The sequence below is a fragment of the Collinsella aerofaciens genome, from assembly GCF_039836695.1.
Lineage (GTDB): Bacteria > Actinomycetota > Coriobacteriia > Coriobacteriales > Coriobacteriaceae > Collinsella > Collinsella aerofaciens_BD.
In genome coordinates this window covers 96,753-210,058 of record NZ_JBDPAC010000001.1, presented here as the reverse complement: position 1 = coordinate 210,058, position 113,306 = coordinate 96,753, and the positions used below count along the sequence as shown (strand labels likewise).

The 113,306-nt window shown below is 62.6% G+C and carries 112 protein-coding genes, 6 tRNA genes, 1 other RNA gene and 1 riboswitch (2 of these 120 cut by a window edge); of the genes, 101 read left to right on the top strand and 18 right to left on the bottom strand.

Annotation, left to right across the window (positions count from 1 at the left end; translation table 11 throughout):
- From ABG996_RS01000 to ABG996_RS00820, 37 genes are all read left to right on the top strand, one after another.
- A protein-coding gene (locus tag ABG996_RS01000) for a hypothetical protein (RefSeq protein ID WP_347478328.1) crosses the window boundary here: on the top strand, window positions 1–13 show its 3' end. It extends 311 nt beyond the left edge of the window; 13 of the gene's 324 nt are visible here — the last part of the coding sequence; its start codon lies beyond the left edge, outside the window; its stop codon occupies window positions 11–13.
- Window positions 10–216: a hypothetical protein gene (locus tag ABG996_RS00995; RefSeq protein WP_347478329.1), complete on the top strand. Its 207-nt coding sequence runs from the start codon at window positions 10–12 to the stop codon at window positions 214–216. The genes ABG996_RS01000 and ABG996_RS00995 overlap by 4 nt, the downstream gene beginning before the upstream one ends.
- Window positions 213–755 carry a WDGH domain-containing protein gene (locus tag ABG996_RS00990; protein WP_347478330.1) on the top strand — a complete coding sequence of 181 codons (543 nt, stop codon included), beginning with the start codon at window positions 213–215 and terminating at the stop codon, window positions 753–755. Before ABG996_RS00995 ends, ABG996_RS00990 begins: the two co-directional genes overlap by 4 nt.
- Window positions 756–805: 50 nt before the next feature.
- Complete coding sequence (locus ABG996_RS00985) at window positions 806–1,189, top strand: hypothetical protein (RefSeq protein ID WP_347478331.1); 384 nt, start codon at window positions 806–808, stop codon at window positions 1,187–1,189.
- A complete protein-coding gene (locus ABG996_RS00980) occupies window positions 1,186–1,449 on the top strand; it encodes a hypothetical protein (RefSeq protein ID WP_347478332.1) in 264 nt (87 codons plus the stop codon). Before ABG996_RS00985 ends, ABG996_RS00980 begins: the two co-directional genes overlap by 4 nt.
- Window positions 1,450–1,680, top strand: a complete 231-nt coding sequence (locus ABG996_RS00975) for a hypothetical protein (protein ID WP_347478333.1) — start codon at window positions 1,450–1,452, stop codon at window positions 1,678–1,680. It abuts the gene before it with no gap.
- 11 nt (window positions 1,681–1,691) lie between these two features.
- The gene (locus ABG996_RS00970; RefSeq protein ID WP_347483890.1) at window positions 1,692–2,165 is read left to right on the top strand and encodes a hypothetical protein; all 474 of its coding nucleotides are present in this window, start codon (window positions 1,692–1,694) and stop codon (window positions 2,163–2,165) included.
- Window positions 2,166–2,202: 37 nt separating this feature from the next.
- Window positions 2,203–2,397 (top strand): hypothetical protein, encoded by a 195-nt coding sequence (locus tag ABG996_RS00965; RefSeq protein WP_347478335.1) that lies wholly within the window; start codon window positions 2,203–2,205, stop codon window positions 2,395–2,397.
- Complete coding sequence (locus ABG996_RS00960; protein WP_347478336.1) at window positions 2,387–2,602, top strand: Lar family restriction alleviation protein; 216 nt, start codon at window positions 2,387–2,389, stop codon at window positions 2,600–2,602. The genes ABG996_RS00965 and ABG996_RS00960 overlap by 11 nt, the downstream gene beginning before the upstream one ends.
- A 306-nt stretch (window positions 2,603–2,908) precedes the next feature.
- Entirely contained in the window at window positions 2,909–3,157 is a 249-nt protein-coding gene (locus ABG996_RS00955; protein ID WP_347478337.1) for a hypothetical protein, read from the top strand.
- Window positions 3,158–3,276: 119 nt separating this feature from the next.
- Window positions 3,277–3,729 carry a sigma factor-like helix-turn-helix DNA-binding protein gene (locus ABG996_RS00950; protein ID WP_347478338.1) on the top strand — a complete coding sequence of 151 codons (453 nt, stop codon included), beginning with the start codon at window positions 3,277–3,279 and terminating at the stop codon, window positions 3,727–3,729.
- A 78-nt stretch (window positions 3,730–3,807) separates the two neighbouring features.
- Window positions 3,808–3,978: a type II toxin-antitoxin system HicA family toxin gene (locus tag ABG996_RS00945; RefSeq protein WP_195520558.1), complete on the top strand. Its 171-nt coding sequence runs from the start codon at window positions 3,808–3,810 to the stop codon at window positions 3,976–3,978.
- 51 nt (window positions 3,979–4,029) lie between these two features.
- Window positions 4,030–4,482, top strand: coding sequence for a helix-turn-helix domain-containing protein (locus ABG996_RS00940; RefSeq protein WP_347478339.1), 453 nt, complete (start codon window positions 4,030–4,032; stop codon window positions 4,480–4,482).
- Between the two features lie 338 nt (window positions 4,483–4,820).
- Window positions 4,821–5,021, top strand: a complete 201-nt coding sequence (locus ABG996_RS00935) for a hypothetical protein (RefSeq protein ID WP_347478340.1) — start codon at window positions 4,821–4,823, stop codon at window positions 5,019–5,021.
- 2 nt (window positions 5,022–5,023) lie between these two features.
- Window positions 5,024–5,338 carry an HNH endonuclease gene (locus ABG996_RS00930; protein ID WP_229065254.1) on the top strand — a complete coding sequence of 105 codons (315 nt, stop codon included), beginning with the start codon at window positions 5,024–5,026 and terminating at the stop codon, window positions 5,336–5,338.
- Between the two features lie 108 nt (window positions 5,339–5,446).
- Window positions 5,447–5,896, top strand: coding sequence for a hypothetical protein (locus ABG996_RS00925; protein WP_118345934.1), 450 nt, complete (start codon window positions 5,447–5,449; stop codon window positions 5,894–5,896).
- A complete protein-coding gene (locus ABG996_RS00920; protein WP_347478341.1) occupies window positions 5,850–7,334 on the top strand; it encodes a hypothetical protein in 1,485 nt (494 codons plus the stop codon). The genes ABG996_RS00925 and ABG996_RS00920 overlap by 47 nt, the downstream gene beginning before the upstream one ends.
- Window positions 7,331–8,749 carry a phage portal protein gene (locus ABG996_RS00915; protein WP_347478342.1) on the top strand — a complete coding sequence of 473 codons (1,419 nt, stop codon included), beginning with the start codon at window positions 7,331–7,333 and terminating at the stop codon, window positions 8,747–8,749. The genes ABG996_RS00920 and ABG996_RS00915 overlap by 4 nt, the downstream gene beginning before the upstream one ends.
- Window positions 8,742–9,914 (top strand): VG15 protein, encoded by a 1,173-nt coding sequence (locus tag ABG996_RS00910; protein ID WP_347478343.1) that lies wholly within the window; start codon window positions 8,742–8,744, stop codon window positions 9,912–9,914. The genes ABG996_RS00915 and ABG996_RS00910 overlap by 8 nt, the downstream gene beginning before the upstream one ends.
- Before the next feature lie 53 nt (window positions 9,915–9,967).
- Window positions 9,968–10,041, top strand: a tRNA-Trp gene (locus tag ABG996_RS00905).
- A 1-nt stretch (window position 10,042) separates the two neighbouring features.
- Window positions 10,043–10,127, top strand: a tRNA-Leu gene (locus ABG996_RS00900).
- A 102-nt stretch (window positions 10,128–10,229) separates the two neighbouring features.
- On the top strand, window positions 10,230–10,751 hold the full coding sequence (locus ABG996_RS00895; RefSeq protein WP_138339945.1) for a hypothetical protein: 522 nt from the start codon (window positions 10,230–10,232) through the stop codon (window positions 10,749–10,751).
- 18 nt (window positions 10,752–10,769) lie between these two features.
- Window positions 10,770–11,615 carry a hypothetical protein gene (locus ABG996_RS00890; protein WP_138339947.1) on the top strand — a complete coding sequence of 282 codons (846 nt, stop codon included), beginning with the start codon at window positions 10,770–10,772 and terminating at the stop codon, window positions 11,613–11,615.
- A gap of 18 nt (window positions 11,616–11,633) precedes the next feature.
- On the top strand, window positions 11,634–11,960 hold the full coding sequence (locus ABG996_RS00885) for a hypothetical protein (RefSeq protein WP_347478344.1): 327 nt from the start codon (window positions 11,634–11,636) through the stop codon (window positions 11,958–11,960).
- Window positions 11,960–12,364 carry a Gp19/Gp15/Gp42 family protein gene (locus ABG996_RS00880; protein WP_347478345.1) on the top strand — a complete coding sequence of 135 codons (405 nt, stop codon included), beginning with the start codon at window positions 11,960–11,962 and terminating at the stop codon, window positions 12,362–12,364. Before ABG996_RS00885 ends, ABG996_RS00880 begins: the two co-directional genes overlap by 1 nt.
- A complete protein-coding gene (locus ABG996_RS00875; protein ID WP_347478346.1) occupies window positions 12,364–12,708 on the top strand; it encodes a hypothetical protein in 345 nt (114 codons plus the stop codon). The genes ABG996_RS00880 and ABG996_RS00875 overlap by 1 nt, the downstream gene beginning before the upstream one ends.
- A complete protein-coding gene (locus ABG996_RS00870) occupies window positions 12,701–12,994 on the top strand; it encodes a hypothetical protein (protein WP_347478347.1) in 294 nt (97 codons plus the stop codon). Before ABG996_RS00875 ends, ABG996_RS00870 begins: the two co-directional genes overlap by 8 nt.
- 2 nt (window positions 12,995–12,996) lie before the next feature.
- Window positions 12,997–13,350 carry a tail completion protein gp17 gene (gene gp17 / locus ABG996_RS00865; protein ID WP_347478348.1) on the top strand — a complete coding sequence of 118 codons (354 nt, stop codon included), beginning with the start codon at window positions 12,997–12,999 and terminating at the stop codon, window positions 13,348–13,350.
- Between the two features lie 17 nt (window positions 13,351–13,367).
- A complete protein-coding gene (locus ABG996_RS00860; RefSeq protein WP_347478349.1) occupies window positions 13,368–13,955 on the top strand; it encodes a phage tail tube protein in 588 nt (195 codons plus the stop codon).
- On the top strand, window positions 13,955–14,233 hold the full coding sequence (locus tag ABG996_RS00855; protein WP_347487168.1) for a hypothetical protein: 279 nt from the start codon (window positions 13,955–13,957) through the stop codon (window positions 14,231–14,233). Before ABG996_RS00860 ends, ABG996_RS00855 begins: the two co-directional genes overlap by 1 nt.
- 26 nt (window positions 14,234–14,259) lie before the next feature.
- Complete coding sequence (locus tag ABG996_RS00850) at window positions 14,260–14,631, top strand: hypothetical protein (protein ID WP_195520576.1); 372 nt, start codon at window positions 14,260–14,262, stop codon at window positions 14,629–14,631.
- Between the two features lie 9 nt (window positions 14,632–14,640).
- A complete protein-coding gene (locus ABG996_RS00845) occupies window positions 14,641–18,273 on the top strand; it encodes a tape measure protein (protein ID WP_347478350.1) in 3,633 nt (1,210 codons plus the stop codon).
- Entirely contained in the window at window positions 18,266–19,105 is an 840-nt protein-coding gene (locus tag ABG996_RS00840; protein WP_347478351.1) for a hypothetical protein, read from the top strand. Before ABG996_RS00845 ends, ABG996_RS00840 begins: the two co-directional genes overlap by 8 nt.
- Complete coding sequence (locus tag ABG996_RS00835; RefSeq protein ID WP_347478352.1) at window positions 19,093–20,079, top strand: hypothetical protein; 987 nt, start codon at window positions 19,093–19,095, stop codon at window positions 20,077–20,079. The genes ABG996_RS00840 and ABG996_RS00835 overlap by 13 nt, the downstream gene beginning before the upstream one ends.
- Window positions 20,080–20,166: 87 nt before the next feature.
- Window positions 20,167–20,562 carry a hypothetical protein gene (locus tag ABG996_RS00830; RefSeq protein ID WP_138339965.1) on the top strand — a complete coding sequence of 132 codons (396 nt, stop codon included), beginning with the start codon at window positions 20,167–20,169 and terminating at the stop codon, window positions 20,560–20,562.
- A complete protein-coding gene (locus tag ABG996_RS00825) occupies window positions 20,555–21,232 on the top strand; it encodes a collagen-like domain-containing protein (protein WP_347478353.1) in 678 nt (225 codons plus the stop codon). The genes ABG996_RS00830 and ABG996_RS00825 overlap by 8 nt, the downstream gene beginning before the upstream one ends.
- Before the next feature lie 494 nt (window positions 21,233–21,726).
- The gene (locus ABG996_RS00820) at window positions 21,727–22,557 is read left to right on the top strand and encodes a hypothetical protein (protein WP_347478354.1); all 831 of its coding nucleotides are present in this window, start codon (window positions 21,727–21,729) and stop codon (window positions 22,555–22,557) included.
- A 12-nt stretch (window positions 22,558–22,569) separates the two neighbouring features.
- On the opposite strand, the gene ABG996_RS00815 is transcribed toward ABG996_RS00820, so the two are convergent.
- Window positions 22,570–23,439 carry a tyrosine-type recombinase/integrase gene (locus ABG996_RS00815; protein ID WP_271735151.1) on the bottom strand — a complete coding sequence of 290 codons (870 nt, stop codon included), beginning with the start codon at window positions 23,437–23,439 and terminating at the stop codon, window positions 22,570–22,572.
- A gap of 99 nt (window positions 23,440–23,538) precedes the next feature.
- Here ABG996_RS00815 and ABG996_RS00810 point away from each other — a divergent pair, with 99 nt between their 5' ends.
- From ABG996_RS00810 to ABG996_RS00795, 4 genes are read left to right on the top strand one after another with little or no spacing between them, the layout of a single operon-like run.
- Entirely contained in the window at window positions 23,539–23,946 is a 408-nt protein-coding gene (locus ABG996_RS00810; protein ID WP_347478355.1) for a carbohydrate-binding protein, read from the top strand.
- 8 nt (window positions 23,947–23,954) lie between these two features.
- Complete coding sequence (locus tag ABG996_RS00805) at window positions 23,955–24,527, top strand: carbohydrate-binding protein (RefSeq protein ID WP_347478356.1); 573 nt, start codon at window positions 23,955–23,957, stop codon at window positions 24,525–24,527.
- 11 nt (window positions 24,528–24,538) lie between these two features.
- Entirely contained in the window at window positions 24,539–24,934 is a 396-nt protein-coding gene (locus ABG996_RS00800; RefSeq protein WP_347478357.1) for a phage holin family protein, read from the top strand.
- The gene (locus ABG996_RS00795) at window positions 24,915–25,874 is read left to right on the top strand and encodes an endolysin-like domain-containing protein (protein WP_347478358.1); all 960 of its coding nucleotides are present in this window, start codon (window positions 24,915–24,917) and stop codon (window positions 25,872–25,874) included. The genes ABG996_RS00800 and ABG996_RS00795 overlap by 20 nt, the downstream gene beginning before the upstream one ends.
- A 225-nt stretch (window positions 25,875–26,099) precedes the next feature.
- On the opposite strand, the gene thiD is transcribed toward ABG996_RS00795, so the two are convergent.
- Both thiD and thiC read right to left on the bottom strand, forming a co-directional pair.
- Window positions 26,100–26,930 (bottom strand): bifunctional hydroxymethylpyrimidine kinase/phosphomethylpyrimidine kinase, encoded by an 831-nt coding sequence (gene thiD / locus ABG996_RS00790; RefSeq protein ID WP_347478359.1) that lies wholly within the window; start codon window positions 26,928–26,930, stop codon window positions 26,100–26,102.
- A gap of 182 nt (window positions 26,931–27,112) precedes the next feature.
- Window positions 27,113–28,447, bottom strand: coding sequence for a phosphomethylpyrimidine synthase ThiC (thiC, locus tag ABG996_RS00785; protein ID WP_347478360.1), 1,335 nt, complete (start codon window positions 28,445–28,447; stop codon window positions 27,113–27,115).
- Window positions 28,439–28,555: riboswitch (TPP riboswitch) on the bottom strand. (Overlaps the previous gene by 9 nt.)
- A 62-nt stretch (window positions 28,556–28,617) precedes the next feature.
- Between thiC and ABG996_RS00780 the strand changes: the two genes are divergently transcribed.
- On the top strand, window positions 28,618–29,139 hold the full coding sequence (locus tag ABG996_RS00780) for a hypothetical protein (RefSeq protein WP_347478361.1): 522 nt from the start codon (window positions 28,618–28,620) through the stop codon (window positions 29,137–29,139).
- Window positions 29,140–29,273: 134 nt separating this feature from the next.
- On the opposite strand, the gene ABG996_RS00775 is transcribed toward ABG996_RS00780, so the two are convergent.
- Both ABG996_RS00775 and ABG996_RS00770 read right to left on the bottom strand, forming a co-directional pair.
- On the bottom strand, window positions 29,274–30,083 hold the full coding sequence (locus tag ABG996_RS00775) for a YaaA family protein (protein ID WP_347483989.1): 810 nt from the start codon (window positions 30,081–30,083) through the stop codon (window positions 29,274–29,276).
- Window positions 30,084–30,188: 105 nt separating this feature from the next.
- Window positions 30,189–31,586 (bottom strand): aminopeptidase, encoded by a 1,398-nt coding sequence (locus ABG996_RS00770; RefSeq protein ID WP_347478363.1) that lies wholly within the window; start codon window positions 31,584–31,586, stop codon window positions 30,189–30,191.
- Window positions 31,587–31,752: 166 nt separating this feature from the next.
- Here ABG996_RS00770 and polA point away from each other — a divergent pair, with 166 nt between their 5' ends.
- Window positions 31,753–34,503 (top strand): DNA polymerase I, encoded by a 2,751-nt coding sequence (polA, locus tag ABG996_RS00765; protein WP_347478364.1) that lies wholly within the window; start codon window positions 31,753–31,755, stop codon window positions 34,501–34,503.
- A gap of 276 nt (window positions 34,504–34,779) precedes the next feature.
- On the opposite strand, the gene ABG996_RS00760 is transcribed toward polA, so the two are convergent.
- Complete coding sequence (locus tag ABG996_RS00760; protein WP_347478365.1) at window positions 34,780–35,607, bottom strand: Cof-type HAD-IIB family hydrolase; 828 nt, start codon at window positions 35,605–35,607, stop codon at window positions 34,780–34,782.
- A 554-nt stretch (window positions 35,608–36,161) separates the two neighbouring features.
- On the opposite strand from ABG996_RS00760, the gene ABG996_RS00755 reads away from it, so the two are divergent.
- The 4 genes from ABG996_RS00755 (at window position 36,162) to ndk (ending at window position 40,131) form a co-directional block, all read left to right on the top strand.
- Complete coding sequence (locus tag ABG996_RS00755; RefSeq protein WP_347478366.1) at window positions 36,162–37,388, top strand: argininosuccinate synthase; 1,227 nt, start codon at window positions 36,162–36,164, stop codon at window positions 37,386–37,388.
- Window positions 37,389–37,621: 233 nt separating this feature from the next.
- A complete protein-coding gene (locus ABG996_RS00750) occupies window positions 37,622–37,792 on the top strand; it encodes a hypothetical protein (RefSeq protein WP_158550218.1) in 171 nt (56 codons plus the stop codon).
- 118 nt (window positions 37,793–37,910) lie between these two features.
- Window positions 37,911–39,341 (top strand): argininosuccinate lyase, encoded by a 1,431-nt coding sequence (argH, locus tag ABG996_RS00745; protein WP_347478367.1) that lies wholly within the window; start codon window positions 37,911–37,913, stop codon window positions 39,339–39,341.
- A gap of 385 nt (window positions 39,342–39,726) precedes the next feature.
- A complete protein-coding gene (gene ndk, locus ABG996_RS00740; RefSeq protein WP_006234152.1) occupies window positions 39,727–40,131 on the top strand; it encodes a nucleoside-diphosphate kinase in 405 nt (134 codons plus the stop codon).
- A gap of 151 nt (window positions 40,132–40,282) precedes the next feature.
- Here ndk and rpiB read toward each other — a convergent pair whose 3' ends face one another.
- Window positions 40,283–40,750, bottom strand: coding sequence for a ribose 5-phosphate isomerase B (gene rpiB, locus ABG996_RS00735; RefSeq protein ID WP_347478368.1), 468 nt, complete (start codon window positions 40,748–40,750; stop codon window positions 40,283–40,285).
- A gap of 271 nt (window positions 40,751–41,021) precedes the next feature.
- On the opposite strand from rpiB, the gene ABG996_RS00730 reads away from it, so the two are divergent.
- A complete protein-coding gene (locus ABG996_RS00730) occupies window positions 41,022–42,341 on the top strand; it encodes an L-cysteine desulfidase family protein (RefSeq protein WP_347478369.1) in 1,320 nt (439 codons plus the stop codon).
- Here the strand turns inward: ABG996_RS00730 and ABG996_RS00725 are convergent.
- The gene (locus ABG996_RS00725) at window positions 42,338–43,096 is read right to left on the bottom strand and encodes an HAD family hydrolase (RefSeq protein WP_347478370.1); all 759 of its coding nucleotides are present in this window, start codon (window positions 43,094–43,096) and stop codon (window positions 42,338–42,340) included. The two genes, ABG996_RS00730 and ABG996_RS00725, sit on opposite strands and share 4 nt — an antisense overlap.
- Window positions 43,097–43,411: 315 nt before the next feature.
- Here ABG996_RS00725 and rpsA point away from each other — a divergent pair, with 315 nt between their 5' ends.
- The 3 genes from rpsA to ABG996_RS00710 all read left to right on the top strand — a co-directional run bounded on the left by rpsA (window position 43,412) and on the right by ABG996_RS00710 (window position 46,129).
- Complete coding sequence (gene rpsA / locus ABG996_RS00720; RefSeq protein WP_347478371.1) at window positions 43,412–44,578, top strand: 30S ribosomal protein S1; 1,167 nt, start codon at window positions 43,412–43,414, stop codon at window positions 44,576–44,578.
- A 325-nt stretch (window positions 44,579–44,903) separates the two neighbouring features.
- Window positions 44,904–45,265: RNase P RNA component class A (gene rnpB / locus ABG996_RS00715), an RNA gene on the top strand.
- Window positions 45,266–45,490: 225 nt separating this feature from the next.
- Entirely contained in the window at window positions 45,491–46,129 is a 639-nt protein-coding gene (locus ABG996_RS00710; RefSeq protein ID WP_430733172.1) for an IMPACT family protein, read from the top strand.
- Window positions 46,130–46,196: 67 nt separating this feature from the next.
- Here the strand turns inward: ABG996_RS00710 and ABG996_RS00705 are convergent, their stop codons facing one another.
- Window positions 46,197–46,643, bottom strand: coding sequence for a C-GCAxxG-C-C family protein (locus ABG996_RS00705; RefSeq protein WP_347483987.1), 447 nt, complete (start codon window positions 46,641–46,643; stop codon window positions 46,197–46,199).
- Between the two features lie 228 nt (window positions 46,644–46,871).
- Between ABG996_RS00705 and ABG996_RS00700 the strand changes: the two genes are divergently transcribed.
- The 4 genes from ABG996_RS00700 (at window position 46,872) to ABG996_RS00685 (ending at window position 50,802) form a co-directional block, all read left to right on the top strand.
- The gene (locus ABG996_RS00700; RefSeq protein WP_148346077.1) at window positions 46,872–48,155 is read left to right on the top strand and encodes an O-acetylhomoserine aminocarboxypropyltransferase/cysteine synthase family protein; all 1,284 of its coding nucleotides are present in this window, start codon (window positions 46,872–46,874) and stop codon (window positions 48,153–48,155) included.
- A 142-nt stretch (window positions 48,156–48,297) separates the two neighbouring features.
- A complete protein-coding gene (locus ABG996_RS00695; protein WP_347478374.1) occupies window positions 48,298–49,602 on the top strand; it encodes an MFS transporter in 1,305 nt (434 codons plus the stop codon).
- Window positions 49,603–49,759: 157 nt separating this feature from the next.
- Window positions 49,760–50,338, top strand: a complete 579-nt coding sequence (locus ABG996_RS00690) for a xanthine phosphoribosyltransferase (RefSeq protein WP_055286127.1) — start codon at window positions 49,760–49,762, stop codon at window positions 50,336–50,338.
- An 83-nt stretch (window positions 50,339–50,421) separates the two neighbouring features.
- Window positions 50,422–50,802, top strand: coding sequence for a peptide chain release factor family protein (locus tag ABG996_RS00685; RefSeq protein WP_430733168.1), 381 nt, complete (start codon window positions 50,422–50,424; stop codon window positions 50,800–50,802).
- A gap of 32 nt (window positions 50,803–50,834) precedes the next feature.
- Here the strand turns inward: ABG996_RS00685 and ABG996_RS00680 are convergent, their stop codons facing one another.
- Complete coding sequence (locus ABG996_RS00680; protein WP_347478375.1) at window positions 50,835–51,797, bottom strand: diacylglycerol/lipid kinase family protein; 963 nt, start codon at window positions 51,795–51,797, stop codon at window positions 50,835–50,837.
- A gap of 87 nt (window positions 51,798–51,884) precedes the next feature.
- A complete protein-coding gene (locus ABG996_RS00675) occupies window positions 51,885–53,306 on the bottom strand; it encodes a chloride channel protein (protein ID WP_347478376.1) in 1,422 nt (473 codons plus the stop codon).
- A gap of 210 nt (window positions 53,307–53,516) precedes the next feature.
- Here ABG996_RS00675 and ABG996_RS00670 point away from each other — a divergent pair, with 210 nt between their 5' ends.
- The 15 genes from ABG996_RS00670 (at window position 53,517) to ABG996_RS00600 (ending at window position 67,770) form a co-directional block, all read left to right on the top strand.
- Window positions 53,517–54,779: a molybdopterin molybdotransferase MoeA gene (locus ABG996_RS00670; RefSeq protein WP_347478377.1), complete on the top strand. Its 1,263-nt coding sequence runs from the start codon at window positions 53,517–53,519 to the stop codon at window positions 54,777–54,779.
- Between the two features lie 10 nt (window positions 54,780–54,789).
- Window positions 54,790–55,269: a MogA/MoaB family molybdenum cofactor biosynthesis protein gene (locus ABG996_RS00665; protein ID WP_118080408.1), complete on the top strand. Its 480-nt coding sequence runs from the start codon at window positions 54,790–54,792 to the stop codon at window positions 55,267–55,269.
- 202 nt (window positions 55,270–55,471) lie between these two features.
- Window positions 55,472–56,347, top strand: a complete 876-nt coding sequence (gene modA, locus ABG996_RS00660) for a molybdate ABC transporter substrate-binding protein (RefSeq protein WP_347478378.1) — start codon at window positions 55,472–55,474, stop codon at window positions 56,345–56,347.
- 68 nt (window positions 56,348–56,415) lie between these two features.
- A complete protein-coding gene (gene modB, locus ABG996_RS00655; protein ID WP_347478379.1) occupies window positions 56,416–57,858 on the top strand; it encodes a molybdate ABC transporter permease subunit in 1,443 nt (480 codons plus the stop codon).
- A 3-nt stretch (window positions 57,859–57,861) separates the two neighbouring features.
- The gene (locus ABG996_RS00650; RefSeq protein ID WP_347478380.1) at window positions 57,862–58,932 is read left to right on the top strand and encodes a sulfate/molybdate ABC transporter ATP-binding protein; all 1,071 of its coding nucleotides are present in this window, start codon (window positions 57,862–57,864) and stop codon (window positions 58,930–58,932) included.
- Window positions 58,933–59,361: 429 nt separating this feature from the next.
- Window positions 59,362–60,645, top strand: coding sequence for a double-cubane-cluster-containing anaerobic reductase (locus tag ABG996_RS00645; RefSeq protein WP_347478381.1), 1,284 nt, complete (start codon window positions 59,362–59,364; stop codon window positions 60,643–60,645).
- A gap of 154 nt (window positions 60,646–60,799) precedes the next feature.
- Window positions 60,800–62,104: a double-cubane-cluster-containing anaerobic reductase gene (locus ABG996_RS00640; protein ID WP_347478382.1), complete on the top strand. Its 1,305-nt coding sequence runs from the start codon at window positions 60,800–60,802 to the stop codon at window positions 62,102–62,104.
- 14 nt (window positions 62,105–62,118) lie between these two features.
- Window positions 62,119–62,883, top strand: a complete 765-nt coding sequence (locus ABG996_RS00635) for an acyl-CoA dehydratase activase (protein ID WP_347478383.1) — start codon at window positions 62,119–62,121, stop codon at window positions 62,881–62,883.
- Window positions 62,884–62,953: 70 nt separating this feature from the next.
- Window positions 62,954–64,003, top strand: a complete 1,050-nt coding sequence (gene selD / locus ABG996_RS00630; protein WP_347478384.1) for a selenide, water dikinase SelD — start codon at window positions 62,954–62,956, stop codon at window positions 64,001–64,003.
- A 59-nt stretch (window positions 64,004–64,062) separates the two neighbouring features.
- Window positions 64,063–64,689 (top strand): sulfurtransferase-like selenium metabolism protein YedF, encoded by a 627-nt coding sequence (gene yedF / locus ABG996_RS00625; protein ID WP_347478385.1) that lies wholly within the window; start codon window positions 64,063–64,065, stop codon window positions 64,687–64,689.
- Between the two features lie 19 nt (window positions 64,690–64,708).
- Window positions 64,709–64,960 (top strand): putative Se/S carrier protein, encoded by a 252-nt coding sequence (locus ABG996_RS00620; RefSeq protein ID WP_117736415.1) that lies wholly within the window; start codon window positions 64,709–64,711, stop codon window positions 64,958–64,960.
- Window positions 64,957–66,096: an aminotransferase class V-fold PLP-dependent enzyme gene (locus tag ABG996_RS00615; protein ID WP_347478386.1), complete on the top strand. Its 1,140-nt coding sequence runs from the start codon at window positions 64,957–64,959 to the stop codon at window positions 66,094–66,096. Before ABG996_RS00620 ends, ABG996_RS00615 begins: the two co-directional genes overlap by 4 nt.
- A gap of 67 nt (window positions 66,097–66,163) precedes the next feature.
- Entirely contained in the window at window positions 66,164–67,522 is a 1,359-nt protein-coding gene (brnQ, locus tag ABG996_RS00610; protein ID WP_347478387.1) for a branched-chain amino acid transport system II carrier protein, read from the top strand.
- 91 nt (window positions 67,523–67,613) lie between these two features.
- A tRNA-Pro gene (locus ABG996_RS00605) sits at window positions 67,614–67,690 on the top strand.
- Between the two features lie 6 nt (window positions 67,691–67,696).
- Window positions 67,697–67,770, top strand: a tRNA-Gly gene (locus ABG996_RS00600).
- A 212-nt stretch (window positions 67,771–67,982) separates the two neighbouring features.
- Here ABG996_RS00600 and ABG996_RS00595 read toward each other — a convergent pair.
- From ABG996_RS00595 to ABG996_RS00585, 3 genes are all read right to left on the bottom strand, one after another.
- Window positions 67,983–68,978 carry a hypothetical protein gene (locus tag ABG996_RS00595; RefSeq protein WP_347478388.1) on the bottom strand — a complete coding sequence of 332 codons (996 nt, stop codon included), beginning with the start codon at window positions 68,976–68,978 and terminating at the stop codon, window positions 67,983–67,985.
- 267 nt (window positions 68,979–69,245) lie between these two features.
- Window positions 69,246–69,722 (bottom strand): type II toxin-antitoxin system VapC family toxin, encoded by a 477-nt coding sequence (locus ABG996_RS00590; RefSeq protein WP_347478389.1) that lies wholly within the window; start codon window positions 69,720–69,722, stop codon window positions 69,246–69,248.
- Window positions 69,715–70,038 carry a type II toxin-antitoxin system RelB/DinJ family antitoxin gene (locus tag ABG996_RS00585; protein ID WP_347478390.1) on the bottom strand — a complete coding sequence of 108 codons (324 nt, stop codon included), beginning with the start codon at window positions 70,036–70,038 and terminating at the stop codon, window positions 69,715–69,717. The genes ABG996_RS00590 and ABG996_RS00585 overlap by 8 nt, the downstream gene beginning before the upstream one ends.
- 429 nt (window positions 70,039–70,467) lie before the next feature.
- Between ABG996_RS00585 and ABG996_RS00580 the strand changes: the two genes are divergently transcribed.
- The 29 genes from ABG996_RS00580 to ABG996_RS00440 all read left to right on the top strand — a co-directional run bounded on the left by ABG996_RS00580 (window position 70,468) and on the right by ABG996_RS00440 (window position 106,854).
- Window positions 70,468–70,986: a 4Fe-4S dicluster domain-containing protein gene (locus ABG996_RS00580; RefSeq protein WP_022095206.1), complete on the top strand. Its 519-nt coding sequence runs from the start codon at window positions 70,468–70,470 to the stop codon at window positions 70,984–70,986.
- Window positions 70,987–71,062: 76 nt separating this feature from the next.
- Entirely contained in the window at window positions 71,063–73,285 is a 2,223-nt protein-coding gene (gene fdhF / locus ABG996_RS00575) for a formate dehydrogenase subunit alpha (protein WP_347478391.1), read from the top strand.
- A gap of 78 nt (window positions 73,286–73,363) precedes the next feature.
- Entirely contained in the window at window positions 73,364–73,981 is a 618-nt protein-coding gene (locus ABG996_RS00570) for a 4Fe-4S dicluster domain-containing protein (protein WP_022095203.1), read from the top strand.
- Window positions 73,974–75,992 (top strand): hydrogenase 4 subunit B, encoded by a 2,019-nt coding sequence (gene hyfB, locus ABG996_RS00565; protein ID WP_347478392.1) that lies wholly within the window; start codon window positions 73,974–73,976, stop codon window positions 75,990–75,992. Before ABG996_RS00570 ends, hyfB begins: the two co-directional genes overlap by 8 nt.
- Before the next feature lie 17 nt (window positions 75,993–76,009).
- A complete protein-coding gene (locus tag ABG996_RS00560; RefSeq protein ID WP_006234113.1) occupies window positions 76,010–76,933 on the top strand; it encodes a respiratory chain complex I subunit 1 family protein in 924 nt (307 codons plus the stop codon).
- 16 nt (window positions 76,934–76,949) lie between these two features.
- Window positions 76,950–78,407: a hydrogenase 4 subunit D gene (locus ABG996_RS00555; protein WP_006234112.1), complete on the top strand. Its 1,458-nt coding sequence runs from the start codon at window positions 76,950–76,952 to the stop codon at window positions 78,405–78,407.
- Window positions 78,408–78,417: 10 nt separating this feature from the next.
- The gene (gene hyfE, locus ABG996_RS00550; protein ID WP_347478393.1) at window positions 78,418–79,071 is read left to right on the top strand and encodes a hydrogenase 4 membrane subunit; all 654 of its coding nucleotides are present in this window, start codon (window positions 78,418–78,420) and stop codon (window positions 79,069–79,071) included.
- 3 nt (window positions 79,072–79,074) lie between these two features.
- Complete coding sequence (locus tag ABG996_RS00545) at window positions 79,075–80,640, top strand: hydrogenase 4 subunit F (protein ID WP_035138046.1); 1,566 nt, start codon at window positions 79,075–79,077, stop codon at window positions 80,638–80,640.
- A 4-nt stretch (window positions 80,641–80,644) separates the two neighbouring features.
- Window positions 80,645–82,417, top strand: a complete 1,773-nt coding sequence (locus ABG996_RS00540; protein ID WP_347478394.1) for a hydrogenase large subunit — start codon at window positions 80,645–80,647, stop codon at window positions 82,415–82,417.
- A 1-nt stretch (window position 82,418) separates the two neighbouring features.
- Complete coding sequence (locus ABG996_RS00535) at window positions 82,419–83,135, top strand: formate hydrogenlyase complex iron-sulfur subunit (RefSeq protein WP_347478395.1); 717 nt, start codon at window positions 82,419–82,421, stop codon at window positions 83,133–83,135.
- 2 nt (window positions 83,136–83,137) lie between these two features.
- Window positions 83,138–83,920 (top strand): NADH-quinone oxidoreductase subunit B family protein, encoded by a 783-nt coding sequence (locus tag ABG996_RS00530; RefSeq protein ID WP_022095195.1) that lies wholly within the window; start codon window positions 83,138–83,140, stop codon window positions 83,918–83,920.
- Window positions 83,921–84,502, top strand: a complete 582-nt coding sequence (locus tag ABG996_RS00525) for a formate hydrogenlyase maturation HycH family protein (protein WP_347478396.1) — start codon at window positions 83,921–83,923, stop codon at window positions 84,500–84,502. It begins immediately after the preceding gene.
- The gene (hycI, locus tag ABG996_RS00520; protein WP_215693726.1) at window positions 84,502–85,005 is read left to right on the top strand and encodes a hydrogenase maturation peptidase HycI; all 504 of its coding nucleotides are present in this window, start codon (window positions 84,502–84,504) and stop codon (window positions 85,003–85,005) included. The genes ABG996_RS00525 and hycI overlap by 1 nt, the downstream gene beginning before the upstream one ends.
- Window positions 85,006–85,044: 39 nt before the next feature.
- Complete coding sequence (locus ABG996_RS00515; RefSeq protein ID WP_347478397.1) at window positions 85,045–85,884, top strand: formate/nitrite transporter family protein; 840 nt, start codon at window positions 85,045–85,047, stop codon at window positions 85,882–85,884.
- 121 nt (window positions 85,885–86,005) lie between these two features.
- Window positions 86,006–88,123, top strand: coding sequence for a molybdopterin-containing oxidoreductase family protein (locus ABG996_RS00510; RefSeq protein WP_347478398.1), 2,118 nt, complete (start codon window positions 86,006–86,008; stop codon window positions 88,121–88,123).
- Window positions 88,124–88,175: 52 nt separating this feature from the next.
- Entirely contained in the window at window positions 88,176–89,633 is a 1,458-nt protein-coding gene (gene selA, locus ABG996_RS00505; protein ID WP_347478399.1) for an L-seryl-tRNA(Sec) selenium transferase, read from the top strand.
- Entirely contained in the window at window positions 89,630–91,597 is a 1,968-nt protein-coding gene (gene selB, locus ABG996_RS00500) for a selenocysteine-specific translation elongation factor (protein ID WP_347478400.1), read from the top strand. The genes selA and selB overlap by 4 nt, the downstream gene beginning before the upstream one ends.
- Before the next feature lie 36 nt (window positions 91,598–91,633).
- Window positions 91,634–91,730: transfer RNA gene (locus ABG996_RS00495), tRNA-Sec, on the top strand.
- Between the two features lie 155 nt (window positions 91,731–91,885).
- Complete coding sequence (gene mobA, locus ABG996_RS00490) at window positions 91,886–92,518, top strand: molybdenum cofactor guanylyltransferase (protein WP_270225970.1); 633 nt, start codon at window positions 91,886–91,888, stop codon at window positions 92,516–92,518.
- A gap of 15 nt (window positions 92,519–92,533) precedes the next feature.
- On the top strand, window positions 92,534–92,929 hold the full coding sequence (locus ABG996_RS00485) for a putative Se/S carrier protein (RefSeq protein ID WP_195193057.1): 396 nt from the start codon (window positions 92,534–92,536) through the stop codon (window positions 92,927–92,929).
- A 256-nt stretch (window positions 92,930–93,185) separates the two neighbouring features.
- On the top strand, window positions 93,186–94,541 hold the full coding sequence (gene gdhA / locus ABG996_RS00480) for an NADP-specific glutamate dehydrogenase (RefSeq protein ID WP_347483919.1): 1,356 nt from the start codon (window positions 93,186–93,188) through the stop codon (window positions 94,539–94,541).
- Window positions 94,542–94,782: 241 nt separating this feature from the next.
- The gene (locus tag ABG996_RS00475; RefSeq protein ID WP_347483917.1) at window positions 94,783–95,685 is read left to right on the top strand and encodes an FAD binding domain-containing protein; all 903 of its coding nucleotides are present in this window, start codon (window positions 94,783–94,785) and stop codon (window positions 95,683–95,685) included.
- Window positions 95,685–98,516: a molybdopterin-dependent oxidoreductase gene (locus ABG996_RS00470; RefSeq protein ID WP_347479822.1), complete on the top strand. Its 2,832-nt coding sequence runs from the start codon at window positions 95,685–95,687 to the stop codon at window positions 98,514–98,516. The genes ABG996_RS00475 and ABG996_RS00470 overlap by 1 nt, the downstream gene beginning before the upstream one ends.
- A 140-nt stretch (window positions 98,517–98,656) precedes the next feature.
- A tRNA-Leu gene (locus ABG996_RS00465) sits at window positions 98,657–98,740 on the top strand.
- 88 nt (window positions 98,741–98,828) lie between these two features.
- The gene (gene tig, locus ABG996_RS00460; RefSeq protein WP_226812433.1) at window positions 98,829–100,130 is read left to right on the top strand and encodes a trigger factor; all 1,302 of its coding nucleotides are present in this window, start codon (window positions 98,829–98,831) and stop codon (window positions 100,128–100,130) included.
- A 163-nt stretch (window positions 100,131–100,293) separates the two neighbouring features.
- The gene (locus ABG996_RS00455; RefSeq protein WP_022095182.1) at window positions 100,294–100,914 is read left to right on the top strand and encodes an ATP-dependent Clp protease proteolytic subunit; all 621 of its coding nucleotides are present in this window, start codon (window positions 100,294–100,296) and stop codon (window positions 100,912–100,914) included.
- A 1-nt stretch (window position 100,915) separates the two neighbouring features.
- Window positions 100,916–102,322 (top strand): ATP-dependent Clp protease ATP-binding subunit ClpX, encoded by a 1,407-nt coding sequence (gene clpX / locus ABG996_RS00450; RefSeq protein ID WP_347479823.1) that lies wholly within the window; start codon window positions 100,916–100,918, stop codon window positions 102,320–102,322.
- Window positions 102,323–102,533: 211 nt separating this feature from the next.
- Entirely contained in the window at window positions 102,534–105,230 is a 2,697-nt protein-coding gene (locus tag ABG996_RS00445) for a valine--tRNA ligase (protein ID WP_347483915.1), read from the top strand.
- A gap of 280 nt (window positions 105,231–105,510) precedes the next feature.
- Window positions 105,511–106,854: a bifunctional folylpolyglutamate synthase/dihydrofolate synthase gene (locus ABG996_RS00440; protein ID WP_347479311.1), complete on the top strand. Its 1,344-nt coding sequence runs from the start codon at window positions 105,511–105,513 to the stop codon at window positions 106,852–106,854.
- 351 nt (window positions 106,855–107,205) lie between these two features.
- Here the strand turns inward: ABG996_RS00440 and ABG996_RS00435 are convergent, their stop codons facing one another.
- The 4 genes from ABG996_RS00435 to ABG996_RS00420 all read right to left on the bottom strand — a co-directional run bounded on the left by ABG996_RS00435 (window position 107,206) and on the right by ABG996_RS00420 (window position 111,747).
- Window positions 107,206–108,294, bottom strand: coding sequence for a M24 family metallopeptidase (locus tag ABG996_RS00435; protein WP_347479313.1), 1,089 nt, complete (start codon window positions 108,292–108,294; stop codon window positions 107,206–107,208).
- Between the two features lie 227 nt (window positions 108,295–108,521).
- On the bottom strand, window positions 108,522–108,932 hold the full coding sequence (locus ABG996_RS00430) for a DUF1667 domain-containing protein (RefSeq protein WP_347479315.1): 411 nt from the start codon (window positions 108,930–108,932) through the stop codon (window positions 108,522–108,524).
- Between the two features lie 3 nt (window positions 108,933–108,935).
- Window positions 108,936–110,282 carry an NAD(P)/FAD-dependent oxidoreductase gene (locus ABG996_RS00425; RefSeq protein WP_347479317.1) on the bottom strand — a complete coding sequence of 449 codons (1,347 nt, stop codon included), beginning with the start codon at window positions 110,280–110,282 and terminating at the stop codon, window positions 108,936–108,938.
- A 1-nt stretch (window position 110,283) separates the two neighbouring features.
- Window positions 110,284–111,747: an NAD(P)/FAD-dependent oxidoreductase gene (locus ABG996_RS00420; protein ID WP_347479319.1), complete on the bottom strand. Its 1,464-nt coding sequence runs from the start codon at window positions 111,745–111,747 to the stop codon at window positions 110,284–110,286.
- A 566-nt stretch (window positions 111,748–112,313) separates the two neighbouring features.
- Here ABG996_RS00420 and ABG996_RS00415 point away from each other — a divergent pair.
- Together ABG996_RS00415 and thrS are read left to right on the top strand one after the other, a co-directional pair.
- On the top strand, window positions 112,314–112,745 hold the full coding sequence (locus ABG996_RS00415) for a double zinc ribbon domain-containing protein (RefSeq protein WP_035138069.1): 432 nt from the start codon (window positions 112,314–112,316) through the stop codon (window positions 112,743–112,745).
- A gap of 238 nt (window positions 112,746–112,983) precedes the next feature.
- A protein-coding gene (thrS, locus tag ABG996_RS00410; protein WP_215693767.1) for a threonine--tRNA ligase crosses the window boundary here: on the top strand, window positions 112,984–113,306 show its beginning. Its footprint extends 1,441 nt past the window's final position; 323 of the gene's 1,764 nt are visible here — the first part of the coding sequence; it begins with the start codon at window positions 112,984–112,986; the stop codon falls past the right edge of the window.

The following is a 113,306-nucleotide window of genomic DNA, read 5'->3' as shown; positions in this document are numbered from 1 at the left end:
TGAGTCGCGGTGAGCTACAGGTGCGGCCCCTCCGATTGGATTGACCTCGCCATCGGCAGGCTCGAGGACGTCAAGAGGTCGCTCAGGGAGTGCGACAGGCTGCGACAGGGGTGCGACATCTGCGAGGAGCTGCGCCAGGCGAGGCGATGCCTCAACAAGGCGCTGATCATGGTCGCGGAGGAGAAGGAGATCGTGAAGGAATGGAGCGAGAAATGAGACAGATAAGCGATGAGGACCGCCGAGAAATTGCCAAGGAGCTACGCGAGCAGTTTTACTGCTGCCGGTATGCAGAGGAGTTCACCGAGGGCCTTTACGACGTCTTCAGCCCCGTCCATTACGAGCTGAATCGAGGCTGCTATCCGGATCTTGCGGAGTGCCTTGCGGACTACGTTGAGCCGGCACCCGTCACGGGTTCCACATCGGACGGGTACCACACGTTCGATGAGCTCTACCACCACCGGGCGGTGCTGTTCTCGGTAATCGTGGCCATGTTCCGCGGACGCTCATGGAAGTCGCTCCACCACCATGACGGGATGATGTACGACGGTATGTTCATCGTGGGCATCGACACGCCCGCCGGCCCCGCCACGTACCACTACGACGTCGAGCCGTATTGGGACATGTTCCCGTGCGAGGTGCTCGACCGCGCGCCCGAGTGGGACGGCCACACGCCCGACGACGCGATCGAGCGCATCGGCACCCTGCGGGACATCCTGCAGGCTGAGGTTAAGGCCGAGAAGGGTGGTGACGAGTGATGGGGGAGCGTCTCACAGTCGACAGCGTGATGACACCGGACGGGGAAGTGATGCCGTTGGGCCCTGTCGACAAGGAGGGACGCAAGGTCTCCCTGTCGACCGCGACGCTCTTTGCGGACAGCGGCATGGAGTGCACGGTCAAGAGATATGAGTATCTGCTCGGCGCTGGCGTTTGGCGTGCCAGCTGCGATGAGGGGGTCGTGAGGGTGGACGAGATGCACCTGATCCGCCCGGATACGTTCGGCGCCCTGATGAACGATATCGAGGCTGCTATGAACTGCCCTGCCAGCGAAGAACCGACGCACGCCTACAACGTTGTCTCTGGGATGTGCGATGCCTGCGCCGACAGGTGCGGCGGCACGTTGTGCCAGGCGAGGGCGCTCCACAGCATCTGCTACCGCATTCACTCCCTGCTCGCGGGTGATGGCGAATGAGCTGCTACTTCTGCGGAGGCTCGCGCATCGCGTCCATCCACTCTGCCCCCGACCGAGGCGTCTGCAACTGGTCCGTTGGTTCCATGACCCTGACGCGCCGATATGACGGAGAACCGATCGTCAGGGTCGAGCTGGATACCAGCGTGACGCTCGACGTTTCGGTCAACGGCTCGTGCGGTGACTGCGTTAGCGCCGACGTGACGACGGACGCCTACATCGAGGACATCAAGTACTGCCCGTTCTGCGGAGAGGAGCTTTAGGTGCACGAGATCTATGTGAAAACGAAGACGTATCTGATTAACGAAATCGCCGAGGAAGCACGAGGCGTGCTGAGCGCGATCGAGGGCAAAGACCCTGTTGCGGTCGATGACATTGAGGTCCTTGAGTACTGCCATGCCCTCGCGACCGAGATGACCACCCTCGAGACCGTCGCCATGGTCGCGGCACTGGTGCCCGATTTTCTGGAAAGCAAGAGATGCGAGGACGAATGAGCCGCAAGGATGTGACCAAAGAGCTGTCCGAGAAGGTGGAGAAGAAGCTCCGCAGGCGGTTCGCGCTCGTCGCGCGGGAGGTATGGGTGGACCCTGACCACAGGGTCGACTTCATGGCATTTTCTCCGGGCGTCGGAGGACGAAACATGAAGCTCGAGCATGGGCGGTTCGTGTTCGTTGAGGTCAAGTCGTGCATGGCTGACTTCAAGAGCGGCTACGGCCTCACGTTCCGAGGCGACGATAACTGGCTCGTGTGCCCTCGCGACCTTGCTGACGAGCTGCACGACAAGATGCTCCTGCCGTTGGGCGTGCAAGTCTACTGCCCCGACAACGGAGGCTCCCTTCGGCTGAGATACGACCTTAGTATGCGCGGCGCGGGAAGCCTGAGAGAGGATTCAACGCTCTGCCTGCTCTGGGCGATGCTGATGGACTCGTACACGAGATGGCGCACGACTGGAGGTCTTTTCATTGAAGCGAGCGATTAGGTGGGTGCCGGGGCGGTCCGAGTATAGGGACTGGCGCGTGCCGGACGGCGCGAGCGTGTGCGCGGACGACTTATCGACCGTTGTCGACTGCGCGGAGTGCGGGTGCGAGCTCGCGTTCGGCGAGAGCTACACCTCGCGGCCGATCCACAACGACCTCGGGTTCGGCTACGCCGTCTGCCCGAGGTGCTATGAGGCCGAGTTCAGAGAGATGGGAGAGAGCTGTGACCTTTAACGATGCCGAGTTCAAGGCGTGCCCCAGGTGCGGGGCCGAGCCTAAGGTAGAGGACGTGCGTGAGCGTTCCCTGGACCGGCCCAATGTGATGAGCGTGACGTGTCCCTCCTGCGGGATGTCCAACAGTATCGCGTGGGGGCACATGATGGCGACTTCGCAAAAAGAGGCCGTCGCCATGCTCGCGGACAGCTGGAACAGCCGGTGATCCGCTCGGCGACCGACTTGTTCCGCGCAACCGCCTGGCGCATGGTGCCCGATCTGGTTTCGGGCCCCGCGCGCCGGGCGCTCGTGCATGGACGGGCCGACGCGCCGCGGGTGACGTCGGCGCAGATCGGTGAGACGGAGCGGAGGGCGCGTGCGCTGGAACGCGACCGGGCCCGCGCGCTCAAGATGTCGAGGAAGGCTAAGCGATGAGGTTGTTTGAGAGACTGTGGCGGATGCTCGCCGAGAACTGCCGCGTGCGCAAGAGCATCGAGGCGCGCCGCGCCCGCAGACTCAGGAGGTCGATGAGATGACCGTTATGTGGGACGTGCAGGAGAGGAGCTGTGCGGTCTGCGGGAGGACCTTCATCCCGCAGGCGCCGAAGGCCAAGTACTGCTCGGAGGGCTGCCGGCGCAGGCACGAGCAGGACCGCGCGAAGGAGGCCCGCCGCAAGGGTACCAAGCCGAAGCGCGACAAGGTCGACCGCTACCTGGCGCCTACGGGCCCGGCGCACGACGAGATCATGGCCATGCGGCGTGAGGTCGCGATGAGATATTGAGTTACAGCAGGTAGATATATAATTAAGGCCGCTGGCGTTGGAGCGCCGGCGGCCTTTGGCAAAGACGCCTCCCGGCATCTTCTACATGGCGTAGAGCATGGTACCACGCGGGAGGTCACATGGATGCACGTGAATATTTGGAGACTGTACGGGCCGCTCAGCGCAGCATCGACCGCCGCCTGGCGGTCATCGAGTCGATGCAGGCGCGCGAGCAGGTGCGCGCCCAGCGCTACGACGCCGTGGGCAAGGGCGCGCACGGCACGGACTTCATGAGGTCCACCGACGACCGGATCGACTACGAGCGCCGCAGTGGCGCCGAGCTGTCCGAGCTTCGACGCGAAGTGGAGCGCGGACGCGAGCTCTGCGCGGGCGTGCGCTCCGCCAACCCCGGCAAGCGCTGGGGCGACGTGCTGGAGCTGCGCTACTGCGAGGACCGCACGCTGCAGGAGATCGCGGGGGCGCTCGGGGTGTCGGTGAGGTCCATACAGGCAGACCTGTCTGCGGCTGTTGACTGGGTGGACCTCACCGGCCTCGCCCGTGCGCGACAAGGGCGAGGAGCTGCCGAGATATAACTTAATAATAGCTAAGATTTATATAGTAATAACTATTAGGATATGCTAATATATAGTTGTCGATAGAAAGAAGGTGACATGCAGAGACGCGAACTGGTCCGCATCCTCGAGGAAGCCGGCTTTATCTCCAAAGGCGGCACCAACCACGAGAAGTTCGTCAAGGGCGACAAACTCGTGCTGGTGAAGCGCCACAGGGAGATCGAGGACCAGATAGCCAAGAGGATTCTGAGACAGGCGGGGCTTCGTTAGCCCCGCCCCTTTGGGGCTACGTCTTGCATCGCCCACGTAAAGGAGACGTGAATGGTTTACGTATGGGAATTCGAATTCTTTGATTCTGGAGGCATGGTCGATGCCGTGCCGTGCGGTTCGCTCGGAGGAGGCGGCACGTTCGGGTCCGACTTGAACGATGCCGTCGCGAGCGCGGCCGACTACCTCGCCTGCATGGTCGACGATCACCTCATGGGCGGGGTCGACCTTCCCGCGCCCGACTTTGGCCATGAGCCACTGAACGGGGGCAAGATCATCGCCATCGCCGTCAGCCGCGAGCTCGGTGACATTCCCGCCGTCACTGCCGCAGATGCCGCCCGCATGCTCGGCGTCAGCTCGGCGAGGGTGTCGCAGCTGATAGGCGCGGGGTTGCTCGACTCGTGGAGGGACGGCACAAAGCGCATGGTGTCCAAGGCCTCCGTCGAGGCCAGACTCGCCGATTCACCCAAGGCTGGGCGCCCGAAAGAGGCTCCCGTCGCCGTATAATACAAGTGCTGGTTCGCGTCAGCATGTCGGCCCCGATCGCCATGTGCGGTCGGGGCCTTTCTCTTGGTTCGCTATTGCATGTCATTACGTGTGATTGCCAACTATTGCATGTGATTGCCGACAATTGCGCGTGATTGCATACGATTGCCGACAATTGCGCGCGATTGCGTGCCGTTGCGCGTTGCGATTGGGATATAACTAGGGTGTCGATTCGCAGCGCCGCCCGCGCGGTGTGCGGGTCGGATGTGCGTGGAAGCACAGATGAGTGGCCGGGGTTCCCTTCAGCAGTTCAGGGACCCCGGCCTTTCTATGGAACGACAACGTAATGAGGTGGGTCCGTGGTCACACGCGAGGCTATCGTCCGTGCCGCCAACAGGTACGACACCGTGATGGCGTGGGCATTCCGCCGCGCCCTGGGCATCGCCCGCCGCGCGGGCGGGCGCAAGTGCAAGGGGGCCGGCAAAGCCGTCGAGCGTCTGCGCTACGCGGGGCTCGAGGAGTGCATGGCCAACCGGGGTCGCTCTCCCGTGGAGCGCTAGGCGTGGCCACCAAGACCCGCTACGCCAATGGCCACGCCCGCCGGCAGGTGCGCGCCTGGCTCAAGGCGCAGGGGCTGCCATGCCACATCTGCGGCATGGCCATCGACTACGACCTGCCCGCGGGCGACCCGATGAGCTTCGAGGTGGACGAGATCGTGCCCGTGTCCAAGGGCGGCTCGCCCATCGACCGCGCGAACGTCGCGCCGGCCCACCGGATCTGCAACGAGCGGCGCGGCAACAAGAGCCTCGCCGCGCTCAACGGCTCGATATCGCCGCGCCCCCGCGACGTCGGCTGCTCGACCTCGCTGCCATGGTGACCCGACCCTGGGGGATGGCCCCCTCCCCGGGGCCGAAGGCTCGCCCCACGGCATTGCGCCTTTTTTGCGCAGGCCCCGAAACCGAGTCCATACCGGGAGGTGCATGGAATGTCCACGAAGTCCACGAAGCCGAGGGGCAAGCCCTGGACCGCAGACGAGCGGGAGTTCGTCAGAAACGCGTACCCGGCGCTCGGACCTGCGGCTATCGCGAAGAAGCTCAAGCGGTCGCGCTCGGGCGTGTGCGCCCTCATCAAGAGAATGAAGGAGAGCGGCGAGATCGCGACCGGCGAGTCCACGGGGGAGTCCGTGGGCGCGGGCGTCTCGGCGCCCCCCGCGGACGGCCCGGACGGCCGCCAGGACACGCTCGGGAGGCTCCGGTGGGTGCGGCAGGTCATCGAGCGACAGCTATACGACGCCGAGCCCAGCCAGGCGGCCCGGCTCGCCAAGGAGTACCGCGAGACGCTCGAGCAGATTGAACGAATAGAGGGGGCTGGGGAGGACGGTGGCGACGATGTCATCATCAACGCCGTCTCGGTCCTGCGCGACGTCCTCGGCTAAGCCGAGGCTTCGCCTCGTCCAGCCCTACGAGAGGTCCATCGGCTCCCTCGCGGTCGAGCTCGCCCCGACGATGGGATACAAGCTCGTGCCGTGGCAGGAGCAGCTCGCCCACGACATCGGCGCCGTGGACGCGAGCGGCAAGTGGGTCCACCCGCGTGTCGGCATCTCCATCCCGCGACAGCAAGGCAAGTCCGTCGACATCATCGTGTGGGTCGCGGTCATGGCGGCGCTGGCCGGCTACAAGGTGCTCTGGACCGAGCACAACTACTCGACGACCATGGAGATGGTCGACCGCTTCCGCAAGATCTTCGGCCGCCGTGTCGGCGACACGTCCGAGGGAATCCCGCGCTGGCGCAAGCTCCTGGTCGAGGTCTGCTCCCAGACCGGCCAGGAATGGATGCGGTTCAGCTCCGGCGGCGTCATCCAGTTCTCGACGAGAACCAAGTCCTCGCGCCTGGGCTTCTCCTTCGACATCGTCATATACGACGAGGCCCAGGAGCTCACGGGCATCCACACCCAGGTCATCAACCCGACGACGACGTCCGGCGCCAAGCACAACCTGATGATCGTGTACGCCGGAACGCCGACCCGCGCCGGCAACCCCGCCGAGGTGTTCAAGAACCTCCGGCGGCAGGCATGGGAGGGCGGCGAGAAGGCGTCCGATCTGCTCTGGCTGGAGTACGGCGTCGAGGAGGTCGGCGACATCTGGGACGAGAGCCGCTGGCCGGAGGTCATGCCCTCGCTCGGCTACCACGCCGACATCCGCGCCATCCGAACCGGCATGAAGGACATGGACGAGCTTGGCGCCGCCCAGGAGTACCTGGGCTACTGGCTGCCCCCACAGAACCAGGTGGAGAAGCCCATCATCGGCTCCGACGCATGGGGCGAGTGCCTCGTGGAGAGCGGCCCCGAGCTGAACGCCGACTGCAGGATCTGCGCCGGCGTGAGATTCAGCGCCGACGGCTCGACCGTCGCCGTGGCGTGCGCCGTGCGGCCGCCCGGCTCGCCGACCGTGCATGTTGAGCTTCCCTTCTGCAAGGACCCGGAGCCCAGCACGGATTGGCTGGCCTACTGGATCGCCGCGAGGGCGGGCAGGTACGCCTGCGTCGCCATCGACGGCAAGGCAGGCGCCGGCGCCCTGTGCGACAAGCTCGAGGGCATGGGCATGCCCAAGGACTACATCCTGCGCCCGAGCACCGACCAGGCCGTGACCGCCGCAAGTCTCATCTCGTCCGGCGCGAAGGCGGGCTCGGTCACGCACATTGCGTGCCCTGCGCTCGACCTTTCCGCCGAGACATCCCCCAAGCGCAAGATCGGCTCCGGCGGCGGCTGGGGCTTCGGCGGCGACAACGCCGCGCCCATCGAGGCCGCGGGGCTGGCGCTGCTCGCGCTTAACACATCGAAGAGAAAACCCGGAATGAAGGCGAGGGTCACTTGATCTCGATACCTTACGCCGTGGCGTCCGCCGACGGCCTGCTCGAGGAGGACCGCGAGACGGTGCGCTGCCTGCTCAACAGCTGGCAGACCCACTACAAGGGCAACCTCCTGCGCTCGGACTACTACGAGGCGCGCAACATGCTCAAGGACCTCGGCATCGCCGTGCCCGACTCGCTGCGCGACCTGGAGGTCGCGTGCGGCTGGGGATACAAGTGCGTGGAGGTCATGCGCGACCACATCGCCTTCGACGGGTTCACGTGCCCCGACGATGAGGACTTCGACGGCCTGCTCACCTCCGTGGCCAAGCGCAACAAGATGGCCACGCGCGTCGGCAAGGCCGTCAACTCCGCACTCAAGTACTGCTTCTCCATGCTCGTGGTGACGGCGGACGAGGACGGGCACGCCCGCATCTCGGCGTACCCGCCGACCCTGTGCACGGGCATCTGGGACGACGTCCACGAGTGCCTGTCCTCCGGCATGTTCGTCGTCTCCTTCGCCAAGGACCGCGGGCGGCCCACGGACCGCCCGGACTGGGTCAACGTGATGCTGCCGGACCGCATGGTGCGCATCCGCGAGGTTCGCCGCAACGAGTGGGCGGCGGAGTACGTGGAGCACGGCCTGGGCGCCGTGCCCATGTTCGTCATGCCGCACAACCCCGACGACGACCGACCGTTCGGCGTGTCCAGGATCAACTCCGAGGTGCGCTGGAACATCGACTGCGCCATGCGCGCCAACGTCAACGAGGAGATCGCCGCCGCGTTCGCCGCGTCCACGCAGAAGTACCTGCTGGGCACCGACGGAGACGCGTTCGCCGACAAGACCAAATGGAGCGCCTTCATCGGCTCCATCTTCGAGGTCACCAAGACCGAGGACGGCACGATTCCGCAGTTCGGCCAGCTCACTCAGCCGAGCATGCAGCCCATGACCGAGCACTTCGGCAACCTGTGCAAGCGCATGAGCGCAGCGACCGGCATCCACGTGGGGCAGTTCGGCATCATGAGCGACAACCCCAGCTCCGCCGAGGCGATCTACGCCGAGAATGAGCCGCTCATCCTCAAGTGCAAGAGCTTCATCCGCGAGGCCAAGGCGGCGCTGGCGAATGCCGCGACCGCAGCGATTGCCACGGAACTTGGGTGCTCCTACGAGGAGGCCGAGGACGCCTGCGGCGTGTCCGTCCACTTCCTGAACCCCGCCATGCCGACGCTGGCCCAGCAGACTGACAGCTCCATCAAGCTCGCTTCGGCGGTCGAGGGTTTCGCCGGCACGCCGACCTTCTGGCGGCTCAACGGTCTCGATGACGACGAGGTGCGTAACGTCTCGTCCGAGATCAGACGCAACGTGACGCGCTCGGCGGCGCTCGACCTGATGGCGGGCGTCACCCAGGCGGCGGAGCCCGCGCCGCCCGCCGATGATTAGCGCAGCTGAGTTCGCGGCCTACAACCGCGCCGTGGCGAAGATAGGCGACAGGGCGGCATCCGACGTGGAGGCCGCCGTGCTCGCCTGGTGCCGCTCCCACGTGGGCGCGACCGTCGCCGAGAAACGCGAGGCCGCGAAGCTCATCATGGAGGGCTTCGTCCAGGGCTACGACGACGTGGCGGCGGAGTTCGCGGCGCAGTGGTACGACGCCCTCGCCGAGCGCGAGGGCGCCAGGCCGCAGCAGGCCGTCACCGTGACGACCTACAGGCCGAAGTCCGTAGACGAGGTCGCGCGCTACCAGGCGAAGAAGCTCGTGAAGGGCGGCGACGGGGCGTTCGCCAAGGCGTGCGGCGAGTACGCCAGGAACGACGCGTTCCGCAGCCTGAATGAGACGATCATCTCCAACGTGGGCCGCGACAAGGACAGGGGCGTGCGCTTCGCGCGCGTGCCGACGGGTTTCGAGACCTGCACCTTCTGCATCATGCTCGCGAGTCGCGGCGCGGTCTACCACACGCGCAAATCCGCCGGCGAGTTCAAACACTTCCACCGGCACTGCGACTGCAAGGTCGTCCCCGGCTTCGAGGACGACCCGGACGCGGAGCTCGTGGAGGGCGTGCGCCCCGAGGAGCTTCGCGAGCAGTGGGCACAGTTCAAGAACATCGATGAGGACGAAAGTCTGACGAGCGCCGACAAGGACGCGGCGAAGCGTGCGGTGCTCGGTTCGCCTGGGCCTCCAATCGTGTACAAGAAGCCGAAAGAGACCTTCGCGCACGAGCGCGGCGGCTCCTACGATCTCGCGGCGCACGAGGCGCTTCGGGCGGCCGGTCACGAGGTCGTCGTCCGCAAGGAGGACGCGCCGGAGGGCTTTTCCAATATCGACCTGCTGCTCGACGGCAAGCTATGCGAGCTGAAGAGCCCGACAAGCGATGCGTCTGGCGTCAACGGGCTTAGGTTCATCGAGCGCAATATAAGAAAGGCAGTGCGGCAGTTCGAAAAGGCGGAAGGTGGGCCGGTAAAGCCCTCTATCGTCGTGCTTAACTGCGAGGAGGTCCCTGTGACAAGAGAGGACGCGCTGAAGCGCGTGCGGCTTGAGATGTCGAGGCATGACATCGACCACGTTATCTTGTTGACCAAGGGCGGGGCCAAGGACGACATAAAGAAATAAGCCCCAGGTTAGCTATCCAGCACGCCCAAGGCTTTTCAAATCAGATTATACACACCTGGCTAGCACAATGGCAGTGCGGCGGTCTCCAAAACCGCTTACCGGGGTTCGATTCCTCGGCCAGGTGCCATCGGGGCGTGGCGGAATGGCAGACGCGCGTGCCTCAGGAGCACGTGGGCATCGCCCGTGCGGGTTCGAGTCCCGCCGCCCCGACCAAAACGTTGAACCAGGCCATCCGCATGGGTGGCCTTTTTCATGCCGAAAAGCGCCCCGCACGGGGCAAGACGATGCCCCGCACGGGGCGGAAATGGAGGGAGCATGGCCAAGGAGACCACGCCCGCCGAGACCGATCCGATTGACCCTGCACAGGGCGGAGAGACCGATCCGGCGCCCGACTACAAGGCGCTCTACGAGAACGCGCTGAAGGAGTCGCGCAAGTGGGAGAGCCGCTCGAAGGCGAACCTTAAGGAGCTCGACGAGCTCAAGGCCGCAACGCCCAAGACGGATCCGACTGTGGAGGAGCGCCTGAGCTCGCTCGAGAGCGAGAACGCCGCCCTCAAGGCGAGCGCCGCCCGCTCCGCGCTCGTCGACTCCGTGGCCAAGGCCACCGGACTCGACCGCTCCATCGTGGCGACGCTCAACGGCGAGGACGAGGACGCCCTCACCGAGCAGGCCAATGCCGTGGCGGCCATCACGAAACCGGCCGGCGGCGCGCCGAAGGCGCCCGAGGCCGGCGGCAAGCCCAAGCCGGGCAAGCCCTCCAAGAAGGACATCCTCGGAATCGAGGACAAGAAGGAACGCATGGCGGCCATCGCCGCCAACATCGACCTCTTCAAGTAAGGGGAGAAAGGGGCCCCAATGCCCGATATCAAGACCCTCGCAGCCGCGCGCAACGTCGACCTCGTGAACACCTTCACCAAGTCGCTGGAGAAGCTCACGGCGATGCTGTCCACCTGCGCGCCCATCCACGCTGCCGTCGGCGAGACCCTGCACCAGAAGAAGATCACCGGCAAGCTCTCCGAGGTCGCGTACACTGCCGGCCAGGACATCCCGCTTTCCAGCTACACCTACGAGGACGTCACGACCTTCGAGGTGACGCTCAAACCCTACCGCAAGCAGACTACGCTCCAGGAGGTCAAGAAGCGCGGCTACGACGGCGCCGTCGACAAGACCGACGCCGCGATGATCTCCGACATGCAGCGCAACATCAAGAAGGACTTCGTCGCCGCGCTCGGCGCCGAGGGCACCACGGCCGCGACCGGCAAGAGCCTCGTGGCCACCGCCGCGAACGCCTGGGCCGCCCTGTCCAACCTCACCGAGGAGTACGGCTTCGGCAGCGGCGAGACCGTCTACTTCGCCAACCCGGTCGACTTCGCCAAGCAGATCGGCGAGTCCGAGGTCTTCAGCGCCTTCGGCATCTCCTACATCGAGAACTGGGCAGGCCTGGGCACGCTCGTGTCCACCGGCTCCGTGACCGCCGGCACGATCTACGCCACCGTCAAGGACAACATCAAGGTCTACGTCGCACCGACCGACGGCGACGACCTGTTCGGCTTCTACTCCGACGAGAGCGGCTACATTGCCGTGTCCCACTCGCCCGAGCTCAAGAGCCTGACCTACGACACCGTGGCCTACGTCGGCCTCGTGTTCTTCGCCGAGTACATCGACTTCGTGGTCAAGGGCACCATCGCCCCGACCGCCTAGGAAACCTAAGGAGCATCCATGATCGCTTTGGTCACCTACCCGTACCGTGACCGCGAGACCCTCGCGGTGCATCTCGTGGGGGAGGAGGTCGAGCTGACCGACGAGCGCTTCGCGGAGCTGTCCGCCGGCGGCTACGTCGACCTCCCGCCCGCCGAGACGGAGGCCGCTGCGGAGCCCGCCGAGGACGAGGACGTCGTGGACGACGAACCCGAGCAACCCGTGCACGAGAAGCCTTCACCCGAGATGACCGTGCAACAGCTGCGCGATGCCATCGAGACCGCCAACGGCTTCGCCCCGCGCAAGGCGACCAAGGCGGAGCTCATCGCCATCCTGGAGACGCTCTAGTGGGCGCCTTCGCCACAGTTGCCGACTACGAGGCGCGCTGCGGTGCCGCCGAGGACGAGGCCAGGGTTGCCGCGCTGCTCGAGGATGCCTCGGCGTACCTGCGCGGGGCATATCGGCGCCGTATGGGTGTCCAGTACCTCGCCGGCTCGAATCCCACGTTCGATGAGAACGTGAAGTCCGTCTGCGTGGCCATGGTCGCCCGGGCGGTCAACGCGCCCGGCGCCATGGCCGGCATCACCCAGCAGACGCAGACGACCGGCCCGTACTCGTCGAGCGTCACGTTCGCCAACCCGACCGGAGACCTCTACCTGGGGCGCTCCGACCTCAAGCGGCTCGGTCTGGCCGGGTGCCGCGTGCGCAGTATCCAGCCCATGACCGCCGCTGACCGCTGGGAGGAGGCGTGATGCCGATGACGGGGATACCGACCGAGACGGTCACGGTCATCTCCCGCAAGACGGTGTACGACGACCTCCACGAGCCCGTCTCCGAGGCGGTCGCCGAGCGCGACGTCGACGCCGTCGTGGCGCCCGGCGCCACCGCGGACCTCGACGCCTCGCGGCCGGAGGGCGCCACCGTGGCATACACGGTGCATCTCCCGAGGGACATGGCCGGCATCCGCCTCAAGGGCTGCTCGGTCCGCGTGCGCGGCGAGGAGCTGCGCGTCGTGGGCGACCCGAGGCCCTACGCCCCCGAGGCGTGCCCGGGACGCTGGTGCTACCCGATCGAGCTGGAGGCGGCCGATGGCTAAGGAGTACAGCTGGGGGAAGTTCAAATGGAGCCGCCTCGGGTACGCCGAGGCGATGGACGGCAACGCCGCGCTCCAGGGGATGCTCAGGGGCAAGGCCGAGGGCATCGCCGCCCGCGCGACGTCGATGCTCGCGCCGGACGGCCACGACGTCCCGGCCTTCAGGGTTAGCCGCTGCCAGGGCACGCTCGCCAAGGGCTTTCGGGTCAGCGCATGCTCGGAGCATGCCAAACACGCCCAGGCGAAACACAAGATACTGACGAGGGCGGCGCTCTCGTCCGGAGGTTGATCATGGATATAGAGGCCGATGTCGCGAGGTGCCTGTGCGAACTTGCCGGCGCCGACGCGACGCTCGAGCCGGTCGCCGGGCACCCGGAGCCGTACGTCACCGTCGAGCAGGTCGGAGGGGGCGGCGGCTTCCTGGAGCCGGTCCAACTCGATATCGACTGCTGGGGGACCGAGGGCAAGGGCGGCAGGAAGCTGGCGAAAGCCCTCGCCGAGAAGGTGAAGGCGGCCGTCCCGTCCCTGGAGGACGAGCTTCCCAACGTCTTCCACCCGGAGGTCACGAACCAATACAAGATGCCCGACCCTGACACGCGCAGGGCGAGGTACGTGGTGCAGGTCCAGCTCTGGATCTGCGAGTAGTAGAAAGGAACGCGCGAATGGCCAAAGTCAGCAATGCGAACGACTCCAACAACGTCAGCGCCGGAAAGGGCGTGAAGGGCGGCTACATCTTCTCGGCCCCCACCGGCACCACCCTGCCGGGCAAGGTCATCAAGAACAAGAGCGAGCTCGATCCCGCATTCAAGTGCCTCGGTTTTATCTCCGAGGACGGCTACGTCGAGTCCGTCTCCGAGGACTCCAACGACACGGTCGACATGAACGGCGACCTCATGGACTCCAGCAATTCCAACCGAGTGGAGTCCGCACAGCTCACGTTCGCCGAGATCAAGGCGGAGACGCTCAAGCGCCAGTACGGCGACGGCAACGTCACCGACGAGGGCGGCCTGATCACCGTCAAGCACAATTCCGACTCCCATCCGACCTTCGCCTACGTGCTGCTCCTCCTCCTGAAGAACGGCCGCAAGTGGACCAAGGTCGTGCCGCGCGGCCAGTCCTCCGAGCTCGACGACCTCACCATCTCCAGCTCCGAGCTCTGCCAGCGCGCCCTGACGATGAAGTACCTCACCGACGAGAACGGCAATACCTGCTACGACTACATCGAGTCGACCGAGACGGTGGCGGCCTAATGGCGGCCAAGCGCCCCGAGGGCGCGCTCGAGTTCGAGTTCGACGGCAAGAAGTATCAGATCAACAAGAAGGCCATCCAGTCCATGAAGGTGCAGCGCGCCATGGCCTACGACGGCATCCCCGAGAAGATGCACGAGGTGTGGGATGCGATGGACGAGATCTTCGACGGCAAGACCGTCGAGTACATGGACGAGCTCGGCGAAGACGGGCAGGACTGCTCGGCGGAGCGCTGGGGCGCGTTCTTCCAGGCCGCCATGGAGGCCGCGGCAAAAAACTAGCCAGCTTCGCCGCCGCCTGGACCTGCATGAGGGGAGAGGTCGTCGCCGACTTCCGTCAGACGTACGGCATCGACCTTCCCCTCGGCGGCGGGTTCGACGGGGCGACGGACGAGGACCTTTGCCGCTGGCAGGTCCTCTACTCCCAGCTGCCGGCGCGCTCGCGGGTCTCCGTTCGCCTTGAGCCCGACAACCTGTGGGACGACAAGACGCGCCTGCTCGACATGATCGAGCACGAGCTCAGGTGCTTCCACTACGGGTTCACCGAGGATGCCAAAAAGCGCGTCAACGCCCCGCAGCGGATCTTATCGCCGGGCGAGCGAGCCAGGAACGAGCGCCGCAGGGACTCGGCGCTGGCGGCGAAGTACGAGATATCTTCGTCGTTCGGAATCGATGTATAAGGAGGCGCCATGTCCACAGACGTCGGATCCGTATCCGTAAAGGTAATGCCGTCCATGGCTGGCTTCGCCTCCCAGGTTGACAAGGACCTGTCCGGGGCGGGATCCTCCTCGGGGTCGCGCTTCGGAAGGGTCTTCTCCGCGGCGGCGGGCAAGTCTGGCGGCAGCGGCCTGGTCGCTAGGGTCTCCTCTGCGCTCTCCGGCGCGACTGGTAAATTCTCCGCGACCGGCAAGGCGACCGGCGCCGCATTCTCCTCCGCCTTCTCCAGCGCGGCGAGCGCGAACGCCGTCGAGGGGCTCCAGAACAAGGTCAAATCCGCCACGCTCGAGCTTCGCTCGGCGATGGCGACCTCGAAGTCGGCCTCATTGTCGGCGGAGGCGGCCCAGGTCAAGTACAACGATGCCGTTGCCAAGTACGGCCCGGCATCCGCAAGGGCCTTAAGCGCCGAGAGCAGCCTCGTCACCGCCAAGCTCAGGGCGCAGACGGCGTCGGAGCGTGCCCAGGCGGCCGAGTCCAAACTCGCCTCGGCGCAGAAGCGGCTGGCGAGCGCGACCTCCGCACCCGTGTCTGCACTCGGAAAGCTCGGCGGAAGCGCCGGGACGCTCACCGACAGGCTGTCCGCGGGGGAGAAGGCTACCGGCCGATTCATGGCGAAGATCGCCACCATCGGCGGCGGCGTCCTCTCCTCGGCGGGGAGCACGCTGTCGTCGCTCTCGAGCGCATTCGGCTCGACCGGAACCACGGCGGGCGGGAACATGGCGAGCAAGGTCGCCTCGGGCTTCTCGGCCAAGGCGGCGGTCATCACCGGCGCCGTTGCCGGCGTGGTGCAGAGGGTCGTCTCGACAGTGTCCTCGAGCGTGGACGCCGCGGTCGCGCGCGTCGACACGCTCAACAACTTCCCCAAGGTCCTCCAGTCGCTCGGCTACGGGGCGGACGAGTCGCAGAGGAGCGTCGACACCCTGTCTGACAGGCTGTCGGAGCTTCCCACGAGGCTCGACGCGGCCGCGACGGGCGTGCAGCAGCTCGCGCCGTCGTCCAAGTCGATCGACCAGGCGACCGACCGCTACCTTGCATTCAATGATGCCGTTCTCGCTGGCGGTGCGTCCGAGGACATCCAGTCCAACGCCATGACGCAGCTCACCAAGGCTGTCTCCACCAACAAGATGGAGATGGACACCTGGATGAGCATCCAGCAGGCGATGCCTGGCCAGCTCGACCAGGTGGCGAAGTCCATGCTCGGGCAGAGCGCATCGGCATCCGACCTCTACCAGGCCATGAAGGACGGCAGGGTCACGGTCTCGGATTTCGCCGACGCAGTGGTCGACCTCGACAAGAACGGCGCGGACGGCATCACGAGCTTCTCCGAGCAGGCAAAGGCCGCGACGGGCGGCATCAAGACGTCGTTTTCCAACATGTGCAACGCCTTCCCAAAGGGCGTCGCCAAGATTATCGGCGCCATCGGCTCGTCCAACATCGTCGGCGTCATCGACGGCGTGAAGGGCGCGGTGAACGGCGCGTTCGGAGCCGTCACCGACGCGATGGCCGACCCGAGCATCCGGGACGCGGCGTCGTCGTTCGCCGCCGTGTTCTCCGGCGTTGTCGCGGGCGGGGTCTCGGTGGCCGGGGACGCGTTCGCCGGCGCAGTGGAGATGACCTCCGCTTTCTGCGAGACGCTGCTCAACAACGAGGCGGCTTCATCTTTCGCGGGAACACTTGACGCGCTCGGTTACACGGCGTCCTCCACGGGCGACGCCATATGGTCGACCGTATCGCAGATCACCGGGTGGTCGAGTCCCGCCGAGGGCGCGGCAGATGCCGCAAACGCCCTTGACGACGCCTTCGAGGCCGCCGAGCCGGTCATCCGCTCGGTGGGCGACGCATTCCAATGGGTTTCCGAGCATTCCGAGGAGGTTGCCCCGGTCGTCAAGGGCGTCGGCGGCGCCTTCCTCGTCATGAAAGTCGCCGGCGGCCCTGTGGGCTCGCTCCTGAAGGTCATCGGCGGCGCCCTGCTGTCCCTCGGGGTATCCGCACCCGCCGCCGGCGCCGGGCTTGCCACAACGGCGGCTGGCGAGACCGCCGCCGGCACAGCCGCGGGCGCGGCGGCCGGTAAGATGACATCGTTCGGTGCGGCCGTCCTCATGGTTGGAGCCGGCGTTCTGCTGGCGTGCGGCGGCATCGGCCTTCTCGCCCTCTCCGCGATAAAGCTCGGCGAGGCGGGGCCTCAGGCCGCAATCGGCATGGCAGCAATGGTGGCGGTCATCGCCGGGCTGGCGCTTGGCGCCGCCGCGCTCGGGCCCGGCCTGACTGCCGGCTCCGTCGGCATGGTCGCCTTCGGCGCCGCCGTCGCGCTCGCCGGCGTGGGCATCCTGCTCGCAGCCACCGGCCTCGCGATTATGTCACTCGCGCTGCCGACCATCGCCGCCTGCGGCCCCGAGGCCGCCGTCGGCATGGCCGCGCTCGGAGCCTCCCTGTTCGTGCTGGCCCCCGGTGCTCTCACGGCGTCGGGAGGGCTGCTGGCGCTCGCCGCCGGGGCAGCGGCATGTGCGGTCGCCTCCGCGGCCCTCGGCATGGCCGCCATCGTCGCGGGCGTCGGCCTTATTGTCATGGGAGCTGGCGGTCTCTTGGCGGGCGCTGGCCTGTCGACCTGCTCCGCGCTCGCCATGCCGCTCGCGGTCGCCGCCACGGCCCTGGGCGCCGCCGCCATGGTTGGCGGCGCCGGCCTCATCGTGCTCGGCGTGGGCTCGCTCGTCGCGGGCGCGGGTCTGGCGGTGCTCGCCGTCGGCGCCACGGCTGCATCACTTGCGACCGCCGCCCTCGCTCTTGGAATGGCTGCGCTCGACGTCGCCATGGCGGGCGCAGCCGCTTCCATTTCGACCTCGGCTGACGGGCTCGGAACCATGGGGAAGGCGATTCCCAAGATATCCTCCGGCGCCCCCGGTGCCGCAGCCGGCCTTGGTGCGCTTGCCGCTGCGGCGGCGGCCGCCGCTCCCGCCCTTGCCGCCGCGCCGCCGTCTCTGGCATCTTTCTCCGCCTCCTGCGGGGCGGCTTCGGCGTCGGCCCTGCTGCTTTCCGTCTCCGTGGCAGCAGTGGCCTCCATGGTCGCGGCGAGCATGGCGTCGGCGTCGGCGTCCGCAGTCTCGTTCGGCGTCCGTTCGGGCGCGTCCTTCAATCGCTTCTCGGCTTCCGCCAGGGATGCGGCAAGTGCCGCCCGCTCTGCGATCATGGGGGCCTGCCGGCAGATGTCGGCCGAGGTCGGATCGATGCGGCTCACGCTTCCGCGCATCAACGTGGGACCGCTGCCGCACTTCTCGATGAGCGGCAAGTTCGACGCACAGACGGGTTCGGTCCCGTCGGTCAACGTTAACTGGTACGCCGGCGGCGCGGTCTTCGGACCGAACAGCCCGCGCGTCATCGGAATCGGCGACAACCGGCGATACGACGAGGCGGCCATCCCGCTGAGCCCTAAGGTGCTGGGCGGGATCGGCAGGGGGGTCGCCCAGACGATGGATGTCGGCGGCGGCTCGGACGGCGCTGCGGTCATCGCGTGGCTCGACCGAAACCTTCCGACAATCATCCGGAAGTACACGCCGGTCACGCTCGAGCGCGACCTCGACAGACACATCAGGGCGGTGGCACATGCATAGAATGCACTACGTGTCGTCATCGGGCGAGAGCGTCGACCTTGATGGCAACGGCGTCTTCGTCGGCACCGCTGCGGGCGTGCGCTCGCGCGAGTGGAGCTACGACCTCTCGTGGCGCGGCGCCTACGGCATCTCGCGAGACGCGAGGGAGGCGACGGTCGATGCCGTGGCGTCCTCGGCGGCTGCCGACAGGCTCAGGCGGCTCGCGGACAGGGATATCTCCGTCGGCGAGCCCGGTCGCCTCGTTGTCGACGGTGTTTGGTACCAGCGCGCCTATATCGCTAAGTCCGAGACCTCGCAGATTTATGGCAGGCGGGGCATCGCCGCTACGCTTACCGTGCTGCTGCTCGACGGATCCTGGCGGCGCGAGGTCGCCCAGGAGTTCTACGCCCGGGAGGACGAGGACCAGACCGGCTTGGACTTCCCCCATGACTTCGAGTTCGACTACGGCGGATCGGTCGCAAGCCGGTCGGTCACCGTCGATGGGCTGGTGCCTGCCGACCTTAAGCTCACGATCTTCGGTCCCGCGTCGTCACCGCGCATCACCGTGACGCAGGGGGACTTCATCAACGTCTACTCCGCGGACGTTGAAGTGCCTGGCGGCTCCAGGCTTATCATCGACGGCTCGAGCTTCCCCAAGACGATCAAGCTCGTCGGCATGTACGGTGAGACCGAGGACCGCTTCGCCGACGGCATGCGCGGAGAGGGCGCGGGAAGCGGCTCCTACTGCTTCGAGCAGCTGCGGCCGGGCACGTCCTCTGTCTCGTGGGACGGCTCGTTCGGCTTCACCATGACCCATTATCTTGAGGAGGGGGAGCCGCCTTGGAGCTCATAGTCTCCGACAGCGCCGGCAGGACGCTTTTCCCGATTTCGAACTTCGAGCTGGATATGGACTCGGGCTGGGGCGACGGCGTCGACAACTCGTTCGATCTCGTGGTGCGCGACTCGTCCGTACCGTTGCCGGAGGCCGCTTGGCGTGTTTTCGCCGACGGCCTGGAGATCGGCGGGCGCGTCGAGGGCTTTGAGCTCAAGACTGGCCGCACTTCGTCCGAGCTGCACTGGACCGGGTCGACCTGGACTGGAGTGCTCGAGAAGCGCCTTCTGTGGCCCGATCCGGGCCAGGACTACCTTGTCCTCTCTGGGGACGCAAACGCCGTGCTGCGCTCCGCGGCTAAACGGCTCGACATCGGCTCCCTCTTCACAGTTCCCGATGCCGACGCCGGGGTGAGCGTAAGCTACCGATGCAACAGGGACGCACCCGACGCTTGGACCAACCTTAGGCTGGCGATGCGCTCCGCAGGCCTTCGCCTCGATGCGAGGTGGGTGGGCGGATCGTGCAGGCTCCAGGCGGTGAAGGTGACAGACTGGCGCGGCAGGGTCGACTCCGATCTCGTTAACTTCGACCTCAAGAGCGACCTGCTCGTCACCAATCACCTCAAGGCGGCCGGCAAGGGCGAACTTGCGGCCAGAGATGTCGTGGACGTCTACGCCGACCGGGAAGGCGGCGTAGGCACCGTGAAGGCGATGGCCGGCGTCTTCGAGCTCGAGGAGTACTACGACGCCAACAACACCGAGGGCGACGATCTCCGCGATCAGGCACTCAGCCGACTCAAGGACAAACAGTCCGAGGGCAGCGTGACCGTGACGGTCAACGAGGGCGTCGAGTTCGGCCTCGGCGATATCGTCGAGGCCAGGCACTATTCGCCAAACGTGACGGTCTCGGTCGAGATCAGCAGCAAGATCGTAAAGGCCGCGGGGTCGGGCTACAGCGCCACGTATGGCGCATCGCCTGGTGCGGTGGGGAGATAGGAGACTGCTATGAAGCAGATAGAACTCATCGGCCCGCCCCTTTACCAATGGGATACGGGTCGGCGCGTTCACATCGCGTTGCAGGGGGTGACGGAGGCACATTTCGCCGTCGCCGGATCGGAACGCGCATTGGTCGTCCCGGTCGTGGGCGGAGAGGCCGTGGTGCCCTCGCTTCTGCTTACTGCGGGCGTTGACATGGCCGTTTGGGCGAGCGATGGGCGCGACACGCACGCGCGCGCCGTGCTCAAGGTGCGCCCGAGGGCCAAGCCGGACGGCTACATCTACACCGATGACGAGGTCAAGACCTGGGCTGATGTCGAAGATTGGGTGCGAGAGCAGCTGAGGGCCGTAGGCGAGCCCGGCACGAAGTGGTATGTCGGGGGCGGCACCCCCGCCATAGGTGGTCGCGTCGGGGACCTCTATCTCGACAGTGAGACGGGCACCTATTATCGCTACGGCGAGATTGGAGATACAAATGGCTAACGCATGGAACCAAGTTGGAACGCTCAAGGGCCCCAAAGGGGACAAGGGCGCGACCGGCAACGCCGGCCCCAAGGGCGGCAGCGTCCGCGTGGCGAGCGTCAATATCCCGTCGGAAGGCGAAGTCGCATTTTCGGCGCTTTCCCCGTCTGACGGCGTGCAGGTCGGCGACCTCGTGCTCGACGCCAAGGGAAGTGTCTATCCCATTTCGGCGGTGGATCCGGGCAGGTCTACCGCCCGAGTCGGTTCCGCCATCAACGGCGTGAGCCTCAAGGGGCCCAAAGGCGAAACGGGCAAAACTGGCCCCAAAGGTGCCGACGGCACGTCCATAACGGTCAAGGGCGCGGTGAGCAGCGCGTCCGCGCTGCCGTCCGATGCCGCCATCGGCGACACCTACGTCACGAGCGACAACGGCCACATGTGGGTGAAAACCGCCGCGACCGGTGATGCGCAGTGGACGGACCTCGGCGAAATGAAGGGGCCCAAGGGCGACAAGGGGGCCACGGGCGAAAAGGGTGACAGGGGCGACACCGGCCCCAAGGGCGCACAGGGGCCGGCTGGCCCAGGCATTACGTTCGGCCAAGGGGCTCCTACGGCAGCGTCGCAGGAGGGAGCCGTCTACATTGATACGGCAGACGGCTTTAAGGTCTACCAGTACGGTACGAGTGCCTAGTGAAGGGGGAGCGATATGGCGTGGACTAACATCGGATCGCTGAAGGGTCCCAAAGGCGAAAAGGGCGATACCGGCGCCAGGGGAGCGCAAGGGGCCCAGGGGCCGCGAGGGGAGACCGGCCCGATCGGGCCGACTGGCCCGATCGGGCCCAAGGGCGCCGACGGCACCTCAGTGACCGCTGGGACTGGCGCACCGACAGGTACTGCCGTGGTCGGTTCGGTCTACATCGACGCGAGCACGGGCAACCTGTACACCTACAAGGCCTAGCGGGTGACGGCGAAATGGCCTGGATCAAGTTGGGCAACATAAAGGGGCCTGCCGGGGAGACGGGGCCACAGGGTCCTGCAGCCTCGACCGCCCAGACGTTCCTCGCTGCACACCCTGTGGGCTCCCTCTATATGGAAAGCAAGGGCAAAAACCCAGGTGCCACCTATGGGGGAACGTGGGTCATGCGGGACAGCCAGAACGGCTTTATATGGGAAAGGACGGCTTAAATGGAGATAGTGACCGGTAAAGCGGGCGTGCCACACGTCAGCTCGGCCGACGACGGCCGCCGCATTGCGGGCGAAGTCGGCACTGGCAGCTATGTGCTGCAGACGGGCGGCAAACTGGCCCCATCTCTCGTCGACGCGAACACCGTCCGTATCGCGACCGGCGACATGATCGTGCAGGGTCGCCATATCGGCGTCACCTCGCCCGAGGACGTCAAGGTGGCGAGCGGCTCGCAAGGCAAGAAGCGCATGGACTACATTTGTGTCCATTACACCCGCGATGTGAGCGGGTCCAGCCCGACCCTTGTCGAGACGGTCGAGTGGAAGGTTCTCCAGGGAACCCCCGGCTCGAGCGCCGCCGCGCCGTCGGTGCCGAAAGGCTCTATCCTGGACGGTGACGCTGACGTGACGGTCCCGATCTGCTCGGTGACATTCGACGGACTGACGACGGGTCAGCCTAAGCTTCTCATCCCCAAACTGACTCCCCTGGCAGACCTCGGGGATTCTGTATCCCGCGAGGTTGGCTATCAGTTCTTATATGGGAAAGACTTCTCGGGTCCCCATGTGGCTTACCGTAAAATAGGCTTCCTGGTAGAGATGTCTTGGAATTTCATTCAGGAATCATCACAGTTATGGAATGCAGGGACGTTGCCCGTTGAATTCCGTCCGACTCAATCATTCCTTGCGCCGGCTGTGCGTACATCTTCAAACGGCATCGTCAACAACAGCACTGCAGAAGTCGAGGTTCAGAAATCTGGCAAAGTTGTCTTTATTAGCGCGGTAGCTGTTAGCCAAGGGCGCAACATTGGACACTGCATCTGGATTGCCAATTAGGATACAGAATTCCTACCCGCCGAGTATCAACCGCTCCACCACCCTTTGTGCGTCCTTGCAGATGCGCGGCCTCGGTACGATGTAGTGCTCGTATGCCGTGCCGATATCGGTGTGTCCCAGCATCATGGCCACGGTCTCAATACCCACGCCTGCCTCCACGGCGAGCGTCGCCCACGTGTGACGGCATTCCGTCATCGAGGTCCAGGCGGCTCCGGCTTGGCGACATGCGGATTTGATGTGCCGCGCAATGGCGTCGGGCGACAGTTCGCACAGCCAGCCCGAGCGGCCTTTTCGCAGCGCGCGCAGGCGGTTGACGGCGAAGCGGGGGAGCCAGCAGGACCGCGCGGAGCGCTCGGTCTTCGGCGCCTCGACGACCTCATTGCCGCGCACGACTTGCCTCGAACGGCGGATGCGGACCTCACCGGTGCGCAGGTCGATGTCCGACCACTTGAGGCCGCACGCCTCGCCGCGCCGCAGCCCGAGGGTTACCGAGCAGATTGCGACCGCCTCGCACTCGTGTCCCCACAGCGCGCGGAGGTAGGCACGGACCTGGCTCGCCTCCATCGTGCGTGGGCAGTGCGCCGGCTTGCGCGGTAGCTCGACACCGGCGGCGGTTGGGTCGTACATCCGCACACCGAGACGGCGGATGGCCCAGCGGATAACCTGCCGCAGGGTCTTGTATGCCTTTTCGGCGGCCCCCGGCAGATCAAACGAATCAATCCAGCCCTGTACGCCCTCGGGCGTTATCGCCTCGAGTTCCAGCTCGCCCCAGCGAGGTAGGACGTGCAGCGCTAGCGCGCTCTCGTATCCGGCCAGGGTGCAGGCGCGCAGCCTGCCGCGCTTATCGTCCATGTACCTCGAGGCGGCCTCTGCAACTTTCATCATGGTCTCCAATCCCGTAAATCCCAGACGCGTGGGCTCTCAAGGAGAGGATACGCGCGTGGGATTTCTGCCACGAGAGGTCGAGAGAAAGGAGTCTAAATGGCATTGATCGGGACCCTTGTCGGGCCCGCAGTGCGCCTAGCGACAGACGGGAGGGGTCTCCCGATTCTCGCGTCTGATGAGCCTGAGGTCCCCGAGGGTTTCAAGGCGGACATGGCGTATGAGCAGCGGGGCGGTTCCATCTACCAAGTATGGAGTGTCGTGCCAGACGGGGTGCGCGATGACGCGGTGCGGCTTGCTGCCATGTCCGCCGAGACTCTCGGTGATGTGGATGCGCTGAAGGTACCCCAGCTCATCCGGCCGTGGTATGTGGGTGAGGCCTCGTATGCCGCTGGCGCGCGCGTGGCATATGGAGGCGACCTGTACAAGTGCCTGCAGACGCATGCACCCCGTATCGGATCTGAGCCCGATACGGCTCCGGAGTTTTGGGAAAGAATCAACCATTAAGGAGAAAAATGTTTTACGGACAATTTGTATCTGGGTCTGTCTACCTGACTACGGACGGCTCCGGCCTGCCGATTCGCGAGGCGTCGGAACCCAACCCCGACGCCGGTTACCACACGGTGCTCGCCTATGAGCAGCATGACGGCGCCATCTGGCAGGTGTGGACTCTCGTTCCCGATGCCGGAACGCCTCAGGACGCTGCCCTCGTGCTCGCCCAGATCCAGGCGGCCACCCTCTCCGACCATGATGCGTTGAAGGTTCCGGCGCTCTATCCGCTCTATGCATGCGGTCACGTCTATGCGCAGGGAGACCGCGTGCTCTGGCAGGGCACGCTCTACAAGGCCATCTCCGGCCACACGGCGACCGCTGCGGACCCCGTATCCGATCCCCAGCACTGGGCGAAGGTCGTAGCGTCCACGGCCGGCGGCGCCGGCGTTCCCGAGTGGATCGGAGGAAAGTCGTACGCCAAGGGTGACCGGGTTACCAAGTACGGCACCGTCTACGAGTCGCTGATTGACGGCAACACGCTCGAGCCCGGCGTCGTCGGGTCTGACGGCGCCTGGAGCATCGTGAGCAACGGCTAGGGGAGGATCGTATGTCGATCTTCTTCGTCCAGCTGACCGAGCCTCAGGTCTGGGCCATTAGCCTTGCATGCGTACTAATGCTCATGGACATCGTCACCGGCTTCATCAGCGCCGTCATCAACGGTACCGTTTCGAGCTCCAAGATGCGCGAGGGGCTCGGCCACAAGGCGCAGCTCCTCTGCGTTATCCTGCTTTCCATCATCATCGAGGCGGGCACGCAGCACGTCGTGGGCCTTGGCCTGGGCGGCGTGACCGTCACGGTCGTTTGCACCTACATCGCCGTCATGGAGGTCGCGAGCTGCATGGAGAACGTCTGCGCAGGCTATCCCGAGCTGCGCGACACCCCGCTCATGCGCATCTTCAAGCACGATGGAGGAGGCGACGCTAGTGGCGATCACTCAGCGTGAGGCCTTCGCGCAGGTAATTGAGCACCTCGTCTCGCATGACGGGGGAACGGGACACGGCTATTCCCAGATAAACCGCATGGGCGACGGCACCACGGAGGTCATCACTCTTTCCGATGGCACGACTGTGACCGTCGCGGGCGGCGACCGTGACTGTAGCTCGGCGGTGATAACCGCCCTGCGCGCCGTTGGCGTGAACACGTTCGGCGCCACCTATACCGGCAACATGCGCACGCAGTTGCTCAAGACCGGGCTTTTCGGATGGCGAAAGATGGGCGTAAAGTCGGCGCGGCGCGGTGACATCTATCTCAACGAGAGGCATCACACCGCCGTGTGCATCTCGCCCTACGGCTCCATACGCGGCGACATGCTGGCACAGTTTTCCATCTCGGAAAAAGGCACCGTCACCGGTGCAGAGGGCGATCAGACGGGGCGCGAGAGCAACATCAAGCCGTATTACGGCTATCCGTGGGACGGCACCTTGTACTGGCTCGGCGACGGCAAGACGCTCAGCGGCACAAACACCGAGGTCAGGGACAACACCGTCTCGAGCCTCGGTGACACGCGCTACCTCGGTCCCAAGATGATTAGTGAGCTTCAGCGCCAGCTTGGGACCTCCGCCGACGGGGTCATCTCGGGTCAGTGGCTCACTAACAAGTCTTATTTCTGGGCCGTCGATGCGGGCTGCGTCGAGTGGGCGAAGGCCGGAAAAGGTTGCGGCTCTGATATGGTCCTGGCGCTTCAGCGCAAAGTGGGTTGCAAGATCTACCCTGAGTTCTGCGGTGTCCAGGCTCGCCAGATGAATAGCGGAACCATCAAACAGCACCAGCGTTGGCTTATCGCACATGGCATCTCGTGCGGCTCGTCAGGCGCCGATGGCTACCACGGCCGTGACACCAACGTCGCGATCGGCAAGGCGCTGGTCCGTGGGTTGTACCGATGACCCTCGATTATTGATTGGCAACAAACAAAAAAGCTCCCTCCCTGGTTGTCCAGGGAGGGAGCTTTTTTTGAATTAAACAAGACGATTCGTCAGTTCGACGGTGACCCTAGCGTATCCCCAAATTATCCCAAGTGCGCGTGCTAACCCGTTTTATGCGCTTCTGCCGTTGTTGTCGTACTTAAACCAGCAGGTAAACGGTGTGTTCGTTTTTTTCGTTCTTACAGGTCAGTATTGCCACATGTGGTTGACGGGGCCGGAGCCTTTGCCCATGTCAAAGCCGGCGGCGAGAGCGCCGGTTAGGTAGGCCTTGCCGGCGTTGATGGCGTCGGCAAGTTCCATGCCCTGGGCCAGCGCACAGGCGATGGCGGACGAGAGCGTGCAGCCGGTGCCGTGTGTGTTGTCGGTCTCGATGCGCTTGTGGCGGAACCACGTGGTGAGTGGATCTCCCAGATGGTTGCCCTCGTCATCGAGTGGCGCGGGTTCGGCCAGTACATCGTTGGCCTCGTTGACAAGATGCCCACCCTTAACGAGGGATGCGCAACCAAAGCGGCGGGTGAGGAGCATGGCAGCATTTTGCTGCGTGCGCTCGGAGTCGACCTCGTAGTCGAGCAGGGCTATGGCCTCGGGAATATTGGGCGTGATGACGGTCGCCAGCGGGAACAGGCGGTGTGTAAGCGCTTCGGCGGCGTCCTCTGCGATCAGACGAGCGCCCGAGGTGGCGACCATGACGGGGTCGACTACCACGTTTGTCGCGTTCCAGGCGCTCAGGCGGTCGGCGATAACATCGATAATCTCGACAGAAGAAACCATGCCGATCTTGACGGCGCTCGGGCGGATATCGTCGAAAACGGCGTCAATTTGCGCGGCTACGATATCTGGTGAGATATCCTGCACGGCGGTGACGCCCAGTGTGTTTTGCGCTATGATGGCGGTGATGGCCGTCTCGGCATACAGGCGGTGCGCCGTGATGGTCTTGATGTCGGCCTGAATGCCGGCGCCACCGCTGGAATCGGATCCTGCGATGGATAGAACGGCAGGTACCTTACTGCGATCCATGTTCGCTCCCTTGTTCGGTCGGAATCAAATGGGTCTTTAAGCCAGCATTATAAAGATGCCCGGGCCGACTCTATGTCGAACCCGGGCGGGCGATGCAATCTTTACGCAAATGTAAGCAAATGTTCACACGTCAACAATCGACAGGCGCCAGCTCGCCGCCAGAAGCGGCCGCGGCGACAGGGCTAGTCCTCCATGCCGAGGTCGATCGTGGTGCCCTCGAAGATCTTGTTGACGGTGCGGACGGCGCACATCTTGCCACACATGGTGCAAGTGCCCTCGGTAGCGGCGGGGGACTCCTCGTAGCGCTTCTTGCCCGTAACCGGGTCGAGCGCGCACTTCCACATGGCGTCCCAGTCGAGCTTGCGGCGTGCCTGGCCCATCTTGTCGTCCATGTCGCGGGCGTGGGGCACCTTTTTGGCGATGTCGGCGGCGTGTGCGGCGATCTTGGTGGCCATGAGGCCGTCGAGCACATCCTGGGCGTTGGGCAGGCATAGGTGCTCTGCCGGTGTCACGTAGCACAGGAAGTCGGCACCGGAGCTGGCGGAGATGGCGCCGCCGATGGCAGCGGTGATGTGGTCGTAACCAACGCCGATATCGGTCACCAGCGGCCCGAGCACATAGAACGGAGCATTGTGGCACAGGCGCTTCTGTAGTTTCATGTTGGCGGCGATCTCGTCGAGCGCCATGTGACCCGGGCCCTCGACCATGACCTGGACGCCGGCTGCCCAAGCGCGCTTGCACAGCTTGCCCAGCTCGATCATCTCAGCGGTCTCGGTGGCGTCGTTGGAGTCGTAGAGGCAGCCCGGGCGGCAGGAGTCGCCGAGCGAAATCGTTACGTCGTACTCGTGGCAAATCTCGAGCAATTCGTCGTAGAACTCATAGAACGGGTTCTCGTTACCGGTGACCTCCATCCAGCCAAACAGCAGTGAGCCGCCGCGGCTCACGATGTTCATCAGGCGGCCGGTCTCCTTAAAGGTCTTGGTGACCGACTTGTTGATGCCGCAGTGAATGGTCATAAAGTCCACGCCGTCCTCGGCATGCGCGCGCACGACTTCGAACAGGTCGTCCTTGGTGAGCTTGACCAACGGCTTTTCCATGTAGCCGATGGCGTCGTACATGGGGACGGTGCCTACCATGAGCGGCGTCTCGTCGATGAGCTGCTGGCGGAACTGGCGCGTCTTGCCCGAGTTGGAGAGGTCCATGATGGCGTCGGCGCCAAAGTCCTCGGCGATCTTGACCTTCTTCCATTCCTCGGCGGCATCGGCCTTGTCGCCCGAGATGCCCAAGTTCACGTTGACCTTGGTGGACAGGCCTTCACCGACGCCAAAGGCGCGCATGCCCTTTTTGATGTGCACGATGTTGGCGGGAATGGCGATGCGGCCGTCGGCCACGCGCTCGCGGATGTACTCGGGGTCGCGATGCTCGCGCTCGGCGACTTCCTTCATCTGCGGCGTGATCTGCCCGGCACGGGCGAAGTCGATTTGCGTGACGAGCTTGGACTCGGTCTGTGTGCTCATTGGCACGGCTCCCTTCGTTGGCATTACCCATATCAGGTTTGCGGGTCAGGGCGGGCGCGCCCAATCTCAGCCTGCCGTCCCGTCCTGCAAGCTCCCCGTTATGTCATGGGCTCAAGTATAGCCTGAATGGGTACGATTGGGCCAACGAGCATGCCTGTGGGGAGGCGAACATGGAAGACAAGCATCTATATCGAGAGACGCAATGGGATGTATCGGCCGAGGAAAGCCGTGCGCACCATGGGCTGGTCGCGATTGGTTTTGCGGTGCTTGCCGTGCTGGTGATTGCCTTTTGTATCTGGACGTTTGGCGGTCGCGGCGGCGCTGCATGGGAGTTCGAGGCTGATGACAGCCTACCGATTATGACGGTGAGGAGTACTGGCGGTAATGCCAATACGCTCGCCGTTCCGGGCGATTATTGGTACCCGCGCGATGAGTTTGTGCAGTTGCAACTGAGTGGTGGGTCCATTCCAGGTGAAGAAATCGAATGCGTGACGTTTGACGCGGCGCTCAAAACGCTCACGGTGAAGCTCAAAGATCAAGGAGATGCGCCCACGACCATGGATATCGCCCTGACGGAATGGCGCCTGGAGCCCCCGTCGGGTGTTGCGGTGTCCGAGGTCGAGCACGTCAAGATTGTCTATCAGGACGGTTCGACAAACGGGATTGCAAAGGCCGACGGTCTAGCAGAATAGGTGTCGAGCCTAGCAGCCAATTCATAAAAGTTGCGGTGGAATAGTTCCTGATTGTGCGAAAAAGGCTCAAATAGGAATTATTCCACCGCAAGTTATATAGAGAAGGCTGAGCGGGTCAGTGTTGGGTGCCGGCTCTAGAGCATCTGTTCGTTGATGAACACGAGGGTGCCTAGGTATGAGAGCTCGGGGATGTGCCGATAGCCGATGTTGAATGCGGTAAGTTCGCTTGCATCCTCGAGCTTGTTTTCTGCCATCCACCGCACCATGGAGCCGCGCGCCTTTTTGCTGGCGGTCGACCGTTGGATGGGCTTCCCGTTGCGGATACCCTCGCCAAAGAGGCATGTGACGGCCGTGGCGTCGTCCGCGAGGTGGGGCAGAACGGCTTTGGCATACTCTACGCTGGCGAGGTTGACGATCGTGGTGTTTGAGCCTGCCGGGGCGGTAGCCCGCGCGAGCTTGTCACCCCAAAACGCGTAGAGGTCTCGGGCATCGTCAACGGCGAGCTTCGCGCCCATCTCCAGCCGATACGGTTCGACGGCATGAAAGGGACGAACGCACCCGTAGAGGCCGGAGAGGATCCACAGGTGGCTTTGCAGCCAGGCGAGCTGTTCGGCATCCATTACCTCGGGTGCCATGCTCTGGTACTGAATGCCGTGATAGGACATGATGGCAGGGGAGATGCGGCGCGCGATACCGGAATCGGCAAGATCGCCGTTTCCCAAGATGGGCTCGAACTCATGCAAAATGTCGAGACAAGGGCCCAGCAGCTTGTTGCTGACGTTCCACAGAGCTTGTAGACCGCTGTCGCCTTCGGTTCGTTCGATGTCCAAGAGCGCATGGTGCAGCTGGGCGGTCTCGCGCGCAAAGGGCGGAATCCCCTGAACTTCAAAAGCATCTTGTGCCGCGCGCATTCGCTTGGCGGGCGAAACGATGACCTGCAGCATGGACTCTCCTCTGCCAATAAAGAAATTGCGGTGGAATACGGTCTGTTTGGGCTATTGAAAGACCAAATCAATCCGTATTCCACCGCAAGTTATGGGTGGGGTGGATTAGGCGCGCTCGAGGAAGGCCTTGTAGCCGCGATATGCCTCGTAGATATCGGCCTTGTTGGCGACCTCCCACAGGGCGTGCATGGACAGGACGGCAACGCCGGAGTCGATGACGTTCATGCCGTACTTGGCCATGATGTAGGCGATGGTGCCGCCGCCGCCCGCGTTGACGCGGCCGAGCTCGCAGGTCTGGAAGTCCACGCCGGCCTCGTCCATGATGTCGCGGACGAGGGCCACGTACTCGGCGTCGGCGTCGTTAGATCCGCCCTTGCCACGGCTGCCCGTGTACTTGTTAAAGCACAGGCCGCGACCCATAAAGGCTGCGTTCTTGGTCTCGAACTTGCCGGCATAGCCCGGGTCGAAGCCGGCGGACACGTCAGAGGAAAGCATGCGGCTGTGGGCGAGTGCACGGCGCAGGGCCAGCGGGCTATCCTCGCCGGCGAGCGTCATGATCTCGGCGACGGTGTTCTCGAAGAAGCGGCTCGTCATGCCGGTGGCACCCACGGAGCCGATCTCCTCCTTGTCGACGATGAGCGTGATGCTCGTGCGCTCGACATTGGCGACATTAATCTGGGCGAGCATGGAGGGGTAAGCGCAGACGCGGTCGTCGTGGCCATAGCCCAGAATCATGGAGCGGTCGAGGCCCATGTCGCGGGCGGGACCGGCGGGCACGACCTCGATCTCGGCGGAGAGGAAGTCCTCCTCCTCGACGCCGTACTGCTCCTTGAGGATGTCCAGGAACATCTGCTTGACGGGCTCCTTGGGGGCGTCCTTGTCGTCCTCGTCAAACTTGACGGGGCGGCCGCCCACGATCACGTCGAGGATCTCGGCGTCGACGGCGTCCTTGGCGGGCTTGGACATCTGCTCGCTCGAGAGGTGGATCAGCAGATCGGAGATGGTAAAGACCGGATCGTCTGCCTTGTCGCCGATATTGATGTCGACGGTGGTACCGTCCTTTTTGCAGATGACGCCCACGAGTGCGAGCGGGGAGGCTACCCAGTGGTAGCTCTTGACGCCGCCGTAGTAGTGCGTGTCGAGGTAGGCCATGTCGCCGGCCTCGAAGGCGGGATTCTGCTTAAGGTCCAGGCGCGGCGAGTCCACGTGGGCGCCCAGGATGTTAAAGCCCTGCTCGAGCGGGGCGGTGCCCAGGTTGACGAGTATAAGGTCCTTGCCGTGGTTGGCGGCGTACACCTTGTCGCCTGCCTTGAGCTCGCGGCCTTCGGCGATCACGGTCTCCAGGTCGACGTATCCCGCCTCCTCGGCCATCTTGATGCCGGCCTTGACGCACAGGCGCTCGGTCTTGTTCTCGCTCAAAAACTGCTTATAGCCGCGGCAAAGCTCCTCGAGCTCCTCGACTTGCTGTGGCGTGTACTTTTTCCATGCGCAGGGACGCTCCATGACGCAGGCTCCTTTCGGATCGATCGTGCTGGTTGATGTACCGTGAGCCATCGTATCACGCGCGGGCTCGCGGTGGCGGGGGAGCTTGATGTGCGGTGGCCGCGGGGCGGGGAGCGTGTAAACTGGAGTGAGCAAACCGTGCCCAGCCCAAAGCGAGGTATTTAATATGTCTGACAAGCGCCGCACTTTTGCCGTTATCGACGGCAACTCGCTCATGCACCGCGCCTTCCACGCCGTGCCGCCGACCATGAACGCGCCGGACGGTCGCCCCACCAACGCGATCTTTGGCTTTCTGAACATGTTTCTTAAGATGATCGATGCCTTTAACCCCGACGGTGTGGTCGTGGCGTTTGACAAGGGCAAACCGCGCGTGCGCATGGAGATGCTGCCGCAGTATAAGGCGCAACGCCCGCCCATGGACCCCGATCTGCATGCGCAGTTCCCTATGATTAAAGAGCTGCTCGCCGCGCTCAACGTGCCGATTCTGCAGTCCGAGGGCTGGGAAGGCGACGATATCCTGGGCACTATGGCGCGCCTGGGTGAGGAGGCCGGCTGCGACATGCTGCTGGTGACCGGCGACCGTGACATGTATCAGCTCGTGACCGAGCACGTCAACGTGGTCTCGACCCGCAAGGGCCTGTCCGACGTGGCGATTATGACGCCCGAGAGCGTGGACGACCTGTATCACGGCATTACGCCGGCGCTCGTGCCCGATTTTTACGGCCTGAAGGGCGATACGTCGGACAACATTCCCGGCGTACCGGGCATCGGCCCCAAAAAGGCGAGCGCGCTCATCGCACAGTACGGCAGCTTGGACGAGGTCATCGCGCATGCCGACGAGGTCAAGGGCAAGATGGGCGAGAACCTGCGTGCGCACATCGACGATGCGCTGCTGAGCCGCAAGGTCGCAACCATTCGCACCGATGCGCCCGTCGAGCTCGACTTTGACGAAACGTCCTTTCCAGCGTTTTCTGCCGACGAAGTGTCCGCGGCGCTGGGCACGCTTGGTATCATCGCCATGCAGAACCGTTTCTTGGCGCTGATCGGCGGCGAGGGCGGGGCTGCTGCTGCCTCCAGTGTGTTTGAGATACCTGCGATGGTTCGCGCAGCCGCCGGCGATGCCGACGCGCTTGGTGCCGTTGCGGCTGAGGTCTCCCGCGCGATTGATGCCGGCGAGTGGGTCGCCGCCGTGGTGGACGACGACAAGGAAGAGGGCGCGCTCTTTGGACTGACGCGCACGCTGTGGTTGGCGACGTCCAAGGGCCTGTTCGCGCTCGAGGAGGGCGACAGCTGTGCGGCGGCTGAGGTTGAGGGCTTCAACTTCGTCCACGGCGTGATTGCCGGCGTGCTCGCGCGCCTGTTTATGGAGGGCCGCGTGGCGAGCCCGGATACGAAGGCGCTGCTGCACGAGCTTTCGCCCATCGATTCTTCTGAGCCCGAGCTCATGGATCCGCTCGCTGCCGATTCCACGCGCATCTTCGATACCGTGGTCGCTGCCTATCTGCTGGATTCCGATCGCTCCGAGTTCGATGAGGCATATCTTGCCGATACGTATCTGCAGATGGCGCTGCCTGCGGCGCGCGGCGCAGAGGGTGCCGGTGAGGACGCTCCGGCACCCGCCGCTCGCACGGCGGCCTTGACGCTGGCGCTGGTCGCACCGCTGCGCGAGTGCATGGCCCGTGAGAATGCCGCCAACGTGTTCGATGGCATCGAGATGCCACTCGTTCCGGTGCTTGCCAAGATGGAGCGCGCGGGCATGCTCGTGGATCCCGACCGCCTGCGTAATCTGTCCGAGGGCCTGGCGACCCAGATCACCGAGGTCGAGCGATGCATTCGCGACCTTGCCGGTGATGAGACCTTTAATATTGGCAGTCCCATGCAGCTGTCGCATGTGCTCTTTGATGTGATGGGGCTTCCGACCAAGGGCCTCAAGAAGACCAAGCGCGGCTATTATTCGACCAACGCCAAGGTGCTGAGCGATCTTGCGCGTGACCACGAAATCGTGCGTCTGATCTTGGACTGGCGTGAGAAGTCTAAGATCAAGTCCACCTATCTGGACACCCTGGGCCCGCTACGCCGTGGTGACGGTCGCGTGCACACTACGTACAACCAGACCATCACGGCAACGGGGCGTTTGTCCTCGAGCGACCCGAACCTGCAGAACATCCCGACGCGCTCGGAGCTGGGTCGTACCGTCAAGACGGCGTTTTCGGCAGGCGAGGGAAGCGTCTTTTTGGCGGTGGACTACTCGCAGATCGAGCTGCGTCTGCTGGCGCATCTCTCAGGTGACGAGCACTTGGTGCGCGCCTTTAACGAGGGCGAGGACTTCCATGCCGAGACGGCGGCGCGCGTGTTTGGTGTGCCGGTGTCCGAGGTAACGCCCGACCTGCGCAGTCGCGCCAAGGCCGTGAACTTTGGCATCGTGTATGGTCAGCAGGCCTACGGCCTGTCGCAGTCGCTGCATATCTCGATGGCCGAGGCACGCGACATGATCGACCGTTACTACGAAGCCTACCCGGGCGTGCGCACGTTCCTCGACAACGTGGTGGCGCGCGCCAAACAGACGGGCTACGCCGAGACCATGTACGGTCGCCGGCGTCATATTCCGGAGCTCAAGGCCAAAAACCCGCAACTCCGCGGTTTTGGCGAGCGCACGGCCATGAACCACCCCATGCAGGGAACCGCCGCCGACATCATCAAGATCGCCATGGCCCGCGTAAGCCGTCGCCTGGAAGAAGAAGGCTTTGCCGCCCACATGATCCTGCAGGTACACGACGAACTGGACTTTGAGTGCCCGGTCGACGAAGTCGAGCGCCTAACCACCATGGTCCGCGACGTCATGGAGCACGTCGTAGACCTACGCGTACCCCTAATCGCCGAAGCCAGCACCGGCATAACCTGGGCCGACGCTAAATAAAGGCGTACCAACAACCCCAAAGTAACCAAAAGCAGAAGGGGGCTCCTTGCCAACAAGGAGTCCCCTTCATTCCAAAAAATCAGCCAAAGTATCTAGGTGCCAAGACGCCTTCCAGGCGGCAATCAAGTCACCGCAGGACCTGGCCGGGCGAGGCGGGTAAGTTTTTCGTAGATTCCGCACGAGCCGGAAAGCACTTAATGTGCTTTCCGAGCGAGCCCAGGACCTGACCGAACGAAAAACTTACCCGCCTCGCCCGTCCAGGTCCGACGAGCAACGTTAACGAGCCGCCAGGATGGCGTCGATGAGCGTCAGTACGCCCCCGTCGTTGTTGCTCGGAATGCGCCACTTGGCGTGCGCGTTCATGTGCTCCTCGGCATTGTCCACGATAAAGCTGTGACCGACGCGCTCGAGCATGGGGATGTCGTTGTAGGTATCGCCCACGGCGGCAGCATCGGCAATATCGATGCCCAGGTGCTCGCACAGGTGAGCGACGCCGGCGCCCTTGTCGACGCCCAGGTTCATAAAGTCGATCCACTCGCGCCCGGCGTTGGTGACGTAGAGCTTGTCCGAGAACTCGGGGCTATAGGTCTCGCGGAAAGCGGGTTCGGCGTCGTAGCCGGGGAAGAAGACCGAAATCTTGTTGGACTCGAAATCAATGCCCTCAAAGCTGTCGACGTAGTTGATTGTGTTGTAGTAGACGCTGATCTCGTCGTGGTATTGATGGTCGCGGGCAAGCACGTAGAACTCGTCGAAGCAGCACAGGACGGGGACAGCGCGAGGATCCTCCGAGGCACGGTTCAAGACCTGCTGATACAGCTCCACGTCAATATTACTCTTATAGATATAGCTGCCGCGATAGATCACGCACGCTCCGTTGTCGGGACAAAAGGCGAGGCGGTCCTTGATGCCCTCGAACATTTCCTCGAGCTTGGGGGCGGGACGTCCGCTGGCGGGGCAGAATACGATGCCGGCGTCGGCGAGCTTGTCCAGGCGCTCATCAAGACCCTGGGGCAGCACACGCTCGTCGGTCAGCAGCGTCTTGTCCATATCGACGGCGAGAATCTTTATGTTGCCGATGTTGGCGTCCGATTCGTAAGTTTGCATAAAAATGCGCCTTTCGTTTCGAGATTGTTTCAGACGTTATAACCATCAACTAGTAGTCGAGCGTATTTTCGCAGGAATGGTGCGTATTTGCACTGCAATTCACAAACTAATGAAAAAACTTTTCAGAAATTTGAATTTGTCGCTTGCGCAGCGTGCACTTTATCGTAATATAGCGAACATCGAAAACGGAGACGGCAAAAGAGCCGTTTACCGAGGAAAAGGTACCGTTTGCGATATTTGAATTGCGCCCGGCGATACGTGAAAGGAGAGGCAGATGCAGTTCGTAAAGATCATCACCACTGCAGACAATGCCATCCGACGCCAGCGCGCAATTTCCCGACGACGATAACAATCGTCTCTGTCCGCATGGGGCGAATTGCCTCAACAGAGTCATTTTGAGGTCGTTGGGTTTTAGCACGACATTGCTGCATGTTTCTAGGGCATGTATGTGCTGATTTTTGCTATTTAACCTGATATTGCACGGTATTTGACCTCAAGGTGACTTGCAACTGACCGATGTTCTAACTAGCTACCAAGGGCGAAAGGAAACAGCCATGAGCAAGGAAAAAGTCGTTCTCGCATATTCCGGTGGTCTTGATACATCCGTATGTGTCAAGTGGCTCCAGGACGAGAAGAATCTCGATGTCGTTTGCGTCTGCGGCAACGTGGGCCAGGAGGAGACCGGCCTGGATGCCAAGAAGCAGAAGGCGCTCGACCTGGGCGTTCTCGATTGCCAGGTGCTCGACCTGCGCGACGAGTTCTCCGATGAGTTCCTGACTAAGGCCATCGCCGCAAACTCCATGTACGAGAATAAGTACCCGCTGCTCTCCGCTCTTTCCCGCCCGCTGCTCGCCAAGAAGCTTGTCGAGGTCGCTCACGAGTTTGGCGCGACCTACGTCGCCCACGGCTGCACCGGCAAGGGTAACGACCAGGTCCGCTTTGAGGCTGCCGTCAAGGCCCTCGACCCCGAGCTTAAGGTTATCGCCCCGGTTCGCGAGTGGGATCTGAAGTGCCGTCCGGACGAGGTCGCCTACGCCCACGCCCATAACGTGCCGGTTCCCGAGGGCGCCAACGACAATCCCTATTCCATCGACGACAACCTGTGGGGTCGTGCCATCGAGTGCGGCCACCTGGAGGATCCCTGGAACGAGCCGCTCGACGACGCTTGGGTTATGACCAAGAATCCCGAGGACACGCCGGACACCCCGACCTACACCGAGATTGAGTTTGAGGCCGGCAAGCCCGTCGCCGTCGACGGCAAGAAGATGAAGCTCTCCGAGATCGTCATCGCCCTCAACAAGATCTCCGGCGACAATGGCTTTGGCCGCCTCGATCTGGTCGAGGATCGTCTGGTGGGCCTCAAGAGCCGTGAGTGCTATGAGGTTCCCGGAGCCCTGACGCTCATCACCGCCCACAAGGCGCTCGAGGACATCTGCGTCGAGGGCGACCTGCTCAAGGCCAAGATCAAGCTCGAGCAGGATTGGGCCACCGCCGTGTACAACGGCCAGTGGTACAGCCCGCTCAAAAACGCGCTCGATGCCTTTATGGCCGATACCCAGAAGTTCGTGACCGGCACTGTCCGTCTGAAGTTCTTTAAGGGCAACTGCCATGTCGTCGGCCGCAAGAGCCCCTTCAGCCTCTACGACTACGGTCTGGCTACCTACGACCGCGACACCACGTTTGACGAGAAGGCCAGCGCCGGCTTTATCGAGATCGATACGCTGTCGCTCAAGACGTGGGCAAAGGTCCAGGGCCCCAGCTCTGCTGCCGCCCAGGCCTAGCGCCTCCTTCCCTTGGTATCCGCGCGGCCCATCCGCGTGATACATAACGGGCGCACGGGGTCCCTACCTTTCGTTATGCTTGCTGACACTTCTTAACATCGGTGGCCCCTACGTTCCGCCCGCATATATGATGCCGCGTCTGCGGCTGAGTCCGAGCCCCGCCGGGGTTGTCCGGCGGGGCTCCTTCTATCAATTTGGCGGCTCTGCGCCTATATATATGAGGAGTATCCATTATGTTCAATGCTATCGCGCATGCTTTACTTGCCCTCGCGCCCGAGTTCGATGCTGCAAGGGTCGAGGACGTCCCTATGAGCCTGAAGGCCTGGATCGATGGTTCGCAGGGCAACATCCGGAGGGAGACGTTGGGCGCCAAGTGCATGGCGCGTCACTTCTTTGCAAATTAGCTACATGGCTCCGCACACGGTGGGGAATGTGTAAAACTAGCGGTTGAAAAATCGCTTTAGCGATATGGCGCATTGCTTTGGGCGCTTGTTTTGGTATTTGGAGAAAGGGGACGGTTCCATGGCTCTTTGGGGCGGTCGTTTTGAGGCAGGCGTGGCAGAGGTCACGCAGGAGTTTGGCGCGTCGCTGCCGGTCGACAAACATCTCTATAAGCAGGACATCGCCGGATCTAAGGCACATGCCAAGATGCTGGCGGCCCAGGGCATTATCAGCGTCGAGGACGAGCAAGCGATTGCCGAGGGTCTGACCGGAATCGAACAGGATATCGATGCCGGCAACTTCACCTTCGACATCAACGACGAGGACATTCATATGTCCATCGAGAGCGAGCTGACGCGTCGCATCGGCGAGGCCGGTAAGCGCTTGCATACCGGACGTTCGCGCAACGACCAGGTGGCGACCGACACACGTCTGGGCGTCAAGGCGCTGGCCAAGGAGCTCATGGGGGCCAATCTTGAGCTGCGCCATGTGCTGGCGGATGCGGCTAAGAAGTACGACAAGGTGATTCTGCCGGGCTACACGCACATGCAGCACGCTCAGCCCGTGCTGCTGTCGCATCATCTGCTGGCGTATTCATGGATGTTCGCGCGCGACTTTACACGCCTGAAGGCCGCCTTTGATGCCGCCGACAACTGCCCGCTGGGTGCTGCCGCGCTTGCCGGCACGAGCTATCCGCTCGATCGTCAGATGACGGCTGCCGAACTTGGCTTTGCGGGCGTGATTCCCAACTCGCTCGATGCAGTTTCCGACCGTGATTTCCTCCTCGACCTGCATTACGCCGGCTCCGTCATGGCGATGCACCTGTCGCGTCTTTCCGAGGAGATCGTGCTGTGGTCGAGCTCCGAATTTGGCTTTATCACGCTTTCCGACTCCTACTCCACTGGTTCGTCCATCATGCCGCAGAAGAAGAACCCGGACTTTGCCGAGCTTATCCGCGGCAAGAGCGGCCGTGTGTATGGCAACCTGGTGCAGCTGCTCGTGACCATGAAGGGCCTGCCGCTTGCTTATAACAAGGACTTGCAGGAGGACAAGGAGGGCGCGCTCGATACCGCTCATACGCTCATGCAGTGCCTGTCGGTTATGGCCGGTATGATTTCGACTTGGACTGTCAACGAGGATGCTATGGCGCGCGAGTGCGGCGTGGGGCACCTTGCTGCCACCGATGTTGCCGATTACCTGGCTAAGCGTGGTCTGCCGTTCCGCGAGGCGCATGCCGTGGTGGGCCATTTGGTCCTGATGTGCGAGAAGCGCGGCTGCAATCTTGAGGACCTGCCGTTTGAGGTGTTCCAGGAGGCAAGCCCGCTCTTTGGGCGCGATATTACCGAGGCGCTCGACATCCCGTCGATTGTCGCTGCGCGTACGACCGAGGGTGGCACCGCTCCTGCCGCCGTTGCCGTGCAGTTGCAGCGTGCTGAGGCACAACTCGTTGCCGACGAAGGCGTGTTTGGATCGCTGACCAAGGTCGTCGAGATGGGCCACGGGGCAAAGTAGGGATTTGACTGAAGCGGCTTTGGCCATTTATCGATAAATCGTTTTTGCTTTTACGGGTGTCTGCTGATGCGGACGCCCGTTTTTTGTTGCTATGGGGGAGGGGCTTGTCGAGAACTTCTGTAGGACCTTTGGGCAGGTTGTGAAGGGGGTACGTTCGCGGGTGGCAACCGACCGTCTGCTCTGTTCGATGCGGTTGATGGGCGGTCGGATGGTACTCTAATCGGGCTTCGAAACAGAAGTGACACATATGGAACGCTTCAATAAATTGCAACGTTTCAATAAACAGCTTTTTGTTTAACTGCAGCTAAAACTCTGTTACGATGCAGTCCAGGCGGGTGCCGGAATGGGACTTGGGCACGCGCGAACCTACTTGAAAGGCTACCTTATGGCTATCGAGAAGACCTTCATCATGATTAAGCCCGACGCCGTGCGCGACCGCAAGATCGGCGAGATTGTTGCTCGCATCGAGCGCAGCGGCCTTGTCATCGAGCGCATGGAGATGACCACGCTCGAGCGCGCTACCGTCGAGGAGCACTACGCCCATCTGGCCGACAAGCCCTTCTTTGGCGGTCTCTGTGACTTTATGACGAGCGGTCCGGTCGTCAAGATGGTCGTTTCCGGTCTCTCCGCTGTTGCTAAGATGCGCACCCTTATGGGCGCTACTAATCCGCTTGACGCTGCTCCTGGTACCATCCGCGGCGACTTTGCCGTCGATGTCAACGCCAACGTGATCCACGGCTCCGACTGCCTGGAGAACGCCGAGATTGAGATCAAGCGCTTCTTTGGCTAAACCAGCTTTGACTCCTTAAAGCTGTTAGCGTGTGGCTTGGGCGCCGCGGAACTCCATCCGCGGCGCCCTTTTATTCCAAAATCTATGAAGGGGCCCGCTCGGTCATGTGCTCCGAGCGGGCCCCTGCTGTTAGCATGTGGCACTGAGTTGTTTAGGCCTCGTCGACGACCTTGAGGCCGCGCGTGTGGTCGATTTCGTTGAGGAGGTTAACGCGACGCTCGTGACGACCGCCCTGAAACTCGGCGTCGAGCCACTCGTCGACAATCATCTTGGCGAGCTCGGAGCCAACGACTCGGGCGCCAAAGGCGAGCACGTTGGTATTGTTGTGCATGCGGGAGAGCTTGGCGCTGAAGGGCTCGGAGCACACGACGGCGCGTACGCCCTCGACCTTGTTGGCAGCCAGGCTAATCCCGACGCCGGTGCCACAGATGAGGATGCCCAGGTCGACGTCGCCGTTGGCAACGGCCTTACCCACCTTGTAGCCGGCGATGGGGTAGTCAAAGCTCTCGGAGGTGTCGGTGCCAAAGTTCACGACCTCGCAGCCGCGCTCCTTCAGGTGCTCGGAGATGATGTTCTTGAGCTCGACGGCGGCGTGGTCGTTACCGATACCGATCTTCATGGATGGTTCCTCTCTGGTCTGTGCGGCGCAAATGCTAAAGGTGTTTACCGCGTTCGACTGCATGATAGCGCGACTTTTGCGTAAACGCTCGAGCGTTTTTTGGTCAAACGCTTTAGCAGGTAACAAGATTGGCTTCTCATGAATAATGCCACCAATTTGTGCTCGAGCGCCGTCCGCCGGAACCATGGTTGCGGTTTTTGATGCATTGTTATCAAATAAAGGAGCTAACATTTTTTGAGAGCCTAGCCCGTTATGCAAGCAGGAGATACCTATGCCTACCGATTCCATCCGTGATGCCGCGTTTTGCGATGTTTTGAACCGCGAACTTGTCTGTGCACTCGGCTGCACCGAGCCCATTGCCGTTGCCTATGCAGCGGCGTTGGCGAGTCAGACGCTCGGTTGCGAACCCGATCATATGGATGTTGCATGCTCGGGCAACATTATCAAGAACGTTAAGAGCGTGACCGTGCCCAACTCGGGCGGTATGCACGGTATTGAGGCCGCGGCCGTGCTGGGTGCCGTGGGCGGCGACGCTAAGAGCGCTCTCGAGGTGCTCGAGAGCGTTGACGATGAAGACCGTGCTCGCGTGGCCGAGCTCCTCGCCGACGCCGGCTACTGCGATGTGTCGCTTGTCGAGGGTGTGCCCAACCTCTACATCAAGGTGACTGCGACGGCCGGGGGCCATACCGCGGTCGTCGAGATTACCGACCACCACACCAATGTCACGTGCCATACCCTCGACGGTATTCCGGTGTGCGGCAAGTCGGCGGGGGAGTGTGCCGCCTGCGCCGAGCGCGTGGTGGCCGAGCGTGCGGCAGATAACGCCGACACGCCCATGTCGATCGAGTCCATTATCGACTTTATCGAGGACGGCGACATCGATGACGCCCGCGCTGCCGTTGAGCGTCAGATTGAGTTGAACGGTGCGATCAGTGCCGAGGGCCTTGCGCACGCTTGGGGTGCCGAGGTGGGCCGCACGCTGCTGGGCGCTCGTGCCGATGACGTCGCCTGCCGTGCCCGTGCCCGTGCAGCCGCCGGGTCCGATGCCCGCATGAACGGCTGCGCGCTGCCGGTCGCCATCGTGTGCGGCTCGGGCAATCAGGGTATTACGTGTGCACTGCCCGTTATGGAGTATGCCGAGTACCTGCGTTGCGACCACGATCGCCTGGTGCGCGCCGTGATGCTGTCCGATCTTATCGCCGTGCATATCAAGAGCTATATTGGTGCGCTTTCGGCGTTTTGCGGTGCTATTTGCGCCGCATGCGGTGCCGGTGCCGCGATTACCTGGCTGTGTGGTGGCACGCGCGAGCAGATTGGCGCGACAGTCTCGAACACGCTCGGCAACGTTGGCGGCATCGTGTGCGATGGCGCCAAGGCGAGCTGCGCCGCCAAGATTTCCGCCGCCGTCGATGCGGCGATTCTGGGCCATGATATGGCCATGCAAGGCCGCGGCTTCCGCGCCGGCGAGGGCCTGATCCAAGATACCGTTGAGCAGACAATCGCTAGCATGGGCTACGTAGGCCGCGTGGGTATGAAGGACACCGACGTCGAGATCCTCAACATCATGATCGGCAAAACCCAGGTCTGTTAAGACAGTTCGTTGGCTACTTGCTGTTCGTAGAAGGCTTCTACTACGGCGTTGAAGTTGCGGGCGAAGTCTTCCATGGTTCCGCGCCAGGTGGCTCGGCCGGGTTTTCCCTGGCCAACATAGGCAGTTTGAATGCCGCAGGCGGGACTGGGGAAGTCGCGCTTGGGATCGTTGCCCACCATAAGGACCTCGTGCGGTTCGAGCCCCATCACCTGAAGCTGCTCTAGATAGTAGGTGGCATCGGGCTTGCAGCGGGTGGTGTTTCCCATGTGCGTGACGAGCTCAAAGGGAGCGTCGGCCAGGTCGCCCCAACCCATGCGGCACTCGATGGCCCCCTGGGGAAAGCTGGGGTTGGTAAAGAGCGCGCAACGCAGCCCTGCGTCCTGTACGGCCTGGAGCGCGGCGTGTGCGCCCGGCATGGCGTGGGCGTTAATGACATCGTCGTTCTTGTACGGAAGAACTTCGCGGTCATAGTAGGTAAACGCCTCGTAGATGAGGGGATCGGAGAGGCGGATCCCGCATCGGCGCTCGACCTCTTCTTGGTAAAACTCAAGATTGGTGCGGTTGTCCGTGCCGCTGCGGCGATTGGCGTTGAGGTCGACCAGGACGGTGCCGAGGCGTGCCATCGTGCCACCGCGGCTGCGGCGTCCGATATCCGCGAGCATCGAAGAGACATCCTTAAAATAGCGAAGGATGAACGCGTTGAGGTTGATGCTGAGAAGCGTCTCGTCCATATCGAAAACGACTGCTTTGAGCACGCGGGCACCTTTCTCGAAAAATCGATCTAGAATCGTTGGCTCCGGATACTTTACCCCAAAGCCGAATGCCTGGCTGGTTATCGTCAAGTTGCGGAGACGTGTGTTCATAAGATTACGAAAAAGTCTCCACACGAGTAAAAAATCGCAGTTCACGCTTGAAATCGAACTCATTTCCCCGTAACCTATACGAACGTGATTGCATAAGCGTCACATTAGTATCTGTCGGCTCCCGAGTGTTCCTAAACGTTGTGTGCTTGTCGCACCCTTCTGTAGGTCCTAGCAATCGGGGCCCCGTAGTTCGAAAGGGGTCCACCTTTGAGTGAGATTCAGAACTCGTCCATTTTCTCTCTTGACGATGTCAACGAGGAGGAGATGAACAACCTCATCGACGGTTCGATTACCGACTTTGATGAGGGCGATCTCGTTAACGGCACTGTCGTTAAGATCGAGCATGACGAGGTGCTCGTTGACATCGGATTCAAGTCCGAGGGCGTTATCCCGGTCCGCGAGCTGTCCATCCGCAAGGACGCTAACCCTGCAGACATCGTTGCACTCGGTGATCCCATCGAGGCTCTGGTTCTCCAGAAGGAGGACAAGGACGGTCGTCTGGTCCTGTCCAAGAAGCGTGCCGAGTACGAGCGTGCTTGGAACCGCATCGAGGAGAAGTTCAACTCCGGCGAGAACGTCGAGGGCGAGGTTATCGAGGTTGTCAAGGGCGGCCTGATCCTCGACATCGGCCTGCGTGGCTTCCTGCCCGCTTCCCTCGTCGACCTCCGTCGCGTCAAGGACCTCACCTCCTACATGGGCACCCGCATCGAGGCTCGCGTCATCGAGATGGACCGCAACCGCAACAACGTCGTCCTCTCCCGTCGCGTCGTGCTCGAGGAGTCCCGTAAGGCCGAGCGCTCCGAGATCCTGTCCAAGCTCAAGTCTGGTATGCGTCTCCAGGGCACCGTTTCCTCCATCGTCGACTTCGGCGCCTTCGTCGACCTCGGCGGTATCGACGGCCTCATCCACATCTCCGAGCTCTCCTGGAACCACGTCAACCATCCTTCTGAGGTTGTCAAGGTCGGCCAGGAGGTCGAGGTCGAGGTTCTCGACGTCGATCTCAACCGCGAGCGCATCTCCCTGGGTCTCAAGCAGACCACCGAGGATCCGTGGCGCGCACTGGTCAAGAAGTACCCCGTCGGCGCTATCGTCGAGGGCACTGTGACCAAGCTCGTCCCGTTTGGCGCTTTCGTCGACCTGGGCGAGGGCATCGAGGGCCTGGTGCACATTTCCGAGATGGCCAACAAGCACGTCGATCAGCCTTCTCAGGTCACCCACGTGGGCGACAAGGTTCAGGTCAAGGTCATGGAGATCGACCTCGACCGTCGTCGTATCTCCCTGTCCATGAAGTCCGCTGCTGAGACTCTGGGCGTCGAGATCGAGGTTACCCCGCTGCCTTCCGAGAAGAAGGACGAGGAGACCGACGCCGAGTAAATCGGTTTTACGATCACTTGTTTTAAGGGATCCGTCCGCAATGGACGGGTCCCTTTTTGCATTTGGTGCCGAGATGCATGATGCTGCCCATGCTATACACAGGCTATTTGGGTTGTCGGTGCATGAAAAATGCCGACATCCCGCCTCGGGGAGGAGGCGGGAACACACCGAGTAGACGGAGGGGTGCGGAGCGCGGTCGCGTCTCGACTGACGACGTTGCCCATCGACAGGACCATTGTAACGCATGGCGGTTCTTGGTTTATCGTGTCGAGCGTTTGCGTTGTGCCATTGCCTGCGGCAACGGTGTGTTACACTCTTGCACTGCTGAGTGGGCCAGACGGTCGCGCGATGTGCTGCTTGCAGTACGCGTGAGGAAAGTCCGGGCTCCAGAGGGCGGGATGCCGGCTAACGGCCGGGCGGAGTGATCCGACGGAAAGCGCCGCAGAAAAGAAGACTCCCACCTGCGCCGCAAGGCGTAAAGGGAAAAGCTGAAACGGTGGTGTAAGAGACCACCAGCGTCGTGGCAACACGGCGGCTTGGCAAGCCCCATCCGGAGCAAGCGCGAATAGGAACGCTATGGGCCGGCCCGGTCCGCGTTCGGGTAGCGTGCGTGGAGCTGCACGGTAACGTGCAGACAAGATAAATGACCGTTCACGACAGAACCCGGCTTATAGGCCCACTCAGCACTTTGTTGACGCTGCGAACCCGTCAGCGCGGCAATCTGCCTTTCAAGCCTTCGGGCATGACCATAAGGTCAATGCCCTCGTCTTTCAAGGCACCTTGCTCGCGCTGACGGGTTCTCGCTTTCGTTTACGGAATCATCGGTGTTGCCGTTCTATTTACCGGGATTAACGGTACGGTCTTTGCCGTATTATTGAGGCTGTTTGTTGCGCTTTATTTTGTTGAGGGGCTTTGTTGGACAGCTATTTTACTCTGCAATCGAATATTGAGGCTTCGGGCGAGTTTGTGGATCGCAAGAGCCGGTTTATTGCCCAGCTGGTCCATATTGAGTCCGAGGATGAGGCGAATGGCTTTATCGAGATGGTTCGCAAACGTCATTACGACGCTCGACACAATGTTCCCGCGTGGATTTTAGTCGATGGACGCGAGCGCCAGAGCGATGATGGTGAGCCGAGCCGCACGAGCGGTATGCCGACGCTCGAGGTGTTGCGCGGCGCGGAGCTCAAAAATGTTTGCTGCGTAGTGACGCGCTATTTTGGTGGCACGCTGTTGGGGCCTGGTGGCTTGGTGCGCGCCTATACCGCGGCGACGCAGGCGGCGGTGGCCGCGGCTCAGGAGGCCGGGCAGATCGTTGAGGTGACGAGTGTCGTGCCTGTTGACGTGCGTGTGGCCTATCCGCAGTATGAGCAGGTGCTTCGTTTGGCGCAGGATTCGGGTGCCAAGGTTTCGGATGCTGATTACACTGATGCCGCGACACTTCATTTGGTGTTTAAGGCGGGGGAGCAGGAGCCGTTTTGCGCTAAGATACGCGAGCTTTTGGCGGGGCGCGAGGAGATTGAGGTCGGCGCTCCCGAATTTGCCGAGTTCTAACGGCGACGGCCGGCGTGCTTTTGGATTGATTCCAAGCGCGCCGGCTGTCGATTTATGTTGCCGCCGTTTACTCGGCGAGCTGCTTTAGCACATCGCAGGCGATCTCGACGGCATCGTCGATGCAGCCGGGGCAGCTGCGGAGCGGACCCTTGTCCGATCCGATGCCCTTGAGCGTGCCGCAGACGGTCGTCGTGTTCTTCTCGCCAAAACGCTTTGCGATTTCGCGCGACAGCTTGTAGGTCTGGCCCTTGGTCTTGGGGTTATCCATGCCGTCGCTCATTACAAAGCCCATGATGGCCACGGCGCCCGAGATGGCGCCGCAGGTTTCGGTCATGCCGCCCATACCGGCGCCAAAGCCCTCGGTGAGGGTAAAGGCGACCTGGGGGTCGAGTCCGACGGCGGGCGCGAGCGTGCAGGCGACGGCCTGTGCGCAGTTAAAACCGCGGGCGTGGTATTCGGCAGCCTGAGCCTGACAGGCGGTGATGTCGAGCTGGACCGTATCGATTTGCTTCATCGTTGTCTCCTTGGTCACGGTGTACCCGCCTATGGTACCCGTGAAGGCGCATGTAATCATCGAGAGCTTCATCTATGCCTCATTTTTATCTATCGAATAAATGCCAGGATCTGCGATAAATGCCCAGACTAATTTGTTACATAACCTACCTTGGAGATGGGTTGAGAGGGGTGCGGGGTAGCGGTATCGTGAACCGGATAAAACGTAACCCAGGCAAGGGAGCTAGATATGAGCGAGCAGACCATCGGTACTACATGTGTTCAGGGCGGCTATCACCCGGGAGATGCCGAGCCGCGTCAGGTGCCCATCTACCAGTCCACCACGTGGAAGTACGACACGTCCGAGCACATGGGCAAGCTGTTTGACCTAGAGGAGTCGGGCTACTTCTACAGCCGTCTGCAGAATCCCACGTGCGACCTGGTTGCTGCCAAGATCTGCGAGATGGAGGGCGGTACCGCTGCGATGCTCACGAGCTCGGGCATGGCTGCGAACTTCCTTGCGATCTTTAACGTTGCCGGTGCCGGTGATCATGTGGTCGCTAGCTCTGCTATCTACGGCGGTACGTATAACCTGCTCGCCCATACCATGGGCCGCATGGGCTTGACCTGCACGTTCGTTGCCCCCGACTGCACCGATGAAGAGCTCGAGGCAGCCTTTGAGCCCAATACCAAGCTCGTCTTTGGCGAGACGATCGCCAACCCCGCCCTTGCCGTGCTCGATATTGAGCGCTTTGCCAAGGCCGCGCATGATCACGGCGTGCCGCTGATGGTCGACAACACCTTCCCGACGCCCGTGATGTGCCGTCCCTTTGAGTGGGGCGCCGACATCGTTACGCACTCCACCACCAAGTACATGGATGGACATGCTGCCTACCTGGGCGGCGTGATCGTCGACCACGGTCAGTTTGACTGGATGGCCCATGCGGACAAGTTCCCGGGTCTCACCACGCCCGACGAGAGCTACCACGGCGTGACCTATGCCGAGAAGTTCGGTCGCGAGGGCGCCTTCATTACCAAGGCAACCGCTCAGCTCATGCGCGACCTCGGCCCCATGCAGAACCCTCAGGCGGCCTTCTTCTTGAACAGCTCGCTCGAGAGCCTGCATGTACGCATGCCGCGTCATTGTGAGAATGGCCTGGCCGTTGCCAAGTTCCTGCAGAGCCATCCCAAGGTACGCTTCGTGAGCTATCCGGGCCTGGAGGGCGATAAGTACTATGACCTGGCTCAGAAGTACATGCCCAACGGTACCTGCGGCGTTGTGAGCTTTGGCTTTAACGGTGGTCGCGCGGCGGCCGAAACCTTTATGAAGAGCCTCAAGCTCGCCCAGATCGCCACGCACGTGGCCGACGCCCGCACTTGCTGCCTGCATCCCGCTAATGCCACGCATCGTCAGATGAACGATGAGGAGCTCATCGCCTGTGGCATCTCCGCCGACATGGTGCGCCTGTCGTGCGGCCTCGAGGACACGGCCGATCTGATTGCCGACCTTGAGCAGGCGCTCGAGCAGTGCTAGGCTAGCGTTCGCATAAGGCGCCGAGGCTGGCAGAAAGCTTCGGTGACCATTAGTTCCGATTCCGTAGGCGGGACCCCAATCGCGACTGTTTGCAGGCGATTGGGGCCCCGTTTTTTGCGTTGGGCCACTCGAAAGGATGGATATGGAGAAAACTGCAGAGCAGCTGCGCCGCGAGCACATTGCCCTAGAGGGCGACACCCATGGCAAGAACAAGTGGGCGATTCTGTTTACCGTGCTCATCATGACGTTTATGGTGTGTCTGGATTCGACCGTCGTGACCGTGGCGCTGCCCGTGATGCAAAAGGAGCTGGGCGTGGGCCTCGACCGCATTCAACTGGTGAGCTCGGTGTACCTGCTTGCGACATGCGTGGCTATGTTGCCGTTTGGCCGTCTGGGCGACGTGCGCGGCAAGGTGAATGTGTTCCAGTTGGGCGTCATCGTCTTTTCGGTCGGTTCGCTGCTGTGCGGCCTTTCGGCTTCGCTCGAGGTTCTTATCCTGGCACGCATTGTTCAGGGCATCGGTTGCGCGGCGGCCATGGCTAACAACATGGGTATCATCACCGAGTCGTTTCCGGCGCGCGAACGAGGCCGTGCCATGGGTATTCTCGCGACCTTTGTGGCCCTCGGCATGATGTGTGGCCCCGTGCTCGGCGGCATGCTGGTGGCAAGCTTTCCCTGGGAGAGTATCTTCCTCATCAACCTGCCTATTGGCGTAATCTCGTTTATCGTGGGGCTCTACACGCTGCCGCATGTTAAGCCGGAGGCCGGCGAGCGCCCCATGTCCCTGATCGAGGCCGCTCGTCGCTGCTTTGCAAATTCGGCCTTCACCATCAACCTTGCCTGCATGCTCATCGTGTTCGTTGGTATTGGTGCATCCGAGTTTATCCTGCCGTTCTATTTTCAGGACGCGCATGGGTTTGGTTCCGACATTTCCGGATTGCTCTTTTTGGCGCTGCCGATGGTGAATGCCTTTATCGGTCCGCTATCGGGTACGGTTTCGGACCGTGTTGGCTGCGAGGGCCCCACGGCGGTCGGCCTGGGCGTGTACGTGTGCGGTCTTTTTGCGGTAAGCACGCTCGACGAGCACTCTTCTATCCCCGTGATCGTGTGCTGCGTCGCGTTTATGTCGTGCGGTACGTCGATTTTCCAGAGCCCCAACAACTCGTTGTATATGGGCTCGGCCCCGCGCGAAGCACTCGGCTTTGCGGGCAGCTTGGGCAGTTTGGCACGCTATGCCGGCATGGCACTCGGCATTACGGTGGCGTCGAATATCCTGTATGGGCAGATGAGCGTGGCGATGGGCGAGGCCGTGACCAGTTTTGTTGCAGGCCGTCCGGAAGTATTCCTATTCGGCTTTCGCTCGGTGTTCTACGTGCTTATGGTTGTGGCCGCCGTGGGCTTTGCGCTTGCCATGGTGCGTTTGGTGAAGATGCGCGCCCGCCATTAGCGTGTTGGGGGGCTGCCTGCCACGATTCGCGCCGTCCCAAAAAGACTGGTTTGTGGTGCGATGCGGCTTGTGGGGCGGGCGGGGGTCGGTCCGTGGTAGACTATCGAACAACGTTTATTAATCGCGCGGTATCGTTGCCGCGAGAAGGGGTTGCGCCATGCAGGAGCTTGAGGATCGTATTCGCCATGACGGCATCGTAAAGGCCGGTAACGTCCTTAAGGTTGATGCCTTCCTCAACCACCAGTGCGACGTTGAGCTGTTCGACCACATGGGTGCCGAGTGGGCCCGTCTGTTCGAGGGCGTCGAGATCAACAAGATCCTGACGATCGAGGCTTCGGGCATTGGCATGGCCTGCATCGCGGCTCAGCATTTTGGTGGCGTGCCGGTGGTCTTTGCCAAGAAGGCACAGTCCATCAACCTCGACGGCGAGCAGTATGCCACGACCATCTACTCCTTTACCAAGCAGAAGGAGTACCCGGTCATCGTGGGCAAGCGCTTCCTGTCCGAGGGCGATAAGGTCCTGATTATCGACGACTTCCTGGCCAACGGCTGCGCGCTTGAGGGTCTTATTAAGATCTGCGAGGCTGCGGGCGCCGAGGTTGCCGGCATTGGCATCGCCGTCGAGAAGGGCTTCCAGGGCGGCGGCGACAAGCTCCGCAAACGCGGCTTCCGCGTTGAGAGTCTGGCCCGTATCGCCGATATGGACTGCGAGAACGGCGAGATCACCTTCGCCTAAGCGCGCAACACAAGCGATTGGTATGCGATGTGACAAAGGGACTGTCCCTTTGTCACATTTTTTGTATGAGGGGAGGTGTTGATATGGATGAGAACAAGATGGGATGGCGCGAGTATGCGCGCTATGCCGAGATGTCGGTCGAGGAGTTGGCGCGCGATTGCGAGGTGCAGGTATTTCGCGCGACGGGTCCGGGCGGACAGGGCGTGAACACGACGGACTCGGCGGTGCGCATGAAACATATCCCTTCGGGGATTACCGTGACGGCGCGCGAGAGCCGCAGTCAGTTCCAGAACCGTAGCTGCTGTCTGCGTAAACTGCGCGCTGAGCTTGAGCGTCGTGGCCGTCCGCCGCGCCGCCGCGTCAAGACTAAAGTGCCACAGCGATCGCGCCAGCGCAGGCTCAACGACAAACACTTCAACGCCATTAAAAAGGCCAACCGTCGCAAGCCGGGCAGCGACGAATGATCTCTTCATAAGTTGCGGTGAAATAGGGGTGGCTAGTAGGTGGGGCGCCAGACGTTGAGGGCGCCGCCGAGGACGTCGACCTCGATGTGCGAGGCGACAACGGGCTCCCCGTCGGCCTGGATGGGGTAGTCGGGCTCCTCAAAGGTAAGCTCGGCATGGCGACAGCGGCGCATGCGAACCGGTGGCAGCTTGGTGTGGTGGCCATCTTTGGCCGAAAGGAACATGGGAAGCGCGACCGCACGCGGAACGGGGCCGCAGGCGTAGCAGACGTCGAATATACCGTCACAGGGGTCAGCGTTGGGACAGATGCGATAGCCCGAGCCATAGGTAGGACCCAGCTGAATCGCCATGATGATTGCCCTCACGCGCTCGGCGGGCGCCCCGTCAAAGCTGACTGTCATGGGGTAGTTGCGATAGCGTAGGCCAAACTGCTCAAGTCCCGAGAGGGTGTAGAGCGGCGCGCCCGTCAAGCCGGTCTTTTTGCGCAGCTCGGTGGTGCCAAGGCCGATGGCGGCATCGATGCCAACCGAAAGCGTCTGGTCGTAGTACTCAACGGTAGCCTCGCCGCTACCGCTCGCAGGGCTCCATGAGCGAATACGCCCGATGTCTTGACGCTGCAGCTCACAGGTGAGCAGCGCGCCAAAATCCTTACCGGAGAAATCTTCGATACCGAGCGTCTGGGCAAAATCGTTGCCGGAGCCAACGGGTAGGACGGCAAGGGCAGGACGGCCCGATTCATCCTGCGTCATGAGTCCATTGACGACCTCGTGGATCACGCCGTCGCCGCCAAGGGCGATAACGGTGCGATAGCCCTGAGCCTGGGCGGCCAGCTCCTTGGCGTGCCCCATGCGCTCGGTCAGCACCAGGTCAAACTGGGATGCGCGTGCAGTCATGTCCAAAAAGCGCTGCAGGCGCTCGGCAACTTCATGCGCCGCACCCGACTGGGCGGCTGGGTTGGCGATGATGAGCGTGCGACCAAAATCAGTTGCGTGCATGTGGCGACTCCCGGCGTATGACGTGACGGTGCGGTCGCGCTCAGGTCGAATTGCCCCCGATTGTGGCTGCACGGCGAATACTTACGTCTACTCTATCAGGTCGTTGTGGCGCTCGATAGCATCCGCTACCGTACCGCCCTCATCCACAATAAGCGAACGGCGCTTGGGTGAGATGATGCGCTGGGCGGGGTACACGCCGCGGTGCCCGCCGGTTAGGTAGCTGATAAAGGCCACGATGACAAAGAACCCGGCGGCCGTGCCGTGGAACAGGTCGATGGCCATCATGCAGGTGGTGATGGGCACGTTGAGGCCGGCACAGAACACGCCGAGCATGCCCAGCGCCGCCAGAAAGCTGGGGTCGATTCCGACGAGGCAACCGATCCAGCCGCCGAGCGCCGCACCGATGCCAAACAGGGGCGTGACCTCGCCGCCTTGGAAGCCGGCGCCCAGGGTCAGCGCTGTGACGACCAACTTGATGGCTGCGTCCGCCAGGGTGGTGTTGCCGGCGAACCCGGCGCCCGAGAGCCAGGTGGCAAGGCCGGCATACTTCCAGGCGTCGAGCATCGCGTAGGCCGCGAGCACCACGAGCGCGCCCACGAGTGCGCGAACGAGGTAATTGGTGATAATGCGACCGTACAGGCTCTTGACGGTTCGAACCGACCAGGCAAAGAGGCGTGCCGTCAGACCGAAGATGATGGCGCTGATAACAACGATGGCAACCGTCCGCGGCGTCATGCCGGGAACGCTGGCGATGGCATTCGCCTCGTACTCGGTACCCAGGGCGAGTGATGTAAAGTAGCCGGTAAACGAGGCGACCAGGCAGTAGATGCCCGCGGTGTAGTCGATCTTGCCGATAAAACACATCTCCATGCCAAAGAATGCTCCGGCAAGGGGCGAACCGAATACGGCGCCAAAGGCCGACGAGATGCCGGCGAGCATGAGGTCGTGGTGGTCATGCTTTTTGAGGTGGGCGAGGCTCGAGATGTTGCTGGCGATGGTGCCGCCAATCTGCACCGCGGCTCCCTCGCGACCGGCCGATCCGCCCGTTAGGTGCGTGAGTGTGGAGCAGACGAAGGTGAGGACGGCCATGCGCATATGGATGAGGCGTGTGCCCAGGGCGGAGTCGATGACCAGGTTGTTGCCACGCTTGGCGGCGAGACCGTGGTTCTTGTAGACCCACGCGGTGGCCATGCCCACAACGGGAAGCAGCGCGTAAATCCACGCATGGTGCTCGCGATAGTCGGTCGCGATATTCAGCGAGGCCAAAAACGCCCAGGCGGCAACGCCCATGGCGAGCGAGACGATGACGACGAGTGCGAGCAACTTAGCGCTCGCGAGTAGGTTGCGGGCGTTGCGGCGCGTGTCGGCAGCCAAGAGGTGCTCGGAGCGGGTGAGCTGATGCCTGCCTGCCGTGATGACGTCGTTCAGGGAGAAAAAACCGCCTTCGTCGAGCGGCTGGGAATGATCCTGCGCTTCGTTTGCGCTTTCGGGTTTGTCGTTATGAGCCATACGTTCCTCTTTTAGGTTGCAACGCAAGCATTATAAAACGCGGTAAACGCGACGAGCCGGTGGGTTGGTTTCCATTCTGTTTCGCGGCCTGCAACCGACAGGTGTATTTGCTGGTGCAGGCCGAGTCGCGGTCGTGCGTCGGGGGATTATACTGAGACAAGCATAAAGAATCGGCGCCCCTGTTGTGCGCCGTGGCATTAAGAGGTGCATATGGCAGAGAAACTCATTCCGCTGGAGGACGCGCAGTCGATTGTTCTGTCGCACGTTGCTCCGACCGATCTGGTCGAGATTCCCGTGTGGCAGGCGGCTGGTTTTCCCTTGGCCGAGGACGCGGTGGCTGATATCGACATCTCGCCGTTTGCCAACAGCGCTATGGACGGATATGCCGTGCGGTCGGCGGACTTGGCGCAGGCATCTGGCGAGGCACCGGTGACGCTCGATGTTATCGGACATGAGGCCGCGGGCCATGTGTTTGAGGGCACAATCGGAGTGGGCGAGACGGTCCGCATCATGACGGGCGCGCCGGTACCCGAAGGTGCCGATGCCGTAGTGAAATACGAGATCGTCGACGTGCTCGATGGCGACGGCAACGAGGACTCGCACGTTCGTTTCTCGGCGCCTGCCAAGGTAGGGGAGAACGTTCGCTCTGCCGCCGAGGAGGCCCATGCCGGCGATGTTGTGATGCACGCCGGCGAGGTCGTGGCTCCGGCGGGCGCGGGTCTGCTGGCAAGCGCCGGATACGCGCGCGTGAAGGTGCACGCCGCCCCGCGTGTGGGCATCATCTCGCTGGGCACGGAGCTGGTCGCACCGAGTAACGTGCCGGCGCGCGGGCAGATTCGCGACTCCAACTCGTCGGCGTTGATGGCCGAAGCACTCGATGCAGGAGCCGAGCCTGTTTTCTACGGCATTGCGCCCGATGATGAGCAGGCGATTGCCGAGCTGGTGCATCGCGCCGTGCAGGAGTGCGATTTTGTCATTACGAGCGGTGGTGCCTCGGCGGGCGATTACGACTACGTGACGGCGCTCGTCCGGCGCGAGGGCGAGGTGCTGTTCGATCGCATCTCGATGCGCCCCGGCAAGGCCATCACGTTTGGCTTGCTCGGGGGCAAGCCCTACCTTGGGCTTTCAGGCAATCCGGCCGCGGCGTATGTGGGCTTTGAGATGCTCGCCCGTCCGGCGATTCGCAAGATGCGCGGCTTTGCCGAGGGTGCGCGTCCCGTGCAACAGGCGATATTGACGCACGGCGTGAAGAAGCGCCAGGACCGACGCTTCTTTGATCGCGCCACGGTTTCGCGCGACCCCGAGACCGGTGAGCTGTTGGTGACCGAGGCCAAGACGCAGAATTCGGCGCTGCTCGGCACGATGCAGCGGGCCAACTGCCTGCTGCGTATTGACGAAGGGCCGTGCGAGCTCAAGGCGGGCGACGTCGTGGACGTTGTTCGCGTCGACCTGCCCGAGGGCACGGTGTTGTAGGAGGAAGACTATGGAGTTGAAGATTTCGATCGTGACGTGCTCGGATACGCGCGATCTTGCCCAGGACGAGGCGGGTGCTGCGCTCGAGGAACTTATCGAGGCGCAGGGCTGGACGGTCGCCTCACATGTGGTCGTGCGCGACGACGTCAGCGAGATCGGTGATGCCATTGTGGAAGCCGCCGATGAGTGCCACGCCAATGTCGTGCTCACCTGCGGCGGCACGGGACTTTCGATGCGCGATGTGACGCCCGAGGCGACGCGTGCCGTCTGCGACCGCGATGTGCCGGGTATTGCAGAGGCAATCCGTGCGTACTCCATGACCAAGACGCGCCGCGCTATGCTCTCGCGCGCTATTTGCATGCAACGAGGTCATACGCTTGTCGTAAACTTTCCCGGTTCTACGAAGGCCGCCCGCGAAAGCTGGGAGGCCATAGCAGACCAGCTGGAGCATGCGGCTCAGATGACAGCGGGCGGCGGACATACCAACTAAGCGGTTTACCTGCGGCGGGGCGACCTGAACGGCTGCTCCGCCTTTGTTTTCCGCCGAAGCGACGCGAGGTGCACGGCAACTCGAAACTATATTCTCTAACGAGAATAATTTCTCACTATCTCTATTCGCGCGGAAGTATAATCTAGTAACAGAATAAAGCTCGCGGTGGGGTACCCGGGCACAAGGTCCGAAAGGGTTGAATATGTTCGATATGGTTTCACGCCGCGGTTTTGTCTCGCTTTCTGCTGCCGCTGCCGCCGGCCTTGGCCTTGCTGGCTGCTCGGGCAACAAGACGTCCGAGCCCGCTGGTTCCGATGCCGGCTCCGCCAAGTCTTCCTCTAAGAAGAAGACTGCCGAGCTGCAGGTCTTTGCCGCCAACTCGCTCGAGAAGGCGCTCCCCGAGGTTCAGGAGCTCTACACCGAGCAGACCGGTACCACGTTTGCCGACACGCAGTTCAAAGCGTCCGGCGACCTTGTCGAGCAGATGCGCGCCGGTGCTGCGGTTGACGTGCTCATTACCGCTTCCAAGGGCACCATGGATGATGCCGAGACCGCTGAGCTCGTCGATACCGATACCCGCGAGGATATGTTCGTCAACGACCTCGTGATCATTCGCGCCGAGGGCTCCGACACCAAGGTCGAGGCCATCGCTGACGTCGCGAACCTGGACGGCAAGATCGCCATTGGCGACGCCAAGACCGTCCCCGCCGGCAAGTACGCCAACCAGGCCCTGGCCTCCGTGGGCCTCTACACCGGCACCGAGGGCGACGACGGCGAGTATGCTCCCGAGATCGCCGACAAGGTCGCACTGGCCGACAAAGTTGGTACCGCCGCCGCCTATGTGTCCACAGGCGACTGCGTGGCTGGCTTTGTCTACAGCTCCGACATCTTCCGCTATGACGGCATCGAGGAGGCCTTCGTGTGCCCCGAGGATTCGCACAAGCCCATCGTGTACCCGGGTGCTGTCGCCGATGGCTCCGAGCACGCCGACGAGGCCAAGGCGTTTATCGACTTTTGCCTGACCAACAAGAAGGCCCAGAAGATTTGGGCCAAGTACGGCTTTGAGCTTTCCGAGTAGTGCGGCTTGGCGCGATAATTCCATCGTTTTGTGTTTCACCCCGTCCTTGTATTCGCTTGGAGCTTTTCGTGCTTAATAGATTCCGCATGCTTGTCGCCTGTGCTTTGACCTTCGTGCTTTGCTGGGTGCCGGGATTTGCGTTTGCTGGGGACGCTGAGGACGGGGCCCAGGTTGCTGCGACCGCTCATGGGCTTTCCTATGGGATCGAGGGTTTTGAGCGGTTGGCCAAGGGGACCGCTCGTGCCATGGAGGGCCAGCCTGAGGGCTACCGGTTTCCCGTTGACGAGGACGTGGACCTTGTAGTGGCGCCTGCTGCCGATCGCGTTGTGGTGTGGATATCGCCCAAGGCGGTCGAGAAGTTTGGATTGGATCCCCAGGACAACGAGTGCGTATCGGGTCTCAAGGCCCTCGTCTGTGAGCTCGACAGCGCAAACTGCATGGGAGGTGCGCAGCTGGGGGACGTGGATCTTCCTTGGTATGTCACGGCGGAAACAACGTTTGATGCCGGCGGGTATACCTATAGCTTTGACGAGCGCGGTGCGGATGGGGACCGTTATGTGGTGATTGCATCAGCCTCGGGTGATGCCAAGGGCGGCGCGCGTTGGCTTGATAGCGCTCACATGGTAGAAGCATCGTCTGTCGTGTTGCGGGATGAGCAGGGGCCCTTGACCTCTCTGGCTTCCTTTTTGGGCGACATCGACTATCGCCCGTTTTGGGTGTCCATTAAAACGAGCGGTCTTGCCCTGGTGATCGCGTTTGCGCTGGGCCTGTTCGCCGCGTGGAAGACCATGGGTACCTCGAGTCGCATCAAGGGCCTGCTCGACTCGGTCTTTACCATCCCTATGGTGCTGCCGCCCACGGTCTGCGGCTTTCTGCTCCTCATGCTGTTTGGCCGCTCGACCGGGGTGGGCCAGTGGCTTATCGCGCACGGTATCTCGATTGTCTTTACGTGGCCTGCGGCGGTGATCTCTGCCGTGGTGGTGTCGTTCCCCCTGGTCTATCGAACGGCCCTCGGTGCCTTTGAGAGCCTCGACACGCAAATGCTCGATGCGGCGCGCACGCTGGGCTGGTCCGAGCGTCGCATCTTTACCAAGCTTATGATGCCGCTTGGCTGGCCCTCGATTGCCGCCGGCACGGTACTCGCCTTTGCCCGCGCGATGGGCGAGTTTGGCTGCACCCTGTTCTTTGCGGGCAACTACGCCGGTATTACGCAGACCATTCCCATTGCCATCTACTTTGAGTGGATGGGCGGCAACACGTCGGTGGCCCTCTTTTGGGTCGTCGTCGTGATCGTGTTTAGCTTCCTGGTCATCCTGTTCATCAACATGTACACCGCTCATTCGCAAAAGTATCGCGAGCGGGGCCTTTCCCGTGCGGAGCGCAAACAGGCCAAAGATCTCGCCGGACAGGGCGATTCGCTCGACCCAGTCGGCGGCGATGCGCTGCGTATCGATCGCGAGGCGCTGGCCGAGCTCATGCGCGATGATGCGGCGCCGCAGGGAGGTCGATAGGTCATGTCACTCGTTCTGGATATCAAAAAGCGCTATCCCGGGTTTATGCTCGACATGCAGCTTGAGGCCGGCGAGGAGCGTGTGGCACTGCTGGGCGCCTCGGGTTGCGGCAAGAGCTGTACGCTGCGCTGCATCGCCGGCGTGGAGACGCCCGACGAGGGCAGGATCGTCGTCAACGGCGTGACCTTTTTTGACTCGGCAGCGGGCATCAACCTGTCGCCTCAGGAGCGAAAATGCGCCCTGCTGTTCCAAAACTATCAGCTGTTCCCTAATATGACAGTGGCCGATAACGTATGTGCCGGCGTAAAGGATGCGGGCGACGCCGCGGCGCGCAAGCAGCTTGCCGAGCGCTACCTGGGTATCTTTGGACTGGCTGATTTCGCCGACCGCTATCCCGCGCGCCTCTCGGGCGGCCAGCAGCAGCGCGTGGCGCTCGCGCGCATGGTGGCGGCGCACCCGGGCATCTTTATGTTCGACGAGCCCATGAGCGCACTCGATTCCTATCTTAAGAGCGCGCTCGAACAGAACATGCTCGACCTGTTCGATGTGTGCAACCGCACCGTGCTCTACGTGAGCCACGACATCGATGAGGCATGCCGCCTGTGCCAGCGCATCTGCGTGATGCACGACGGGCATGTTGAGGAGATCGGCTCCATCGAGGACGTGGTCCGCCGTCCGCAGACGCTGGCGGCGCTGCGCCTGACGGGCTGCAAGAACACAAGCCGGGCGCGCAAGATCGGTGACGAAGAAGTTGAGGCCCTCGACTGGGACATGACCTTTAACGTGGGTCGCGCGGTTCCCGATAATGTGGCGTACTTGGGCGTTCGCGCAAGCTACTTCCATGTTGACAATCGCGCTGAGCGGGGTCGCAACAGCTATGATTTGCACGTGGCCCGTGTGAGCGATTCGCGTTTTGAGCGGCTGGTGCTGCTGGACGTGCCACGCGGCGATGCGCCCACGCGTCTGCAGTGGAAGGTCAACAAGGTGGGCGTGCCTGTCGACGAGCTGCCGCAAGCAGGCGAGACGCTGCGCATGCACTTCGATGCGAGTAGAATCCACTTGGTTTGTCGATAGTGCCGGGTAATGCCGTCGGGGATATAAGCCTCGGCGGCTTTGTCTTGCCGCTCGCCGAATGAGGGATGACAAACTCTTATCAATAAAAAAGATTATTTATTAAACGACGGCACACGACGCTGTCGTACGAATGTCAACGGTGTTCGCATGTTCGATGACCGTTGATATAGTTGACCTTATCTTGTAAAGGAGGGTGCGCACATGCCGCAGACGACATATATTCGCCGCGTTGCCGCGCGTGCCCTATATATGGCTCGGAGCCGCATATGAGCAGGTATGTTCACGGCTCCGGGAGAGACGACGCACAACTAAATAATCAGCTGCAAAGCAGGTTCCCCAAAATTCCGGGTTTAGTCGCGGTCGGGTTTTCGCCACCCACCGTGCAGCAATACCGTAGCTATTCATTTTTGATTCGAGAGGGGAACCGTCATGGCTGAAGAATTTGATTTCCATCCGATGTGGGAGAGCCTCGGCATGAATCTTGCCGACCACGACATGCTGCTGGGCGCCGTGGGCCAGATGTACGGCGATATGTTCCTGACGCAGAACAATCGCCCCAAGTCCACGTCCTACCTGGATTTTGTCGCCACCAACATCCACAGCGGCCGTATTAAGGAGATGCTCGACAAGAAGGAGGCCGGCGAGGCCACCAAGATCGTCGGTTCGTTCTGTGTGTACGTGCCCGAGGAGATCGTACTTGCCTGTGACGGCATTCCCGTTGGTCTGTGCTCGGGTGCCGACTGGGCGACCGACAAGGTCGAGGAGCATCTGCCGCGCAACACCTGCCCGCTCATCAAGAGCTTTGCCGGCTTTAAGCTGGGCGAGGTCTGCCCCTACATTGAGTCGAGTGACTTGGTGGTAGGCGAGAACACCTGCGATGGCAAGAAGAAGGCCTACGAGTTCTTTGCCACGCAAAAGAACATGTACGTCATGGATATTCCCAACGTGCACGACGAGTCGACGCTCGTGACCTGGAAGGCCGAGGTCAAGAAGCTTGCCGCCAAGATCGAGGAAGAGTGCGGCGTCACGATTACGCCTGAGCGCCTGAAGGCTGCCATCCACGCCGTCAACGAGAAGCGTCGCGCCCTGCAGCGTCTGGCTGCGACCCGCGCTGCCGATCCGGCGCCCATCAGCGGTCTCGACAGCCTGCTGACCGTTCAGGCCGCCTTTATGGATGACACGCCGCGCCTGACCGGCGCCATCAACGAAATGGCGGCTGAGTGCGAGCAGCGCGTTGAGGCCGGCGAGGGTGTGGCGCCCAAGGGCACCAAGCGCATCCTGTACACCGGTACGCCCATGGCCGTGCCCAACTGGAAGCTGTTCAACCTCATCGAGAAGGCCGGCGGCGTCGTGGTGGGCGAGGAGTCCTGCACGGGCTCGCGCTACTACAAGGACCTGGTCGACGAGTCCGGTGAGACGGTTGGCGAGATGCTCGACGCCATCGCCGAGCGCTACTTTAAGATCAACTGCGCCGTCTTTACGCCCAACGACCAGCGTATGAAGGACATTGTCCAGATGGCCAAGGACCTGCATGCCGACGGCATCGTCGACGTGGCCTTGCAGTTCTGCGCGCTCTACGAGATGGAGTCGTTTGCCGTGGAGAAGGCCGCCGAAGAGGCCGGCATCCCGTTTATGCACATCACGACCGACTACGCCGGCGAGGATGCAGGCCAACTGCAAACCAGGATTGAGGCTTTCTTGGAAACCATTTAGGGCTATCCGGTCCAGCGGCTTCCCCAAGCACCCGATCTTGCCGTTCAAACCATCGCTTGCATACCAAAGTACGCGGCGCTCCTCTTTCACGGCAACCTCGGGCACCTGGGAAAGCCGTTTCCTTGGTTGGTTAAAAGGTTTGTTAAGGAGTTATATGTCGGAAAATATTGAGCAGCCGTTGCCGTCCACGTTTGAGGAGTTCAACGAGCAACGCAAGGCGGCGTTTATTCGCGTCAAGGATTATAAGCAGGCGGGTAATCGCCTGGTCGGCTTTTTGTGCAGCTATACGCCGCTCGAGATTATCGATGCCGCGGGCGCTGCGAGCGTGGCGCTGTGCGGTACATCCGATGAGGTGACCCCCGAGGCCGAGAAGGTGCTGCCGGCAAACCTCTGCCCGCTCATCAAGTCGACCTACGGTTTTGTTTACTCGCAAAAGTGCCCGTTTACGTACTTTAGCGACATGATCATCGGTGAGACCACCTGCGACGGCAAGAAGAAGATGTACGAGCTACTCAACGAGCTCAAGCGCACGCACATTCTGCATCTTCCGCAGGGTCGCGATCGCGCCTATGAGCGTGAAGGCTGGTACGAGGAGTGCCGTCTGCTCAAGGAGGAGCTCGAGGGTTTCTACGGAATCACGATTACCGACGATGACCTGCGCGCTGCCGTCCGTCGTCGCAACCGCTTGCGTGCGGCCCAGCTCGACATGTTTGCTCTGCAGGCCAACCAGCCGGCGGCCATGAGCGGCGTCGACCTGATGAGCACTATGTTCGCCGGTACGTTTAGCTTTGATATCGAGGCCTATACGCAGCAGCTGGAGCAAAAGGTTGTCAAGCTGCGCGAGGCCTACGACGCGGGCGAGCGCCCGGTTGCGGCGGATGCCAAGCGCATTCTGATCACCGGCTGCCCGGCGGGCGGCGTGATCAACAAGATCGGTCGCACCATCGAGTCCAACGGCGGTGTGGTCGTGTGCATGGACGACTGCTCGGGCGAGCGCACGGCGGCCATGATGATCGACCCGGACGCGCCCGACATCCTGCGCGCCATCGCCGACCGCTACCTGGACATCAACTGCTCGGTCATGACGCCAAACGACGGTCGTATGGAAAACACGCTGGCCATGTGCGAGAAGTATCACGTCGATGGCGTAGTGGAGAGCGTGCTCCAGGCGTGCCACACCTTTAACGTGGAGAGTGCGCGCATGCAGGAGGCAGTCGAGGGTGCGGGCATTCCGTATATGAAGATCGAGACCGATTACAGCAACGGCGACATGGGTCAGATCGAGACTCGCATCGCCGCCTTCATCGAAACCCTCCAGCTTTCTCAGGCACCGGATCTTGCCCCTCAAACCGTCGCTTGCGTACCCAAAGTACGCTGCGCTCCTCTTTCGGGGCAATCTCCGGCACCTGAGAAACCTAGAGCTAAGGCGCCTGAACGCGCCGCTACCTTTGATGTTTAGATTGGGAGAGGGCCATGGTAGGGATCGGGATCGATATCGGGTCTACGGCGGCTAAGGCCGCTGTGGTCGATGGGGAAGGTTCGGTGGCATGGACGTGCGTGCAGCCAACCGGGTTCTCCTCGGTTGATGCGGCCGAGCGCCTGCGCGGCGAGCTTGCCGCGGCTGGCTATGACGTGGCTGCCGACGACGTGCGCGTGATCGCGACTGGCTACGGCCGTGTCGCCGTGCCCTATGCGCACAAGGTCGTGACCGAGATTACCTGCCACGGCACCGGCGCCGTGCGCCTGTTTGGCGACCACGGCACCGTGATCGACGTGGGCGGTCAGGACACCAAGGTCATCCAACTTAAGGGTGGCCGCGTGGCCAAGTTTGCCATGAACGACAAGTGCGCTGCCGGCACGGGGCGCTTTTTGGAGATCATGGCCGACCGCCTAGGCATTTCCCAGCAGCAGATGGCCGTCCTGGCGCGTTCCGGTGAGCCTACCAAGATCAGCAGCATGTGCACGGTGTTTGCCGAAAGTGAGGTTATCAGCCTGATCGGTCGCGGTGAGCCGCGCGAGAACATTGCACGTGGCGTGATCGACAGCGTGGTCTCGCGCGTGGCGACCATGGCCGGGCAGGCCGCGGGCGCCCCGTACTACCTGACCGGTGGCCTGTGCGAGAACGCCTTCGTGGTGGAGCGGTTGGGCGAGCTACTGGGGTCGCCGGTGACCACCTCGCCCCAGGCTCGCTTTGCCGGAGCGATTGGCGCGGCGATTCGCGCACAGGCGCTCAATTAATGCATCCGCCGCAGGCTCGCATTCATGCGTATACTGGGAGAAAATGATTGACCGATGAGAGGAGGTATCGATGGCTGACGATCAGATTAAGCTCACGTCTATGACGGTCGCGAGCGGTTGAGCCGCTAAGTTGGCCCCCGGAGCCCTCGCCCAGGTCCTGGGCGATTTACCCAATGTGCATAACGACAACTTGCTCGTGGGGTTCGATACCTCCGACGATGCGAGCGTCTTCCGCGTAGGGGAGAACCTTGGGCTCGTGCAGTCCATCGACTTCTTCCCACCGATGGTCGACGACCCGTTTCTATTTGGCCAGATCGCCGCGGCAAACTCACTGTCGGACATCTACGCCATGGGCGGGCGGCCGAGCCATGCCATGAACTTGCTGTGCATCCCGAGCTGTCTGAGCGTTGAGGTTGCCGGTCAGATTCTGGCGGGCGGCGCCGACAAGTGCGTCGAGGCGGGTTGCTCCATCGCGGGCGGTCACACCATCAACGACGACGAGCCCAAGTACGGCCTGTCCGTGAGCGGGTTTGTCGCGCTCGACCGCATGCTCGCCAACAGCGGCGCGCGCGTGGGCGATGCGTTACTGCTGACCAAGGCGGTTGGCTCGGGCATCATCACCACGGCCATTAAGGGCGAGCTCATCGAGCAGGACGAGGCCGCAGCCATGTTTGACTCGATGCGCACCCTCAACGAGGCTCCGATTCGTCTGGCCGAGGGACTTGAGCTTCACGGCTGCACCGACATTACGGGCTTTGGTCTGATCGGGCACGCATGCGAGATGGCCGAGGGCTCGGGCGTGCAAGTTGAGCTTGCGTCGGGGGCGGTGCCACTCTTTGACCAGGTGCTCGACATGGCGCGTTTGGGCATTATCCCCGCGGGCTCCTACCGCAACCAGGACTTCTTTGGCCCGCGCGTGACGGCCGACGAGGACCTTGAGCCGGGCATGCTCGACGCGCTGTACGACCCGCAGACGTCTGGTGGCCTGCTTATCGCGGCACCTGCTGCCGATGTGGATGAGCTTGCGAGCCGTCTACATGCCGAAGGACGTATCGCCGCCGTCGTCGGGCGCGTGTACGAGCCGGTACCAGGCGGTCCTGCCGTTCGCGTTGTGCATTAAGGAAAACCGTTTATGCGACCGCCTACTGTTCTGGGCGGTCCCTTTTGAAAGGAAAAACTATGTCTACCAAAATTGAAGTCAATGCCATGGGCGATGCCTGCCCGCTGCCCGTCGTCAAGACGCTCAGAGCCCTGAAGCAGCTCGATGGCGAGGGCACAGTCGTGACCTCGGTCGACAACGAGACCGCCGTCAAGAACATCTCCAAGATGGCGCAGGAGAAGGGCTGCACGGCCTCAGTCGAGAAGGTTTCTGACGCTGAGTGGCACGTGACCGTCGCGACCGCCGGTGCCGTGGCCGTTGCGGACCCCGAGCAGGACGGCGCTGCTTTCTGCGACGCCAGCGCCGGCAAGGGCAAACTTGTCATTTCCGTCTATACCGATTGCATGGGCCGTGGCGACGACGAGCTGGGCCACAAGCTCATGAAGGCGTTTATCTTTGCCGTGACGCAGCAGGAGGAACTGCCCGCGACCATGCTGTTCTACAACGGCGGTGCCAAGCTCACCGTCGAGGGCTCGCCGGTGCTCGATGACCTGAAGGGCCTGGCCGAGCAGGGTGTCGAGATTCTCACCTGCGGTACCTGCCTCGACCACTATGGCATTAAAGACCAGCTTGCGGTGGGCGAGGTCACGAATATGTACGTGATCGTGGAGAAGATGGAGCAGGCCGTGCGCGTCGTGCGCCCGTAGCGTATTGGTTGGAGTTGCCATGAGGGAGAAGCGCCCGGCGCTTGTCATCACGTTTCCTACCACGGCGGCCGCCATGGGCTGCGAGTCCCTGTGCATCGAGCGCGGCCTTCCCGGGCGAACGATTCCCGTGCCCGGGGAGGTCGCTGCCGGCTGCGGTCTGGCGTGGAAGGCGTTGCCTGCCGATGAGGAGCTGCTGCGCAGCGAGCTTACCGCGGCGGGCGTTCCCACCGAGGGCTATACCGTGATTGATATGTGGGAGGTCGTGCGATGATCTACCTGGATAACGCGGCGACGACCATGCACAAGCCGCAGACAGTGATCGATGCCGTGACGCAGGCGATGTGTTCACTCGGCAATGCCGGGCGCGGCGCCACGTCGGGTGCCCTCGATGCTGCTCGTACGATTCACGCTTGCCGTGCCAAGCTCGCGCGCCTTTTGGGTTGCCCGAGGGCGGACCATGTGTGTTTTACGCCCAACTCTACGGCGGCGCTCAACACCGCCATCAACGGGGTGGTGCGCCCCGGCGACCGCGTGGTCACGACGGTGCTCGAGCACAACTCGGTGCTGCGTCCGCTCAACCGCCTGGCGGCAGAGCAGGGTGTGACGGTTGGGCATGCGGGTTGCGATGCGAGCGGCGTGCTCGACTACGACGAGCTCGAGCGGTTGGTCACGCCGGGCACGCGTGCTGTGGTGGTGACGCACGCCTCCAATGTGACCGGCAACGCGGTCGACATTGCGCGCGTGGCGGCCATGGCCCATGCGGCCGGCGCACTGGTAATCGTCGATGCCTCGCAGTCTGCCGGAACGGCGCATATCGATATGCAGGCCATGGGGCTTGACGTGGTGTGCTTTACCGGCCATAAGGGGCTCATGGGACCTCAAGGCACCGGTGGCCTGGCCGTGGCGGAGGGCATTGACGTGGCGCCGTGGGCCATGGGTGGCACGGGTGTGCACAGCTTCGATCCACTGCAGCCGCTTGAGTGGCCCACGCGCCTTGAGGCGGGCACGCTCAACGGTCACGGCATCGCGGGACTTTCCGCAGGTCTTGACTTTATCGAGGCACAAGGCGGGGTCGAGGTGATTGCGGCACACGAGCGAGCACTGGCGGATCGCTTCCTTGCCGGTGTGCGCGAGATTCCGGGGATTAAGCTCTATGGTGCCTTTGGCCAACCGACGCGCTCGGCGATCGTCCCGCTCAACGTGGGCGATATCGACTCTGCCGAGATCTCGGATGCACTCATGCAAGGGTGGGGGATTGCGACGCGCCCCGGCGCCCATTGCGCCCCGCTCATGCACCGTGCGCTGGGGACCGAGCGTCAGGGCGTGGTTCGCTTCTCGTTTGGGTATTTCAACACGGACGAGGAAGTCGACACCGCGATTGACGCTTTGCGCGATTTAGCCTGCTAAAGCGTATATACTTGCGGGACGGGTCTTTTGCTCGTCCCGTTTTTGTTTTGATTCGAAAGGTGCTCTCATGGCCTCATCCGCCTCGCGTGGTCTGCGTTCCGACCATGTCGTTACCGTCGGCATCGCCCTGTTCTCGATGCTCTTTGGCGCCGGCAACCTCATTATTCCGCCGTTGCTGGCGCTGCAGGCAGGTTCTGCCACGCCGGTCGCCATGCTCGGCTTTCTGATTGCCGCCATCGGCCTGCCCGTCATGGGATTTATCGCCGTGGCGCTTGCCGGAACGGCGCGCGAGCTTGCCGGCCGCGTGCACCCCAAGTTTGGCGAATTCTTCGTTGCGGCGGTGTATCTGGCCATCGGCCCGTGCCTGGCTATTCCGCGCACGAGCTCCACGGCCTTCGAGATGCTGGTACCGCTGCTGCCCGAGGGCGTCTCGCTCGGCACGGCACGTCTGGTGTTTGCCGTTGGCTTCTTTGTCGTCGCGTTTGCGCTCACGCTGCGCCCGGGTGTCATCACACGCGTGCTCGGTCGCATTACGGGCCCTGCGCTCATTGCGCTTATCGTGCTCGTTGTCGGCGCCGCCGTGATCTCGCCGCTGGGACCGGCTGCTGCCCCGCAAGCTCCCTATGATGCCGGCGCTGCGGTCCAAGGCTTCTTGACCGGCTACCAGACCATGGACCTGCTTGCGTCGCTCGCCTTCGGCATCATCATCGCCGAGACCATTCACGAGCTGGGCGTGACCGATGACAAGCGCGTCGCTTTTGAAATTTCGCGCTCCGGTGTGATCGCCGGCGTGCTCATGGCCATCATCTACTGCGGCTTGGGCCTTGCCGGAATGCAGCTCGGCACCGTGATGCCCGACGCTACCAACGGCGCCGCCATCCTTGCCCGCTCTGCCTCCATGCACTTTGGCCTTGCCGGCACGGTCGTGGTCTTCGCCATCTTCTTCCTTGCCTGCATGAACGTGTGCATTGGCCTTATCAGCTGCTGCTCGCGTTACTTCTGCGAGACGTATGTGGTTAAAGGGGGAGCGGAGGCCTCCGAGGAGGCCATGCGCCGTCCCTTTGCGATTCTTGCCTTTGTGTTCGCAGCGTTTTCGTGCGTGCTCTCCAACGTGGGCCTCGACGTGATCCTCATGTTCTCGGTGCCCATACTCAATGCCTTGTATCCCGTCGCCATCGTGCTGGTTCTCATGGGTTTGGTACACGGCTTTTGCGACGCTCATCCGCAGGTGTGGGTCTGGGTCGGCGGTGTGGTTGCCGTGCAGAGCGTGATCACCTCGGTCCGCGATGCGTTCTTTGCGGGCGCGTGGCTGCCGTTTGATGTGCTGCCGCTGGCGGATATCGGTGCCGCGTGGGCGCCGGTTGCCGTGGTTGCCTTTGTGATCGGCCTGCTCCATAGTCGTTTTGTTGCACATTCGAGGAGCTAAGGCATCAATGCTTGCACAGGCGGGGAGTCTCCCCTATAATTTCCTTCGCTTTGGGACACGCAAGGTTTAGACCTTAGCTGCTCAACACCTTCGGGACGTGGCGCAGTTTGGTAGCGCGCCTGCTTTGGGAGCAGGATGTCGCAGGTTCAAATCCTGTCGTCCCGACCATATCTTGCGGGCGTAGTTCAATGGTAGAACCCCAGCCTTCCAAGCTGATGACGCGGGTTCGATTCCCGTCGCCCGCTCCATAGGATAGTTTTAACGGCTTTGGCTCCATTTGGTGCCAGAGCCGTTTTCATATACATGTCGGGGACCCCACATCCCCTCCTAAGTTGCGGTGAAATAGTTCCTGGACTAGCCGCAATAGCTGTTATCCAGGAACTATTTCACCGCAACTTATTGAGGCCGAGCGGGCTGGGTCGATGATGGGTTCTTTTGTCGAGAAGATGAGGGCGGCCGGTCAGGAGTCTGCGTAGGGTTTTGTGGTCGGTATACCGTAGCCGCGCATCATGGAGCCGAACGCTTTGACATCGTAGGTGTCTAAGAGCTTGAAATGAATGACGTTGTGGCCCATAGCACGCAGGTTCGCGTCGCGCACGAGGGCAGCTCGATAGGTTTTTGCCGCAGTATGTTCCGGATCATTTTGGGCATCGCCCTCAAACTTGCCCAGTCCATGCAGCTCAGCCAGCATCCAAGAGCCGTTTGGCATCTGCCAGCCGTAATCTGCCAAATAATAGCCGGTGTTTCCCGGTCGAGTGATTTCAACCTGAAGTTCGGGAGCGGCAACTCCTGCCATAATCATTGCCGCCCGTGCTTCGGATTCTCCACCGTTATCCGACCTGCCATCCATGTGTTCAAAAACGTCAAATGCGCGCGCGATGCCGTGCAATCCGCGGCAGTTCGCTTGTGCATATGCACGCAATTCTTCACGCTCGACACCGTACTCACGAGCCAACCCGTCGACATAGCCTAGTGCATATCGAAAAGCGCTCGTTCGGGCGATGTCGACCACCGTGCGATATGGATCCGTTAGCGTAAACGGGCCGAGCTGCCATACGTCGCCCGGTCGCCAGCGTCGGTATTCAACGAATTCGTACATATCGCGTCTGGTGGAACGCGGTAGCAGCACTTGCACCTTGTCGAGAAGCGAATATGCAGAACCGATGCCATAGAGCAGCGCCGCCGTTGCTCCACAAAACACGGCATCCGGTTCAACGACCGCAATAGCGGATGCCAATTGAAAGATGCGATCTTCGACGCCGAGGTCATTCCAATACGCGGGATCAGCGTAGACATGGTTGTAGAGTCGAATAATCATCTCTTTTTGCATGAGCGCGTAGGCACAGCGTTCGTCCCATTTTTTGGTAGCTACAAACAGGTGCCCGCCATGATGGGCCTCGAATAATCGGAAGAACAGCTCTGCTTGCGGTTTGGAACAGCGTTTATCATGACTCATTTTCGACCCCATGGTCTCGAGGGGGAGTGAATGACACTACGCTATCCCATATTTGGTCCGCCAGACCTTGCCATGAACTGACCAAAAGCTTGACGGGGCAGGTCAGAGCCATGAGCCAGAGCCAAACATATCGGCAAACGGTTGATTAGTGCCCCTCGGTGGCACTAAAAACCACCCTTACAGAAAGTTGCGGTGAAATAGTTCCTGAAAAGCTCGAATAAGCCTAAATCCAGGAACTATTTCACCGCAACTTAGGAGGGGATGGGGTTAGCTGCGAGGGCGGTGGCGGAGCTTGTCGATGGTGGAGTCGGTGCTTCGGCTGCGGGCTTCGGCGGCGCGGTCGCGGGCGTCGGCAGCGGTTTGGCGCTTGTGGCGGTAATCGATCATGCCTTGGATGATGGGCTTGCCAAAGCTCACGACATCGTCGTTATAGATGGCGGCACGGGCGGCAAGCAGACAGTCGGTAAAATCCATATGGGTCTTGCCAAAGAGTTTGATGGCAAGGGCGACAACGGTGGGCTCGTCGACCATGACGTCATCGAGCAACCTCTTCATGGCCGCAGCAATCTCAACGCGGGGAACCTTATAGACGTCGCGCAGCGTGACCACGACGCGCGTGATGATTTCGGGGTAGACACGTGCGGTGCGCGTGGCGATGGCCTTGGCGGCGCGCGGTGACAGGACCTCGTCGTCGTCAAGCAGGTAGCGAAGGATGACGGTCTCGTCGATGATGGTGCTACTCATGGATATCTACTTCCTCGGGACCCAAAATCGAATCGTCGCATTCTGTGGCAAGGTACTCAATCCAGGCATTGCGCTCCTCGGAGCGGCGATTGGGGTCCCCATATGCTTTGAGCGATCCATAGGCGGCGGTGCCGTCCTTTGAGCGCACGGCGACCGCCTGAAAGGGAAGCTTGCGCATCAAAATGCTCTGCGCGACAAATAGGCGAACGGCCTCGGCAAGCGATGTGCCCATGGCGTCGTAGAGGCGCTCGGCATGCTGTTTGTCCTCTTCGCGAATGCGCACCTGCAGGATGGCTCGTTTTTGCGTCGATGACATCACTGGCCTCCCTTAATGAGCGTGCAATATGAATGGTCAAATACAACATTGGCTAATAATAGCCAATCTTATAACCACTGCTTTATTGCACTCAAGTTAATGAGCGCGAAATATATATCAAACGTATTACATCCTTTATAAACGAGCATGAAATCTCCCCTGGATGTACGCGTGTAATACACTTACCTTTATAGCTACCCAAGAATAATCCTAACCAGACAAAACCCCTGCAATACACCCGTATTGCAGGGCCTATGCTCAAGTTTGCCACCTACAACTGCGTATATTTAACCTGTATATCGTTGGAGGAATTCTATCGAAGTGCTTGTTTCGCCGCATGCACTCGATACGCCGATGCCGGACCACGGGCGGTCCGGGGCAACGTCGACAGGGTCTCTCCGGCATGGGATTCAGGAGGGAGTGAACAACATGGGCAATAAACGAGTCGTAGCCGATTCTTCGCGCTGCATTGGGTGTCAAACCTGCATGGCGGCGTGCATCGAGGCACACGACATTCCCGGCAACATCGCCGCGCCGCGCCTGCGCGTGACGCGTACGTACGAGATCTCCGCACCGGTGGCTTGCCATCACTGCGAGGATGCCCCGTGCGCGAAGGCCTGCCCCACGGGTGCCTTGTTCTTTGATCCAAAGAACCATCGTATCGGCGTCAACGAGGACAACTGCATCGGCTGCAAGAGCTGCGTCATGGCATGCCCCTTTGGCGCCGTGAGCGTGGCGACCACGCAGGTTCCGGTCTTGATGGGCGACGTTCGCGTGGGTTCGCAGACCAAGAGCTTCGTGCTCAAGTGCGACCTGTGCGTGGACCGTCCCGGCGGTCCGGCGTGTGCCGAGGCGTGCCCGACCAAGGGCCTCACCCTGGTAGACGAGGAGCGCCTGGCGGAACTGACTGCCGAGCGTGCCCGCGCCACCATCGAAAACGAGGCGTAAGCGGGCGGCCATACAGGCCCAATGATTGTCAAATAAGTACCGAGTATTCGGTAGCAGAGAAAGGAAGGAGGGTGTCATGGAGAAGCATAAAGTGATCTGCCCGTATTGCGGCGCCGGTTGCCAGTTTAACCTCTTGGTCCAAAACGGCCAGGTCGTGGGTACCGAACCGCTCAACGGCATCACCAACCAGAGCGAGCTGTGCCTTAAGGGCATGAGCGGCTACGACTTCATCAACGACACCAAGATCTTGACTCCTCGCGTACTGCACCCGATGATCCGCCGCACCAAGGGCGCGGATCTTGAGCGCGTAAGCTGGGACGAGGCACTGGATTTCACCGCATCTAAGATGCAGGCCATAATTGACGAATATGGTCCTAACGCTGTCATGACCACCGGCTCTTCGCGAGGCGGCGGCAATGAGGCGAACTACGTCATGCAGAAGTTTACGCGTGCGTGCATCGGCACCCACAGCGTGGACAACTGCGCCCGTACTTGACACGGCCCTACTGTCCTCGGTCTGATGGACACGGTTGGTTCAGGTTGCATGTCATGCTCCATCCCCGGTATGGAGGATGCGGGCTGCATTTTCCTCTTCGGCTATAACCCTGCCGATTCGCACCCCATCGTCGCAAGGCGTATCGTGCGAGCCAAAGAAAAGGGTTGCAAGATCATCGTCGCCGACCCGCGCCATATCGAAACCGCGCGTATCGCCGATCTCTACCTTCCGATCAAGAACGGTTGCAATGTCGCGTTCCTCAACGCCTTTGCCAACTGCTTGGTCAACGATGGCCTCTACGACAAGAAATTCGTCGCCGAGCACACGAACGGCTTTGACGAGTGGTGGGAGACCATCAAGAATTACACTCCCGAATCCGTACAGGACATCACGGGTGTCGAGCCCGCGTTGATCCACCAAGCTGCCGAGATGTACGCCACGGCGAAGCCCTCTGCCATCATTGGCTGGGGTATGGGCGTATGCCAGCAGAAGCAGAACCTGAAGACGGTGCACACCATCGCCTCCATCGCCTGCGTTGCCGGTCAGATCGGCAAACCCAATTCCGGCCTCGCGCCCGTGCGCGGTCAGAACAACGTCCAGGGCTCCTGTGATATGGGCATGCTGCCCAACCTGTACCCTGGCTACCAGAAGGTCACCGACCCGGCTGTGCGTGCCAAGTTTGCCAAGGCTTGGGGCGTGCCCGAGGAAAAGCTCCCGCTCGAGGAGGGCTACAAGCTCACCGACCTGGGCCACCTGGTCGACGAGGGTAAGGTGCACTGCTTCTACAACTACGGCGAGGACCCGGTGCAGACCGAGCCCGATTCGGCCGGCATGCGCAAGACGCTCTCCGAGCTGGACCTGTTCATTTGCCAGGACATCTTTATGACGCAGACGACCATGCTCGCCGACGTCATCCTGCCCGCTACCTCTTGGGGCGAGCACGAGGGTGTCTTTACCGCATCCGACCGTAGCTTCCAGCACTTTGACGCGGCCGTTCCGCCCAAGGGCGAGTGCCGTCACGACTGGGAGATCTTCGCGGACCTGTCTACGCGCATGGGCTATCCCATGCACTACGACAACACCGAGCAGATCTGGAACGAGTGCATTAGCCTGTGCCCCAACTTTGTGGGCGCGACCTACGAGAAGATGGCTCCCGAGGGCGGTTACGCCCAGTGGCCCGTCAAGAGCACCGATGTGAACGACCGCGGTACGCCCGACATGTTCGCTGGTGGCAAGTTCACCACCAAGGACGGCCGCGCCAACCTGATGGCACACGACTGGGAGGCGCCCTCCGAGCTTCCCGACGATGAGTACCCGCTCATCCTGTGCACCGTCCGCGAGGTCGGCCACTACAGCTGCCGCTCGATGACCGGCAACTGCAAGACGCTGGCACTGCTTGCCGACGAGCCCGGCTTTGTCCGCATGAATCCCGCGGACGCCCAGGCACGCGGCATCAAGAATGGCGACATCGTCTCGATCCACAGCCGCCGCGGCCAGGTATACAGCCGCGCCGACGTGAGCGACCGCATCAACAAGGGCACGGTCTATATGACCTACCAGTGGTGGATCGGCAAGTGCAACGAGCTGACCATGCACAAGGTCGACCCGGTCTCGCATACGCCCGAGGACAAGTTCTCCGCCTGCCAGGTCGACGCTATCGCCGACCAGGTCTGGGCCGAGGGCGAGGTCGAGCGTCAGTACACCGAGCTCAAGCAGGCTCTGGTGGACGCCGCCGCTCCCCAGGACGTTGAGCCTGGCGCCGCCAAGTTCGACGACGAGACGCACGTGAATCAAATCGTGTAGTCCCGTTCTCGTTGGCTTTTTGGGCCGGGCGTCCCGTACGTTCGGGAGCCCGGCCCGTTATTTTGAAAGGAAGTGGGGATGAACCGCTTCATCGACATCAACCCGGAGAGGTGCATCGGCTGCGGAACATGCCAGTCCGCCTGTGCCGACGCCCACCGGATGCAGGGTCTTCAGGATACGCCGCGCCTGGCGCTCGTGAAGACCGGCGGTATTTCGGCCGCCCTTGCCTGCCACCATTGCGAGGGTGCCCCCTGCGCCGAGGTCTGCCCGGTGAATGCCATCGAGCACGATGGCGATCGCATCCACGTCAAGGAGCAGGAGTGCATCGGGTGCAGGCTGTGCGCCATCGCGTGCCCCTTCGGAGCCATCCATCCCGATGGCACGTCTATCGCCGGTGTCGCAGGCATGTGCGACCCGACGCCTTCGTATCCTAAGTCCCTGAGCAGCCTGCTTACGTGGGCTCCCGGCCAGTACACCTGCGCTGTTAAGTGCGACCTGTGCGCCTTCGATCCGGACGGTCCGCATTGTGTGGCGGCGTGCCCCACCAAGGCGCTGACCGTCATGGGCGGCGCGGCCGATCGCGAGCTCGACGAGGCCAAGCGCCTGCGCTCGATCGAAAACGGTCCGGTCGTCGACGTTACCGCTGTGGCCCAGGGTCTGTCCGAGAAAGCAGAAGGGAGCGTAAACAATGGATAGCATGACGCTGTTTATCGCATCGCTTGCCGTCTCGTGCGTCGGTGCGCTCGCCTCGGTTCTGCTGATTAAGGCCGACAACGCCGCCAAGACCGCCGGCTGCCTGATCGGCGCCGTCGCGGCCGTGCTGTCGTTCATCGCGGGCCTCGAGGCCGTGCTTGGCGACGTTTCGTCCCTCAACACGGTCTTCTTCTTCCCGTTCGCCCGTCTCGAGCTCTTGCTCAACGGCCTTGCGGGCCTGATCGTGGTCCTCATCTCGATTCTCGCCTTTGCGGGCTTCATCTACGGTCTGTCCTACTTCGACGAGTACCCGGGCAAGGTCGGGCGCGCCGGCTTCTTTATGAACACCTTCGTCGCCTCGATGATGCTCGTCATCACCGCCGACAACGTGTTCTGGTTCCTGGTCGCCTTTGAGCTCATGTCCCTTACGAGCTACTTCCTTGTCGTTATCGAGGAGAACAAGAACTCCATTAGGGGCGGTTGGCTCTACTTCGTCATCGCGCACGTGGGCTTCGTTCTCATCATGGCGAGCTTCCTGCTCATGACCAACGGCGTGGGCGGTTCCTTCAGCTTCAGTGATTTCCGTACGCATGACTTTGGACCCGCCGTCTCCTCCGCGTGCTTCGTCCTCGCGTTCTTCGGATTTGGCGCGAAGGCCGGTATCATTCCGCTGCACTCCTGGCTGCCCCAGGCGCACCCCGAGGCGCCGTCCAACGTGTCCGCCCTCATGTCCGGCGGCATGATCAAGATCGGCATCCTGGGAATCCTCAAGGTCGGTCTCGACCTGCTCGCGGGTTCGGGCGTCCAGCTCTGGTGGGGCCTCATGGTCCTGGTCTTCGGATCCATCTCGTCGGTCCTGGGTGTCGTTTACGCCCTACACGAGCACGACATCAAGCGCCTGCTTGCCTATCACTCCGTCGAGAACATCGGCATCATCTTGCTCGGTGTCGGCGCGTCCATGACGGCGCACGCCCTGGGCAACGACGTCATCGCGACGATCGCGCTCATGGCCGCCCTCTACCACACGCTCAACCACGCCATGTTCAAGGGCGAGCTGTTCCTCGGCGCGGGCTCCCTGCTCTATGCCACGGGTACGCGCAACATGGAGAAGATGGGCGGTCTGTTCCGCCGCATGCCGGTCACGGCCGTCTGCTTCCTCATCGGTGCCCTTGCCATCTCGGCCATCCCGCCGCTCAACGGCTTCGTTTCCGAGTGGTTCACCTACCAGTCCCTGTTCAACATCTCGACGCTCTCCGACCCGGTCGTCATGGTGTTCGCCGTCGCCTCCGCGGCCGCCCTCGCCATCACCGGTGCCCTGGCCGTCACGTGCTTCGTGAAGGCCTACGGCGTCTCGTTCGCGAGCAGCCCTCGTTCCCAGGAGGCCGCGAACGCCAAGGAGTCCCCGGCTCCGATGTTGTTCTCGCAGATGCTCCTCGCGGCCATCTGCGTGGTACTGGGAATCGGCTCCCCGGTCATCGCCCCGGTTCTGGGCGACGTCGCCCAGAGCGTGCTTGCCGGCTCCGCCGTCACAGCCACCTCGGGCGTGTCTCTCGTGAACGAGATTTCCGGTGCCGCCACCTCCACCCCCGCGATCGCCATCGCGCTCGTGGTCCTCACCGGCCTCGCGTTCGCGTTGAGGTCCTGCCTCGGCGCCAAGGCCCCCGCTAAGAAGACCGACCCTTGGGCGTGCGGCTACGAGCCCAACGAGCACATGCCCGTCGTCGCCACGAGCTTCGCGTCCGACGTCGAACTCTTCATGGGCCCGCTCTACACCCTGCGCGAGGTATGCACCAAGATCTGCTGGTCCATCGCGCACGTGTTCCAGAAGCTCACCGGTGTCGCCCAGGGCGTCGAGCCCCTGCCCGACCGTTTCCTGGTCGATGCACCGAGCGAGGGTGCCGACAAGCTGGCCGGCCTCGCCTCCAAGATCGAGGGCGGCAACTACTCCGTATACATCTGCTACATCGTCGCGGCGCTCGTGGTCTTCCTCGTGCTCGCCGTGGTCATGGTCTAGAGAGGGGAGAGGATATTATGAACATCGTTCTTGCGATGGCGCAGGGCCTCGTGGTCATGCTGGTCGCGCCCTTCTTCTCCGGCCTCGCCCGTGTGATTCGCGCGAAGATGCACAATCGCCGCGGTCCGTCCATCCTTCAGGATTACCGGGACCTCGCGAAGCTCATGGCGCGTCCCGAGTCCGTGAGTTCCGACTCGAGCTTCGTGCTGCGCATCATGCCGCCGCTGTTCCTCGCGGTGTCGTTTATGCTCGCCATGGGCCTGCCCATGTTCACGCTCCAGAGCCCCATGCCCGTCTTTGGTGACGCCATCACCATCATGTACGCGCTCGCGCTGTCCCGCTTCTTCTTCGCGCTGTCCGGCGTGGATTCCTCCAACGCCTACGCGGGCTTCGGCGGTATCCGCGAGCTCCTCATGAGCGTGCTCATCGAGCCGTCCATGCTCATCGCGCTGTTCACCGTCGCCATCGTGTGCGGCTCCACGGACATTGCGACCATGGGTCAGCACATCGTTACGGGCAACGTCTCGAGCGTCGTCGCCGTTATCCTCGCCGGCGTCGCCTTCGCGGCCGCCTGTTACATGGAGCTCGGCAAGCTTCCGTTCGATCAGGCCGAAGCCGAGCAGGAGCTCCAGGAGGGCCCGCTCGCCGAGCTCTCCGGCCCGTCCCTGGCCATGATGAAGCTCGCCATGGGCATGAAGCAGGTCGTGGTCGTCGCTTGGTTCACCTCCATCTTCATCCCCTGGGGAGAGCCCGCGACCATCGGCGTCACCGCTCTCGTGGGCGCCGTCGTCTTCCTCGTCAAGTGCCTGGTCGATTTCGTCGTCTGCGGCGTGCTCGAGAACTCCGTTTCCCGTTCGCGCTTCAAGGTGCTCGGTAACCAGACCTGGGCCGTCGTCGGCATCGCGGTCCTCGCGTTCGTCTTCGTCGTCGTAGGCGTGTAGGGAGAAGGGAGAAACTATGTCAATCGAATCGAGCTTGTCCCTCTTTGCCATGGTGGCGATCGCCGTCCCCATGCTGGGCTCCCTGCTCATCGTCATGCTGCCGCGTCCCTACGCTAAATGGATCTGCGCCTTTGCCGGCGGCATCGCCACGGTCGCTTCCGTTGGCTTGGCCGCGACGTTTGCCGGAAACGGCATGAACGCGGTCGATGTAACCTGGGCGAGTATGGGCCAGACCTTGGTCATGGGCTTCATATTCGACCGGATGAGCACGCTGCTCGCACCCGCGTTCGTCGCTATCGGCCTGCTCGTCGTCATCTATTCGTTCCCGTACATGAGCGATAAGAATAAGGAGCATCCCGACGCGCCCCGTCGTCGCTTCTACGTGTACTTCTCCACGTTCATCGGCGCCATGGCCGGTCTCGCCTACAGCTCCACCATCGTCGGCCAGCTCGTTTTCTTCGAGATCACCGGTGTGTGCTCCTGGGGCCTCATCAGCTACTACATGACGCCCACGGCCAAGAAGGCCGGTATGAAGGCGCTCATCATCACCCATATCGGCGCTCTGGGACTCTACATCGGCGCGGCCTTCCTGTTCGCCGGAACCGGCACGTTCGCGCTGAGCGCGATCTCCCAGCTCGATTCCGGTATGAAGACCGTCGTGCTGCTGCTCATCCTGTTCGCTGCTTGGGCCAAGTCCGCCCAGTTCCCGCTCTACATGTGGCTGCCCTCCGCAATGGAGGCCCCCACGCCCGTTTCCGCCTACCTTCATGGCGCGTCCATGGTTAAGGTCGGCGTGTGCGTGTTCGCCCGCGCTCTTGCGAGCGCCGGCGATATCCCCGAGATCGTCGGTTGGGTCGCCATCATCGACGCCGTCGTGACCATGCTCTTCGGCTTCCTCATGTACCTGCCCCAGAAGGATATGAAGCGCCTGCTCGCCTTCTCGACGATCGCGCAGCTCGCCTACGTGTTCTTTGGCCTGGGCCTCTCCGTGTTCGGAAGCCAGATGGCGTTTAACGGCGCCGTCGAGCACATCTTCAACCACGCGTTCACCAAGACCCTGTTCTTCCTCATCGCTGGCTCTCTCAGCTTCACGCTGGGAACCCGTATGCTGCCCAAGATCCAGGGCCTCATGAAGAAGTACCCGGTCACGGGCGTGGGCTTTGCGGTCGCCGCGACCGCTATCGCCGGCGTGCCCCCCATGAGCACGTTCTTTTCCAAGTTCCAGATCATTTCCGGTGGCTTCGCGGTTGGTGCTACCAACACGGTCATCTTTGTCCTCGTGTGCGTCATGGTCGTCGAGACCGTCGCCACCTTCGCATGGTTCCTGCGTTGGATGGGTAAGGTCCTGCCCGGTGAGCCGAGCGAGACCGTGGCCGCCGGCCAGCCCCTTCCGCGCGCCATGGCGTTCGTGTTCGTCGTCCTCATGATCATGGTCGTCGTCGCCGGTCCTCTGTCCTCTAGTTGGATGGGTTAGGAGGTAGGACATGGGTTATTCGTTAGTCAATATCCTGGGCGGTCTTCTGATCGTGACCTCCACCATGGTGGTCGTCTCGAAGACCATCCCGTCCGCCATTAAGTGGTACGCGATCCAGTCGGTTGTCCTGGTGGGCGTGCTGCTCACCCTGGGCCTCACCACCGGTGCCACCGAGCTTCTCATGTGGGCCGCGTCGGCCTTCGTCACCAAGGTGATCCTCGTTCCGTTCATTCTCAACCGTGCCTACAAAAAGATGGGTTCGCCTGCCGATAGCACGCTGACCTCCTCCATCAAGCCGGCCTGGACCATCATCCTCACCGGTCTGGAGGTGGCCATCTGCTTCACGGTGGTCACGCGCCTGAGCCTGCCCACCGCCGAGGTGGCTACTCCGGCCCTCGCCATCAGCTTCGCGCACTTCTTCGTCGGCCTCACGTGCATCATCTCCCAGCGCAACATCCTCAAGCAAATCTTCGGGTACTGCCTTATGGAGAACGGTAGCCACGTGACGCTCGCCCTGCTCGCGCCCACGGCCCCCGAGATCATCGAGATCGGCATCGCCACCGACGCCATTTTCGCCGTCATCATCATGTCCGCCGTCGTCGTGAGGATCTGGAACGACACCAAGTCGCTCGACTCCCACGACCTGACCGAATTGAAGGGGTAGGCCATGGATGTTTCAATGCTGACGGTCGCCCTGCTCGCTTGTCCCCTCGTGTTCTCCCTGATTATGGCTGCGCTCCCCAAGACGACGTCCTACAGCGTCTTTGCGGGGCTCAACACCATCTCCGTCGCGGCGACCCTCGTCCTTTCGGTCGTCACCGCGGGAACCATGCTCTCGAGCGGGCAGAATATCGACGCTTTGGGCCTGTGGCTCCATCTCGATTCGCTCTCGTCGATCTTCGTCCTTCTGGTAGGCATCATCGGGTTCATCACCGGCGTGTACTCCATCTCCTATATCAAGATCGATATCGAGGAGAAGACCATGCCGGCCGAGCGCACCAAGCAGTACTACGCGCTGTTCAGCCTGTTCGTCTTCACGATGCTGCTCGCCTGCCTGTCCAACAACATCATCCTCACCTGGGCGGCGGTCGAGGCCACTACGCTGTCGACCGTGTTCCTCGTGGGCATCTACAAGAACAAGCAGGCGCTCGAGGCGTCTTGGAAGTACGCGATGGTCTGCACCGCCGGTGTGGCCTTCGGCCTGTTCGGCACGCTGCTCATCTACGCGAACGCCGCCGATATCATGCCCAACGCGCATGAGGCCGCCTTCCTCACCTCCATCATGCCCTACGCCGACCAGTTCGACCCGATGCTCGTGCGCCTCGCGTTCGCGTTCATCGTCATCGGCTTCGGCACCAAGGCGGGCCTGTTTCCCATGCACACCTGGCTGCCCGACGCGCACTCCCAGGCTCCGAGCCCGGTCTCCGCGCTGCTCTCGGGCGTGCTGCTCAAGTGCGCCATGCTGGTGATCATCCGCTTCTACTCCCTGTCCATCATCACGGTGGGCGACACCTATCCGCGAACGCTCCTGCTCATCCTGGGCACGCTGTCCATCCTGGTGGCTGCCCTGTGCATCTTCAAGCAGGACGATATCAAGCGCCGCTTCGCGTACTCCTCCGTCGACAACGTCGGCGTGGTCGCGCTGTGCCTGGGTATCGGTGGCCCGCTCGGTATCGCCGCCTGCCTGCTGCACTGCATCTTCCACGGCTTCACGAAGGCGCTCGCCTTCTGCATGGCCGGTAACATCCAGCACATCTACCACACCCGCGACCTGAACAAGATCAAGGGCGTCGTCGAGATCGCTCCCGTCACGGCAGCGCTCACCATCATCGCCCTGCTCGCGCTCGCCGCCTTCCCGCCGTTCGCCCTGTTCATCTCCGAGTTCCTCACCTTCGTGGCCGGCGTTCAGTCCGGTCCCATCTGGGTGGTCGTGCTCGTGGCCATCGGCCTCACCGGCGTGTACTTCGCCCTTACCGGCATCGCGCTCAAGTCCATCTTCGGCAAGGCGCCCGAGGGCATGAAGCGCCACGAGGTGCCCGCCCTCATGATCATCCCCGAGATCGCCCTCGCGATCGTGGTCATGTGGTTCGGTATCGCCACCCCGGTCGCCATCACGAGCGGCGTCGAGGATGCAACGTCCGTCGTTTTGAACCAGAGCGTCGAAGAGCTCCACGAGGCCCCTCTCTACCGCATGGTGTTCAGTTCCCAGACCAAGACAAGTGAGGTGAATTAGCACCATGGCAGAACCTGAAAAGAAGGACTACGCTCGTCGCTGCGAAAGCCACGTCGAGGCCCTGCGTGCTGCAGTGCCGGGCGCTATCGAGAAGGTCGAATGGCAGTGCGAGGACCAGCTGACGATTACCGTCAAGCAGGACAAGCTGCCCGAGGCCGTCCACTACCTGTACTACGAGCGCTACGGCTGGATTCCCGTGATCATCGGCAACGATGAGCGCAGCCTGTGCGGCCGTTACGCCGTGTACTACGTCATCTCCATGGAGGGGGAGGACCCCGGCTGGGTGACCGTGCGCACCGAGGTCGATCCCGCCAAGATGACGTTCCCGTCCGTGACGCCGTTCGTCCCCGCCTGCGTGTGGGGCGAGCGCGAGCTGCGCGACATGTTCGGCCTGATCCCCGAGGGTCTGCCCGACCGTCGTCGCCTGGTGCTGCCCGATGACTGGCCCAGCGGCCTGTACCCGCTGCGCAAGGACTCCATGGACTACCGTTTCCGTCCCGCTCCCGCGAGCGACATGGAAAACTACGAGTTCTTGGCCGATACCAAGGGCAAGGAGACGACGCTCGTCCCCATGGGCCCGCTGCACATTACCTCCGATGAGCCTGGCCACTTCCGCCTGTTTGTCGAGGGCGAGACGATCGTCGACGCCGACTACCGTCTGTTCTACGTGCACCGCGGCATGGAGAAGGTCGCCGAGACGCGCCTGAACTATGACGCTGTGACGTTCCTCGCCGACCGCATCTGCGGCATCTGCGGCTGCGCCCACTCGGTGGCCTATTCCGAGGCCGTCGAGCGCGCCCAGGGCATTCATGTCCCGCCGCGCGCCCAGTACATCCGTGCCATCATGCTCGAGGTCGAGCGTCTGCACTCGCATCTGCTCAACATTGGCCTGGCGTCGCACTACACGGGCTTCGACTCCGGCTTCCAGCAGTTCTTCCGCGTCCGCGAGAAGTCCATGGACCTGGCCGAGAAACTCTCCGGTCACCGCAAGACCTACGGCCTCAACGTGATCGGCGGCGTGCGTCGCGACATTTTGGCCGAGCAGAAGCTCTCCACGCTCACGACCATCCACCAGCTGCGCTCCGAGGTTCAGGAACTCGTCGACGTCTTGCTCTCCACGCCCAACTTCATTGAGCGTACGAGTGGCATCGGCATCTTGGATCGCAAGATCGCACGCGACTTCTCGCCGGTCGGCCCGCTCATGCGTGGCTCGGGCTATGCCCGCGACGTGCGCTTTGACCATCCCTTCGACGGCTACGCCGATCCGGACGTCCAAAAGATGCACGCCGCCACGGCCGACACCTGCGATGCCTTCGGCCGTACCGCCGTTCGCATCCAGGAGGTCTATGATTCGATCGACATGATCGAGACCATGCTCGAGAACTGCCCGTCGGGCCCCATCCTCACCACGGATTGGGAGTACACCCCGCACAAGTACGCCATCGGCGCCACCGAGGCGCCGCGCGGCGAGGACGTGCACTGGGCCATGCTCGGCAACAACCAGAAGTGCTACCGCTGGCGCGCCAAGGCCGCCACGTACAGCAACTGGCCGGTCCTGCGCTACATGTTCCGCGGCAACACCGTGGGTGACGCTGCGTTGATCGTCGGCTCGCTCGACCCGTGCTACTCCTGCACCGACCGCGTGACGGTGACCGATGTCGCCGCCAAGCGCGACCACGTGCTCGATAAGGAGCAGTTCGAGAACGTCTGGCGCGACAAGTCGCCGCTTGCGGGCGAGGGCACCATGGCCGCTCCGCTCGATGAGGAGGCGCTCTAATATGCTGAAGCTTTGGAAGGTTAACGCCAAGGCCGGCGACGCGACGGTTAAGTACCCGTTTGCGCCGTTTCCCACCAACAAGGACATGCGCGGCAAGCCCGAGCACAATGCCGAGCTCTGCATCGCCTGCGGTGCCTGCGGCGTGGCGTGCCCGGCCGATGCCATTCGCATGGACACCGACCTTGCGGCCGATACCATTACCTGGTCGATCGACTACGGCCGCTGCATCTTTTGCGGCCGCTGCGAGGAAGCCTGCCCCATGGAGGCCATCAAGCTCACCGAGGAGTTTGAACTGGCCGTCATGAGCAAGGATGACCTCACCAGCAAGAGCGTCTATACGCTCGAGCATTGCTCGCGTTGCGGCAAGCCGTTTGCCCCGCACAAGGAAATCGACTACGCCAAGCGCCTGCTGCAAAAGGCCGGCGGCATGGAGGCCGAGCAGGCCGCCCGTACCGTCGGTATGTGCCAGGAGTGCAAGCGCGAGCTCGACGCCCTGCGCGCCGTCTCGGCCGTAAAGACCGGCAACGCACACGGCATGGCTGCCAACGAGACGCTTGCGTCCGGCGAGCCCCAGGGCCCCGGCATGGAGTATCTGGGCGGCCACGGCGTGAACCCGGAGTATATCGACCGCGAGCTCAACCCCGATGCGCCCGAGATTCCCGCCGGTCCTGCGCCGGTCGAGGGCATCATCATGGATTTTGATACGAAGGAGGAGTAACCATGGCCGAACCCACGCTTTTGCCCGAGCGGCTTCAGTACCGCCCGACCAAGATCGAGCTCGACGAGAGCATCGAGAAAGCCAAGGCGACCCTTCTTAAGAAGATCAAGCGCTCGGTGTATGTCTACCGTGTTGACTGCGGCGGCTGCAACGGCTGCGAGATCGAGATCTTCGGTTCCATCACGCCCGTCTTCGACGTCGAGCGCTTTGGCATCAAGGTCGTGCCCTCGCCCCGTCACGCCGATGTGCTGCTGTACACCGGTGCCGTGACGCGTGCCATGCGCATGCCGGCCCTGCGCGCCTTTGAGGCCGCACCCGATCCTAAGATCGTGGTGTCCTATGGCGCGTGCGGCTGCACCGGTGGCATCTTCTACGACAACTATTGCGTCTGGGGCGGCACGGACAAGATTCTGCCGGTCGATGTCTACATCCCCGGCTGCCCGCCCAGCCCCGCGCAGACCATCTACGGCTTTGCCATGGCGCTCGGTCTGCTGGACCAAAAGCTCCATGCCGAGACCACGGTGGAGGCCGCCGGCGAGCAGGCCGATATCCTGCATCCCGGCGTGCCGTACAAGCTGCGCGTTGCCATTGAGCGCGAGGCTCGCGCCATGAGCGGCTATCGTTACGGCCGCGACCTGGCCAATGAGTTTATGGATACGCTCGAGGGCGCGCCCAAGGGCGATATCCGCGGTGCCATGGCGCTGCTCATCGACAAGCAAGATGATCCGCGCCGCGTCGAGGTGTACTCGGCGCTGCAGGATCTGGTGCTGGCCGGAGGTCGCTAGATGGAGCTCACGGACCGCTCTGGTTACTTTGCGGGCCCCGGTATGCTCGGCGGCTCTTTTGGCGATGCCTCGCGCGCAAGCGACGAGGCCGCCGAGGGCGTCGCCGACCCCTGCCTGGGCCACGCGCCCGACCAGGTGGTCTTTTACGAGCTCACGCGTAAGTTTGTGGAGACCGAGGAAGACGTTCCCCAGGAGGCCTGCGACGTGCTGTACTACACGCTCGCCGTGGGCCACCACACCGGCGTGCTCGACTGCTTTGAGCCGCGCCTGTCGGTGCCGGTGGATGTGTTCTATTCGCTCGTCGATGCGTTGCCGGAGGGGGAGGCCAAAACCAAGTTCGAGGCCATCCACTCCTTTGGCGAGTGCCAGCTCGACAAGGCGGCGGTGCCGTCGCTGCTCGAGGCCTGCGATATGCTGCTCGACGAGCGCGGTTTTCGCGGTTCGGCCAAGGCCGGCATCTCGGTGTTCGACGACGACTTTGGCCTGCATGCCCAGCAGGTCGCGTTCTTAATGAAGTTTCGCGATCTGGTTGAGCGCGTGCGCGATGTGTCGGGCGTGTATCTGACGGGAAGGTTGCAGTAATGGGTCGCGTTGTGGATGGTCGTGTGAACGGCGCCCCATTTGCGGGTATCGTGCTCACGGCGGGAAGCGTGCTGCGCGCCGACGATGCCGCCGGCCCCGTGCTCTCCAAAAAGATGGAGGACACGCCTATCGCCGGTTGGTACACCATCGACGGCGGTCAGACGCCCGAGGATGACATCATCGAGGTCAAGCGCGAGCGTCCGCCGCGTTTGGTTTTGGTCGATGCCGCCGACATGGCGCTGCCCGTCGGCGCCATCCGCTTGCTCGATAAGACCGACGTCGCGCGCAAATCGATGTTCACCACGCATTCGCTTCCTTTGTCGATTCTGATCGAAGAGATTGAGCAATCGTGTGATGATATCGTCTTCGTCGGGATTCAGCCGGGCGACACGGAGTTCTACAACCCCATGTCCCCGGAAGTCTTTGAGGCCGTCGACGCCGTGTACGACGCCGTGGCCGCCAACGACTTTTCCCACTTTGTCCGCTTGGGGCAAGAGCAATAGGAGCGCTTGTTCCTGCTGATTAGGAAAGAAGTGATTGACATGGCAGATTCCAAGGTGGAGTACCCCGCTCCCGATTGCCTGGCGCCCGCCGCGATCGAGGCCAAGACCGAGACCGCCGGCGTGACCAAGGCTAACCTGCCGGTCGCCAAGGCCTTTCTGTTGGCAATGTTCGCCGGCGCGTTTATCGCCTTCGGTGGCCTGTTCTTTACCGTGTTCTTGAGCGATAGCACGCTCGGCTGGGGTGCCCAGCGCGTCGTGGGCGGCCTGTGCTTTTGCCTGGGCCTGGTGCTGGTACTGGTGTGTGGCGCCGAGTTGTTCACCGGCAATTCTCTTATGGTCTGCGCGCTCAAGAGCAAAAAGATCACCCTTGTCCAGATGCTTAAGGCCTGGGTCGTCGTGTGGGTCGGCAATTTTGTCGGTGCTCTGTTCATCGTCTTTTTGGTGTACATGGCCGGCATCTATAAACTCAACGGCGAGGCGGTCGCCAACTCCATGGTGAGCGTCGCCGCCGGCAAGGTGACGATCGACTGGGTGACGATCTTCTTCCGTGGCATCCTGTGCAACATCTTTGTGTGCCTGGCCGTGTGGATCGGTACCGCCGGTAAGACCGTGGTCGATAAGGTTGTGGGCATTTTGCTGCCCATCGCTGCCTTTGTGGCCTGCGGTTTTGAGCACTGCGTTGCCAACATGTACTTTTTGCCCATGGGTGCCGTGATGCACGCGTGCGGCTATGGTGCCAAGGTTGCCGGGGCCGATGCGCTCAACGTCGCGGGTATTGCGTTTAACCTATCCGCCGCCACGCTGGGCAACATCGTGGGCGGTGCGGTTCTGATCGCGCTCGGCTATTGGTTTGTCTACGCCAAGAAGTCCGAGGCGTAAGGTACCGCCTGTTTGACGTTGGCCTCCCGCGGGGCATTGCCGTGCGGGAGGCTTTTTGGGTCTGGGGCTCGTTGCCGGGCTTTTGGCCTGTTGTGTTTGGCTGATGAAAGGGGTAATCGAGATGGCATCTGCTGTGAAGCGTGACGGTCGCGCCGTGGTGACCACATGCGGGGGATGCTATGCCGATTGCGCCTTTGCGGCCCATGTTGAGGATGGGCGTGTGGTGGCCGAGTTGCCGGTGCCGGGGCATCCGTGCGCGGCGCGTGCCCTGTGCGCCCGCGGACGGCATCGCCTGGCAATGCCGTTTGACGAGCGTGACCGCATTGTGCACCCCATGCGACGCCGCCGGGATGGCTCGGGGTTTGATGCGGTGAGCTGGGACGAGGCGTTTTCGGAGATCGCGGAGCGCCTTTTGGGGATTGTTGACGGGCATGGTCCGCGCGCGCTGGGCATGACGCTCGGCGTGCCCTCGTTCGACCGCTACTGGGCCTATCGCCTTATGCATGCGTTGGGTTCGCCCAACGTGTACGGTGCCGACGGTGCCTGCGAGGTAAGCCGACTTACCGGTTGGGAGCACAGCCTGGGCTATAGTCCCGCCTCCGACCTGGCGCACACCGATTGCATCATGTACCTGGGGCGTTCCATTGTCGATTCGTCGACGATGGGGGCAGTCGACGCCTTGAATGACGCACGCCGGCGCGGGGCGAAAATCATTGTCGTGGACCCGCGGCGCAGTGGCTCTGCGGCGCTTGCCGACCGCTGGTTGCGCGTGCGCCCGGGCTGCGACTTGGCCTTGCTACTGGGCATTGCACATGTGCTCATTGCCGAGGACTTGTACGACCGTGAGTTTGTTGCCCGCTATTCCACGGGGTTTGATGAGCTGGCGCAGGAGGCTGCTGTTTGGACGCCTGAGTGGGCCGAGTCGATGTGCGACGTGCCGGCCGCGGATATTGTCGCGACGGCGCGCGATCTGGCTGCCGCCGCGCCTGCCTCTGTGGTAGATGCGGGCTTTCATGGCGGCATCGGTATCGCGTATGCCAACAGCACCCAGACCGCGCGCGCTATCTGCTTGGTCGATGTGTTGCTGGGCTGCATCGGACACGCGGGCGGTGCGCTCAACCCACCGACGCCGCTTGTATTGGGCGACCTTGATCCCATGCGCTTTGCGACGCCGCCGGTGCCGCGCGAGCCCAAGTTGGGGTCCGAGCGTTATCCTCTGGTCGATCCGGTGCGCGGCCTGTGCACGACCATCGGCCAGTCGATTCTTGCCGGCGATTTGCGTGGACTCATCGTCTATGCCAGTAACCCCGGCGCGGGCTATGGCAATGCGCAGGCTTGGTTGGGTATTTTGCAGCAGCTCGACTTGCTCGTGACAATTGATATTCGCTGGTCCGAGACGGCGCGCGCTTCCGACTTCGTGCTGCCCGACGTGACGTATCTGGAGGCTGACCGCGGCGTGGGAACGGTGACAGGCGCCAACGATGCGCGCGTGTTCTACCGCAACGCCGTGCTGCCCGTGCAGCATGACGACACGAGACCGGGGCGGGAGATTTTTGCCGGGTTGGCTGCGGCCTGCGGCTTGGGCGAGTACTTCGACTTCTCGCCGGACGACCTTGCGGCTGCCCAGGTGGCACCTTTTGGGATCGATCTGGACGAGCTCAAGGAGCGCGGTTGGGCCGATACGGGCGTGGCGCTGCCGTCGCGCACGGGTGAGCCGGTGATTCCGCTTGGCGGCGGCAAGATTGCGCTGGCAAGTGACGTATGGGAGCGTGCCGGCATGGGACGCGTGCCAGTCTGGATCGCGCCGATGGTGGAGCCCGGCCCGGGGATGTTTCGCCTCATTAGCGGCAACCGTCCCTTTGAGTCGCATACCTCGCGCAGACTTGCGGCGGCTGGCGCCGCCGAGGCGGGTTCCGACTTGGATGCCGTGCAGATGAATGCCGATGCTGCTGCGCGCATGGGCATCGCCGACGGCGAGATCGTCGAGCTCGTGAGCGATATGGGCCGCGACCGCGTGCGCGTGGAGACGACGCCCTATCTGCATCCGGCGTGCATCTTCACCTCGGCCGCTCCTGGCGGACGCGCATTTGGTGCTGAGAGTGGTGGCCGGCAGGCCCTGGGCGTCGGTCCGCTCGACCACACGCCGCTGCGCTGGGACCCGTTGACGGGCGCTGCGCTCACCCAGGAAAACGCCGTTCGCGTGGAAAAGATCGCGGCGCGCGAGGATAATAACGAGTAATTGACTCAGCTGATGTATTCGACTGATCCACGTTTCATTTGAAAGGCCGCACATGAGCGATAGCCAGAACATGTCCGATGAGGTGCGCGCCCGCCTGCGCGCCATTCCTTCCGTCAATGAGCTGCTTGCCGAGTGGCCGGTGGTGAAGGCGGCGGGGGAGACCTGCGACGCGGTGGTGCATGCTGCCGTGACGGCCGAGCTCGACGAGGAGCGCGCCGCCATTCGCGCCGGCGCCGCCCCGCGCTCTAAGCGCGACCTGGCTTCGGCTATTGAGTGGCGTGCGCACCGCTCCGCGCTGCCGAGCCTGCGCCCCGCCGTCAACGCGACGGGCGTGGTTATCCATACCAACCTGGGTCGAGCCCCGCTCGCGGAGTCGGCCGCCAAGGCCGTGGCCGAGGTCGCGCGTGGCTACAGCACGCTCGAGTACAGCGTGGATACCTGCTCGCGCGGGTCGCGCAAGGAGCATGCCGCTCAGCTCATCCGCTCGCTTACCGGTGCCGAGGACGCGCTTGTGGTCAACAACAACGCCGCCGCGGTGCTGCTGGTGCTGGCGACTCACGCTGCGGGCAAAGAGGTTATCGTCAGCCGCGGCGAGCTTGTCGAGATTGGCGGCAGCTTTCGCATCCCCGATGTCATGGCGGCTTCGGGCGCCAAGCTCGTCGAGGTCGGAGCCACCAACCGCACGCACCTGGGCGACTACGAGCGCGCCATCACGCCCGAAACGGCCATGATCCTGAAGGTTCATCCTTCCAACTATCGCATCGAGGGCTTTCACGAGGAGGTAGGCTCTCGGGAGCTTGCTGCTCTGGCCCACAAGCATGGCCTGCTGTTCTACGAGGACCAGGGGTCGGGGGCGCTGTTGCCCGACGACATCTTGGTGCGCGGTGGCGAAGAAACCACGCCGGCTTCGGTTTCGGCGGGACTCGATATCGTGTCGTGCTCGGGTGATAAGCTGCTGGGCGCCGCGCAGGCGGGCATTATCATGGGCCGTCGCGATCTGGTCCAGGCCTGCGGGTCGCATCCGCTTATGCGTGCCCTGCGTCCGGGTAAGCTCGCACTGGCGGCGCTCGAGGCCACACTGCGCATTTACATGGATGGGGCGGATGTGGCCCATCGCGAGGTGCCGGTGCTCAACATGCTCACGCTTCCGCAGACACATCTGGAGCGTCGCGCACGCAAGCTGCGCGAGCTGATGGTGGCGGGCCTCGATAAGGCTGGCTGCCCGTGTGCCGTGCAGCTGGAAATCGTCGAGGAATCGTCGACTCCCGGCGGCGGCTCGCTGCCTACCGTCGAGCTGCCCACCATGTGCGTTGCCGTGCGTCTTGTCGATGAGCGTCTTTCCGTTGACGCGCTCAAGTGCTCGCTCGTTCAAGATTTCGACACGCCGGTCGTCACGCGCGCCTCGCACGATCGCGTCCTGTTTGACGTGCGTACGCTCGTGGGCGACCGCGATATCGAGACGGCGGCAACGACGCTCGTCGCGTGCGTTAAGAAGGCGATTGCTCGATGAGTGAGGTTAAAGCGCTGGTGGAGTGTCCCGTTATCGTTGGCACGGCGGGCCACGTCGACCACGGTAAGTCGGCGCTGGTCGAGGCGCTGACCGGCAAGAATCCCGACCGTCTGGAGGTTGAGCGCCGTCGCGGTATGACCGTGGAGCTGGGCTTTGGCGAGCTGGCGCTGCCGAGCGGCAAGATCGTTGGCCTGGTCGACGTGCCGGGCCACGCGCATTACTTGCGCGCCATGGTGCAGGGCGCCACGGGTATCGACGTGGCCGTGCTGGTGGTTTCGGCCGTCGAGGGCGTGATGCCGCAGACCCGCGAGCACGTGCATGTGCTGGAGCTGTTGGGCGTTACGCATATGGTGGTCGCGCTGACGATGTGCGACTTGGCCGACGCCGAGATGACCGAGCTTGCCGAGCTCGATGTCGATGACTTTTTGTCGGGTACCGTGTTTGTGGGCGCGCCGATCGTGCCCGTGTCGTCCAAGACGGGCGAGGGGATCGACAGGCTGCTTGCGGTGCTCGACGAGCAGGTAAGTGCCTGCTGGGATGCCTGCCGCGACCGTGCCGAGCGCACCGATGCCGCGCCGCGCCTGCCGATTGACCGCTGCTTTACGATTAAGGGCGTCGGCACTGTCGTAACGGGAACGCTGCACGATGCGCCGGTTGCGGTGGGCGACGAGCTGATGGCTTTGCCGCCGCGTACGGTCTGTCGCGTGCGCGGGATTCAGGTGCATGGCGATACGCCGCGCGCGCTGCCTGGTCAGCGTGTGGCGCTCAACCTAGTTGGTGACGGTGTCGCGGCGCTTGACCGTGGCGAGATGCTGGGCGTGGCGGACCGCTTTGGCCAGACGTTGCGCTTTATGATGACGTTCACCTACCTGGGCCGCGAGGGCACCAAGGCGCGCGTGCTCGAGTCGGGCGCGCGCGTGCACGTGATGGCGGGTACGGCCGAGGTCGTCGGTCGCATCATGTTCATGGAGGGCGAGGCCCCCATGGCGGGTGGCGAAACCCGTATTGTTCAGGTGCGCTTAGAAAACTCGCTGCCGCTACGTGCCGGGGACCATGTCGTGGTGCTGTCCTATTCACCCGTGATGCTTATTGGCGGCGGGCGTGTGCTGCTTTCGCGCTGCCGTCGCTCGCGCGAGCTTTCCGAAGGGGAGCGTTCGCTGTATGCGGCGCTCGAGTCCGGCGATATCGCGGGCGGTGTGGGCGCTTGGCTGGCGCTGCAGACGCTGCCGGTTACGGCGGTTGATGCTGCCGAGGCTTTGGACCTTGGTGTCGATGAGGTCGATGCCGCACTGCGTGGGTTGGTGGCGCAGGGCTCCGTTCGCAAGCTTGCCGCGGGTGACGCGGACCTCTTGGCGGACGCTGCGGTGCTCGACGCCGCGATGGATGCACTGGCGGCGACCCTGTCAGCCATGCACGCGGCGGCTCCCAAGGAGACGGGCTTTACGCCCGGCGCCGTTGCCCATGCTGCGTGGCCTGCCGCTGATGAAGGCGTTGCCGCGGCTCTGATTGCCGAGGGCTGTTCGCGCGGCGTGTGCGCCGCCGAGGGCGCCGAGGTATTCGATCCGCATTCGGCCGCCGCGGCGGCACGCGTGGTGCGAGAGGCTTGCGAGCGGATCGTTTCCTTGCTGGACGAAGCTGGCCTCGATGCGCCGACGTTGCCCGAGGTGGGCGAGCAACTGCAGCTCGATCGTGACACCATGACGCGAGCCCTGCGCGAGCTTTCGCTCAACCGCTCGATCGTTAAGGTCGAGCGCGACGTTGCCCTGTCCGCTGCCGCCGAGGCCCATGCGCGTGAGCTTGTTGCCGCCGCTATTGAGGCAGCCGGCGGCGATGCCACCACGAGCGCCCTGCGCGAGGCCCTAGGTGTGTCGCGCAAGCGCGCCATCAGCATCCTTGAGCATCTAGATGCCGTACGCTTCACAGTCCTCGACAAGGATGCCGGCGGCCTGAGGTCCCTGCGCTAGATTGGCTGCTCGGTTTGGTAAAATACCTCCGCACTTGGGAACGGATGGGCTCCGGTGGGCTCCGCGGTCCTCAAAACCGTTGCGAGGCGTGCAAAACGTCTTGGATGTGTTCGATTCACATACGTTCCCGCCATACGCTACCAGCGCTTTTGTGCTCGCGGTCTTGCTGCGTGCCGCAAAGGCGCTGTTTTGTTTTTGCGTGGGTTTGCCGTGCCGCCCGCTTTATCGGCGACGGTATCTGGCTTCGTGTGTCGGGTTTCGAGCATGCCGATGGAGGTGTTTTGCCGTATGACTACCGTAAGACGGGTCGATCTTTCTTGCGTCGTCCAAGCGGGCGGGCTGTCCTCACGCATGGGCCGCGATAAGGCGCGCATGACGTTTTGCGGCGAACCGCTCATCGAGCGCGTGCTGGGTCGGCTGGCGACAGTTGCCGGCGAGTTGGTCGTGACGACTTCGCGCCCCAGCGAGCTTGCCTATCTTGAGGAGCGCACGTTTGGCGGTCTGGTGCCGCGAATAGTGTCGGACCTTGAGGGGCCGGCGGGTGCCATGCGCGGCATCGCGAGCTCGTTGGCCGCGGCGCGATTGCCGTTCGTGGCGATCGTCGCCTGCGATATGCCGTTTGTCTCGCCGGAACTCATCGGCGCGCTCGCCGATCGTGTTGAGGCCGAGGCGCTCGACGTGTGCGTGCCGTGTGAGGAGCGGGGGATTGAGCCGCTTTGCGCCGTCTGGCGCCGTGACGCGTGTGCGCCGGCCGCCCATGAGCTGCTCGCCTGCGACCGCCAGCGCATTCGCTGCCTGATCAATCGCGTTCAGGCTGGTTATATGGATGAACCGCAGATCGTTAAGGCCGCGGGCTCGACGCTCTGCTTCGAAAACGTCAATACGCCCGAGGAGTTTGCGGCGGCCGAGTTACTCGCCTAGACGATTGGAGTTGCCATGTCTCACGATATTTGTCCCGACACGGGAGAGCCTTGCACTTGCGATGGTTCCGAGCCCTGTACCTGCGGCTGCGGTGGCTGTGGACATACTGCGGAAGAGGAAGCGGCCGCCGCGGCGTATCGTGAGGCACACCGCGAAGGCCCGTCCGGTGATGCCCTCGACCACGAGCGCAAGATTATCGTTTCGTTCGACAGTACCTTCGATGTGATGGAGTGCGAGCAGCTTTGCCTGGATGCCGGCGTGCCCGGGCGCATCATGCCGCTGCCCGGTTCCATCACCGCTGGCTGCGGGCTGTGCTGGGCCATGCCGTTCTCGGGCGATGCTCTTGCCGCCTTCCGCGCCGCCACCGAGGGCCGCATAACCCCCGCCGACTACCATCAGCTCGTCCTCTAACCACCACACCACCACATTGGGGACAGGCGCCTTTGTTGTGGTTTGGAACACGTGGACGAAACAGGTTTGAAACACAGGTTTTGCACGTCAGGCACTCAAAAACGCTTCTACCTGCATCGTAATCAAAACGAAACATCTGCTCGTCGGCTTATGCGAAACTTTGCTGCAACAGTGCGATATTATCCATACTCGATAAAGCTCGCGGCGCATGGGGCGCCTCGAACGACACTTTTCTTTTCCATCAATTGGAGGAAGCATGAGCTACACGCAGAAAGTTCTCGACGAGCTCAAGGCCCGCTATCCCGAGCAGCCTGAGTTCATCCAGGCCGCGACCGAGATTCTCGGCACCATCCAGCCGGCGCTCGACGCCCATCCCGAGTACGAGGAGGCCGCCCTGCTTGAGCGCCTCGTCGAGCCCGAGCGCATCGTCATGTTCCGTGTTCCCTGGGTCGACGACCAGGGCAAGGTTCAGGTCAACCGCGGCTACCGCGTCGAGTTCAACTCTGCCATTGGACCCTACAAGGGCGGCCTGCGCTTTAACCCGACGGTCACCCTGGACATGCTCAAGTTCCTGGGCCTGGAGCAGATCCTCAAGAACAGCCTGACCACCCTTCCCATGGGCGGCGGCAAGGGCGGTTCCGACTTTGACCCCAAGGGCAAGTCCAACAACGAGATCATGCACTTCTGCCAGTCCTTCATGACCGAGCTCTATCGCCACATTGGCCCCAACACCGACGTTCCCGCCGGTGACCTGGGCGTTGGCGGCCGCGAGGTTGCCTACCTGTTCGGTCAGTACAAGCGCCTGACCAACGAGTGGAGCGGCGTCCTCACCGGCAAGGGCCTCTCCTTTGGTGGTTCGCTCGCCCGTACCGAGGCCACCGGCTACGGCCTGGCCTACTTTGTGGACGAGTACCTCAAGAGCCGCGGCGACTCCTTCGAGGGCAAGAACGTCGTCGTTCACGGCTCCGGTAACGTCGCCATCTACGCGGTCCAGAAGGTCTCTCAGCTCGGCGGCAAGGTGCTCGCCTGCTCCGACACCCATGGCTGGGTCGAGGATCCCGACGGCATCGACTACACCGTGCTCGAGCATGTCTACAACAAGAAGCGCTCCGGCCACGACAAGGGCGTTACGCTCGCTATGTACGTCGACGAGAAGCCCAATGCCACGTGGCACGAGGGCGACGGCCGCGGCGTGTGGCAGCTGCCCTGCGACATCGCGCTGCCCTGCGCTCGCGAGAACACGCTGCTGCTCGAGGACGCCCAGGCGCTCGTCGCCAACGGCTGCAAGGTGGTCGGTGAGGGCGCGAACATGCCCACGACCATCGAGGCCACGACCTACTTCCAGGAGAACGGCGTTGCCTTTATGCCTGGTAAGGCTGCCAACGCCGGTGGCGTGCTCGTGTCCGGCCTGGAGATGAGCCAGAACGCCGAGCACCTGTCCTGGACCTTCGAGGAGGTCGACGGCAAGCTCGAGCAGCTCATGCGCGGCATGTTCCATAACGTGGACGACACCGCCAAGGAGTATGGCCAGGAGGGCAACTTCGTTATGGGCGCCAACATCGCCGGCTTCCTGAAGGTCGCCGACGCTATGCTCGCCCAGGGCGTCTGCTAAATCTTCGCTCGACATAGCATGTGATAAGGCTCCCAGCTATCTGGCTGGGAGCCTTTTCTATCCCGGAGGACTCCTCATAACTTGCGGTGAAATACGGACTGTTTAGCGCCCCAGAACGGCTAATCAGTCCGTATATCACCGCAAGTTATGGATGGGTGGGTGGATTTTGTCCTAAAACGGTGTGCGGCTCCTCGTTTGGTACACTTAAAAGTACTGGACAAGTGAAGAGATGGGGGAGAACGTGCTCAAGTTCGGTACCTACGTCCGTGTTGGAAACGCGGCCGAAGCCTATGAGCTCTTACAGAAGAACCGCAACAACAAGATTGTGGGCGGCGGCATCTGGATGCGCCTGGGTTCGCGTCGCGTGTCGACGGCGATTGACCTTTCGGCCTGCGGACTCGATCAGATCGAGGAGACCGAGACCGAGTTTCGCATCGGTGCCATGTGTACCCTGCGCCAGCTCGAGCGCCATGCCGGGCTCAACGCGCTTGTCAACCATGTCTTTGAATTCGCCGTCCACGACATCGTGGGCGTGCAGCTGCGCAACACCGCCACGGTGGGCGGCAGCATTTACGGCCGCTTTGGCTTCTCGGACGTTCTCTCCGCCTTTCTCGCGCTCGATTCCTATGTTGAGCTGACGGGCGCCGGTCGCGTGCCGCTCGCCGAGTTCGTGCGGATGGGCTACGTGCGCGACGTGATCGAGCACGTCGTGGTCGTTAAGCACGACTACCGCGCGAGCTACGAGGCCGTGCGCAAGGCCGCGACGGACTTCCCCTCCTTAAACGTTACCGCCGCCTGGTGGGACGGCTCCTGGCACGTCACTGTGGGTGCCCGCCCGCTGCGCGCGACTCTGCTGCAGGGCGAGACGTGTGGCCTGGTGAACGAGCAGCCTTCCGAGGATGAGCTTCGCGCCCTTGCCGCATCCGTGCGTGCACTGAGCTACGGCACCAACCTGTGGGGCTCGGCCGAGTACCGCCGTCGCATCTCGGCCCCGCTGGCGATTCAGGCCGTGCGCCGCGCCGCCGGTATCGAGCTTTCGGCCGCGCTTGCCCGCGAGCTCGAGACCGTGCAGATCCCTAAGTTCGCCACGGACGAGTATTCCTGCCGCCGCGTGCCCGGCGTCGATTCTAGCGAGGTGCGCTAATGGCTGCCAAACTCATCGATCTTTCCTTTACGCTCAACGGCCGTAAGGTCAAGGTTCAGATTGCCCCCGACACCATGCTCTTTGCGCTGCTGCGCGAGCAGGGCTGCGCGTCGGTGCGCTGCGCCTGTGAGACCACCAACTGCGGCCTGTGCACGGTGTGGCTCGACGGCGACCCGGTGCTGAGCTGCTCGGTTCCCGCCGCGCGCGTTGAGGGCCGCTCCGTCACCACGCTCGAGGGCCTCAAGGCCGAATCCGAGGCGCTGGCCCGTGCGATGGCTGCCGAAGGCGCCGAACAGTGCGGTTTTTGCGCCCCCGGCCTCATCATGAACGTGCTGGCGCTTGCCCGCGCCGCCAAGGAGGACCCGAGCCTCGTCGCCACGCGCGAGGAACTCTCGCGCCAGCTCGCCGGCAACCTCTGCCGTTGCAGCGGTTACGAGAGCCAGCTGCGCGCCATCGTGCGCTTCCTCAATGAGTCTGGCGTGCAGGTTGGCTTTGAGATGCCCGAGCTGCCCGTCAACGAGACGAGCTCCGACGGTGTCGCGTACAAGCAGATCACCAAGAAGCAGCCCAAGAAGGACTCGAAGGCCCTGCTCGAGGGTCGTCCCGTCTACACCGGCGATATGGTGCCCGCCGGTGCGCTCATTGTCAAACTCAAGCGCAGCCCGTATGCCCGCGCCAAGATCCGCTCCATCGATACGTCGCGCGCCCTGAAGGTGCCCGGCGTCGTGGGCGTCTACACCTATGAGGACGTGCCCCAGCGCCGCTTTACCATCGCTGGCCAGAGCTATCCGCAGCCGAGTCCCTACGACCGCCTAATTCTCGAGAACCTCGTCCGTTACCAAAACGAGGAGGTGGCGATCGTCGCCGCCGAGACCGAGGAGGCTGCCGACAAGGCGCTCAAGCTCATCAAGGTTGACTATGAGGTGCTCGAGCCGCTGCTCGACTTTACCAAGGCGCTCGATAACGACATCGTGGTCCACCCCGAGGGCGACGTGACCTTTATGTTCCCGCAGGGCGGCGACGTTGCTCGCAACCTGGTGTGCAGCGGTACCAGCGATTTTGGCAACCTGGACGAGGCCTTCGCCCAGAGCGACATTGTCTTTACCCGCACTTACACCAGCCAGGCCACGCAGACCGCACCCATGGAGACCTTTCGCGCCTTCACGACGACCGACGCGTTCGGGCGTATTTCGGTGACCACCTCTACGCAGGTGCCCTTCCACGTGCGCCGCATGGTCGCGCAGTCGCTCGACATTCCGCAGTCGCAGGTGCAGGTCATTAAGCCGCGCATCGGCGGCGGCTTTGGCTCCAAGCAGACGGGCTGCTGCGAGATCTTCGTGGCATTCGTTACCCAGCAGACCGGCCGTCCGAGCTACTGCTGCTATACCCGCGAGGAGACCATCACCGCGGGCAACTCGCGCCACCAGATGCAGATGACCGTTAAGCTGGGCGCCATGAACGACGGCACCATCACGGCCATCGATCTGCATACGCTGTCCAACGCCGGGGCCTATGGCGAGCATGCCACCACGACGATCGGCCTCTCGGGCCACAAGAGCCTGCCCATCTACAACCACGTGAAGGCGAGCCGCTTTAGCTGGGACGCCGTCTACACCAATACCAACCGCGGCGGCGCGTATCGCGGCTACGGTGCCACCCAGGGCCAGTTTGCCGTGGAGAGCGCCGTCAACGAGCTCGCCGACATGCTGCACATGGATCCCGCCGACCTGCGCCTTAAGAACATCGTGCGCGAGGGCGAGATCATGCCGCAGTACTACAACGAGAAACTCAACGCCTGCGCGCTCGACCGCTGCCTGCTACGCGCAATGGACATGATCGGCTGGCGCGACAAGCCGCTGGCCGTTGACCTGGGCGATCGCGTGCGTGCTCTGGGCTGCGCGCTCACCATGCAGGGATCGGGCATTTCCAACGTGGACATCGCCGGCATCGACATGCGCCTGGAAGAGGATGGATTCATTACCATCGGCACCGGCGCCACCGATAACGGCATGGGCGTCGACACGATCCTGGCGCAGATTGCCGCCGAGGAGCTGGGCGTTGAGAGTTCGATGATTGTGGTGCGCGGCGTGGACACCGACGTGTCGCCGTTTGATGCCGGCTCGTACGCGAGCTCGGGCACGTACGTGACGGGCCTTGCCGCCAAGAACGCCGCAACCGAGCTGCGTGAGAAGATTTGCGCCAAGGCTGCCCAGATTTGGGACGTGGACGCCGCCGACGTGGTCTTCGATGGCCAGTACGTGCGCCTGTCCGACGAGCGTGCCGCGCGCGAGCAGAACCGCTATCTCACGCTGCGCGACTTTGCCAACCTGTGCGTCAAGAACATCGCGGGCGGCGACGCGCTCACCTCGCATGCCTCTGCCTGCCTGCCCGTTTCGCCTCCGCCGTTTATGGCCGGCATTGCCGAGGTCGAGGTCGACAAGGCCACCGGCAAGGTGACTGTGGTGGACTATGCGGCGGCCGTCGACTGCGGCACCGTGATCAACGAGGCGCTCGCGCGCGTTCAGGCCGAGGGCGGCATTGCCCAGGGTATCGGTCACGCGCTCTACGAGATTGTTGAGCATGATGACCGCGGCCGCCTGCGCACCGGCAACTTTATGAGCTACAAGCTGCCCACGCGCCTGGATATCGGCAGCATTCGCGTGGCCTTTGAGCCGAGCTACGAGCCGACGGGCCCGTTTGGCGCCAAGTCGATCGGCGAGGTCGTCATCAACACGCCGCTCGCCGCCGTGGCCTCGGCCGTGGCACACGCCACCGGACATCAGGTCCGCTCGCTGCCCATCACGCCCGAGAAGGCCCTGCTGGGGGAGTAGCGGGTCAGCGAACAAGTCGTAATTGGCGGGGCGGGGCAACTCGTCCCGCCTTTTGTACTCGTGGTGAGGTCGTGAGCCTGTAAAACGTGTGCGTGCGCTTACCGTTCGTATCTGCTATCATTCCTAGTCTGTGCGCTCATGCGGGCGTGGCGGAATTGGTAGACGCGTCAGATTTAGGTTCTGGTGGGATTCCCGTGAAGGTTCGAGTCCTTTCGCCCGCACCAACGCATCTGCGTCGGCTTCGGCCGTCGCGACTCTTTGTTGCATAAAGGTACCAGCACCTCAGATAAGCTGGGCAGTATGAGGAGGAACGTGTTGAACATCACCGCTTCTGACGTCAAGGACGCCAAGCTCACCGCTACGGTCACCATCCCGGCCGCCGACGTCGACGCCGCGATTAAGAAGGCCTACAAGGACACCGCCAAGAAGTACCGCTTCCCGGGCTTCCGTGCCGGTAAGGCTCCCCGTCCGGTCATCGACTCCGCTCTTGGCGCCGAGGCTACCCTCGCTCAGGCCACCAACGACCTGATCGCCGCCAACGAGCCCGCCGTCCTCAACGAGCTGGACATCGTCCCCACCAAGAACGGTGACTACAAGGAGCTCGACCTCGCCAAGGATCACGAGGACTACACCTACACCGTCGAGTTCTCCCTGCGTCCTGCCGCTGAGCTCTCCTCCTTCGACGCCGTTGAGATCGAGATGCCTCCTGCGGAGGTCACCGAGTCCGAGATCAACAACCAGGTCGAGATGCTCCTCAACTACCGCGCTACCTTCGAGGACGTCGAGGGTCGCGCCGTCGAGGCCGAGGACTACGTCACCGTCGACCTCAAGGCCGTCGAGAACGCCGACAACTTTGCCGCTGAGGGCCGCATGCTCATCGCCGGCAGCGATAGCAACCCCAAGGAGTTCAACGAGGCCCTGATCGGCGCCAACGTTGACGACGTCAAGACAGTTACCTGGACCGACGAGGTCGAGGAGGGCGAGGAGGCCGAGACCCACACTGTCGAGGTCACGGTCAAGGGCATCAAGGTCCGCAACACCCCCGAGCTCACCGACGAGCTCGTCAAGTCCGACTTCGGCTTCGACAGCATCGAGGCCATGCGCGACGCCATCAAGATCGAGATCGAGCAGGACAAGGCTTCCCGCCTGCCGGCCGAGAAGGAGAACCGTTGCGTCTCCGCTCTCGCCGAGCGCCTGCAGCTCGACGAGATGGATGCCGACTACGAGCAGTCCGTCTTTGAGGAGCTTGGCCAGAACTTCCTGTCCAACCTCGCTGCCCGCGGCATGACGCTGGACACCTGGCTGCCCGCTTCCGGTCTGACCATGGAGCAGTTCATCGGCGACCTGCACAAGCAGGCCAACGACGTTGCCCGTGAGTCCCTGGCTCTGGACGCCCTCGCCCGCGAGCTCAAGATCGAGGTCACCGAGGACGACATCAACGCCGAGTTCGAGAAGGCCGGCGTCAAGGACGTCGAGGCTTCCAAGGCCGAGTTCATCGCTGATGGCCGCATGCCTGCCGTCCGCGAGTCCATCCGTCGCTCCAAGGCCGTCGACCACCTGGTCGAGAACGCCAAGGTGACCGAGGTCGACGAGACCGCCAAGGACGCCGAGTAATTCTCGCCACCTTGCCCACGAGCGCATGCGCGCGCCCGTGATGGGGTAAAGTTATACACCGGTTATCCGGTTGCTTCGTACGGTGCCAGCCAATGCATAGCATGCGGGCACCGTACGTTTATCTAGAACCAATTTGGTCCGCAAGAGAGAAATGGAGATGCGTATGATCGCCAAGTTCGATTCCGCCCTCGTGCCATACGTTATCGAGCAGACGCCGCGCGGCGAGCGCAGCTACGATATCTATTCGCGCCTGCTCAACGACCGCATCATCTTCTTGGGCGAGGAGATCAACTCCGTCAGCGCCAACCTGGTCGTTGCCCAGCTGCTGCATCTTGAGAGCCAGGATGCCGAGAAGGATATCTCGCTCTACATCAATTCGCCCGGTGGCGAGGTCTACTCCGGCCTGGCGATTCTTGACACCATGAACTTCATTAAGCCGCAGGTCTCCACCATTTGCGTCGGCATGGCCGCGTCTATGGCCGCTGTGCTGCTTTCGGCCGGCGCCAAGGGCAAGCGCTTCTGCCTGCCGCACTCCAAGGTCATGATTCACCAGCCCAGCGGCGGTGCCCAGGGTCAGCAGACCGAGATTGAGATCGTTGCCGAGGAGATCAAGAAGACCCGTCGCGAGCTCAACCAGATCCTGTCCGACGCCTCGGGCCAGCCCATCGAGAAGGTCCAGGCCGATACCGAGCGCGACAACTACCTGACCGCTGCCGAGGCCCTCGACTACGGCTTGATTGACCGTATCGTCACCTCGCGCGATCTCGCCGCGAAGGATGCCTAGGATGGCAGGAAACATGCAGGACAACTTTGACGAGAACGGCAACCCTATCCGCTGCTCCTTCTGCGGAAAAGAGCAGGGCCAGGTCCGTCGCCTCGTAAAGGGCCCGACCAACATCTTTATCTGTGACGAGTGCGTCGCCGCTTGCTCCGAGATTCTGGAGGAGTCGCTGGCTTCGGACTTTATGGACGCTGCCCGCAAAAGCAAGCTGCCAGGCTTCCTCAACGACCACGGCCAGGCTGCTGGGCAGCCCGCCGTGGACCCCGAGACCGAGGGCTTTGAGCTCGAGGACGACCGCCAGGTCATCACGCACGTGCCGACGCCGCACGAGATCTATGACGAGCTTTCGGCCTATGTTATGGGTCAGGAGGACGCCAAGCGCGCCATGTCGGTGGCCGTGTACAACCACTATCGCCGCGTGATTGAGGGCGGCGCTGCGGTGTCTGCCTTTGATGACGACATGGGCTCGCAGTTCGATGACGATATGGACGAGGTAGAGCTCGCCAAGTCCAACATCCTGCTGCTCGGTCCCACCGGTACCGGTAAGACTCTGTTGGCCCAGACGCTCGCCCGCATCCTCGAGGTGCCGTTTGCCATCGCCGACGCCACTGCGCTCACCGAGGCCGGTTACGTGGGCGAGGATGTGGAGAACATCCTGCTCAAGCTCATCAACGCCGCCGATGGCGATATTGAGCGCGCGCAGGTCGGCATTATCTACGTGGACGAGATCGACAAGATCGCCCGCAAGGCCGAGAATCTCTCCATCACCCGCGATGTTTCGGGCGAGGGCGTTCAGCAGGCGCTGCTTAAGATTCTTGAGGGCACGGTGGCAAGCGTTCCGCCCACCGGCGGCCGCAAGCATCCCCAGCAGGAGCTGCTGCAGATCGACACGACCAACATCCTGTTTATCTGCGGTGGTGCCTTTGTGGGTCTGGACAAGATCATCGCCGACCGCGTGGGCAACAAGGGTGTGGGCTTTAACTCCGAGATCGCCGGCCCCACCTCGGTCGACGAGAACGACCTGCTGCGCCAGGTGCTCCCGCAGGACCTCAACGCCTTTGGCATGATCCCCGAGTTTGTGGGACGTACGCCCGTCGTCACCCAGACGCAGGCGCTCGACGAGGACGACCTGGTGTCGATCCTGACTGAGCCCAAGAACGCCGTGGTGCGCCAGTACCGCAAGATGTTCCAGCTCGAGGACGTTGAGCTTGAGTTCGAGGACGCCGCCCTGCACGAGATCGCCCGCATGGCACTCGCCCGCAAGACCGGCGCCCGCGGCCTGCGCTCCATCTGCGAGGACGTGCTGCAGCAGACGATGTTCGACCTCCCTAGCGAGGAGGGTGTCGTCAAGGTCATCGTGACCGAAGCCTCCGTAAAGGGCGAAGAGCAGCCCCAGCGCATCTACGGCTAAACCAGCCTAAAGCGTGTTTGCAAATAGCCTCCGACCACCCGCGGTCGGAGGCTATTTTATATATACGCAATAACCCCAACTACCTGTGTTATTCTGTGTGTTTGTTTAAGCCTCAGCGAAGTCATATCAGACTGAAGTAATCGATACCTAAGGGGAGGAATGCAGACCCTGGCGGGACTACATTCCTCCCCGGCGGGACAGGGAGAGATATATGGAAGAAATGCCCAAGAACTACGATCCGTCGACCAACGAGCCGGCGATCCTGCAGAAGTGGCTCGACGGCGGCTACTACAAGCGCCGTGAGGGCGTGGGCGACTGCACCGTCACCATTCCGCCTCCCAACGTTACCGGCAAGCTCCACATGGGTCACGCTACCGACGACTCCATCCAGGACGCCATCATCCGTATGGCCCGCATGCGCGGCAAGTCCACGCGTTGGGTGCTCGGCACCGACCACGCCGGTATCGCTACGCAGACCAAGGTCGACAAGAAGCTCAAGAGCGAGGGCATCAGCCGCCTGGAGATCGGTCGCGACAAGTTTGTCGACGCCTGCTGGGACTGGACCCACGAGTACGGCGGCATCATCGTCGAGCAGATCAAGCGCATGGGCTGCTCCGTCGACTTCGACAACGAGCGCTTCACCATGGACGAGGATTACGCACAGGCCGTGCGCAAGGTCTTCTGCGATTGGTACCACGACGGCCTGATCTACCGTGGCAAGCGTATCGTTAACTGGTGCCCCAACTGCACCACCGCCATCTCGGACGACGAGGCCGAATATAAGGACGAGAAGGGCCACCTGTGGCACCTGCGCTACCCGCTGACCGAGCCGGTCAACGGCCAGGACTACATCGTCGTCGCCACCACGCGCCCCGAGACCATGCTCGGCGACACGGGCGTTGCCGTTTCCCCGAAGGACCCCGAGAAGGCCGCTTTTGTGGGTAAGACCGTCAAGCTTCCCATCGTCGACCGCGAGATCCCCATCTTTGAGGATTGGCATGTCGACGCCAATTTCGGCTCTGGCTTCGTCAAGGTAACGCCTGCTCACGACCCCAACGACTATGCCATGGGTCAGGCCCACGACCTGCCGCAGATCAACATCTTCGACGAGCACGCGGTGGTCGTCGAGGGCTACGGCGAGTTCACCGGCATGAACCGCGACGAGTGCCGCGAGGCCGTCATCAAGTGGTTCGAGGAGCACGACCTGCTCGATCACGTCGAGGACCTCGATCACTCCGTCATGCACTGCTACCGCTGCGACGCCGCGCTTGAGCCGTGGCTGTCCGAGCAGTGGTTTGTGGCCGTTGACAAGCTCAAGGGGCCGGCGCTTGACGCCGTTAACTCCGGTAAGGTTACCTTCCACCCCGCGCGCTGGACGCAGACCTACACCACCTGGATGGAGAACCTTAAGGACTGGTGCATTAGCCGCCAGCTGTGGTGGGGCCACCGCATCCCCGTGTTCTACTGCGAGGACTGCGGCTGGGAGGACGCTCTTACCGAGGACACCGATGTGTGCCCCAAGTGCGGCGGCCATCATGTGCATCAGGACGAGAACGTGCTGGACACCTGGTTCAGCTCGCAGCTGTGGACCTTCGCCACGCAGGGCTGGCCGCAAAAGCCGGAGCTGCTCGAGGGCCATCACCCCACGACGGCGCTCGTCACCGCACGCGACATCATCGCGCTGTGGGTCGCCCGCATGGTCATGAGCTCGCTGTACTTCCTGGACGAGGTGCCGTTTAAGGACGTCGTCATCTACCCGACGATCCTTGCCAAAGACGGCAGCCGCATGTCCAAGTCCAAGGGCAACGGTGTTGACCCTATGGACCTCATTGGCATGTACGGCGCCGACGCCATGCGCTTCAACCTGCTGACGCTGTGCACCAACAACCAGGACGTCAAGTTTGACGCGAACATCGACAAGAAGACCAAGAAGCTCATCGACAGCCCGCGCACCGAGCAGGCCAAGTCGTTTGTGACCAAGATCTGGAATGCCAGCCGCTTCCTGCTTATGAACATGGAGGGCTACACGCCCGGCGAGCCCGTTGTGGAGACGCCGGCCGACGCCTGGATGTTCAGCCGTCTGGCCAAGGCCGTGAAGATGGTCACCGAAGGCATCGAGAACTACACCTTTGGCGACATGGCCCGCGGCGTGCAGCAGTTCTTCTGGAACGAGGTCTGCGACTGGTACGTCGAGGTCACTAAGGCCCGCCTGAAGGGCGAGGGCCGTCTGCAGGCTCAGCGCAACCTGATCTTTGTGCTCGACACCTCCATTCGCCTGATGCACCCGCTCATGCCGTTTGTTACCGAGGAGATCTGGGACAACATGCCGGCGAGTGTGCTCGACCTGGACGCCGAGGGCAACGTGGATCGCGCCGAGGCGCTCATGATCGCCAAGTGGCCGGAGCCCGCCGACTACGCCAAGTACGTCGACGAGCCCGCCGAGCGCGCGTTTGAGCTGTGCCGCGCTGTCGTTTCCGCCGCTCGCGCCACGCGTTCGCGTTATCGCTTGAGCCCCAAGGCCGAGCTCGACGTGGTCGTGCGCGCCGGTGCCGAGGACATCGAGAAGCTCGAGAGCCTGCGCTCCACGATTGAGCCGCTGGCCAACACTGCCTCGCTGGTCATGGGTACCGACGTCGAGAAGCCGGCTGCGAGCATTGCCGTGGTCGACAGCGGCGTCGAGGTCTTTGTGGTGCTCGAGGGCAAGGTTGATCTTTCAGCCGAGAAGGCGCGCCTGGAGAAGGAGATCGCCGCGGCGCAGAAGGAGCTCGCCGGCTGCGAGAAGACACTCGCCAACGAGGGCTTTGTGGCCAAGGCCGCGCCTGCGGTGGTTCAGAAGAAGAGGGACCGTGCAGCAGAGCTTAAGGAGATCCTGGCGGCACTGACTGCTCAGGTTGCTAACTTCTCGTAGTTCTTACTGAGGGGCGCGTCCCGACGCTTTGCTCTCCGTTGCGGACAGTCCTGCGCAAGACGGACAGCACATTAAGTGCTGTCCTTTGCGTGCGGAACTTGCGGCGAGCAAAGCGTCGGGCCGCTCCTAGTGCGGTTACGTGGTTGTTTGCAACTGGTAGGTTGGGGCCACTGGGTTGTGGCCTTGATCTTGCTGCAATCGGGTAAAGGCTGAAATTGTCAACGCGAGGGGCTCATTCTTTTTGATGAGCCTCTTTTTCTGTTATGGGGGACTTTGGGTTATGACTAAGCGTTCTGGGTCGTATGTCGTTCCTTTCTCGTTTGAGTTGCTTTCGTTTGATGAGGCTGTTGGGCTGGCTGCTGATACGGGGCGGATTTCTGGGGATGCTGGTCCTCTGCTTGAGACGGTTGTCGATATGCTCGATGAGCTGGGGCGTCCGGATGAGTATTTTGATTGCATTCAGGTTGCCGGTACCAATGGCAAGACTTCGACCACGCGTTTTTCGGCTGCTATCCTTCGCGGCGAGGGGCTCAAGACCGCGCTGTATACGTCGCCGCAGCTGGTGCGCTATCCCGAGCGCATGGAGGTCGATGGGTGCGTTGTGAGCGACGAGGCGTTTGCCCGTGGCGTTTCGGCAGCTGTCGAGGCGGGGCGCCGCGTGAATGCGCACCGTGTGGCGGCGGGGGAGCGCGCTTATACCATCACGCCGTTTGACCTGCTGACGGCTGCCGCACTTGTAGTGTTTGCCGAGGCCGCGGTGGATGTTGCCGTACTAGAGGTCGGCATGGGCGGTCGTTGGGACGCCACGAGTGCGACCGATCCCGTCGCCGTTGCCATTACGGGCATTGGGCTCGATCACACGCGCATCCTGGGCGACACGCTTGAGGCCATTGCGGGTGAGAAGGCGGCGGTTATCAAGCCCGGACGTCTGGTTGTGCTGGGCGAGGGCACGCATGAGGCGAGTGTTCAACGCGTGATGGATGCTCGTTGTCGCGAGTGCGGCGTCGTGCCGCTCGTGGTAAGCCACGCCACGACTAAGGTGCCGGAGCACGTGGGCGATACGGTTGAGTTTAGCTGCACCACGCCGCGTGCGATCTATACGTCGAGCATGGTCAAGCCGGCGTATCAGCCGCAGAATGCTGCGTGCGCGATTATGCTGTGCGAGGGCTATCTGGGCCGCGTGCTCGACCACGATGCGCTCGACGCTTCGCTTATGGGCTGCCCCACGCCGGGTCGTTTTGACGTGCTGGGGACCGATCCGCTCAAGCTGATCGACGCCTGCCATAACCCTCAGAGCTGCGAGAACTTTGTGAGCGCGCTGGACGAGATCGATCCGTGCGTGGAGAACCGCCCCACGCTGCTGTGTGCCGCGCTGGCCGATAAGGACGTGGCGGGCATCGTTGACGTGCTGATTCCGGCCTTCCCGCGCGTGGTCGTGACCCAGACCGATTCCGATCGCGCCCTGCCGGCAGAGGAGCTCGCCGCCCTGGTGGACGCCGATAAGCTCGCAGGCGTGTACCCCAGCGTGTCCGAGGCTCTCGCTGCCTTCGATGCCGCGGGCGAGTCCTTCGTAGCAGCCGGTACCATCACCCTAGCAGGCGAAGTAGCCGGCCTGCTGCGCTAACCCATCCCCTCATCAGTTGCGGTGAAATGCGGACTGTTTTACAAGCCAGAAGCCTCAAACAGTCCGTATATCACCGCAACTCAAAAGCAGCCAATTTGGGACGGGGCTTTTTTAGCTGCCCTGTACCCCGAGTTGACTCGCTTGTCACGAAATGGGGCTATCTACTACGTTTGACTGGTCACCCTTGACCATACGGAACATCGCGAAATTAAAACCGTAGGTAGACGGCTTGCGTATTTTGCGAAAACTCGGTTATGGTCGACCCATGCGGGTTAAACGTAGTAGATAGGCCGTTTTTGTGGCGCGGTATTGGTGGGATGCGGCAAAGGGGCTGCCCCTTTGCCGCATTGCCTAGTCTAGGCGGAGCGGATCGTGGGGGTAGGCGTTGAGAATCTCGACGCCGTTCTCGGTCACCAGGGCTAGGTCCTCGATGCGGACGCCGGTGCGGCCGGGGAGGTAAATGCCCGGCTCGATGGAGAACGTCATGCCTGGCTCCACGACCTGCTCGTTGACGAGTGAAACGTCGCCCGGCTCGTGGTCCTGCAGGCCGATCGAGTGGCCCAGGCGATGCGTAAAATACTGCCCATAGCCCGCGTCCTCAATCACGTCGCGTGCGGCGCGGTCCAGGTCACACATGCGCGCGCCCGGTGCGATGAGCGCCTCGGCGGCCTCGTTGGCGCGGCGCACGATGTCGTAGATGCGCGCCGTCTCCTCGTCCGGCTCGCCCCAAAAGAACGTGCGTGTCATGTCCGAGCAGTAGTTGCGGCGACGTCCGCCAATGTCGAACAGCACCACGTCGCCTCGCTTGAGTACGGTGTCGTCGGGCTCGTGATGCGGGTCTCCAGCGTTGGCGCCAAAGCTCACGATGGGCGGAAAGCTAAAGCCCTCGCAGCCGTGATTACGGTACAGACCGAGCATCTGGTCGGCAATTTCGCGCTCCGTCACGCCCTCGTGAACGAGCTTGATGGCGTCGGCCATCACGGCATCGTTGGCGGCCGAGGACGCGCGCATCAGCTCCTGCTCGGCGGCATCCTTGTGGGTGCGTGCGGCGGTGACGGCAAAGTCGCCCAGGAAAAACTCGCTGGCGGCATGGCGCTCCATGAGGGGCATCAAAAAGCCAGAGCGCATGACGGTGTCGATGCCGAGCGGTTTGGTCGGATCGACTTCGCGAGCGATGGCATCGGCCACGACATCGTTGTCGGTGTGATAGGCGATGCGGGCATTGTCATACTCGGGCAGCTGATGCAGCGCGTTGACCAAGATCACGGGCTCGCTGCCGCGTGCGAGCAGCACGCCGCAAAAACGCTCGAACATATCGGCATAAAAGCCGGTCAGGTAATAGATCGACCACGGGTCGTTTACGAGCAGCTGTGCGCCGGGGTGCTGAGCCTCGAGCGCATCGAGCACGCGCGCCACACGCTGGTCATCGACATGTGCCATGAAACATCCTTTCGCTAGGCTGCCACCATGGTATCCCATGCCCGGCACATAGGGACGTTCCTTTTATGCCGGCACCTTGGGACACTCCTTTGCATCCCATGCGGCCCTCATAAGTTGCGGTGAAATACGGACTGTTTAGCGGCCTGAAGCCATAAAACAGTCCGTATTTCACCGCAACTGCGGAGGAGGGCGGGGTGGATGGTGGGGTAGCTAAAAGAGCCCCGTCCCTAATTAGCTACTTGGGCTCGGTCGATGTCCATGCTGGCGATGAGGTCGGTACCGGTGTCTAGGAGGTTGGGCAGGACTACGTCGCCCATGCGGATGGGGGCGTTGACGACTAGGCCTCGGATGAGGTCCATGGCTCGGGCGTGGAGTTCTAGCGGGATGGCTTCGGCGGTGCGCACGGGGAGCAGGGCTTCGTCGCCGCCGGAGACGGCCACGGTCGTCGTGAGCACGCGCATAGGGCAGGTGAGCTCCTGATGTGCGAACTTATCGCCGCGCGGGCAGTTGTTGCCGATTACGGAGCACACTTCCACCACGGCGTCATTGGCGTCGCGCTCCACCTTTACGGTCAGAAGGCATTCGGATGGGCAGGTCGTGCAGTTGAACTGCAGCGTTTCGATCACGGTATCGCTCATAGTCTATGCCTCCTCGACGGGATCGACGGACAGGACAATTTCGCTAGCACCTAGGTCGAGTGCGCGCTGAATCACCTTTGCCGGCAGTGGGAAGCTTTCCATTACGCTCGGTTTAAACGGGCGGACCTTGCCGGCCAACAGTTCCTCGCCGTCGGCCAAGATCCTCACGCAGGCGGCGTCGACGGGTCGGCGCACGCGGAAGTTGAGCTTGGTGAGCGCCACAGCGGTAATACGTTCCGGCAGCGCGTATCCCGCAATGCCGGCAGGGGAGACGGTGAGCTCGCAGTCCGGAATGGCGCTCGCGCCGGTCCCCATCGCGTACGCCGCCGCAGCTGCGCCAGCCCTCTCGGACTCGGTCGTCACGTTGTCGGCTAGGTCGTGCACATGCAGCACATTGCCGCAGGCAAAGATGCCCGGCACGCCCGTCTGCAGGCTCTGGTCCACCACTGCGCCGCGCGTGCGCGGGTCAAGTTCAACGCCCGCGGCAACCGAAAGCTCGTTCTCGGGTATCAGACCCACCGAAAGCAGTAGCGTGTCGCACGGAACAACGCGCTCGGTCCCCGGAATGGGCGCCAGGCTCTCGTCGACTTGGCTCACCTCGACTGCTTCCACGCGATCGTGTCCGATCACACGCGTGACGGTGGTGGACAGGTGCAGCGGAATGCCAAAGTCGTCAAGGCAGTTCTTGACGTTGCGGCGCAGACCGTTGGCGTACGGCATGAGCTCGTATACGCCCTCGACCGAAATCCCCTCGAGCGTGCAGCGACGTGCCATGATCAGCCCGATATCGCCCGAGCCCAAAATGACGGCTCGCGAGCCGGGCTTGAGGTTTTCGATATTGATGTATCGCTGCGCCAGGCCGGCCGTAAACACGCCGGCGGGACGACTGCCGGGAATCTTGATCTCGCTGCGCGTGCGCTCTCGGCACCCCATAGCAAGGACGACCGCGCGTCCGGTGAGCTGCAGCATGCCGGCAGGGCTCATGAGCGTGACGGTGTGGGCCGCGGCGTCTTCCGTGGACTCGCCCGAATCAATCCCAAGCACCATGCTGTCCAAGAACAGCGCAATGTTGGTCGCGCACACCTGGTCGATAAAGCGCTGCGCGTACTCGGGACCGGTGAGCTCCTGCTTAAAGTGCGACAGCCCAAAGCCGGGGTGGATGCACTGGCGCAGGATGCCGCCCAAGTGTTGCTCGCGCTCCACGATAGCCACGCACGCGCCGGCCTTATGCGCGGCAAGTGCGGCAGCCATGCCAGCAGGTCCGCCGCCGATAACGACCACGTCGAAGGCCTGCGTAGGTACTGCCTCAACGGCATCGCTATCAATCGTGCTCGATTTGAATTCCGCCATCCTAGCGCACCCCCTTCAAAGGTCCCTCAACGAGCCACGAGCCAGTGTCCTCTAGCAGCACCTCGCTGGGGTCACACCCCAGCTCGCGCGCCAGGATCGCCACCACGCGGCTCTGGCAAAAACCACTTTGGCACCGACCCATGCCGGCGCGGCGGCGACGTTTGACACCCTCGACCGAAACCGCACCCGGGCGGCGTCGAATCGCGGCCACAATCTCGGCTTCGGGCACCGTCTCGCAGCGGCAGACGATCTGCCCCCATGCAGGGTCGGACTCAATGAGCTCCTCCTTGCGCGCAAGTGGTGCGCGGTCAAAGTCGTCCGGTGCGCGGCGAATCGGATCCCAGTCGGCCCGCTCGTGCAGGGCAACACCGGCATCGCGCATGATCTGCTCCTTGCGCTCGGCAATGGCCGGCGCGCTCGCCACGCCCGGCGACTGAATACCTGCCGCCTGGAATAGCCCAGGCACCACGGCGGACTGCCCAATAAAGAAGTCGTTTGTTCCCTTGATGACCGGACGCCCGCCGGCAAACGCGCGCACCACGCGGCGCGTGTCCAGATCGGGAACCAGCTTGCGCGCTCCCGTCAGCAGCGCGTTCACATCGCTCGCATAGGTCTGCGTGTCGCCCGGCTCGCGCACGGCAGCGGTCGCGGTGATCACGGTGTTTCCGTGCACGGTGCCCGTGACGATAACTCCCTTGGACACCGGCGTGGGCACGGGATAGAGCGGCATGAGCGCGCACGACTCCTTGTCCAGCACCACAATGTTTCCCTGGCGCCAGACCATCTGGAACTCCTCGGCGCCGGCCATATGCGAGATGTCCGCGGCACCGTTGCCCGCGGCGTTGATCAGATAGCGGCAGCGCACATCGCCGGCAGGCGTCACTAGCGTAAATCGCGCAGCCCTGTCGGTAGCCTCGCCGCCAGCAACCTCAATCGCCTCCACCGGGGCGGAGCGCATAAATGTCACGCCGTTGGCCACGGCGTTCTCCAGCGCGGCGATGGCGACCTCAAACGGATCGACAAAACCGGTCGAGGGACACCACAGCGCGCACGTCGCCTTGGCACTCGCACGCGGTTCCAGCTCGTGGATGCGCTCGGGGCCGATAATCGACAGCTCGGGCACGCCGTTGGCTAGGCCGTTGCTGCGCAGCTTCTCCAGGTGCGCACGGTCCTCGTCGTTAAAGCCCAGCACCATCGAGCCGGTGCGGCGGAACAAAAAGCCTAGCTCCTGGGCCCAGGTGCCGTACAGCTCGCAGCCGCGGGCGTTGACCTGCGCCTTTACGGTGCCCGGTGCCGGATCGTAGCCGGCGTGCACCAGGCCGCCGTTGGCCTTCGAAGCCCCCAGCGCGATGTCGTTGGCCGCCTCGACCACGCAAATGGACAGGTCAAACCGCGCGAGTTGCCGTGCGATGGCGCATCCCGTGATGCCCGCGCCCACAATCGCGATATCAAACGTTTCTGCCACGATGCCTCCCAGACGAGTTGACAGGCTGTCAATAGGACTATCCTACGGTCTGCACACCCCCAGTGCAGTGGCAATGCGGCGAACAGCCCCGCTGCATCCGCCAACGGCAGGCGAGGGGAGACTCAGGTCAATCGGTGACCTCGTCTGCCGACAACTGCGGCAACCGTTCGTCTCGATCTGTAACATCTGGGACTGTATTTGCCGAGTAACTGTTACAGATTGAGACATTCGGCCTGGACGGTTTTCTTTGTCTCAATCTGTGACAGTTAGCTGATGATTCGGGTTGTAGATGTTACAGATCGAGACAAACCTTCCGACGGATTTTGAATGTCTCGATCTGTAACAGTAAGAGGGGTTTTGGGGCCCAAGATGTTACAGATCGAGATTGAAGTCGGGGAGGGACCCCTGCGTCTCGATCTGTAACACCTAGACCCGAATTTGCTGAGTAACTGTTATAGATTGAGATGTTTGTGTCCGCGCCAGCCCCGTACCCAGCCGTGGCCCCATATAAACAAACCCCGTGGTAAACTTGACCGGATTGTAATTATTCCGAAAGGTACACCTCAATGTCCAAGTACATCTCTGAGCTCATGTCGCCGCAGCTTATGGGCGTCGTCTATGCCTTTGTTGGCTTTATCATCGCCCTGTACGTGCTGTCGGTCGTCTATGTGTTCATCGACGCTCGTCGTCGCGGCGCCAGCGCCTACGTGGCATGGGGCATCATCGCCCTCATCCCGTTTGTGGGCCTCATCGCCTACCTGGTCCTGCGCCCGCATTCCTACGCGGCCGACCGCGAGGAGCAGGAGCTGGACATGGCCCTGCGCGAGCGCCAGCTTGCCCAGTACGGCACCTGCCCGCAGTGCGGCGCCCCCATCGAGAAGGACTTTGTGGTCTGCCCGGTGTGCGACACCCAGGTTCGCAACGTGTGCCCCAGCTGCCATCGCCCGCTCGACGCGCACTGGAAGGTCTGCCCCTACTGCCGAACTCGCATTCAGTAACGCATCCATCGCCGGGCCGGCCGTAAGCCACGGGCCCCGCGCGTCACGCGCAAGCCGCATGCGCGCCCCGCAGCCCCGCCCCCACACGATGAAGCATGCGTAGAAAATCGCCCGCCGTGCCATTAAGGTGCGGCGGGCGCTTGTATACCAAGGCAACCTGCCTATAATGATGCAAGTCAAAAACGCCGAGCGCATCGCACGCACTTGCATTAGGCATCCGAGAGGAGAAAACATACCCATGAAGGCACTCTACAATGACGGTTCGGTGGCCGAGCTCCCGCAGGACGAGGTCACGCACGTCATCCGCCACTCCGCCGCGCACATCATGGCGCAGGCCATCAAGCGTCTCTATCCCGAGGCCGACTTTGCCTACGGTCCCGCGACCGACAACGGTTTTTACTACGACGTCGACCTGCCCGAGGGCGTCAAGATCAGCGAGGACGACTTCCCCGCGATCGAGGCCGAGATGAAGAAGATCGTCAAGGAGAACCTCAAGTTCACCGTGTACGAGAAGCCCCGCGCCGAGGCCATCGCCCTTATGGAGGAGCGCGGCGAGAAGTA

Excerpts from the sequence above, each read along its gene's own strand:
- ABG996_RS00990 (WP_347478330.1), top strand. The coding sequence starts at position 213 with ATGAGACAGATAAGCGATGAGGACCGCCGAGAAATTGCCAAGGAGCTA.
- ABG996_RS00985 (WP_347478331.1), top strand. The coding sequence starts at position 806 with ATGCCGTTGGGCCCTGTCGACAAGGAGGGACGCAAGGTCTCCCTGTCG.
- ABG996_RS00980 (WP_347478332.1), top strand. The coding sequence starts at position 1,186 with ATGAGCTGCTACTTCTGCGGAGGCTCGCGCATCGCGTCCATCCACTCT.
- ABG996_RS00955 (WP_347478337.1), top strand. The coding sequence starts at position 2,909 with ATGACCGTTATGTGGGACGTGCAGGAGAGGAGCTGTGCGGTCTGCGGG.
- ABG996_RS00950 (WP_347478338.1), top strand. The coding sequence starts at position 3,277 with ATGGATGCACGTGAATATTTGGAGACTGTACGGGCCGCTCAGCGCAGC.
- ABG996_RS00945 (WP_195520558.1), top strand. The coding sequence starts at position 3,808 with ATGCAGAGACGCGAACTGGTCCGCATCCTCGAGGAAGCCGGCTTTATC.
- ABG996_RS00940 (WP_347478339.1), top strand. The coding sequence starts at position 4,030 with ATGGTTTACGTATGGGAATTCGAATTCTTTGATTCTGGAGGCATGGTC.
- ABG996_RS00925 (WP_118345934.1), top strand. The coding sequence starts at position 5,447 with ATGTCCACGAAGTCCACGAAGCCGAGGGGCAAGCCCTGGACCGCAGAC.
- ABG996_RS00920 (WP_347478341.1), top strand. The coding sequence starts at position 5,850 with ATGTCATCATCAACGCCGTCTCGGTCCTGCGCGACGTCCTCGGCTAAG.
- ABG996_RS00910 (WP_347478343.1), top strand. The coding sequence starts at position 8,742 with ATGATTAGCGCAGCTGAGTTCGCGGCCTACAACCGCGCCGTGGCGAAG.
- ABG996_RS00895 (WP_138339945.1), top strand. The coding sequence starts at position 10,230 with ATGGCCAAGGAGACCACGCCCGCCGAGACCGATCCGATTGACCCTGCA.
- ABG996_RS00890 (WP_138339947.1), top strand. The coding sequence starts at position 10,770 with ATGCCCGATATCAAGACCCTCGCAGCCGCGCGCAACGTCGACCTCGTG.
- ABG996_RS00885 (WP_347478344.1), top strand. The coding sequence starts at position 11,634 with ATGATCGCTTTGGTCACCTACCCGTACCGTGACCGCGAGACCCTCGCG.
- ABG996_RS00875 (WP_347478346.1), top strand. The coding sequence starts at position 12,364 with ATGCCGATGACGGGGATACCGACCGAGACGGTCACGGTCATCTCCCGC.
- ABG996_RS00870 (WP_347478347.1), top strand. The coding sequence starts at position 12,701 with ATGGCTAAGGAGTACAGCTGGGGGAAGTTCAAATGGAGCCGCCTCGGG.
- gp17 (WP_347478348.1), top strand. The coding sequence starts at position 12,997 with ATGGATATAGAGGCCGATGTCGCGAGGTGCCTGTGCGAACTTGCCGGC.
- ABG996_RS00860 (WP_347478349.1), top strand. The coding sequence starts at position 13,368 with ATGGCCAAAGTCAGCAATGCGAACGACTCCAACAACGTCAGCGCCGGA.
- ABG996_RS00855 (WP_347487168.1), top strand. The coding sequence starts at position 13,955 with ATGGCGGCCAAGCGCCCCGAGGGCGCGCTCGAGTTCGAGTTCGACGGC.
- ABG996_RS00850 (WP_195520576.1), top strand. The coding sequence starts at position 14,260 with ATGAGGGGAGAGGTCGTCGCCGACTTCCGTCAGACGTACGGCATCGAC.
- ABG996_RS00845 (WP_347478350.1), top strand. The coding sequence starts at position 14,641 with ATGTCCACAGACGTCGGATCCGTATCCGTAAAGGTAATGCCGTCCATG.
- ABG996_RS00840 (WP_347478351.1), top strand. The coding sequence starts at position 18,266 with ATGCATAGAATGCACTACGTGTCGTCATCGGGCGAGAGCGTCGACCTT.
- ABG996_RS00825 (WP_347478353.1), top strand. The coding sequence starts at position 20,555 with ATGGCTAACGCATGGAACCAAGTTGGAACGCTCAAGGGCCCCAAAGGG.
- ABG996_RS00820 (WP_347478354.1), top strand. The coding sequence starts at position 21,727 with ATGGAGATAGTGACCGGTAAAGCGGGCGTGCCACACGTCAGCTCGGCC.
- ABG996_RS00815 (WP_271735151.1), bottom strand. The coding sequence starts at position 23,439 with ATGAAAGTTGCAGAGGCCGCCTCGAGGTACATGGACGATAAGCGCGGC.
- ABG996_RS00810 (WP_347478355.1), top strand. The coding sequence starts at position 23,539 with ATGGCATTGATCGGGACCCTTGTCGGGCCCGCAGTGCGCCTAGCGACA.
- ABG996_RS00805 (WP_347478356.1), top strand. The coding sequence starts at position 23,955 with ATGTTTTACGGACAATTTGTATCTGGGTCTGTCTACCTGACTACGGAC.
- ABG996_RS00800 (WP_347478357.1), top strand. The coding sequence starts at position 24,539 with ATGTCGATCTTCTTCGTCCAGCTGACCGAGCCTCAGGTCTGGGCCATT.
- thiD (WP_347478359.1), bottom strand. The coding sequence starts at position 26,930 with ATGGATCGCAGTAAGGTACCTGCCGTTCTATCCATCGCAGGATCCGAT.
- thiC (WP_347478360.1), bottom strand. The coding sequence starts at position 28,447 with ATGAGCACACAGACCGAGTCCAAGCTCGTCACGCAAATCGACTTCGCC.
- ABG996_RS00780 (WP_347478361.1), top strand. The coding sequence starts at position 28,618 with ATGGAAGACAAGCATCTATATCGAGAGACGCAATGGGATGTATCGGCC.
- ABG996_RS00775 (WP_347483989.1), bottom strand. The coding sequence starts at position 30,083 with ATGCTGCAGGTCATCGTTTCGCCCGCCAAGCGAATGCGCGCGGCACAA.
- ABG996_RS00770 (WP_347478363.1), bottom strand. The coding sequence starts at position 31,586 with ATGGAGCGTCCCTGCGCATGGAAAAAGTACACGCCACAGCAAGTCGAG.
- polA (WP_347478364.1), top strand. The coding sequence starts at position 31,753 with ATGTCTGACAAGCGCCGCACTTTTGCCGTTATCGACGGCAACTCGCTC.
- ABG996_RS00760 (WP_347478365.1), bottom strand. The coding sequence starts at position 35,607 with ATGCAAACTTACGAATCGGACGCCAACATCGGCAACATAAAGATTCTC.
- ABG996_RS00755 (WP_347478366.1), top strand. The coding sequence starts at position 36,162 with ATGAGCAAGGAAAAAGTCGTTCTCGCATATTCCGGTGGTCTTGATACA.
- ABG996_RS00750 (WP_158550218.1), top strand. The coding sequence starts at position 37,622 with ATGTTCAATGCTATCGCGCATGCTTTACTTGCCCTCGCGCCCGAGTTC.
- argH (WP_347478367.1), top strand. The coding sequence starts at position 37,911 with ATGGCTCTTTGGGGCGGTCGTTTTGAGGCAGGCGTGGCAGAGGTCACG.
- ndk (WP_006234152.1), top strand. The coding sequence starts at position 39,727 with ATGGCTATCGAGAAGACCTTCATCATGATTAAGCCCGACGCCGTGCGC.
- rpiB (WP_347478368.1), bottom strand. The coding sequence starts at position 40,750 with ATGAAGATCGGTATCGGTAACGACCACGCCGCCGTCGAGCTCAAGAAC.
- ABG996_RS00730 (WP_347478369.1), top strand. The coding sequence starts at position 41,022 with ATGCCTACCGATTCCATCCGTGATGCCGCGTTTTGCGATGTTTTGAAC.
- ABG996_RS00705 (WP_347483987.1), bottom strand. The coding sequence starts at position 46,643 with ATGAAGCAAATCGATACGGTCCAGCTCGACATCACCGCCTGTCAGGCT.
- ABG996_RS00700 (WP_148346077.1), top strand. The coding sequence starts at position 46,872 with ATGAGCGAGCAGACCATCGGTACTACATGTGTTCAGGGCGGCTATCAC.
- ABG996_RS00695 (WP_347478374.1), top strand. The coding sequence starts at position 48,298 with ATGGAGAAAACTGCAGAGCAGCTGCGCCGCGAGCACATTGCCCTAGAG.
- ABG996_RS00690 (WP_055286127.1), top strand. The coding sequence starts at position 49,760 with ATGCAGGAGCTTGAGGATCGTATTCGCCATGACGGCATCGTAAAGGCC.
- ABG996_RS00685 (WP_430733168.1), top strand. The coding sequence starts at position 50,422 with ATGGATGAGAACAAGATGGGATGGCGCGAGTATGCGCGCTATGCCGAG.
- ABG996_RS00680 (WP_347478375.1), bottom strand. The coding sequence starts at position 51,797 with ATGCACGCAACTGATTTTGGTCGCACGCTCATCATCGCCAACCCAGCC.
- ABG996_RS00675 (WP_347478376.1), bottom strand. The coding sequence starts at position 53,306 with ATGGCTCATAACGACAAACCCGAAAGCGCAAACGAAGCGCAGGATCAT.
- ABG996_RS00670 (WP_347478377.1), top strand. The coding sequence starts at position 53,517 with ATGGCAGAGAAACTCATTCCGCTGGAGGACGCGCAGTCGATTGTTCTG.
- ABG996_RS00665 (WP_118080408.1), top strand. The coding sequence starts at position 54,790 with ATGGAGTTGAAGATTTCGATCGTGACGTGCTCGGATACGCGCGATCTT.
- modA (WP_347478378.1), top strand. The coding sequence starts at position 55,472 with ATGTTCGATATGGTTTCACGCCGCGGTTTTGTCTCGCTTTCTGCTGCC.
- ABG996_RS00650 (WP_347478380.1), top strand. The coding sequence starts at position 57,862 with ATGTCACTCGTTCTGGATATCAAAAAGCGCTATCCCGGGTTTATGCTC.
- ABG996_RS00645 (WP_347478381.1), top strand. The coding sequence starts at position 59,362 with ATGGCTGAAGAATTTGATTTCCATCCGATGTGGGAGAGCCTCGGCATG.
- ABG996_RS00640 (WP_347478382.1), top strand. The coding sequence starts at position 60,800 with ATGTCGGAAAATATTGAGCAGCCGTTGCCGTCCACGTTTGAGGAGTTC.
- ABG996_RS00635 (WP_347478383.1), top strand. The coding sequence starts at position 62,119 with ATGGTAGGGATCGGGATCGATATCGGGTCTACGGCGGCTAAGGCCGCT.
- yedF (WP_347478385.1), top strand. The coding sequence starts at position 64,063 with ATGTCTACCAAAATTGAAGTCAATGCCATGGGCGATGCCTGCCCGCTG.
- ABG996_RS00620 (WP_117736415.1), top strand. The coding sequence starts at position 64,709 with ATGAGGGAGAAGCGCCCGGCGCTTGTCATCACGTTTCCTACCACGGCG.
- ABG996_RS00615 (WP_347478386.1), top strand. The coding sequence starts at position 64,957 with ATGATCTACCTGGATAACGCGGCGACGACCATGCACAAGCCGCAGACA.
- brnQ (WP_347478387.1), top strand. The coding sequence starts at position 66,164 with ATGGCCTCATCCGCCTCGCGTGGTCTGCGTTCCGACCATGTCGTTACC.
- ABG996_RS00595 (WP_347478388.1), bottom strand. The coding sequence starts at position 68,978 with ATGAGTCATGATAAACGCTGTTCCAAACCGCAAGCAGAGCTGTTCTTC.
- ABG996_RS00590 (WP_347478389.1), bottom strand. The coding sequence starts at position 69,722 with ATGAGTAGCACCATCATCGACGAGACCGTCATCCTTCGCTACCTGCTT.
- ABG996_RS00585 (WP_347478390.1), bottom strand. The coding sequence starts at position 70,038 with ATGTCATCGACGCAAAAACGAGCCATCCTGCAGGTGCGCATTCGCGAA.
- ABG996_RS00580 (WP_022095206.1), top strand. The coding sequence starts at position 70,468 with ATGGGCAATAAACGAGTCGTAGCCGATTCTTCGCGCTGCATTGGGTGT.
- ABG996_RS00570 (WP_022095203.1), top strand. The coding sequence starts at position 73,364 with ATGAACCGCTTCATCGACATCAACCCGGAGAGGTGCATCGGCTGCGGA.
- hyfB (WP_347478392.1), top strand. The coding sequence starts at position 73,974 with ATGGATAGCATGACGCTGTTTATCGCATCGCTTGCCGTCTCGTGCGTC.
- ABG996_RS00560 (WP_006234113.1), top strand. The coding sequence starts at position 76,010 with ATGAACATCGTTCTTGCGATGGCGCAGGGCCTCGTGGTCATGCTGGTC.
- ABG996_RS00555 (WP_006234112.1), top strand. The coding sequence starts at position 76,950 with ATGTCAATCGAATCGAGCTTGTCCCTCTTTGCCATGGTGGCGATCGCC.
- hyfE (WP_347478393.1), top strand. The coding sequence starts at position 78,418 with ATGGGTTATTCGTTAGTCAATATCCTGGGCGGTCTTCTGATCGTGACC.
- ABG996_RS00545 (WP_035138046.1), top strand. The coding sequence starts at position 79,075 with ATGGATGTTTCAATGCTGACGGTCGCCCTGCTCGCTTGTCCCCTCGTG.
- ABG996_RS00540 (WP_347478394.1), top strand. The coding sequence starts at position 80,645 with ATGGCAGAACCTGAAAAGAAGGACTACGCTCGTCGCTGCGAAAGCCAC.
- ABG996_RS00535 (WP_347478395.1), top strand. The coding sequence starts at position 82,419 with ATGCTGAAGCTTTGGAAGGTTAACGCCAAGGCCGGCGACGCGACGGTT.
- ABG996_RS00530 (WP_022095195.1), top strand. The coding sequence starts at position 83,138 with ATGGCCGAACCCACGCTTTTGCCCGAGCGGCTTCAGTACCGCCCGACC.
- ABG996_RS00525 (WP_347478396.1), top strand. The coding sequence starts at position 83,921 with ATGGAGCTCACGGACCGCTCTGGTTACTTTGCGGGCCCCGGTATGCTC.
- hycI (WP_215693726.1), top strand. The coding sequence starts at position 84,502 with ATGGGTCGCGTTGTGGATGGTCGTGTGAACGGCGCCCCATTTGCGGGT.
- ABG996_RS00515 (WP_347478397.1), top strand. The coding sequence starts at position 85,045 with ATGGCAGATTCCAAGGTGGAGTACCCCGCTCCCGATTGCCTGGCGCCC.
- ABG996_RS00510 (WP_347478398.1), top strand. The coding sequence starts at position 86,006 with ATGGCATCTGCTGTGAAGCGTGACGGTCGCGCCGTGGTGACCACATGC.
- selA (WP_347478399.1), top strand. The coding sequence starts at position 88,176 with ATGAGCGATAGCCAGAACATGTCCGATGAGGTGCGCGCCCGCCTGCGC.
- selB (WP_347478400.1), top strand. The coding sequence starts at position 89,630 with ATGAGTGAGGTTAAAGCGCTGGTGGAGTGTCCCGTTATCGTTGGCACG.
- mobA (WP_270225970.1), top strand. The coding sequence starts at position 91,886 with ATGACTACCGTAAGACGGGTCGATCTTTCTTGCGTCGTCCAAGCGGGC.
- ABG996_RS00485 (WP_195193057.1), top strand. The coding sequence starts at position 92,534 with ATGTCTCACGATATTTGTCCCGACACGGGAGAGCCTTGCACTTGCGAT.
- gdhA (WP_347483919.1), top strand. The coding sequence starts at position 93,186 with ATGAGCTACACGCAGAAAGTTCTCGACGAGCTCAAGGCCCGCTATCCC.
- ABG996_RS00470 (WP_347479822.1), top strand. The coding sequence starts at position 95,685 with ATGGCTGCCAAACTCATCGATCTTTCCTTTACGCTCAACGGCCGTAAG.
- ABG996_RS00455 (WP_022095182.1), top strand. The coding sequence starts at position 100,294 with ATGATCGCCAAGTTCGATTCCGCCCTCGTGCCATACGTTATCGAGCAG.
- clpX (WP_347479823.1), top strand. The coding sequence starts at position 100,916 with ATGGCAGGAAACATGCAGGACAACTTTGACGAGAACGGCAACCCTATC.
- ABG996_RS00445 (WP_347483915.1), top strand. The coding sequence starts at position 102,534 with ATGGAAGAAATGCCCAAGAACTACGATCCGTCGACCAACGAGCCGGCG.
- ABG996_RS00440 (WP_347479311.1), top strand. The coding sequence starts at position 105,511 with ATGACTAAGCGTTCTGGGTCGTATGTCGTTCCTTTCTCGTTTGAGTTG.
- ABG996_RS00435 (WP_347479313.1), bottom strand. The coding sequence starts at position 108,294 with ATGGCACATGTCGATGACCAGCGTGTGGCGCGCGTGCTCGATGCGCTC.
- ABG996_RS00430 (WP_347479315.1), bottom strand. The coding sequence starts at position 108,932 with ATGAGCGATACCGTGATCGAAACGCTGCAGTTCAACTGCACGACCTGC.
- ABG996_RS00425 (WP_347479317.1), bottom strand. The coding sequence starts at position 110,282 with ATGGCGGAATTCAAATCGAGCACGATTGATAGCGATGCCGTTGAGGCA.
- ABG996_RS00415 (WP_035138069.1), top strand. The coding sequence starts at position 112,314 with ATGTCCAAGTACATCTCTGAGCTCATGTCGCCGCAGCTTATGGGCGTC.